Annotated in this window: 109 protein-coding genes (1 of these 109 only partly in view); 55 read left to right on the top strand and 54 right to left on the bottom strand. The window is 66.6% G+C overall.

All coding sequences use genetic code 11. The features are described 5' to 3' along the window. From J2X09_RS22220 to J2X09_RS22265, 10 genes are all read right to left on the bottom strand, one after another. Positions 1 to 89, bottom strand: an 89-nt coding sequence (locus J2X09_RS22220) for a GTP-binding protein (protein ID WP_038059333.1), incomplete at its 3' end; no start/stop codon positions are given. A gap of 153 nt (positions 90 to 242) precedes the next feature. Continuing rightward, on the bottom strand, positions 243 to 2345 hold the full coding sequence (gene fusA / locus J2X09_RS22225; RefSeq protein ID WP_204734370.1) for an elongation factor G: 2103 nt from the start codon (positions 2343 to 2345) through the stop codon (positions 243 to 245). A 91-nt stretch (positions 2346 to 2436) separates the two neighbouring features. After that, entirely contained in the window at positions 2437 to 2907 is a 471-nt protein-coding gene (gene rpsG / locus J2X09_RS22230; RefSeq protein WP_137918320.1) for a 30S ribosomal protein S7, read from the bottom strand. Between the two features lie 156 nt (positions 2908 to 3063). Beyond that, positions 3064 to 3441, bottom strand: coding sequence for a 30S ribosomal protein S12 (rpsL, locus tag J2X09_RS22235; RefSeq protein ID WP_009516237.1), 378 nt, complete (start codon positions 3439 to 3441; stop codon positions 3064 to 3066). A gap of 135 nt (positions 3442 to 3576) precedes the next feature. Beyond that, the gene (locus J2X09_RS22240) at positions 3577 to 4755 is read right to left on the bottom strand and encodes a D-alanyl-D-alanine carboxypeptidase family protein (protein WP_374726527.1); all 1179 of its coding nucleotides are present in this window, start codon (positions 4753 to 4755) and stop codon (positions 3577 to 3579) included. 40 nt (positions 4756 to 4795) lie between these two features. Beyond that, the gene (locus J2X09_RS22245) at positions 4796 to 5419 is read right to left on the bottom strand and encodes an alpha/beta hydrolase (RefSeq protein ID WP_204734372.1); all 624 of its coding nucleotides are present in this window, start codon (positions 5417 to 5419) and stop codon (positions 4796 to 4798) included. A gap of 6 nt (positions 5420 to 5425) precedes the next feature. Then, on the bottom strand, positions 5426 to 5764 hold the full coding sequence (locus J2X09_RS22250; protein ID WP_204734373.1) for a (2Fe-2S) ferredoxin domain-containing protein: 339 nt from the start codon (positions 5762 to 5764) through the stop codon (positions 5426 to 5428). Then, entirely contained in the window at positions 5761 to 6882 is a 1122-nt protein-coding gene (locus J2X09_RS22255) for a VanZ family protein (RefSeq protein WP_310309432.1), read from the bottom strand. Before J2X09_RS22255 ends, J2X09_RS22250 begins: the two co-directional genes overlap by 4 nt. A gap of 4 nt (positions 6883 to 6886) precedes the next feature. After that, the gene (locus J2X09_RS22260) at positions 6887 to 7315 is read right to left on the bottom strand and encodes a CopD family protein (protein WP_204734375.1); all 429 of its coding nucleotides are present in this window, start codon (positions 7313 to 7315) and stop codon (positions 6887 to 6889) included. Positions 7316 to 7568: 253 nt separating this feature from the next. Continuing rightward, a complete protein-coding gene (locus tag J2X09_RS22265; protein ID WP_204734376.1) occupies positions 7569 to 8657 on the bottom strand; it encodes a hypothetical protein in 1089 nt (362 codons plus the stop codon). 284 nt (positions 8658 to 8941) lie between these two features. Here J2X09_RS22265 and hemB point away from each other — a divergent pair, with 284 nt between their 5' ends. Both hemB and J2X09_RS22275 read left to right on the top strand, forming a co-directional pair. Then, positions 8942 to 9943 carry a porphobilinogen synthase gene (hemB, locus tag J2X09_RS22270; RefSeq protein ID WP_204734377.1) on the top strand — a complete coding sequence of 334 codons (1002 nt, stop codon included), beginning with the start codon at positions 8942 to 8944 and terminating at the stop codon, positions 9941 to 9943. Between the two features lie 6 nt (positions 9944 to 9949). Further along, the gene (locus tag J2X09_RS22275) at positions 9950 to 11056 is read left to right on the top strand and encodes a magnesium transporter CorA family protein (protein WP_204734378.1); all 1107 of its coding nucleotides are present in this window, start codon (positions 9950 to 9952) and stop codon (positions 11054 to 11056) included. Between the two features lie 4 nt (positions 11057 to 11060). Here J2X09_RS22275 and J2X09_RS22280 read toward each other — a convergent pair whose 3' ends face one another. Genes J2X09_RS22280 through J2X09_RS22295 form a run of 4 tightly spaced genes read right to left on the bottom strand, consistent with a single transcriptional unit; the run spans position 11061 to position 14009 of the window. Next, on the bottom strand, positions 11061 to 11711 hold the full coding sequence (locus J2X09_RS22280; RefSeq protein ID WP_204734379.1) for a glutathione S-transferase family protein: 651 nt from the start codon (positions 11709 to 11711) through the stop codon (positions 11061 to 11063). 5 nt (positions 11712 to 11716) lie between these two features. Next, on the bottom strand, positions 11717 to 12697 hold the full coding sequence (locus J2X09_RS22285) for an amidohydrolase family protein (protein WP_310309435.1): 981 nt from the start codon (positions 12695 to 12697) through the stop codon (positions 11717 to 11719). Next, positions 12697 to 13380: a dienelactone hydrolase family protein gene (locus J2X09_RS22290; RefSeq protein ID WP_204734380.1), complete on the bottom strand. Its 684-nt coding sequence runs from the start codon at positions 13378 to 13380 to the stop codon at positions 12697 to 12699. The genes J2X09_RS22285 and J2X09_RS22290 overlap by 1 nt, the downstream gene beginning before the upstream one ends. Positions 13381 to 13409: 29 nt before the next feature. Then, positions 13410 to 14009, bottom strand: a complete 600-nt coding sequence (locus tag J2X09_RS22295) for a 2-hydroxychromene-2-carboxylate isomerase (RefSeq protein ID WP_204734381.1) — start codon at positions 14007 to 14009, stop codon at positions 13410 to 13412. Between the two features lie 96 nt (positions 14010 to 14105). On the opposite strand from J2X09_RS22295, the gene J2X09_RS22300 reads away from it, so the two are divergent. From J2X09_RS22300 to J2X09_RS22310, 3 genes are read left to right on the top strand one after another with little or no spacing between them, the layout of a single operon-like run. Next, complete coding sequence (locus tag J2X09_RS22300; protein WP_204734551.1) at positions 14106 to 14855, top strand: SDR family oxidoreductase; 750 nt, start codon at positions 14106 to 14108, stop codon at positions 14853 to 14855. A gap of 3 nt (positions 14856 to 14858) precedes the next feature. Beyond that, positions 14859 to 15332 carry a MaoC family dehydratase gene (locus J2X09_RS22305; protein WP_204734382.1) on the top strand — a complete coding sequence of 158 codons (474 nt, stop codon included), beginning with the start codon at positions 14859 to 14861 and terminating at the stop codon, positions 15330 to 15332. Positions 15333 to 15370: 38 nt separating this feature from the next. After that, a complete protein-coding gene (locus J2X09_RS22310) occupies positions 15371 to 15991 on the top strand; it encodes a MarC family protein (RefSeq protein WP_204734383.1) in 621 nt (206 codons plus the stop codon). Here the strand turns inward: J2X09_RS22310 and J2X09_RS22315 are convergent. The 10 genes from J2X09_RS22315 to hpaR form a co-directional block, all read right to left on the bottom strand. Beyond that, the gene (locus J2X09_RS22315; protein ID WP_204734384.1) at positions 15980 to 16987 is read right to left on the bottom strand and encodes a 2-dehydropantoate 2-reductase; all 1008 of its coding nucleotides are present in this window, start codon (positions 16985 to 16987) and stop codon (positions 15980 to 15982) included. The genes J2X09_RS22310 and J2X09_RS22315 overlap by 12 nt on opposite strands. A 4-nt stretch (positions 16988 to 16991) precedes the next feature. Then, on the bottom strand, positions 16992 to 17879 hold the full coding sequence (locus J2X09_RS22320; protein WP_204734385.1) for a class II aldolase/adducin family protein: 888 nt from the start codon (positions 17877 to 17879) through the stop codon (positions 16992 to 16994). Positions 17880 to 17890: 11 nt separating this feature from the next. Continuing rightward, on the bottom strand, positions 17891 to 18709 hold the full coding sequence (locus tag J2X09_RS22325) for an aldolase/citrate lyase family protein (RefSeq protein WP_204734386.1): 819 nt from the start codon (positions 18707 to 18709) through the stop codon (positions 17891 to 17893). 11 nt (positions 18710 to 18720) lie between these two features. Continuing rightward, a complete protein-coding gene (hpaH, locus tag J2X09_RS22330; protein ID WP_204734387.1) occupies positions 18721 to 19548 on the bottom strand; it encodes a 2-oxo-hept-4-ene-1,7-dioate hydratase in 828 nt (275 codons plus the stop codon). A 4-nt stretch (positions 19549 to 19552) separates the two neighbouring features. After that, a complete protein-coding gene (locus J2X09_RS22335; RefSeq protein ID WP_204734388.1) occupies positions 19553 to 19999 on the bottom strand; it encodes a 5-carboxymethyl-2-hydroxymuconate Delta-isomerase in 447 nt (148 codons plus the stop codon). An 11-nt stretch (positions 20000 to 20010) separates the two neighbouring features. After that, positions 20011 to 20934, bottom strand: coding sequence for a 3,4-dihydroxyphenylacetate 2,3-dioxygenase (gene hpaD / locus J2X09_RS22340; protein WP_204734389.1), 924 nt, complete (start codon positions 20932 to 20934; stop codon positions 20011 to 20013). Between the two features lie 312 nt (positions 20935 to 21246). Further along, the gene (gene hpaE / locus J2X09_RS22345) at positions 21247 to 22719 is read right to left on the bottom strand and encodes a 5-carboxymethyl-2-hydroxymuconate semialdehyde dehydrogenase (protein WP_204734390.1); all 1473 of its coding nucleotides are present in this window, start codon (positions 22717 to 22719) and stop codon (positions 21247 to 21249) included. A gap of 5 nt (positions 22720 to 22724) precedes the next feature. Beyond that, complete coding sequence (locus J2X09_RS22350; protein ID WP_204734391.1) at positions 22725 to 23510, bottom strand: fumarylacetoacetate hydrolase family protein; 786 nt, start codon at positions 23508 to 23510, stop codon at positions 22725 to 22727. Beyond that, on the bottom strand, positions 23507 to 24157 hold the full coding sequence (locus tag J2X09_RS22355) for a fumarylacetoacetate hydrolase family protein (RefSeq protein ID WP_204734392.1): 651 nt from the start codon (positions 24155 to 24157) through the stop codon (positions 23507 to 23509). The genes J2X09_RS22350 and J2X09_RS22355 overlap by 4 nt, the downstream gene beginning before the upstream one ends. Further along, the gene (gene hpaR, locus J2X09_RS22360) at positions 24154 to 24639 is read right to left on the bottom strand and encodes a homoprotocatechuate degradation operon regulator HpaR (RefSeq protein WP_204734393.1); all 486 of its coding nucleotides are present in this window, start codon (positions 24637 to 24639) and stop codon (positions 24154 to 24156) included. Before hpaR ends, J2X09_RS22355 begins: the two co-directional genes overlap by 4 nt. Positions 24640 to 24717: 78 nt before the next feature. Here hpaR and J2X09_RS22365 point away from each other — a divergent pair, with 78 nt between their 5' ends. Then, on the top strand, positions 24718 to 25779 hold the full coding sequence (locus tag J2X09_RS22365) for an NAD(P)H-dependent flavin oxidoreductase (protein WP_204734394.1): 1062 nt from the start codon (positions 24718 to 24720) through the stop codon (positions 25777 to 25779). Here J2X09_RS22365 and J2X09_RS22370 read toward each other — a convergent pair. Continuing rightward, positions 25754 to 26836 carry a hypothetical protein gene (locus J2X09_RS22370; protein WP_204734395.1) on the bottom strand — a complete coding sequence of 361 codons (1083 nt, stop codon included), beginning with the start codon at positions 26834 to 26836 and terminating at the stop codon, positions 25754 to 25756. The genes J2X09_RS22365 and J2X09_RS22370 overlap by 26 nt on opposite strands. Before the next feature lie 26 nt (positions 26837 to 26862). Here J2X09_RS22370 and radA point away from each other — a divergent pair, with 26 nt between their 5' ends. From radA to J2X09_RS22485, 23 genes are all read left to right on the top strand, one after another. After that, entirely contained in the window at positions 26863 to 28239 is a 1377-nt protein-coding gene (gene radA, locus J2X09_RS22375; protein ID WP_204734396.1) for a DNA repair protein RadA, read from the top strand. A 60-nt stretch (positions 28240 to 28299) separates the two neighbouring features. Beyond that, complete coding sequence (locus tag J2X09_RS22380; protein WP_204734397.1) at positions 28300 to 28758, top strand: glycerate kinase; 459 nt, start codon at positions 28300 to 28302, stop codon at positions 28756 to 28758. Positions 28759 to 28812: 54 nt separating this feature from the next. Beyond that, a complete protein-coding gene (locus tag J2X09_RS22385; protein WP_204734398.1) occupies positions 28813 to 29763 on the top strand; it encodes a branched-chain amino acid transaminase in 951 nt (316 codons plus the stop codon). A 10-nt stretch (positions 29764 to 29773) separates the two neighbouring features. Then, positions 29774 to 29980, top strand: coding sequence for a zinc-finger domain-containing protein (locus tag J2X09_RS22390; RefSeq protein WP_204734399.1), 207 nt, complete (start codon positions 29774 to 29776; stop codon positions 29978 to 29980). A gap of 101 nt (positions 29981 to 30081) precedes the next feature. Then, the gene (rfbB, locus tag J2X09_RS22395; protein WP_204734400.1) at positions 30082 to 31152 is read left to right on the top strand and encodes a dTDP-glucose 4,6-dehydratase; all 1071 of its coding nucleotides are present in this window, start codon (positions 30082 to 30084) and stop codon (positions 31150 to 31152) included. 38 nt (positions 31153 to 31190) lie between these two features. Beyond that, a complete protein-coding gene (locus tag J2X09_RS22400) occupies positions 31191 to 32054 on the top strand; it encodes a GumC domain-containing protein (protein ID WP_204734401.1) in 864 nt (287 codons plus the stop codon). Beyond that, entirely contained in the window at positions 32051 to 32953 is a 903-nt protein-coding gene (rfbD, locus tag J2X09_RS22405; RefSeq protein ID WP_204734402.1) for a dTDP-4-dehydrorhamnose reductase, read from the top strand. Before J2X09_RS22400 ends, rfbD begins: the two co-directional genes overlap by 4 nt. 10 nt (positions 32954 to 32963) lie before the next feature. Then, a complete protein-coding gene (gene rfbA / locus J2X09_RS22410; RefSeq protein WP_204734403.1) occupies positions 32964 to 33851 on the top strand; it encodes a glucose-1-phosphate thymidylyltransferase RfbA in 888 nt (295 codons plus the stop codon). Further along, the gene (rfbC, locus tag J2X09_RS22415) at positions 33848 to 34393 is read left to right on the top strand and encodes a dTDP-4-dehydrorhamnose 3,5-epimerase (RefSeq protein WP_204734404.1); all 546 of its coding nucleotides are present in this window, start codon (positions 33848 to 33850) and stop codon (positions 34391 to 34393) included. Before rfbA ends, rfbC begins: the two co-directional genes overlap by 4 nt. 11 nt (positions 34394 to 34404) lie before the next feature. Continuing rightward, entirely contained in the window at positions 34405 to 35115 is a 711-nt protein-coding gene (locus J2X09_RS22420) for a glycosyltransferase (protein WP_204734405.1), read from the top strand. Positions 35116 to 35138: 23 nt separating this feature from the next. After that, on the top strand, positions 35139 to 36101 hold the full coding sequence (locus J2X09_RS22425) for a KpsF/GutQ family sugar-phosphate isomerase (protein WP_310309445.1): 963 nt from the start codon (positions 35139 to 35141) through the stop codon (positions 36099 to 36101). A 51-nt stretch (positions 36102 to 36152) separates the two neighbouring features. Further along, a complete protein-coding gene (locus J2X09_RS22430; RefSeq protein ID WP_204734406.1) occupies positions 36153 to 37064 on the top strand; it encodes a GDP-mannose 4,6-dehydratase in 912 nt (303 codons plus the stop codon). Then, positions 37061 to 38188 carry a GDP-mannose 4,6-dehydratase gene (gene gmd, locus J2X09_RS22435; protein WP_204734407.1) on the top strand — a complete coding sequence of 376 codons (1128 nt, stop codon included), beginning with the start codon at positions 37061 to 37063 and terminating at the stop codon, positions 38186 to 38188. Before J2X09_RS22430 ends, gmd begins: the two co-directional genes overlap by 4 nt. A gap of 62 nt (positions 38189 to 38250) precedes the next feature. After that, the gene (locus tag J2X09_RS22440) at positions 38251 to 39336 is read left to right on the top strand and encodes a hypothetical protein (protein ID WP_204734408.1); all 1086 of its coding nucleotides are present in this window, start codon (positions 38251 to 38253) and stop codon (positions 39334 to 39336) included. After that, the gene (locus tag J2X09_RS22445; protein ID WP_204734409.1) at positions 39317 to 40051 is read left to right on the top strand and encodes a hypothetical protein; all 735 of its coding nucleotides are present in this window, start codon (positions 39317 to 39319) and stop codon (positions 40049 to 40051) included. Before J2X09_RS22440 ends, J2X09_RS22445 begins: the two co-directional genes overlap by 20 nt. Next, positions 40048 to 40722: a methyltransferase domain-containing protein gene (locus J2X09_RS22450; RefSeq protein WP_204734410.1), complete on the top strand. Its 675-nt coding sequence runs from the start codon at positions 40048 to 40050 to the stop codon at positions 40720 to 40722. The genes J2X09_RS22445 and J2X09_RS22450 overlap by 4 nt, the downstream gene beginning before the upstream one ends. Beyond that, positions 40722 to 41900, top strand: a complete 1179-nt coding sequence (locus tag J2X09_RS22455) for a hypothetical protein (protein WP_204734411.1) — start codon at positions 40722 to 40724, stop codon at positions 41898 to 41900. Before J2X09_RS22450 ends, J2X09_RS22455 begins: the two co-directional genes overlap by 1 nt. A gap of 64 nt (positions 41901 to 41964) precedes the next feature. Then, entirely contained in the window at positions 41965 to 42606 is a 642-nt protein-coding gene (locus J2X09_RS22460) for a hypothetical protein (RefSeq protein WP_204734412.1), read from the top strand. Beyond that, complete coding sequence (locus tag J2X09_RS22465) at positions 42603 to 43349, top strand: class I SAM-dependent methyltransferase (RefSeq protein WP_204734413.1); 747 nt, start codon at positions 42603 to 42605, stop codon at positions 43347 to 43349. Before J2X09_RS22460 ends, J2X09_RS22465 begins: the two co-directional genes overlap by 4 nt. A gap of 2 nt (positions 43350 to 43351) precedes the next feature. After that, a complete protein-coding gene (locus J2X09_RS22470) occupies positions 43352 to 44275 on the top strand; it encodes a glycosyltransferase (RefSeq protein ID WP_204734414.1) in 924 nt (307 codons plus the stop codon). Then, entirely contained in the window at positions 44268 to 45206 is a 939-nt protein-coding gene (locus J2X09_RS22475) for an NAD-dependent epimerase/dehydratase family protein (protein WP_204734415.1), read from the top strand. Before J2X09_RS22470 ends, J2X09_RS22475 begins: the two co-directional genes overlap by 8 nt. Continuing rightward, a complete protein-coding gene (locus tag J2X09_RS22480; RefSeq protein WP_204734416.1) occupies positions 45203 to 45763 on the top strand; it encodes a sugar transferase in 561 nt (186 codons plus the stop codon). The genes J2X09_RS22475 and J2X09_RS22480 overlap by 4 nt, the downstream gene beginning before the upstream one ends. A gap of 2 nt (positions 45764 to 45765) precedes the next feature. Beyond that, on the top strand, positions 45766 to 47736 hold the full coding sequence (locus tag J2X09_RS22485) for a polysaccharide biosynthesis protein (RefSeq protein ID WP_204734417.1): 1971 nt from the start codon (positions 45766 to 45768) through the stop codon (positions 47734 to 47736). A 319-nt stretch (positions 47737 to 48055) separates the two neighbouring features. Here the strand turns inward: J2X09_RS22485 and J2X09_RS22490 are convergent, their stop codons facing one another. Both J2X09_RS22490 and J2X09_RS22495 read right to left on the bottom strand, forming a co-directional pair. After that, a complete protein-coding gene (locus J2X09_RS22490) occupies positions 48056 to 49306 on the bottom strand; it encodes a HAMP domain-containing sensor histidine kinase (protein WP_204734418.1) in 1251 nt (416 codons plus the stop codon). Beyond that, on the bottom strand, positions 49303 to 50019 hold the full coding sequence (locus tag J2X09_RS22495) for a response regulator transcription factor (protein WP_204734419.1): 717 nt from the start codon (positions 50017 to 50019) through the stop codon (positions 49303 to 49305). Before J2X09_RS22495 ends, J2X09_RS22490 begins: the two co-directional genes overlap by 4 nt. A gap of 87 nt (positions 50020 to 50106) precedes the next feature. On the opposite strand from J2X09_RS22495, the gene J2X09_RS22500 reads away from it, so the two are divergent. Further along, positions 50107 to 51657, top strand: a complete 1551-nt coding sequence (locus J2X09_RS22500) for a class I adenylate-forming enzyme family protein (protein ID WP_204734420.1) — start codon at positions 50107 to 50109, stop codon at positions 51655 to 51657. Here the strand turns inward: J2X09_RS22500 and J2X09_RS22505 are convergent, their stop codons facing one another. After that, positions 51658 to 53058, bottom strand: a complete 1401-nt coding sequence (locus J2X09_RS22505; protein WP_204734421.1) for an AmpG family muropeptide MFS transporter — start codon at positions 53056 to 53058, stop codon at positions 51658 to 51660. A 71-nt stretch (positions 53059 to 53129) separates the two neighbouring features. On the opposite strand from J2X09_RS22505, the gene J2X09_RS22510 reads away from it, so the two are divergent. Then, positions 53130 to 53999 (top strand): M48 family metallopeptidase, encoded by an 870-nt coding sequence (locus J2X09_RS22510; protein ID WP_204734422.1) that lies wholly within the window; start codon positions 53130 to 53132, stop codon positions 53997 to 53999. Here J2X09_RS22510 and J2X09_RS22515 read toward each other — a convergent pair. Genes J2X09_RS22515 through J2X09_RS22525 form a run of 3 tightly spaced genes read right to left on the bottom strand, consistent with a single transcriptional unit; the run spans position 53996 to position 56112 of the window. Beyond that, entirely contained in the window at positions 53996 to 54637 is a 642-nt protein-coding gene (locus J2X09_RS22515; RefSeq protein ID WP_204734423.1) for an MBL fold metallo-hydrolase, read from the bottom strand. The genes J2X09_RS22510 and J2X09_RS22515 overlap by 4 nt on opposite strands. Positions 54638 to 54669: 32 nt before the next feature. Beyond that, a complete protein-coding gene (locus J2X09_RS22520; RefSeq protein ID WP_204734424.1) occupies positions 54670 to 55305 on the bottom strand; it encodes a LysE family translocator in 636 nt (211 codons plus the stop codon). 15 nt (positions 55306 to 55320) lie between these two features. Beyond that, positions 55321 to 56112: an exodeoxyribonuclease III gene (locus J2X09_RS22525; RefSeq protein ID WP_204734425.1), complete on the bottom strand. Its 792-nt coding sequence runs from the start codon at positions 56110 to 56112 to the stop codon at positions 55321 to 55323. 10 nt (positions 56113 to 56122) lie between these two features. Between J2X09_RS22525 and pyrE the strand changes: the two genes are divergently transcribed. Continuing rightward, on the top strand, positions 56123 to 56839 hold the full coding sequence (pyrE, locus tag J2X09_RS22530; RefSeq protein WP_204734426.1) for an orotate phosphoribosyltransferase: 717 nt from the start codon (positions 56123 to 56125) through the stop codon (positions 56837 to 56839). Positions 56840 to 56919: 80 nt separating this feature from the next. After that, the gene (locus J2X09_RS22535) at positions 56920 to 57546 is read left to right on the top strand and encodes a DUF4124 domain-containing protein (RefSeq protein ID WP_310309454.1); all 627 of its coding nucleotides are present in this window, start codon (positions 56920 to 56922) and stop codon (positions 57544 to 57546) included. Here J2X09_RS22535 and gatB read toward each other — a convergent pair whose 3' ends face one another. Genes gatB through gatC form a run of 3 tightly spaced genes read right to left on the bottom strand, consistent with a single transcriptional unit; the run spans position 57547 to position 60789 of the window. Next, a complete protein-coding gene (gene gatB, locus J2X09_RS22540; RefSeq protein ID WP_204734428.1) occupies positions 57547 to 59001 on the bottom strand; it encodes an Asp-tRNA(Asn)/Glu-tRNA(Gln) amidotransferase subunit GatB in 1455 nt (484 codons plus the stop codon). Position 59002: 1 nt separating this feature from the next. After that, positions 59003 to 60493 (bottom strand): Asp-tRNA(Asn)/Glu-tRNA(Gln) amidotransferase subunit GatA, encoded by a 1491-nt coding sequence (gatA, locus tag J2X09_RS22545; protein ID WP_204734429.1) that lies wholly within the window; start codon positions 60491 to 60493, stop codon positions 59003 to 59005. Then, positions 60490 to 60789 (bottom strand): Asp-tRNA(Asn)/Glu-tRNA(Gln) amidotransferase subunit GatC, encoded by a 300-nt coding sequence (gene gatC / locus J2X09_RS22550; RefSeq protein WP_204734430.1) that lies wholly within the window; start codon positions 60787 to 60789, stop codon positions 60490 to 60492. Before gatC ends, gatA begins: the two co-directional genes overlap by 4 nt. A 271-nt stretch (positions 60790 to 61060) precedes the next feature. Between gatC and J2X09_RS22555 the strand changes: the two genes are divergently transcribed. The 4 genes from J2X09_RS22555 to mrdA all read left to right on the top strand — a co-directional run bounded on the left by J2X09_RS22555 (position 61061) and on the right by mrdA (position 65719). Next, entirely contained in the window at positions 61061 to 62104 is a 1044-nt protein-coding gene (locus J2X09_RS22555; RefSeq protein WP_066269288.1) for a rod shape-determining protein, read from the top strand. 56 nt (positions 62105 to 62160) lie between these two features. Next, positions 62161 to 63108 (top strand): rod shape-determining protein MreC, encoded by a 948-nt coding sequence (mreC, locus tag J2X09_RS22560; protein ID WP_204734431.1) that lies wholly within the window; start codon positions 62161 to 62163, stop codon positions 63106 to 63108. Further along, complete coding sequence (gene mreD, locus J2X09_RS22565; protein ID WP_204734432.1) at positions 63105 to 63635, top strand: rod shape-determining protein MreD; 531 nt, start codon at positions 63105 to 63107, stop codon at positions 63633 to 63635. Before mreC ends, mreD begins: the two co-directional genes overlap by 4 nt. A 110-nt stretch (positions 63636 to 63745) precedes the next feature. Further along, positions 63746 to 65719, top strand: coding sequence for a penicillin-binding protein 2 (gene mrdA, locus J2X09_RS22570; protein ID WP_204734433.1), 1974 nt, complete (start codon positions 63746 to 63748; stop codon positions 65717 to 65719). A gap of 5 nt (positions 65720 to 65724) precedes the next feature. On the opposite strand, the gene J2X09_RS22575 is transcribed toward mrdA, so the two are convergent. After that, positions 65725 to 66216 (bottom strand): TspO/MBR family protein, encoded by a 492-nt coding sequence (locus J2X09_RS22575; protein ID WP_310309458.1) that lies wholly within the window; start codon positions 66214 to 66216, stop codon positions 65725 to 65727. Positions 66217 to 66232: 16 nt separating this feature from the next. Beyond that, positions 66233 to 66994, bottom strand: a complete 762-nt coding sequence (locus J2X09_RS22580) for a sulfite exporter TauE/SafE family protein (protein WP_204734434.1) — start codon at positions 66992 to 66994, stop codon at positions 66233 to 66235. Positions 66995 to 67295: 301 nt separating this feature from the next. Between J2X09_RS22580 and J2X09_RS22585 the strand changes: the two genes are divergently transcribed. Together J2X09_RS22585 and J2X09_RS22590 are read left to right on the top strand one after the other, a co-directional pair. Further along, a complete protein-coding gene (locus tag J2X09_RS22585) occupies positions 67296 to 68660 on the top strand; it encodes an ammonium transporter (protein ID WP_204734435.1) in 1365 nt (454 codons plus the stop codon). 11 nt (positions 68661 to 68671) lie between these two features. Beyond that, the gene (locus tag J2X09_RS22590) at positions 68672 to 68974 is read left to right on the top strand and encodes a hypothetical protein (RefSeq protein ID WP_204734436.1); all 303 of its coding nucleotides are present in this window, start codon (positions 68672 to 68674) and stop codon (positions 68972 to 68974) included. A 255-nt stretch (positions 68975 to 69229) separates the two neighbouring features. On the opposite strand, the gene J2X09_RS22595 is transcribed toward J2X09_RS22590, so the two are convergent. Genes J2X09_RS22595 through J2X09_RS22605 form a run of 3 tightly spaced genes read right to left on the bottom strand, consistent with a single transcriptional unit; the run spans position 69230 to position 72747 of the window. Further along, complete coding sequence (locus J2X09_RS22595) at positions 69230 to 70888, bottom strand: GMC family oxidoreductase (protein WP_204734437.1); 1659 nt, start codon at positions 70886 to 70888, stop codon at positions 69230 to 69232. A 35-nt stretch (positions 70889 to 70923) separates the two neighbouring features. Continuing rightward, positions 70924 to 71211, bottom strand: a complete 288-nt coding sequence (locus tag J2X09_RS22600) for a putative signal transducing protein (RefSeq protein WP_204734438.1) — start codon at positions 71209 to 71211, stop codon at positions 70924 to 70926. Between the two features lie 18 nt (positions 71212 to 71229). Beyond that, complete coding sequence (locus J2X09_RS22605) at positions 71230 to 72747, bottom strand: CoA-acylating methylmalonate-semialdehyde dehydrogenase (protein WP_204734439.1); 1518 nt, start codon at positions 72745 to 72747, stop codon at positions 71230 to 71232. Positions 72748 to 72859: 112 nt separating this feature from the next. Between J2X09_RS22605 and J2X09_RS22610 the strand changes: the two genes are divergently transcribed. Then, positions 72860 to 73810, top strand: a complete 951-nt coding sequence (locus J2X09_RS22610; protein ID WP_204734440.1) for a LysR family transcriptional regulator — start codon at positions 72860 to 72862, stop codon at positions 73808 to 73810. 6 nt (positions 73811 to 73816) lie between these two features. On the opposite strand, the gene J2X09_RS22615 is transcribed toward J2X09_RS22610, so the two are convergent. From J2X09_RS22615 to J2X09_RS22625, 3 genes are read right to left on the bottom strand one after another with little or no spacing between them, the layout of a single operon-like run. Further along, complete coding sequence (locus J2X09_RS22615) at positions 73817 to 74878, bottom strand: OmpA family protein (RefSeq protein WP_204734441.1); 1062 nt, start codon at positions 74876 to 74878, stop codon at positions 73817 to 73819. A 20-nt stretch (positions 74879 to 74898) separates the two neighbouring features. After that, positions 74899 to 78039, bottom strand: a complete 3141-nt coding sequence (locus J2X09_RS22620; protein ID WP_204734442.1) for a hypothetical protein — start codon at positions 78037 to 78039, stop codon at positions 74899 to 74901. After that, positions 78036 to 86456: a DUF7933 domain-containing protein gene (locus J2X09_RS22625; RefSeq protein WP_204734443.1), complete on the bottom strand. Its 8421-nt coding sequence runs from the start codon at positions 86454 to 86456 to the stop codon at positions 78036 to 78038. The genes J2X09_RS22620 and J2X09_RS22625 overlap by 4 nt, the downstream gene beginning before the upstream one ends. Positions 86457 to 87250: 794 nt before the next feature. Here J2X09_RS22625 and J2X09_RS22630 point away from each other — a divergent pair. After that, a complete protein-coding gene (locus J2X09_RS22630) occupies positions 87251 to 88369 on the top strand; it encodes a helix-turn-helix transcriptional regulator (RefSeq protein WP_204734444.1) in 1119 nt (372 codons plus the stop codon). A 165-nt stretch (positions 88370 to 88534) separates the two neighbouring features. Here J2X09_RS22630 and J2X09_RS22635 read toward each other — a convergent pair whose 3' ends face one another. Beyond that, positions 88535 to 89449, bottom strand: a complete 915-nt coding sequence (locus J2X09_RS22635; RefSeq protein WP_310309465.1) for a LysR family transcriptional regulator — start codon at positions 89447 to 89449, stop codon at positions 88535 to 88537. An 82-nt stretch (positions 89450 to 89531) separates the two neighbouring features. On the opposite strand from J2X09_RS22635, the gene J2X09_RS22640 reads away from it, so the two are divergent. From J2X09_RS22640 to J2X09_RS22660, 5 genes are all read left to right on the top strand, one after another. After that, positions 89532 to 90272: a sulfite exporter TauE/SafE family protein gene (locus J2X09_RS22640; RefSeq protein WP_204734445.1), complete on the top strand. Its 741-nt coding sequence runs from the start codon at positions 89532 to 89534 to the stop codon at positions 90270 to 90272. Between the two features lie 9 nt (positions 90273 to 90281). After that, positions 90282 to 90530: a hypothetical protein gene (locus J2X09_RS22645; RefSeq protein WP_204734446.1), complete on the top strand. Its 249-nt coding sequence runs from the start codon at positions 90282 to 90284 to the stop codon at positions 90528 to 90530. 86 nt (positions 90531 to 90616) lie between these two features. Further along, positions 90617 to 91714, top strand: a complete 1098-nt coding sequence (locus J2X09_RS22650) for an AI-2E family transporter (protein WP_204734555.1) — start codon at positions 90617 to 90619, stop codon at positions 91712 to 91714. Between the two features lie 26 nt (positions 91715 to 91740). Beyond that, complete coding sequence (locus J2X09_RS22655; protein ID WP_204734447.1) at positions 91741 to 91947, top strand: hypothetical protein; 207 nt, start codon at positions 91741 to 91743, stop codon at positions 91945 to 91947. 1 nt (position 91948) lies between these two features. Then, on the top strand, positions 91949 to 92599 hold the full coding sequence (locus tag J2X09_RS22660; protein WP_204734448.1) for a Pr6Pr family membrane protein: 651 nt from the start codon (positions 91949 to 91951) through the stop codon (positions 92597 to 92599). Here the strand turns inward: J2X09_RS22660 and J2X09_RS22665 are convergent. Further along, positions 92588 to 93475 carry a LysR family transcriptional regulator gene (locus tag J2X09_RS22665; RefSeq protein ID WP_204734449.1) on the bottom strand — a complete coding sequence of 296 codons (888 nt, stop codon included), beginning with the start codon at positions 93473 to 93475 and terminating at the stop codon, positions 92588 to 92590. The genes J2X09_RS22660 and J2X09_RS22665 overlap by 12 nt on opposite strands. A 108-nt stretch (positions 93476 to 93583) precedes the next feature. Between J2X09_RS22665 and J2X09_RS22670 the strand changes: the two genes are divergently transcribed. The 5 genes from J2X09_RS22670 (at position 93584) to J2X09_RS22690 (ending at position 97885) form a co-directional block, all read left to right on the top strand. Continuing rightward, positions 93584 to 94012, top strand: coding sequence for a TerB family tellurite resistance protein (locus J2X09_RS22670; RefSeq protein ID WP_204734450.1), 429 nt, complete (start codon positions 93584 to 93586; stop codon positions 94010 to 94012). Beyond that, entirely contained in the window at positions 94009 to 94407 is a 399-nt protein-coding gene (locus J2X09_RS22675) for a hypothetical protein (RefSeq protein WP_204734451.1), read from the top strand. The genes J2X09_RS22670 and J2X09_RS22675 overlap by 4 nt, the downstream gene beginning before the upstream one ends. Positions 94408 to 94472: 65 nt before the next feature. After that, complete coding sequence (locus J2X09_RS22680) at positions 94473 to 95948, top strand: UbiA family prenyltransferase (protein WP_204734452.1); 1476 nt, start codon at positions 94473 to 94475, stop codon at positions 95946 to 95948. Between the two features lie 13 nt (positions 95949 to 95961). Further along, complete coding sequence (locus tag J2X09_RS22685; protein ID WP_204734453.1) at positions 95962 to 96321, top strand: SMR family transporter; 360 nt, start codon at positions 95962 to 95964, stop codon at positions 96319 to 96321. A gap of 4 nt (positions 96322 to 96325) precedes the next feature. Further along, a complete protein-coding gene (locus J2X09_RS22690) occupies positions 96326 to 97885 on the top strand; it encodes an ArnT family glycosyltransferase (RefSeq protein ID WP_204734454.1) in 1560 nt (519 codons plus the stop codon). On the opposite strand, the gene alr is transcribed toward J2X09_RS22690, so the two are convergent. Further along, the gene (gene alr / locus J2X09_RS22695) at positions 97886 to 98995 is read right to left on the bottom strand and encodes an alanine racemase (protein WP_204734455.1); all 1110 of its coding nucleotides are present in this window, start codon (positions 98993 to 98995) and stop codon (positions 97886 to 97888) included. A 219-nt stretch (positions 98996 to 99214) separates the two neighbouring features. Between alr and lplT the strand changes: the two genes are divergently transcribed. After that, complete coding sequence (lplT, locus tag J2X09_RS22700) at positions 99215 to 100498, top strand: lysophospholipid transporter LplT (protein ID WP_204734456.1); 1284 nt, start codon at positions 99215 to 99217, stop codon at positions 100496 to 100498. A 136-nt stretch (positions 100499 to 100634) separates the two neighbouring features. Here the strand turns inward: lplT and J2X09_RS22705 are convergent, their stop codons facing one another. Beyond that, positions 100635 to 101816, bottom strand: a complete 1182-nt coding sequence (locus J2X09_RS22705) for a response regulator (RefSeq protein WP_204734457.1) — start codon at positions 101814 to 101816, stop codon at positions 100635 to 100637. Between the two features lie 168 nt (positions 101817 to 101984). On the opposite strand from J2X09_RS22705, the gene J2X09_RS22710 reads away from it, so the two are divergent. Further along, on the top strand, positions 101985 to 102470 hold the full coding sequence (locus J2X09_RS22710) for a glutathione peroxidase (RefSeq protein ID WP_204734458.1): 486 nt from the start codon (positions 101985 to 101987) through the stop codon (positions 102468 to 102470). A gap of 106 nt (positions 102471 to 102576) precedes the next feature. Here J2X09_RS22710 and glcF read toward each other — a convergent pair whose 3' ends face one another. The 5 genes from glcF to J2X09_RS22735 all read right to left on the bottom strand — a co-directional run bounded on the left by glcF (position 102577) and on the right by J2X09_RS22735 (position 107357). Then, positions 102577 to 103893, bottom strand: a complete 1317-nt coding sequence (gene glcF, locus J2X09_RS22715; protein WP_204734459.1) for a glycolate oxidase subunit GlcF — start codon at positions 103891 to 103893, stop codon at positions 102577 to 102579. Positions 103894 to 103906: 13 nt separating this feature from the next. Continuing rightward, complete coding sequence (gene glcE / locus J2X09_RS22720) at positions 103907 to 105007, bottom strand: glycolate oxidase subunit GlcE (protein ID WP_204734460.1); 1101 nt, start codon at positions 105005 to 105007, stop codon at positions 103907 to 103909. Positions 105008 to 105192: 185 nt separating this feature from the next. Further along, positions 105193 to 105411 carry a hypothetical protein gene (locus J2X09_RS22725; protein WP_204734461.1) on the bottom strand — a complete coding sequence of 73 codons (219 nt, stop codon included), beginning with the start codon at positions 105409 to 105411 and terminating at the stop codon, positions 105193 to 105195. A gap of 157 nt (positions 105412 to 105568) precedes the next feature. Continuing rightward, a complete protein-coding gene (amt, locus tag J2X09_RS22730) occupies positions 105569 to 106987 on the bottom strand; it encodes an ammonium transporter (RefSeq protein WP_310309469.1) in 1419 nt (472 codons plus the stop codon). Between the two features lie 31 nt (positions 106988 to 107018). Then, the gene (locus tag J2X09_RS22735) at positions 107019 to 107357 is read right to left on the bottom strand and encodes a P-II family nitrogen regulator (RefSeq protein WP_137919429.1); all 339 of its coding nucleotides are present in this window, start codon (positions 107355 to 107357) and stop codon (positions 107019 to 107021) included. Between the two features lie 334 nt (positions 107358 to 107691). Here J2X09_RS22735 and J2X09_RS22740 point away from each other — a divergent pair, with 334 nt between their 5' ends. Then, positions 107692 to 109245: a YifB family Mg chelatase-like AAA ATPase gene (locus J2X09_RS22740; protein WP_204734462.1), complete on the top strand. Its 1554-nt coding sequence runs from the start codon at positions 107692 to 107694 to the stop codon at positions 109243 to 109245. Between the two features lie 89 nt (positions 109246 to 109334). After that, positions 109335 to 110774: an NAD-dependent succinate-semialdehyde dehydrogenase gene (locus J2X09_RS22745; RefSeq protein WP_204734463.1), complete on the top strand. Its 1440-nt coding sequence runs from the start codon at positions 109335 to 109337 to the stop codon at positions 110772 to 110774. Positions 110775 to 110908: 134 nt separating this feature from the next. Here J2X09_RS22745 and J2X09_RS22750 read toward each other — a convergent pair whose 3' ends face one another. The 3 genes from J2X09_RS22750 to metH form a co-directional block, all read right to left on the bottom strand. After that, a complete protein-coding gene (locus J2X09_RS22750) occupies positions 110909 to 111307 on the bottom strand; it encodes a DoxX family protein (RefSeq protein WP_204734464.1) in 399 nt (132 codons plus the stop codon). Between the two features lie 118 nt (positions 111308 to 111425). Further along, a complete protein-coding gene (locus J2X09_RS22755) occupies positions 111426 to 111650 on the bottom strand; it encodes a hypothetical protein (RefSeq protein WP_204734465.1) in 225 nt (74 codons plus the stop codon). A 12-nt stretch (positions 111651 to 111662) separates the two neighbouring features. Then, a protein-coding gene (metH, locus tag J2X09_RS22760; RefSeq protein ID WP_204734557.1) for a methionine synthase crosses the window boundary here: on the bottom strand, positions 111663 to 113640 show its 3' portion. It continues 719 nt past the right edge of the window; the window shows 1978 of its 2697 coding nt (coding positions 720–2697); its start codon lies off the right edge, out of view; the stop codon is at positions 111663 to 111665.

The raw sequence follows: 113640 nt of genomic DNA on the forward strand, positions 1-113640 counted from the left end.
GCCGTCAGCGTCGTCTTGCCATGGTCCACGTGACCAATCGTGCCCACGTTCACGTGCGGCTTGGTCCGCTCAAATTTCTCTTTTGCCATTTTTCAATTCCTAAAGAACAAGCCCGTGTCCCGGTTTAAGGTCTGCACCACACTGCTGATTCGCCCCGCACGGGAACAGGGCGGCGCGTGGTCGCAGACCGGCTGGTGATCAGTTGGGGACAGAGCACCAATGGTGGCCTGCCCCCAGAGTCATTACTTCGCGCGTGCAGCCACGATGGCTTCGGACACGTTGCGCGGCGCTTCGGCGTAGTGCTTGAACTCCATGGTGTACGTGGCACGGCCTTGCGACATCGAGCGCAACGTGGTCGAGTAGCCAAACATTTCGGACAACGGCACCTCGGCCTTGATGGCCTTGCCGCCACCGACCATGTCTTCCATGCCCTGCACCATGCCGCGGCGGGACGAGAGGTCACCCATCACGTTGCCGGCGTAGTCCTCAGGCGTCTCGACCTCCACGGCCATCATCGGTTCAAGGATGACCGGGTTGGCCTTCTTGCAGCCTTCCTTGAAGCCGAAGATGGCGGCCATCTTGAACGCCATTTCGGACGAGTCCACGTCGTGGTACGAACCGAAGTGCAGCGTCACCTTGACGTCCACCACCGGGAAGCCGGCCAGCACGCCGGTGTTCAGCGCTTCGATCACGCCCTTCTCCACGGCGGGGATGTACTCGCGCGGCACCACGCCGCCCTTGATGGCGTCTACGAACTCGAAGCCCTTGCCGGCTTCGTTGGGTTCGATCTTGAACACCACGTGGCCGTACTGACCCTTGCCGCCCGACTGGCGAACGAACTTGCCTTCGGCCTCGTCCACGCTCTTGCGGATCGTTTCGCGGTAGGCCACCTGGGGCTTGCCGACATTGGCTTCCACACCGAATTCGCGCTTCATGCGATCGACAATGATTTCCAGGTGCAGCTCGCCCATGCCGGAAATGATGGTCTGGCCAGACTCTTCGTCCGTCTTGACGCGGAACGAAGGATCTTCCGATGCCAGGCGTTGCAGCGCAATGCCCATCTTTTCCTGGTCGGCCTTGGTCTTGGGCTCCACGGCCTGTGCAATCACGGGCTCCGGGAAGACCATGCGCTCGAGCATGATGATGGAGTCCGGGTCGCACAGGGTTTCACCGGTGGTCACATCCTTCAGGCCCACGCAGGCGGCGATGTCGCCAGCGCGGATTTCTTCCACTTCCTGGCGGTTGTTCGCGTGCATCTGCACGATACGGCCGATGCGCTCTTTCTTGCCCTTGACGGGGTTGAAAACAGAGTCCCCCTTCTTGAGCACGCCAGAGTACACGCGCACGAACGTCAGCTGGCCGACATACGGGTCGGTCATCAGTTTGAATGCCAGCGCGGACAGTTTCTCTTCGTCGGACGCCTTGCGCGAGGTGGGCGCCTCGTTCTCGTCGGTGCCACCCACGGGAGGAATGTCCACCGGTGAGGGCAGGAAGTCGATCACGGCGTCCAGCATGCGCTGCACACCCTTGTTCTTGAAAGCAGTGCCGCACAGCATCGGCTGGATTTCAGTGGCCAGCGTGCGCGCACGGATGCCTTGCTTGATTTCGGCTTCGCTCAGGTCGCCTTCTTCAAGGTACTTGTTCATCAGCTCTTCGCTGGACTCGGCCGCGGCCTCGACCATCTTTTCGCGCCATTCCTTGGCTTGCGCCTCGAGTTCCGCCGGGATGTCCTGGAACTCGAACTTCATGCCCTGGGAGGCTTCGTCCCAGATGATCGCTTTCATCTTGATGAGGTCGACCACACCCTTGAAGTTGTCTTCAGCGCCGATGGGAATCACCACGGGCACGGGATTGGCCTTCAGGCGCAGCTTCATCTGGTCCACGACCTTGAAGAAGTTGGCACCGGTGCGGTCCATCTTGTTCACAAAGGCCAGACGCGGCACCTTGTACTTGTTGGCCTGGCGCCACACGGTCTCCGACTGGGGCTGCACGCCACCCACGGCACAGTACACCATGCAGGCACCGTCCAGCACGCGCATGGAACGCTCCACCTCGATGGTGAAGTCCACGTGACCAGGGGTGTCGATGATGTTGAAACGGTGCTCAGGATAGGACAGGTCCATGCCCTTCCAGAAACAGGTGGTGGCGGCCGAGGTGATCGTGATGCCACGCTCCTGCTCCTGCTCCATCCAGTCCATGGTGGCAGCGCCATCGTGGACTTCGCCGATCTTGTGGTTCACACCGGTGTAGAACAGGATGCGTTCCGTGGTGGTGGTCTTGCCGGCATCGATGTGCGCGGAAATACCGATGTTGCGATAACGCTCAAGGGGCGTGGTGCGGGACATGGAAATACTCCGAAAAGGGATCGAGCCCGCCACCCTGGATCAGGGAATGCGGGCTCTCGGTTCTGGATGCTCTACTGGGCGGCAGCCCGGATCAGAAGCGGAAGTGGCTGAACGCCTTGTTGGCCTCGGCCATGCGGTGCACTTCATCGCGGCGCTTCATGGCGCCACCACGGCCTTCGGTGGCTTCGATCAGTTCATTGGCCAGACGCAGGGCCATGGACTTCTCGCTGCGCTTGCGGGCAGCTTCCTTGATCCAGCGCATCGACAGGGCCAGACGACGCACGGGCCGGACTTCGACCGGCACCTGGTAGTTGGCACCGCCCACGCGGCGGGACTTCACTTCCACCATGGGCTTGACGTTGTTGATGGCGACCGAGAAGATTTCGACAGGATCCTTGCCGCTCTTCTTTTCGATCTGCTCGAGAGCACCATAGATGATGCGCTCGGCAACAGCCTTCTTACCGCCTTCCATGATCACGTTCATGAACTTGGAGAGCTCGACATTGCCGAACTTGGGATCCGGCAGGATTTCACGTTTAGGGACTTCGCGACGACGTGGCATTTCTTCACCTCATATTTGCTTCAGTTGGCACCTTTTCAGGCACCGCGAGAGCCATACAGGACCCTCACTTACTCGACCCGCACGGACGATTCCGTGTTGTGGGCCACTGCGCTTGAACCACCTGCCAGGCGGGACAAACACCGGAAACTCGAACGATCAGGCCTTCTTCGGGCGCTTGGCGCCGTACTTGGAGCGGGCCTGCTTGCGGTCTTTCACGCCCTGCAGGTCCAGCGAACCGCGCACGATGTGATAACGCACACCGGGCAAGTCCTTGACACGACCACCACGGACCAGCACGACGCTGTGCTCCTGGAGGTTGTGGCCTTCACCACCGATGTAGGAGATGACCTCAAAACCGTTGGTCAGGCGCACCTTGGCGACCTTGCGCAGAGCGGAGTTGGGCTTCTTGGGGGTCGTGGTGTACACACGGGTGCACACACCGCGGCGCTGCGGAGAGTTTTCCATGGCCGGGCTCTTGGATTTGGTCTTTTCGACCTCCCGGCCATGGCGCACGAGTTGATTGATGGTTGGCATTAAAACGTCCCTAAACGTTTGAAAAAAGCGAAAACGAAAACTCCTCGGAAGATTCCGAAAAGCCCTCTACTGTAGCACGCGGGGTGTTTTCTGACAAACGCGCGGGCCCGATCCATGCGCCAGGCCCCCGCCGTGTCACTGAATCCAGAGGCGGATGGCGTCCCAGGCACGGCCGAAGATGCCGCTTTCTTCCACCGTTTCGAGCACCGTCAGGGGGATTTCGGCCACCACGGCACCACTGGACGAGGTCACGCGCAACGAGCCCACGGACTGCCCCTTCACCAGCGGTGCGACCAGTGGATCCGGCCGGACGACCTCGGACTTGAGCCTGGCGCCCTCGCCTGCAGGCACGGAAACCACGACCCCCTCGGCACGGCCCAGACGGACCTGATCGGCCTTGCCCTTCCAGATGCGCGGCGTGGCGACCGGCTGGCCGGCCGGAATCAGGCGCACCGCGTCAAAGGCGGTGTAGCCCCAGTTGAGCAGCTTCTGGCTCTCCGCGGCACGGGCGTTCTCACTGGAAGCACCAAGCAGGATGCTGAGCAGGCGGCGCTGCCCCTGCGCCCCTTCGCCCAGACCCGGCACCTGCCGGCGCGCAGTAGCCACCAGGCAGTAGCCGGCGGCGCTGGTGTGCCCGGTCTTCAAGCCGTCCACACTGGGGTCGCGAAACAGCAGCAGGTTGCGGTTGGTGTCGTTGGCGGCGGGCGTGCCGGGGTAGCGGTAACGCTGGATGGCGTAGTACGGCACGTACTGTGGAAAGTCGGCCATCAGCCGGGTCGCCAGGGTGGCGAGATCGCGCGCGGTGGTGGTGTGGCCCGCTTCCGTCAGGCCTTCCACGTTGCGATAGCTGGTGGCGCTCATGCCCAGGGCCTTGGCCTGTTCATTCATGAGCTGCACGAAACGCTCGACCGACCCGGCAACCCCTTCGGCCAGCGCCACCGTGGCGTCGTTGCCGGACTGGACGATCATGCCCTTGATCAGGTCTTCGACCGGCACCTGCATCTTCGGATCGATGAACATGCGCGAACCCGGCATCTTCCAGGCGCGCTCGCTCACGCCAAAGGTCTGCGTGAGATGGATCTTGCCCGCCTTCAGTGCATCAAACACCAGGTACGCCGTCATCAGCTTGGTCAGCGAGGCGGGCTCGACCGGCTGATCCGGATCCTTCGCGGCCAACACCTGGCCAGAAGTGACGTCCAGCAAAAGGTAGGCACGCGCGGCCACCTCAGGGGGAGCCGGCATCTGGGCCAGCGCGGGCACCATTGCCGCGAAAGACAGGCCCAGGACAGCAAAACAGGAAAAAAGACGACGCAACAAGATCCGATCCTTCAAGGGAGATACAGAGAACCCGCGCTCAGGCACGCAGGTGACGCAGCACCAGCTCCCGCAACAGCGGGAGCTGGCCATGGAAGAAATGACCGCCGCCAGGCACCACCATCACGGGTAGCGACTGCGGCCTCGCCCAGTCCATGACGGACGACAAGGGAACGGTGTCGTCGAGCTCGCCATGAACGACCAGGGTACGGGGGTGGAGTTCCCCTGCCACGGGGGCTGCCTCAAAACGGCTGGTGGCTGTGCCAATCAGCACGATGTGCCGGATATCCCGGGTGTCGTGCAGGCGCGCGACCGCCTGGCTGGTGACGAAGGCACCGAACGAGAAGCCGGCCAGGCACAGCGGGCCTTCGGGCGCGCGGGCCTGAATCACCGCCAGAAGATCGTCCAACTCACCACGGCCTTCGTCGTACGCACCCTCGCTCTGGCCCACACCGCGGAAATTGAAGCGCACGGCGGTCAGGCCGGCGAGCACACTGGCGCGTGCCAGTGTCTGTACGACCTTGTTGGTCAGCGTCCCACCGTGCAAGGGGTGGGGGTGCGCGATCACGGCCGTCCCCAGAGATTCACCTGTCGGCCGATCAATGGCCAACTCCAGCCGGCCGGCCGGACCGGCCATTGCCAGGACTTCAGTCTGAGCGTTCATCTCGTTTCAACGCCCCACATCAGGCGGCGTCACAAGGCGCTCGACCACCACGCCATCGCGCAGATGGGACTGCACGATCTCATCGATGTCATGCTCGTCCACATAGCTGTACCACACCGCCTCCGGATACACCACGGCGATGGGTCCGCCGGCGCAGCGGTCCAGGCAACCCGCCTTGTTGACCCTCACCTTGCCCACGCCCGAAAGCCCCATCGCCTTGGCCTGCGATTTGCAACGGTCGAAGGCCGCCTGCGCGCGGTGCTGCGCGCACGAAGCCTCACCGTTGTCCCGCTGGTTGAGGCAGAAGAAGATGTGCCGCTCGTAGTAGGACGTGTTTTCGCTCATGGGGGAATTTTAGTGGCCGGTTCCAGCGGCACCGAAACGCGCGCCATCACACGCAGGCCGAAGATCAGGGCGGCAAATGGCCACAGCCAGCCCAGCCACTGCGACAGCCCATGAAAACGGATGAACCGGCCTTGCTCCCAGACTTCCAGCGATTGCGCGAAATAGGGGCTGTCGGGCGCGAGGTTCAGCAGCGTCAGCGAAACCGCCAGGCTGAGCAGCATGAGCACGGTGCACAGCCGGCGTGACAGGCCCACCATGGACAACCCCACAAGCACGGCAACCCCCAGGCCCAGGATGGTCTGCGGGTTGAGCCATGCCCAGGCGTGTGATGGCCCATATGTGAGCGCGGCCGACAGGCCCGCCGCACCGGCGGCGCACAGAAAGAACATGAAATGGAACAGCGCGCGGCGCAGCATCGAGCGCATTTCGGAAAAGCCCATCAGCAGGGGCGAGAGCAGGCACAGCGCAATACAGAACGCCTCGGCCATCGGGCTCAGTGGATCGGGCACCTCCAGCCGAACGGGCACCCAGGTCAGAAATGGCGTGTCGTCCATCAGCACCACCAGGCCCGATTCGAGTCGGTCCCAGACATGGCCCAGCCCGAATGGTACGGACAAGGGATACAGAAGCGCGAACGGCCACAGGGCCAGCAACACCAGACTGCCGTGCGCAGATGGCTCGAACCAGTCGGCACGAAACTGGCTCCAGCGGCGCAACGCACCCACCCGCTCCAAGGCCCATGCGCAGGCCCCGCCCAACGCCGCCCCCGTGCTGTTGAGCGCGAAATCGACGTTCGAGGGCACCCGCATCGGCAGGTAGTTCTGCAGCGTTTCCACTCCCAGGGACAGCAGCGTCGGCAGGATGAAGGCCAGCCACCAGGACCACCGGCCCCAGCCGGAGCGCAGCATGGCCAAGCTAAGCAGAAAACCCAGCGGGGCGTAGCCCACCAGATTGGAAACCACATCGAAGCCCGTCCAATACTGCGGAATCGGCGCCGTCAGGAAGGCCAGAGGCGATACGCCCTGCACGCGCCACCCGGTGAACGGATACAGGCTCGCGTACACCACCACACCGGCGAAAAGCAGGGCCAGCGGCCAGGCGGAGGAACGGGTATTCAAGGCGTCAGAAGGGCTTGACCACCACCAGCACCACCACAGCCACCAGCAGCAACACGGGCACCTCGTTGAACCAGCGGTACCAGACATGGCTGCGCCGCTGGGTGCCTGCCAGAAAACGCCGCAGCAACAGGCCGCAGGCGTGGTGGTAGCCCAGGATCAACAGCACCCCGGCCAGCTTGGCGTGCATCCAGGCATGACCAGCACCCCGGCCGATGCCATAGCCCAGCCAGAGCCAGAGCCCCAGGCCGAGCGCCGGCACCGCCAGAAGAGTGGTAAAACGCATCAACTTGCGCGCCATGAGAAGCAAGCGCTCACGCTCGGCCACACTCTCCGGAGGCACCATGGCCAAGTTGACAAAGATCCTGGGCAGGTAGAAAAGGCCTGCGAACCAGCTGGCCACGAAAACGATGTGGAAGGCTTTGACCCAGAGCATTCGGTCAGTGTAGCCCTGAGGCGATGCCCCAGGGGCTTGCCGGGACCATGCCAGGCGAACGGGCAAAAAAAACCCGGCCGTTTCGGGCCGGGTCAGGAAGCCTTTTTGCTGTCACACACTAAGGCACCCGCTCAGGGAGGAAAAGCGGGGAGCCGTCTCTCAACAAGCTCAAGACAAATGTTACACCAAAAATTCTTATGCCCTGTCAGTTCTGACAGTGGCTTTCCGCGATTTTTGTTGTATTTCAAAAGCCTTACATCATCTTGGCGAGTTCAAACATGACGGCCGTGCCCAGCGCCTCGCGGATGTTGCCCCGGCCCACCTTGGCCATCGAGAACTCACCAAAGCCGGACATGTCGAACGAACTGTCGTCGGGTGAAATCTCCACAAAAGGAAATTCGAACACCTCTCGCAGCAGTTCGCGCCGGAACTGGTCGAACCCGCTGTCCTTGATGGCGGAGTCGACCACGATGAGGTTGGGCATGCGCGAGACAATCGCCTCGCGCGCCTGACGGAAATCGACCACGCTGTCGGAACTGATTCCAATCTCGCGCAGCGCATCACGCACGTCGGCCCGTATCTGCAATGTGGGAGAAATCGTCAGCACGTAGACGCCTGAGAGCGACTTGAACATCGAGGAATGGTCGTCCGACAGGTCCACCGCAGAAATGCCATCCACGGCCTGCACCGTGCGATTGAACAGGGCGGTGAAGCTCACGCCTTCGTCGGTGACCAGGCGTTCGATCTCAATGCCACCGGCCGCCAGTGCGATCTGGCGCACCAGCATCCAGCTCAGGCTGTCCGTGGTGGCGTTGCTCGAGGGTGGCACACCATCGTTGGATGCGCGCACCTGAAGGCGTGCATGTTGTGGCCAGGCGTTGATGTCCATGCGCACATCCATGCGGCTGCCAAAGGCCATGGCCCAATCAAGCACGGCGTTGACAAATGTGTGTGCGACCGTCGGGTCGATCAGCACCTCGACCGGCTTGAGCTTGCGCCGCATCTCGATGCCCAGGACAGCGAACTCTTTCTTGCGCTCCTGCAGCACACCTTCCACCAGGTCGGCCATCCCGATCTTTTCATGCGACTGGCGGATGCGGCCACCGTAAAAGCGGTGAATCTGCTGCGCGCTGACGCCCGATTGTTTGATGCGCTCGGCCGGGATGCTGAGCGCGCGGTGCTCCTGCTTGCTGATCGAACCCTTGCTGAGCAACAGATCGATGGTGTTCTGCAGCGCACTCACCCCCTCTGTCACCTGATCGGCAACGCTGGACAACAAGGCTGGCCAGTGCTCGTCCAATGACCACGCCTCCGGCTCGCGCGCGCCGGGCTTGCTGTTCACAGGGCTGTTCGAAGGGGGCGTTCTGGTGGTCAGCATAGGAGCGGCCTGATGAGGGTTCGCGGGGATGTCACAAACTCGTAACAAGATGTTGAACCAAGCATAGCGTGTGCGTTGTCGGCTGTCTGCCGGGAGCGATGCAGTATTTTCTTCTTACCGTGGAGTTCGCCACACCAGCCGAAGATTTTCACCCCCTCCACCTGTCAACGTTCCCACTCCTTTCACCGCGCCCCATGGCACGAAGACCGCTGCCGCCGAACCAGAAATGCCTTTGCCACAATACGCTCATGCATGCCCCCGCCCCTTACCCTCTCAGTCGCCCCCGCCGCCTGCGCCGGGATGCCTTTTCCCGTGAGCTGGTGCGCGAACACCGGCTCCATGCATCGGACCTGATCTATCCGGTGTTCGTGCTGGACGGGGAAAACCGATGCGAAGGCGTGGCGTCGATGCCCGGCGTGGAGCGCCTGAGCCTGGACCTGCTGCTGCCCGTGGCCGAGGATTGCGTCTCGCTCGGCATTCCCGCGCTGGCGCTGTTCCCGGTGATCGACCAGTCGCTGAAGACGCCGGACGGGCGCGAGGCCACCAATCCGGATGGACTGGTGCCGCGCGTGGTGAGCGAACTGAAAAAGCGCTTCCCGCAACTGGGCGTGATGACCGACGTCGCGCTCGACCCGTTCACCAGCCACGGCCAGGACGGTGTGCTCGACGAGCACAACTACATCCTGAACGACCCCACGGTGGACATCCTCGTGCAGCAGGCCTTGACCCAGGCACGCGCTGGCGTGGACATGGTTGCGCCCAGCGACATGATGGACGGCCGCATTGGCGCCATCCGCGCCGCACTCGAGGCCGAGGGCCTGGTGCACACGCGCATCATGGCCTACAGCGCCAAGTACGCCAGCGCCTTCTACGGCCCCTTCCGCGATGCCGTGGGCTCGGCAGCCAACCTGGGCAAGGCGGACAAGAAGGTCTACCAGATGGACCCGGGCAATTCCAACGAAGCCCTGCGGGAGGTGGCACTGGACCTGGCCGAAGGCGCCGACATGGTGATGGTCAAACCCGGCATGCCCTATCTGGACATCGTGCGCCGGGTCAAGGACGAGTTCGGCGTACCGACCTTCGCTTACCAGGTGAGCGGCGAATACGCGATGCTCAAGGCGGCTGCCCTGAACGGCTGGCTCGACCACGACGCCGTCATGCTGGAAAGCCTGCTGGCATTCAAGCGCGCGGGTGCCGACGGCGTGCTGACCTACTTCGCCCGCGACGCGGCCCGCCTGCTGCGCGGCTGACCCTCCATGCGCATCTTCCACGTCCTGCCCGGCTCGGTGAGCGAGTCCAGCACCCTGCCGATGGTGCTGCCGGCAAAGGGATACGTGTGGATTGCCTGCGGACGGCGCGAATTCGAGCTCGAACAGGGGGCCGTGCAGTCCACGCTGCAAGTGCTCTGCGGCATGACGCTGGTGGACCTGCACATTGCCGACCTGCTGAACAACCAGCTCCCCTCGCACTACGACTACACCTCGCAGTACGACATCCTCGTGTTCCGCCGGCTGGCCGCCGGGCACAGCGAGACCGATCTGTCCCATCCGGGGGAGGTGCTCACCCGCACCGTGCCGCGCGGCGGACCGCCCGTGCTGCGGCGCATCGACACCAGCCCGGTCGGTTTTGCGGTGTTTGACCGCGTGCTGCTCACCGTGCACCCGGCCGGCTGCCAGGCGCTGGAGCAGTACGCGACACGCCTGACATCCGCCGCCACCGCGGCCTCGCGCGCGGCCGGCGTGCACCTGCCACCGAGCCCGGCCGACCTCATGCTGCGCATCGTGAACCAGATGGTCGACGGCTACCTGGCGCTGCGCCGCGAACTCACGCGCCAGCTCGACCACTGGCAGACCGAGCTGCTGCAACCGAAGGCGCGCTTCAGCAACTGGGGCTCTCTGCTGGACGCTCGCATCTCCTTGCATCAGCTCGACGAGATCTGCGAAGACCAGCGCTCATCGATCCAGGACTGGAACGAGAACCTCGCGACCTGGGAGCCCACCGATGCCATCGGGGGGCAGCGCGGGCTGGAACTGCTCAAGGTGCGCTCGCGCGACGTGCTGGAACACATCGAGCGGGTCGTGCACCACGTACGGCGGCTCGAGCAGAACGCCGAAACCGCGGTGCAGATGCACTTTTCGGCGCAGAGCAACCGCACCAACGACATCATGCGCACGCTCACGGCGCTGACGGCCATCTTCCTGCCGCTGAACCTGATCGCCAGCATCTTCGGCATGAACTTCCAGTTCATCCCGCTGCTGCACCAGAAGACCGGGTTCTGGTGGGCCATCGGCTCGATGGCGCTGACGGCCGTCCTGCTGGGCTTGCTGTTCTGGCGCAAGCGCTATCTGCGCTCGAGCCGCTGAGTCCTCACACGTAGGGCGCGGTCAGCCCTTCGTTGGCCAGCACGCGCTGCACCGATGGGCGCGCCAGCATGCGCCGCAGGTAGGGCCCCAGGTGCGGACGGTCCCGCGCCGGTGCGCTGGGAAAGTTGCGCGTCCAGCGGCACAACGTGAACACATAGGCGTCGAGCAGGGTGAAGTGCTCGCCCATGAACCAGGGTCCGCCATGGCGCGCGAGCTCGGCATCGAGCTGGTTGAGCAGCGGCCCCACGCGCGCCTGGGCGTTGCGCTGAACCTCTTCGGCCACCTCCGTGTGGCCGGTGTCGGCCCAGCGTTCGGGATAGAAGTACACGATGAGCGTGGCCTGCAAGGTGTTGGTCAGCCACATGAGCCACTTGTAGGCGTGGGCGCGATCGCGCGTGTCCATCGGCGGCATGAGCTTGGCGGCCGGGTTCGAGTCGCTCAGGTGCAGGCAGATGGCGGCGGTCTCGTAGAGCACGAGGTCGCCATCGACCAGCACCGGGATGAGGCCGTTCGGGTTGAGCGCGAGGTAGGCCGGCGTCCTGTGCCCGCCGTTGTGCTTGTCCACCAGCACGCGTTCGTACGGCACACCGATTTCCTCGAGCAGGATGTGGGGCACCATGGCGGCGGTGCTGGGGGCAAAGTGCAGTTGGATCATGCGGTTCAGGGTGTCGGTGTGGGCACGCCGAAGAGTTTCGCGCCATTGTCCCAGGCGATGCGTCGGGCCACGTCGGCGGGCAAACCGCCGAGCCAGGCGCGGTAGCCCTTCATGAGTTCGTCGTAGTACTGCCAGCGCTGGTTGATCCAGGTGTCCGAGCCGATCATGAAACGGTCGGGGTACTTCAGCAGCAGCGCGCGCCAGTCGGGGCAGAGCTGGCCGTCGCCACAGGTGAGCCCGGGGCGGTAGGACAGCTCGCCGATCAGGCGAGGGTAGCGCGCGAACAGCTCGTCCACCCGGGCGACCGACGAACCGCCGATGCCCGTGTGCGCCCAGATCAGGAGCGACTTGCGCCCCTTCGAGGGTGTGTTCGCCATCAACAGGTCGATCGCAACGTCGTCCACGTGCGCAAGGATGGCGAGGTCTTTCTCCTCGGCCAGCGCCATGAGCTGCTTCGCCACAGGCCCGTTGGCATTGGCGCTGTCGTACAGGTGGAACTCACCCAGGCCCCGATAGGGGCCGGCGGGTGTGCCGCGCTGCAGTTCCGCGTTCACCATCTCGACGATGGTCGGGTCGCGGAACCAGTTGTTGTAGTCGGCGCGGTCGCGGTAGAGGCGCACGAAGGGCACCACCGTCACACCGGCCTTGCGGGTCTGTTCGCGCGCGGTGGCCAGGGCCCGGGTGCCATCGTTCGGCCGCGAATTGGCCACGATGGCGCGCACACCGTTGCGCTGCATGCGGTCGAGCACGTCGGCCATGGGGTGCGGACAGCCCGGTGCCGGCGTGTCGTGCGTGCAGGCTTCGTTGTTGTAGTGCAGGTGGGCGTCGAACAGCGGGCCGGTGTAGTCGGCCGCGGATGCAGCCGAGCAGGAAACTGCTCCAGCGAGCAGGAGAGCGAACCCGAGATGCCACGGAGCCGGCTTCGCCGGCCCACAGGCGCTGCCCCCTCGAAGGAGGTCGCGCGAAGGGCAGCGGCGATGGGCCATCAGCTCAGGTGCTGGGCAAAGAACGCCAGCGTGCGCTCACGCGCGAGCTTGGCGGCCGCTTCGTTGTACGAACCACGCTGATCGCAGTTGAAACCATGGTTCGCGTTGTAAACGTGCACGGTCACCTCGGGGTGCGCCTTCTTGAACGCTTCCACCGTGTCCAGCGGGATCCAGTGGTCCTGGTCACCGAAGTGCACCATCACCGGCACGGTCGGCTGGAGCCCGGCGTCCGTCCCCACGGTCATGCCGCCACCGTAATACGGCACGGCGGCCGACAGGCCCTTGAGCCCGCAGGCCGACCGCCAGGTGAGCAGTCCGCCCCAGCAGTAGCCCACGATGCCGACCTTGCCCGACTGTGCCGCGTGGTTGATCGCAGCCTGGATATCGGGCATCAAGCCCGGAGCGGGCAGGTCTTCCACAGCGGTCTTGAGCGCGAAGCCGGCCTTCATGTCGTCTTCCTTGTAGCCCAGCTCCACGCCGGCCTTGACGCGGTGGAAGGTGTGCGGCGCCACCACGAAATAGCCTTCGGCGGCATAGCCGTCGGCCACGGCGCGGATGTGCGAATTCACGCCGAAGATTTCCTGCAGCACCACAACCGCGCCTTTGGCCTTGCCCTTGGGCTCGGCCACGTAGACCGGGAATTTGAAGCCGTCGGCGGATGTGAGTTCGGTGGTCTGACCCATGGGTGTTCTCCTGTTGGGGGTGAAAGGAATCAGGCGCGCAGGCGGCGCGCCAGGAAGTCGAGCCGGTCCTGGCCCCAGAACAGCTCGCCGTCGATCACGTAGCTCGGTGCACCGAACACGTTGAGGTCGATGGCGGCCTGCGTCTGTGCGTCGTAGCGCGCACGCACCGCCGGCGTCAGCGACTGTGCCAGCCGCTCGCTGGCCAGGCCATTCTCGGCCAGCAGCTCGGCCAGCACGTCGGGCGAGGCAATGTCGCGCTGCTGCGCCCACACGGCAGACAGAACCGCGCCGGTGAGGCGCATGGCGGCCTCATCGCCATCGGACTGGGCGACTGCCGTGATCAGCAACGCAGCGGGATCGCCCGCGACCGGAAAGAAGCGCGGCTCCGGATGAATGGGCACCCCGAGAGCCTCGCTGAAGCGGCGCAGCTCGAGCAGGCGATAGGCCTGGCGTTGCGGCGCCCGCTTCTGCAGGGGCAGGCCACCGGAGATCGGAAAGATGCGTCCGAGGTCCATGGGCAGCACACGCACGGCGGTACCGGTTTCGCGCAGCAGCGCGGCGAATCGTTCATGCCCGAGGTAGGTCCAGGGGCTTTGCGGGACGAGGTAATAGTCGACTGTGCGACCCATGGCAGTCTCCTGTCGCTGTTGTAATGACAAGCGGGGTGGCGAGCCCATGTTGTACGCGATGCCACCGCATTCTGCAGGAGACGGGTTATGGGCGAGATGACAGGCCGGGCACTGCTGGTCACCGGCGGCGGGCGCGGCATCGGCGCAGCCACCGCGCGGCTGGCGGCCCGGCAGGGCTGGGCCGTGGCGGTGAACTACACCGCGAACTCACTGGCGGCCGACGAGGTGGTACGGGCTATCCGCGCCGACGGCGGCACCGCCATGAGCGTGCAGGCCGACGTGGCGCACGAAGATCAGGTGCTGGCGATGTTCGCGAAGATCGACGCGAAGCTGGGTCGGTTGCAGGGCCTGGTCAACAACGCTGGCGTGGTCGACGTGACCGCCCGCGTGGACGAGATGAGTGTGGCGCGCTGGCGCCGCATGTTCGACATCAACGTGATCGGCTCCATGATCTGCGCGCGCGAGGCGGTGCGGCGCATGAGCACGAAACACGGCGGCGAAGGAGGTTCCATCGTGAACGTCTCGAGTGCGGCGTCCCGGCTGGGCGCTGCAGGGCAGTATGTGGACTACGCGGCGGCCAAGGGCGCTGTCGACGCATTCACCATCGGCCTGGCGCGCGAGGTGGCCGGTGAAGGCATCCGCGTCAACGCGGTACGCCCAGGCCTGATCGAGACCGACATCCACGCCTCCGGTGGCCTGCCCAACCGCGTGCGCGACCTCAGTCACCAGGTGCCGATGCAGCGCGGCGGCCAGGCTGACGAGGTGGCACAGGCCATCGTCTGGCTGCTGTCGGACGCCGCCAGCTACACCACGATGACATTGATGGACATCTCTGGAGGACGTTGAAGGATGACGAACAACCCGCACATCAAATACTGGTGGGAAGACCTGCAGGTGGGAGAAACCCGCGATCTGGGCACCATCACCCCCACGGAAGAGGAAACGGTGGCCTTCGCCCGCCAGTTCGACCCGCAGCCCTTCCACCTGGACGCCGAGGCGGCCAGGGCGTCGGTGTTCGGCGCGCTCAGCGCCAGCGGCTGGCACACGTGTGCCATGGCGATGCGGCTGATGGTGACCAACTTCCTCAACGAAAGCTCCAGCCTCGGCTCGCCCGGGCTGGACAGCGTGAAGTGGCTCAAGCCGGTGTTCCCGGGCGACACCCTGCGCCTGCAGCACACCATCCTGGAAAAGCGGCCGATGAGCAAACGCCTGGACGTGGGCCTGGTCCGCACCACCTGGGAAATGTTCAACCAGCATGGCGACAAGGTTCTGTTCATGGAAGGCTACGGCATGTTCCGTCGGCGGGAGCCTGGCGTTCCATAAGCGCCCACATGCGCCTGCCATACCCGACAATTCCGGGCATGGATTTCAAGCCTCTCATCACCCTGCTGGCGATCGTCAACCCCTTGGCGATCGTGCCCTTCTTCATCCATTACACGCAGGGCTTCTCGCGCCAGCAGCGGCGGCGAACGGTGATGATCTCGGCATTCAGCGCGTTCGCGGTCATCGCCACCTGCGCCCTCATCGGCCTGCAGATCCTGGAATTCTTCAGCATCTCCCTGGCCAGCTTCCAGGTGGGCGGCGGCATGCTGCTGCTGACCTCGGCGCTGTCCATGCTGAACGCGCGGCCGGCAGAAGCCAAGGCCAACGATCAGGACCTGAGCGACAGCTCGGCCCGCACGTCCATCGCCGTGGTGCCACTGACCATCCCGCTACTCACCGGGCCAGCCTCCATGTCCACCGTGGTGATCTACGCCGACCAGGCCAAGACCTTCTTCCAGCACGCCGCCCTCGTGGGTTACGGCGTGGTGATCGCCGTGGCCACCGCGGTCTGCTTCACCCTGGCCGAACCCATCGCGCGCGTGCTGGGGCAGACCGGCATCAATGTGATGACCCGGCTGATGGGGCTGATCCTCGCCGCGCTGTCGGTCGAGGTGATGGCCAATGGCCTGGTGAAGCTGTTCCCTGCGCTATTGGGCTGACGGGTACAGACCCAGCGTCTGCGCCTGCAGGCGCGAAAGACCCAGCAGCGCGTCGGTGAACGGCGTGGGCACGCCGGTGAGCTGGCCGAGTTCGCGCACCACGGTCACCAGGGCGTCGAGCTCCACCGGCTTGTTCGCCTGCACGTCCTGCAACATCGAGGTCCGGAACGCCCCGAGCTTGCGCGTGACCGCGTGGCGGTCCTCGGGCTGCTGGTCGATCGGTATGCCGATGCGAGCACCGATTTCCTTGGCCTCCAACATCACGCGGCTGATGAAGTCGCGCACCAGCTCGTCGCCCAGGATGCGGTCGGTGGTGGCGCCGGTGAGCGCGCTCACGGGGTTCACCGTCATGTTGCCCCAGAGCTTGTACCAGACGTCTTTCTGGATCTGCGGCGACAGCGTGGCATGGAGCCCGGCGCGCTGCAGCAACGAGACCAGCGCCGTCACGCGTTCGCTGGCCTCACCCGAAGGCTCTCCGACGATGAGGCCGTTGCCGAAGTGGTGGCGAACCACGCCGGGTGCATCCACCGAACAGCTGGCGTGCACCACGCCGCCGATGACGTGATGCGCCTGCACACAGCGTTCGATCTCGCCATCCGGGTCTACCGTCTTCAACGGTGTGCCAGCGCGCGCGCCACCAAACCCCTGGAAGAACCACCAGGGCACGCCGTTCATGGCCGTGAGCACGACCGTGCGCGGACAGAGCAGCGGCACGATGCCCCGGGCCAGCGTGGGCAGCGATTGCGCCTTGACGGCCACGATGACGAGATCCTGCACACCCAGGTCTTCCGCCCGGGCGGCGGCCGTCACCGGCGCCGCCAGGAGCTGGCCATCCTGGTGCAGTTGCAGGCCTTCGTGCTGCAGGGCGGCGAGCGTGTCACCACGCGCCAAGGCGCTCAGCGTACAGCCGGTGCGCGCCAGGTGCACACCCAGCCAGCCGCCGATGGCGCCCGCGCCGACGATGGCGACGCGCTGAAAGTCGATTGCCGAGGTCAATGCGTCACTCCAGGTAGCTGCGGTCCAGGCGGTTCACCTGCCGGACCAGGGCGTCGAACACGTCGCGTCCCGCGCCGTGGTGGGGGTTGAACTGCAGCGCATCGCGCGTGCATCGCTCGGCGATGGCTTCCGGGACAGGCAATGCCGCCTGCGCACCGCCCATGGAGAAGGTGGCCATCTGGATCTCGCAGGCACGCTGCAAGGTCCAGAGGATGGCGAAGGTCTGCGGCAGCGTGGCGCCCCAGGCCAGCAGGCCGTGGTTGCGCAGGATGACGGCGGGCCGGTCGCCGATGCTCTTGAGCAGGCGTGGCGCCTCGTCGGCGTGGATGGTGATGCCCTCGAAGTCGTGGTACGCCACCATGCCGTGCAGTTGCGCGGTGTAGAAGTTGGTCTGCTGCAGGCCGCCCCTCAGGCACGCCACGGCCACACCGGCGGTGGTGTGCGTGTGCATCACGCAGTGCGCGCCCTCGATGCCGTCGTGGATCGCGGCATGCACCGTGAACCCCGCCGGGTTGACCGGGTGCGGCGAACCGTCGAGCACGGCGCCCTGCAGGTCGATCTTCACCAGGTTGCGCGCCGTCACCTCCGAATAGTGCAGGCCGAACGGGTTGATGAGGAACTGCTTTCCAGCGCCCCCGGCGCTCCCCGCTTCGCGTGGTTCGCTGCCCCCCAAGGGGGCCGCCCCCCCTTGAGGCGGCCCGGCGGCGGGGCGACTTTCGTCTTCCCCCGTCACGCTGGCGGGCAGGCGCAGCGTGATGTGGTTGTAGATCATCTCGGTCCAGCCCAGCATGGCAAAGACACGGTAGCAGGCGGCGAGCTCCACGCGCGCGGCCCATTCGTCCGGGTGCATGCCGGCGGGCGTGGCGGTGGCGGGTTGCATGGCGGCGTTCATGGGGTGGTCTCCTAGTACACGCTGCCCCTGGCCTGCGCGGGAGCGGCGGGGGCGTCGCTCTTGAAACGCGCGGCCAGGGCGCTGGTTTGCCGCACAAGGATCTGCGTGTCCAGCCCCACGGCCACGAACACGGCGCCCAGCGCGAGGTAGTGGTGCGCCAGGGCCTCGTCGGTGACGAGAATGCCGGGCGCCTTGCCGGCGCGCAGGATGCGTGCGATGGCGTCGTCGATGGCGGCCTGCACCTCGGGGTGGCCGGGGTTGCCCACGTGGCCGAGCGAGGCAGAGAGGTCGGCCGGGCCGATGAACACGCCGTCCACGCCGGGCGTGGCCGCGATGGCGTCGAGGTTCTTCAGGGCTTCCCGCGTTTCGGCCTGCACCAGCAGGCAGACCTGGGCATTGGCCTCCTTCGCGTAGTTGGGGTAGCGGCCCCAGCGCGACGCGCGGGCACCGGCCATGCCGCGGATGCCACCCTGTCCATCGGCCTGCGGGTAGCGGCAGGCGCGCACCAGATGGGCCGCCTGTTCGGGCGTGTCCACCATCGGCACCAGCAGCGTCTGAAGACCCAGGTCGAGGTATTGCTTGATGAGCGCCGCGTCACCCACCGGCACGCGCGCGATGGCGTGTGTGCCCGGGTAGCCGCCAATCGCCTGCGCCTGGCCCAGCACATCCTGGAGGCCGTTGGGGGCGTGTTCGCCGTCGATCAGCAGCCAGTCGAAACCGGCACCGGCGCAGATCTCCGCGCTGTAGGGGTTGGCCAGGCCGAGCCAGAGGCCGATCTGCGCACGGCGCTCGGCCAGCGCCTGTTTGAAGGGGTTGGTGGGTGTTTGCATGGCGGGAAAGGTCAGACAAAACGGAATTGCAGGCAACCCAGCGGGCCGTAGTCGGCCTCGAACAGATCACCCATTTTTGCGGCCACCGGCCGCGTGAACGAACCGGCCAGCACGATCTGGCCCGGCTGCAAGGATTCGCCCCAGGGCGCGAGCTTGTGCGCCAGCCACGCGATGCCGATGGCCGGATGGCCCTGCACGCCAGCGGCCAGGCCGGTTTCCTCGACCGTGCCGTTCTGCCGCAGGATGGCACCGCACCATGGCAGGTTGGTGGTGAAGGCGTCGGCGCGGTAGCGCAGGTCGCCTTCACCGGTCACGATGCCGGCGTTGGCCGCGTTGTCGCTGATGGTGTCGAACACCTTGCGCATCGCGCGGGTGTGGCGGTCGAACTGTTCGATGCGCGCGTCGATGATCTCGATCGCGGGCGTGACGTATTCGGTGGCGGCGAGAACGTCCGCCACCGTCACGTCCGGCCCTTGCAGGGCCGACTTGAGCACGAAGGCCAGCTCCACTTCCACGCGTGGCGCGATGAACCGCGCCGTGGGGATTTCGAGCACTTCGCCGGCCTGCGCGGTGAACCGCATGCTGTCCAGCAGGGTGCCGTAGTCGGGCTCGTCGATCTGGCTGGAGATCTGCATGGCGCGGCTGGTCAGGCCGATCTTGTGGCCGATGACGCGCCGGCCAGCCGCGACCTGCAACGCCACCCAGGCGCGGCCGACACGGTAGCCGTCGTCGATGGTCATGGCGGGAAAGCGCTTGGAGAAATGCTCCACGGCCACGCGGTCGCGCTCGGATGCGGCGAGCTCGGCCGCGAGCTGCTGGATGAGGGCGTCGTCGAGCATGGGTTCAGTTCCGGTTGAAAAGCGGGTGCAGGGAGCTGTTCTTGGCATCGAACACCTCGTGCCCCTCGTCCACCTGCACGGTGATGCCAATGGGACGCGTGGCGAGCTGGGCGGCGAAGTGCGCCTTCACCACCGCCTGCAGCGCATCGCCCACGCGCTGGTGCACGACGGCGCTGCGGCCCTGGGCCATGCGCAGGTTCATGTAGACGAAGGCATAGTCGCCCCCGAGACCGGCGGCGATACCGGCCGCACCGCCATCGGAGACCGCGCTGTGCGCGGCCGGGTAGGCCAGCACGCGCGTGCCGCCGGTGGGGAACACCTGCCGGTCGGCCTCGTCGCGCACGGCGAGCATGGCGTCGCACAGTTCGCGGCAGAGCGCGCCCATGTCGGCGCCGCCGTCGCTCGTCGCACGATCGAGGTTGGGTGTGTAGAGGATGACGAGGTGCGGCATGGTCGGACGCCTCAGAGGCGGGAGGCGGTCTGGTAACCCTGGGCCGAGGATGCCTGTGCAGCAGGAATGGCGCGGCCGGTCTGCGGCGTGACGGGGAAGACGGCGTTGATCTGGCCGGTGCCGGAGGCACCGAAGTACGGCGTGATGACCTCGGCCTGGCCGTCGTAGTCGCTCCAGCCGAGGGCGCCGAGCATCATGGCGGTGTCGTGCATGAAGCCTTCGCCGTGGCCCTTGGCAGCGTATTCGGGCAGCATCTCGCAAAAGGCCTTCCACTCGCCGTTCATCCACATGTCGACGACACGGCGGTCCAGCGTTTCGAGGAATGGGGTCCAGATCTTGAAAGCGAAGTCGGGGGCGAGGCCGTTCTGCGCGAAACGGTGGCTGAGCGAGCCGCTGGCGAAGAAAGCGACGGTGCCGTCGTAGTGGTCTTCGACGGCCTTGCGCATGGCCCAGCCCAGGCGGGCGCTGTCGTTGAGGTAATGCGACTGGCACAGCGCCGAGACCGAAATGGCCTTGAAATGCCGGTCCTGGTTCATGTAGCGCATGGGCACGAGGGTGCCGTACTCGGGGCCGAGGGTGGTGGCGTCGTGGGCGAGGGTGTCTACGCCGTGTTCGTTGCAAACTTTAGCGAGCAGCTTGCCGAGTTCGGGGTTGCCCGGAATCTCGAAGGGCATGTTGCTGATGAAGTGCGGCAGTTCGTTGCTGGTGTAGGTGCCCTCGAAGTGGGGTGCGCAGTTGAGGTGGTAGCTGGCGTTGACGAGCCAGTGCGTGTCGAAGACGACGATGGTGTCGACGCAGAGTTCACGGCAGCGGCGGCTGATTTCCTTGTGGCCGTCGATGGCGTCCTGTCTGGTGCCCTTTCTTGGGCCGTCGAGTTCGCTGAGGTACATCGAAGGGACGTGGGTGATCTTGGCGACCAAGGCTAGTTTTCCCATTCGTTGTCTCCTGTTGCTGTGGTGTTCGCTCCGCGGGCCGTCCGCTGGGGGTGGCCGCCTCCGCGACTGTCCCCCGACCCGGCTTCGCCGGGTCTCCTCCTCTTATGTCGCTGCGGCAGCCACCCCCAGCGGCCAACCCACTCCGAGGCGCGCATGCCAATGTCGGTTTGCATACACCTCGCAAGATTGGGGAGGGCAGGGCGCTCTGCGCAGCGAAATAAAGGGGGAGGCGGCTCCAGCCGCCGGAGGACATTCGCGGAGCAGAGCGCCCTGCCCTCCCCAATCCCGCCAACCCCTTCAAACGAAAACATCTCAAACACCCCAATGCGGAATGTGATGCGACCCCAGCGACACCGCAATGTTCTTGGGCTCCAGGAACACCTCATAACTCCAGGTGCCACCCTCACGCCCCGTGCCACTCGCCTTCGTTCCACCGAAAGGTTGCCGCAGATCCCGCACGTTCTGCGAATTGACGAAACACATGCCCGCCTCCACCGCCGCCGCCACCCGGTGCGCGCGGCCAATGTTCTCCGTCCACACATAGCTCGACAGACCGTACTGGATGTCGTTCGCCAGTTCGATCGCGTGCGCCTCGTCGCGGAACGGGATCATGCAGGCCACCGGGCCGAAGATCTCTTCCTGCGCGATGCGCATGCGGTTGTCCACATCCGCGAACACCGTCGGCCACACATAGTTGCCCTTCGCCACCCGCGACGAGAGCTCCGGCGCGTAGGACGGCCGGTCCAGCCCACCGCACAGCAGCGTGGCGCCCTCCTTCGGGCCCAGCTCGATGTAGCTGCGCACCTTGGACAGATGCGCCTGGCTGATCATCGGGCCGACGATGGTTTTCTCGTCCAGCGGATCGCCCACCACGATGCGCTTGGCGCGCTCGACGAACCGGGTCACGAAATCGGCGTAGATGCTCTGCTGCACCAGGATGCGGCTGCCCGCCGTGCAACGCTCGCCGTTGTTGCTGAAGATCATGAACACCGCGGCGTCGAGCGCGCGGTCCAGGTCGGCGTCGTCGAAGACCACGAACGGGCTCTTGCCCCCCAGCTCCATGCTGAACTTCTTCAGGCCCGCACTCTGCACGATGCGGTTGCCGGTGGCCGTGGAGCCGGTGAAGGAGATCGCGCGCACGTCCGGGTGCGCGCACAGCGGCTCGCCGGCGTCCTTGCCGTAGCCGTGCACCACGTTGAGCACGCCGGGCGGAATGCCCGCTTCCAGCGCCAGCTCGCCCAGCCGCGCGGCCGTCAACGGCGAGAGTTCGCTCATCTTCAGCACCGCTGTGTTGCCGAACGCCAGGCAGGGTGCGGTCTTCCAGGTCGCGGTCATGAAAGGCACGTTCCACGGACTGATGAGGGCGCACACGCCCACCGGGTGGAACAGCGTGTAGTTCAGGTGGGTGGGCGTGGGATAGGTGTGGCCGTCGACGCGCGTGCACATCTCGGCGAAGTAGCTGAAGTTGTCGGCCGCGCGCGGCACCAGTTGCTTGCCGGTCTGCGAGATCACCTGCCCGCTGTCGTTGGTCTCGGTCCGCGCGATCTCGGGCACGTTCGCCGCGATCAGTTCACCCAGCTTGCGCACGAGCCTGGCGCGTTCGGTGGCAGGCAGGCCGGCCCACTTCGGAAAAGCATCCTTGGCGGCCTGCACGGCGGCGTTGACCTCGTCGGCACCGCCGGCCGCGACCTCGGCCAGCACGTCCTGCGTGGCGGGGTTGAGGGTCTCGAAGGTCTTGGCGCTGGCGACCGCCTTGCCGTTGATGAGGTGCTGGATCGTCGTCATGGGGTTCAAGGGTGCTGGGTGATGGTGTTGGTGAGTTCGCCGATGCCTTCGATGGACGTGACGATCACATCGCCGGGCTGGCAATCGACCACGCCGTCGGGCGTGCCGGTGAGGATGAGGTCACCGGGCTGCAGCGTCATGAACGAGCTGAAGTACTCGATGAGTGTGGGCACGTCGAAGATCATGTCGCGCGTGTTCCCCTGCTGCGTGACCTTGCCGTTGACCGTGGTCTGCAGCGCGAGGTTCATGGGCCCGCCGTGGCGTTCATGCACGTCGACGGCGTCCACCAGCCAGGGCCCGATGGGCGTGCAGGTGTCGCGGTTCTTCACGCGCAGGTTGGGGCGGTACCAGTTCTCGAGCACATCGCGGATGGCATAGTCGTTCGCCACGGTGTAGCCGCCCACGAAATCCAGCGCGTCGGCCTTCTTCACATGTTTCGCGGTGCGCCCGATGACGACAGCGAGCTCACACTCGTAGTGCATGAAGGTCACGCCGGGCGGCCGCAGCGTGAAGCCACGGTGGCCGGTGAGCGAGGCCTCGCCCTTGACGAAAGCCAGAGGTTCTTCGGGCGCCTTGAAGGCGAGCTCCTTCGCGTGATCGGCGTAGTTCAGGCCGAGCGCGAGCACGGTGCGCGGACGTTGCGGCGGCAGGGGTTGCAGCGGCGGCAGCCAGACGGCGTCTTCAAATGCGACGTGGCGACCTTTCAATGCCGGAGTGAGCAGTTCGAGCTGGCCGCCGGCTTCGACGGCGTCATGGACCGCGCCGGCCCAGGCGATGCGGGCGCGCTTCATGCGGTCGCCTCCTTCACGAAGTTGTGTCGCACAGGCAGGAAGCCCGGGGCGGTGATCTCGACGGTGTCGCCCGCGTGCACGAGCGGCCGGGTGCCATCGGCCAGGCAGTCGGTGCCCAGCATCAGCACGTCGCCGGGGCGCAGCGCCATGAACTCGCCCACATCAAAAAGCAGTGTGGCCGCATCGCGCACCAGCTCCGACAGCACGGTGGTCTGCCGGTGCACGCCGTTGATGTGCAATTCGATCTGCAGCCCGACCAGGCCAGCAGCACCCCCCAACTGCGCCAGCGGCACGCATTCACCGCCCACACCGAGGAAGCCGTCCACGCAATGCGCCTTGATCGGCGGGCGGTAGTAGCTCTCGTGCACCACCGACACGTCGTTGAACAGCACCGCGCCGTACGCCCCTGCATCGCCCATCACCAGACCGAGCGAGGGCGTCACCTGCACGGGCGCCCCCACCGGCAGGGTGATGTCACCCCCCGCTGGGGTGAAGGTGTTGGCGGTCTTGATGTAGAGCACCGGCGCTTTCGGCGGGGCCTTGTACGGCGCGTCGTTCATGCGCGGCGCCCACAGCGCGTGTTCGCGCCGGAAGTTGAGCAGGGTGCCATAGACCGTGCCGGCCGGCATCCAGGGAACGGGGTTCATGCGGCGTCTTCCTCCAGGCCATCGGCGTGGTTCATGGGTTGTTCAAGAGCGATCACCTCGTCGAGCAGCGCATACAACTGCGCCAGCCGCGCCTTGCCCAGGCGTTGCTCCATCCAGGCGTAATGCGCTTCGATGGTGCTGGAGAGGCCTTTCACCAGCTTGAGCCCTGCCGCGGTGGCGCGCACCACGGTGCGCCGCGCGTCCTGCGGGCAACGGCTGCGCTCGATCAGGCCATCGCGCTCCATGCGGGTGAGCACACCGGTGAGGCTCGGGCCCAGCAGAAAGGCTTCCCGGGCCACGCGCCCCGTTTCCACACCGCCTGGCAACTGGGCGTGCTCACCCAGCACGCGCAAGACGCGCCATTGCTGATCGGACAGGCCGAACTGCCGCAGGCTGGGCCGGGTGTGCAGCATCACCGCCTCGCGCGCCTCGAGCAGCAGGCGGGGCAGGTTGCGGTGGATGAAAGGGGTGTCGTCGCTCATTTATTTAATATATTAAATGATTATTCTGGAAACAAATCAAGGGTTTACCCGGGACGAAGGCCCGGGGAGAATGCGCGCATGAACGCACTCACCACCCTGCTCGGTACCGAACATCCCTTGATCCAGGCGCCCATGGCGGGTGTGCAAGGGGCTGCCATGGCCGTGGCAGTGAGCAACGCAGGTGCGCTGGGTTCGCTGCCCTGCGCCATGCTGGCACCCGATGCAATGGACCGCGAACTGGTCGCGCTGGCCGCCGGCACCTCGCGGCCCTACAACGTGAACTTCTTCTGCCACGCGCCCCCGGAACCGGACGACGCGCGTGAGGCGGCGTGGCGCGCGTGGCTGTCGACCTACTACCACGAGGCCGGGCTGGACCTCGACAGCGTGCCCTCTGGCGCGGGCCGCGTGCCCTTCAACCGCGCGGCTGCCGACATCCTGGAACGCTTCCGTCCCAAGGTGGTGAGCTTCCACTTCGGCCTGCCCGACCTGGACCTGCTGGACCGCGTGAAGAGCTGGGGCAGCGTGGTGCTGTCGTCGGCGACCACGGTGGAAGAAGCACGCTGGCTCGAAGCCTTCGGGGCCGACGCCATCATTGCCCAGGGCATCGAGGCGGGGGGACACCGGGGCATGTTCCTCTCGGAAGACCTCACCACGCAGAGCGGCACCTTCGCACTGCTGCCGCAGATCGTGGCGGCGGTGGGCGTGCCGGTGATCGCGGCCGGTGGCATTGCAGATGCGGCGGGCGTGGCCGCAGCCATGGCGCTGGGGGCTTCGGGCGTACAGGTGGGCACGTCGTTCCTGTGCTGCCCGGAAGCGACCACCAGCCCGCTGCACCGCGCGGCGCTGCAGAGCGAGGCGGCCCACCACACCGCCCTCACCCACCTGTTCACCGGCCGCCCGGCGCGCGGTATCGTCAACCGGGTGATGCGCGAACTCGGCCCGATGAACCCCGTCGCGCCCGCCTTCCCGCTGGCCACGGCGGCGATGGCGCCACTGCGCGCGCACTGGGAGGCCAAGGGCAGCGGCGACTTTTCACCGCTGTGGTCTGGCCAGAACGCGAGCCACTGCCGCGATGTGCCGGCGGCCGAACTGGTGGGCGAACTGGTTCAGGGCTTCAAGGGCCATCCCGCCGCGCGTTGAGCCAGCGCTTGAGACGGACCGGGTCGTCCACCTGCGCCTGGTCCTGCGCGAGCTGCGCCAGCGCGCGCTCCAGTGCCCGGGTCTGGTCGATGCGGCTCTGCAGCAGGGTATTGGCGTTCATGGACACGCCCTCTGGCAGGTCGAACTCATGGGCCAGCGCCCCCTGGCGCGCTGCGCGCTCCCGCTCCAGCCCCGCCACCTGCTGCTTGAGAAGCAGCGTGAGCAAGGCCAGGCGTTCGTCGGAAAGCCGTTGCACCGCGGTGGGGTCGGCCAGTTCGGCGCGGGCCTGGATCTGCAGCAACGCCACCAGATCACGCTTCTCGTAGGCGGCGTTCGCCTCGCTCATCAACGCGGTCTTGTGCAGGCGAGCCTGCGGGTCGGTCTCGCGGTCCGGATGCAGCGCGCTGGCCAGTTGCCGGAACAGCCGGCGCAGCAGGGTGTCGGCATCGTGCTCCTCGGCCTGGCGCGCCAAGGCGCCCGGCGTCTTTCGCGCGCGGCGGGCCTGGGCGGCTTCCCGGCGGTGCTGCCGCACATCTTCCTGCGCCTGCCGCAGGCGTTCCATGCCGGCGCGCAGCAGTTGCTCCGCGCTGAGGTTCTGGCCCTCGTCCTCCAGCGGCTCCCCGAGCACGGATTCCAGTCGCTGCCGCAGCGCGTCTGCCGCGTCCTGCCTGAGTTGCGCCAGCGTGCGCGGGCTGTGCCGGTCGTGCAGCTCGCGCATGGCAGCATCGCCCGCCTCGGCCAGCACCCGGGCGAGCTGGCGCAGCACGGTGCGCGCGGTGTCGGCCTGCACGCGGCTAAGCCACTTGCCCTGCAGGTGCCCGTCCAGCGCCAGGGCGAGCGCGCGCTGCTCGCGCGCCACCTGCCGACGCAGTGGCTCCACCGCACCGTGCAGCGCCAGGCGATGCCGCTGCGCCAGGGCCTCCATCTCGGCGAGCTGGCTGCGCAGCTTGTCGATGCGGGTGAGTTGCAGGTTGTAGGCGCGCGCTGCGGCCGACGGCGGCTGCGTGACGGAGGGCAGCACGTGCAGGGCGGCGGCGCGGGAATCGGATCGGGACATGGGGTGTCGACTATATTGCCCGGCACATGGCCAAAGACAAAACCCAATACATCTGCAGCGAGTGCGGCGGCGCCAGCCCGAAGTGGCTGGGCAAGTGCCCGCACTGCAACGCCTGGAACACGCTGGTCGAATCGGTGGCGGAGTCGGCCGCGCCTTCGAAGAACCGCTTCGCCGCACTTGCCAAGACCGCCGAGGTGACCACCCTGGCCGACATCGAGGCCACCGACGTGCAGCGCACGCCCACCGGCCACGACGAGCTCGACCGCGTGCTGGGCGGCGGCGTGGTGGAAGGCGGGGTGGTGCTGATCGGCGGCGACCCGGGCATCGGCAAGTCCACCCTGCTGCTGCAGGCGCTGGACTCGCTGCAGCGCAGCGGGCTGAAGACGCTCTACGTGACCGGTGAGGAGAGCGGCGCCCAGGTGGCGCTGCGCTCGCGCCGCCTGGGTCTGGACGGTTCGCAGGTCAGCGTGCTGGCCGAGATCCAGCTCGAGAAGATCCTCGCCACACTGGACGCCACACAACCGGCCATCGCCGTGATCGACTCGATCCAGACCGTGTACTCCGAGCAGCTCACCTCCGCCCCCGGTTCGGTGGCGCAGGTGCGCGAATGCGCCGCCCACCTCACCCGGGCGGCCAAGGCCAGTGGCACGGCGATCGTTCTGGTGGGCCACGTCACCAAGGAAGGCGCGCTGGCCGGCCCACGCGTGCTGGAACACATGGTCGACACGGTGCTCTACTTTGAAGGCGACACCCACAGCAGCTTCCGCCTGATCCGCGCGATCAAGAACCGCTTTGGCGCCGTCAACGAGATCGGCGTGTTCGCCATGACGGAAAAAGGCCTCAAGGGCGTGAGCAACCCGAGCGCGATCTTTCTCTCACAGCATTCGGAGCCCGTGCCCGGCAGCTGCGTCATGGTGACGCTGGAGGGCACGCGGCCGATGCTGGTGGAAATCCAGGCACTGGTGGACAGCGGGGGGCCGAGCCCGCGCCGCCTCTCGGTCGGCCTGGACCGGGACCGCCTGGCCATGCTGCTGGCCGTGCTGCACCGCCATGCCGGCGTGGCCTGCATGGACCAGGATGTGTTCGTCAACGCGGTGGGTGGCGTTCGCATCAGCGAGCCTGCGGCCGACCTCTCGGTGATGCTGGCCATCACGTCCAGCCTGCGGGGCAAGGCGCTGCCCAAGGGTTTCCTGGCGTTCGGCGAGGTCGGCCTGGCCGGTGAGGTCCGCCCGGCACCGCGCGGGCAGGACCGGCTCAAGGAGGCCGCCAAGCTGGGCTTCAGTGTGGCCGTGGTACCCAAGGCCAACCTGCCGCGCAAGAACGACAAGGCCTTCGAAGGCCTCACCGTGCACGGCGTCGACCGCATCGAGGAAGCGATGGAACTGGCCCGCAGCCTGGCCTGACCCGCTCTATCCGTACTAGCCGCAAAGCGCCTGCGGGAGCCAGCGCCGACAATCACCCCCATGCCATTCCAGAAACTGCTCTACCTTGCGGCCGGCCTCGGCCTGCTCTACCTCTCTCACCGCACCTACGGCTGGCCCGGCGTGGCGGCCGTCGCCGGCGGCCTGACGATGTGGCTGCTGCTGCACTTCAACCGCTTCATGACGGTGCTCAAACGCGCCTCGGAACGACCGATCGGACACGTGGGCAGCGCCGTCATGCTCAACGTCAAGCTCAAGCCCGGCGTCACCCTCATGCACGTGATGGCCATCACCCGCTCGCTCGGTGAGCGGCTGTCTGAGGAAGGCGCGCAGCCGGAGGTCTACCGATGGCGCGACAACGGTGATTCCACCGTGACGGCCGAATTCCTGAATGGCAAGCTGGTGCGCTGGAAGCTGGAACGCCCCGAAACCGGGGAGGCACAGGCGGCTCCGGCCACCAGCAGCCCGGCGGACCCCGGGGCCGGCGGGCCGACGCCGTAAAATCGCCGGTTTGGCAGCCCGGACTGCCCTCCGACGAACTACCCAAGGACCCCCATGAGCCCCATCGTTCCCTCGATGTCCGACCGCGACGGCAAGATCTGGATGGATGGCCAGATGGTGGACTGGCGCGACGCCAAGATCCACGTGCTGACCCATACCCTGCACTACGGCTGTGGCGCCTTCGAGGGCGTGCGCGCCTACAACACCCAGGGCGGCACGGCCATCTTCCGGCTCGAGGAACACACCGAACGCCTGTTCAACAGCGCCAAGATCCTGCGCATGAAGATCCCGTTCTCGCAGGACGAGGTCAATGAAGCGCAGAAGGCCGTGGTGCGAGAGAACAAGCTCGAGAGCTGCTACATCCGCCCGCTGACCTGGATTGGCGACAAGAAACTGGGCGTCTCGCCCAAGGGCAACACCATCCACCTGATGGTCGCCGCCTGGGCCTGGGGCGCCTACCTGGGCGACGAAGGCCTCAAGCGCGGCATCCGCGTCAAGACCAGCAGCTACACCCGCCATCACGTCAACATCACCATGACGCAGGCCAAGGCGGTGAGCAACTACAGCAACAGCATCCTGGCCAACATGGAAGCCACCGACGAGGGCTACGACGAAGCCCTGCTGCTGGACTCCAGCGGCTTCGTGAGCGAGGGCGCGGGCGAGAACATCTTCGTGATCAAGAACGGCGTGATCTACACGCCCGACCTGTCCGCTGGCGCGCTCAATGGCATCACGCGCAACACCGTGTTCCACATTGCCAAGGACCTGGGCCTGGAGATCGTGCAGAAGCGCATCACCCGCGACGAGGTCTACATCGCCGACGAAGCCTTCTTCACCGGCACGGCCGCCGAAGTCACCCCGATCCGCGAACTCGACCGCATCGAGCTGGGCAAGGCCGACTACGTCGGTTCACGCGGCCCGATCACCGAAAAGGTGCAGAGCGCCTTCTTCGACATCGTGAATGGCCGCAATCCCAGGTACGCCCACTGGCTGGCCAAGGTCTGAGGAACACGCCATGAGCAAGACCACCGTTGAACTCAAGGCCTCCGACCTCAACGCCCATGGCGGGGTGTTCTGCCCCAGCCCGCTGGCCGACATGAAGCTGTGGAACAGCCATCCCAAGGTGTATCTGGACGTGGCCGCCACCGGCGAGGCGAAGTGCCCGTATTGCGGCACCGTGTACCAGCTCAAGGCTGGCGAGACCGTTTCACACGGTCACTAAAGGAACACGGCGGTCGGCCGGAAGCCCCGGAAGACCGAAGATAATGCAGGGTGCAGGGCGCCGGGGGTGGCGCCTCAAGATCAACACCTGAGGGATTTCCGATGGTTCTCGTGACTGGTGGCGCCGGCTTCATCGGCGCCAATTTCGTGCTCGACTGGCTGGCGCTCCACGATGAGCCGGTCGTCAACCTCGACAAGCTGACCTATGCGGGCAACCTCGAGACGCTGGCGAGTCTGCAGGGCGATGCCAGGCACCTTTTCGTGCAGGGCGACATCGGCGACAGCGAGCTGGTGACCCGGCTGCTGACCGACCACCGGCCCCGCGCCGTGATCCATTTCGCGGCCGAGAGCCACGTGGACCGCTCCATCCACGGTGCCGAGGACTTCATCCAGACCAACATCCTGGGCACCTTCCGCCTGCTGGAGGCGGTGCGCGCCCACTGGCTGGGCCTCCCCGAGGCCGAGAAGGCCGCCTTCCGCTTCCTGCATGTCAGCACGGATGAGGTCTACGGCAGCCTGTCGCCCGACGCACCGGCCTTCACCGAAAGCCACGCCTACGAGCCCAACAGCCCCTACTCCGCCAGCAAGGCCGCCAGCGATCACCTGGTGCGGGCCTGGCACCACACCCACGGCCTGCCGGTGCTGACCACGAACTGCAGCAACAACTACGGCCCTTTCCACTTTCCCGAGAAGCTCATTCCGCTCATGATCGTCAACGCACTCGCGGGCAAGCCCCTGCCCGTGTACGGCGACGGCATGCAGGTGCGCGACTGGCTCTATGTGAAGGACCATTGCAGCGCCATCCGCCGCGTGCTTGACGCGGGTACGGTCGGTGAGACGTACAACGTCGGCGGCTGGAACGAGAAACCGAACATCGAGATCGTCCGCACCATCTGCGCCCTGCTCGACGAACTGCGCCCGCGTGCCGACGGCGCTTCATACACCACACAGATCAGCCACGTGAAGGATCGCCCCGGCCACGACCGCCGCTACGCGATCGACGCCCGCAAACTGGAAGCCGAACTCGGCTGGAAACCCGCGGAAACCTTCGAAACTGGTATCCGCAAGACGGTGCAGTGGTATCTGGACCACGCTGACTGGGTGGCGAACGTGCAGAGTGGTGCGTATCGGCAGTGGGTGCAGAAACAGTACGCGGCCGAGATCACTGGCTGAACCACACCGTCCCCGCAAAGAGAAGCAACCACAAACCCATGGATCAACACCGTCCAGCGCACGCCGGCGACTTTGATGACACGATCAATCTTTTCGACGTCTTGTTGACGCTCGCGGAGAACATTCGGCTTTTGATCCTGGGGCCTCTCCTGGCTGGCGCCTTGGTGTATGGCGTCATGTTCATTGTTCCGCAGCACTACGAAAGCACAGCCACATTGCGCGCAGAGGCTGACGTTGCGTCGTACATGACCACCGCCACGGTCCTCGACGCCTCCTTGAACAACCTCGGGTTCCTGAAAGAGCTGTCGGAGGAGGATGCCGAGCAGGCGCGGATCGATCTGCAGAAGCGCGTCTCAACCCAGGTGGGACGGAACGACAAGCTTGTCACCTTGACCGTGACAGCCAACTCGCCAGGCGCAGCACAAAGCATGGCCAGCGAGATACTCAGCCAGACCTTCTCCGGCCTCAGGCCCAAGGGCGCCGAACTGAAGCGGCTGGAAGCCCAGAAGGTCTCCCTGGAGCAACAGATCACTGAGCTCCAGACGACCAGCAGGACAGCGCAGAAACTCCTGGACGAGTCCTCCCCTGCCGGCAACATGGGACTGCTTGCCGAGTCCATTTCCAGCCTCTCTGCGGCCCAGGTGCGCATGCAGGAGAACCTGCTCAACGTCGAGAAAAAGATGCGGGGCTTGACCGATGAGGACCTGCTGCAACCCCCGACGCTGCCCAAGCGACCTGTTGCCCCCAAGAAGGGCCTGTCCGCAGCGGTGGGTGCGGTGGGTGTCGGCATCTTCTTGCTGCTCCTTGTCTTCCTGAAGCAGCTTTGGGTCACCTCGAGCACGTTTGAGCCGCACCAGCGCCGGCTGGATGCGATCAAGCGCAAATACGGGCTCGGTCGATGAGCCGCATCCTGCTGCTGGGGCGAAATGGCCAGGTTGGCTGGGAACTGCAACGAAGCCTGGCTCCGCTGGGCGAGCTCGTCGCGCTGGACCGGCACAGCACCGACAAGGACGGAGGCTGTGGCGATCTCGGCAATCTGGAAGGCTTGCGCCGTACTGTATTGCAACTCAGGCCAACGGTCATTGTGAATGCGGCCGCGCATACCGCAGTGGACCAGGCGGAACGCGAACCCGATGCAGCGCAGACTCTGAACGCGCTCGCCCCCGGTGTGCTGGCCCAAGCCGCGCATGAGGTGGGCTCATTGCTGGTTCACTACTCGACCGACTACGTTTTTGACGGCGGTGGCACCGCGCCACGCCGTGAAGATGCGCCGACCGGCCCCCTGAGCACCTATGGTCGAACCAAGCTGGATGGCGAACATGCGATCACTGCGGCTGGCCGTCGGCACCTGATCTTCCGCACCAGCTGGGTCTACGCGGCTCGGGGAGGCAACTTCGCCAAAACCATGTTGAGGCTGGCACAGGAACGCGATCGGCTCACCGTGATCGACGATCAGTTCGGTGCACCCACCGGCGCCGAACTGATCGCCGATGCGACAGCCCATGCCATTCGCCAGGCGCTTCGTGACGAAGCATGCTGCGGCACATATCACCTGGCGGCCGCGGGAGAAACCTCCTGGAACGGCTACGCACGGTTTGTTCTGGACACAGCCCGCACCCTCAAACCCGACCTTGTGATCCAGGCCCAGGAAGTGGCACCCGTGCCCACAAGCGCCTTCCCCACGCCTGCGCGCCGCCCGCTGAATTCACGTCTGGACACTACCCGTTTCCGTGACACCTTTGGACTCCATCTGCCGGAATGGCAACGCGGCGTGCGGCGTATGCTTGCTGAAATCCTGTGAGACGAGAAACATGACACAACGCAAAGGCATCATCCTGGCCGGTGGTTCTGGCACCCGCCTGCACCCTGCCACACTGGCCATCAGCAAACAGCTGCTGCCGGTGTACGACAAGCCGATGATTTACTACCCGCTGACTACACTGATGCTCGCGGGCATCCGTGACGTGCTGGTGATCAGCACGCCGCAGGACACGCCGCGCTTTGAGCAACTGCTTGGCGACGGAAGCGCCTGGGGCATGAACCTGCAATACGCGGTGCAACCCAGCCCTGACGGGTTGGCGCAAGCCTTCATCATCGGCGCCGACTTCGTGGGCAACAGTCCCAGTGCACTGGTCCTGGGCGACAACATCTACTACGGCCATGACTTCACAACGCTGCTGGCCGATGCCGACGCGCAGGCCAGCGGTGCGACCGTGTTCGCCTACCACGTGAACGACCCCGAACGCTATGGCGTGGTGGCCTTCGATGCCCACGGCAAGGCCCGCAGCATCGAGGAAAAACCTGTCAAACCACAGAGCAGCTACGCGGTAACGGGTCTGTATTTCTACGACCAGCAAGTCGTGGACATTGCCAAGGCCGTAAAGCCCAGCGCGCGTGGCGAACTCGAGATCACCGCCGTGAATCAGGCCTACCTGGACCTCGGCCTTCTCAATGTGCAGATCATGCAGCGCGGCTATGCGTGGCTGGACACCGGTACGCACGACAGCCTGCTCGAGGCCAGCCAGTTCATCGCCACGCTGGAACATCGCCAGGGTCTGAAGATCGCCTGCCCCGAGGAGATCGCCTGGCGGCACGGATGGATTGACGCGGCCCGGCTTGAAGCCCTTGCCCGCCCCATGCTCAAGAACGGCTACGGCCAATACCTTGTGCGCCTGCTCAACGATTCTGTACACCGATGAAAGTCACACCCACCGCCATCCCCGACGTGCTGGTCATCGAACCCAGGGTGTTCGGTGACGAGCGAGGCTTCTTCCTCGAGAGTTTCAATCAGAGAGCCTTCAAGGAGGCCACCGGCCTGGATGTGAACTTCGTACAGGACAACCACAGCCGCAGCACCCTGGGCGTTCTGCGCGGGTTGCACTACCAGCTTCTGCAACCCCAGGGGAAACTGGTGCGTGTCGTTCGAGGCGCGGTGTTCGATGTGGCGGTGGACATCCGACGAAGCTCTCCAACGTTCGGGAAATGGGTAGGCGTTGAACTGAGCGCCGAGAACCACAGGCAACTGTGGGTCCCAGCGGGATTTGCACACGGTTTCCTGGTGACGAGTGAGTCGGCAGATTTTCTGTACAAGACCACCGACTACTACGCACCCACGCACGAACGGTGCATTCTCTGGAGCGATCCGGCGATTGGCATCGAGTGGCCATCCAGCATCAAACCCCAGCTTTCGGCAAAAGACATGGCGGGTCTTTCGTTTGCGAGTGCAGAGGTATTTATTTAGAGAGGCGCGCAATGGATTCAAGCATCTTGAAAATCTTTATTGGATATGACCCTGTTGAAAGCGTGTCCTGGCACACCATGGCTCATTCCATCCTGCACCGCAGTTCCAAACCCGTGGCGATAGTGCCCCTCAACATCGCCAACCTGAAAGACATTTACACACGCGAGCGGGACCCCAAGCAATCCAACGAGTTCTCCTTCACCAGATTCCTGGTACCGTACCTGAGTGGGTACCAGGGAATGGCGGCGTTCTTTGATTGCGACATGATGCTTCGCACGGATGTGGCCAAGCTGTTTGAACTCGCCGCTGGCGATCCTTCGAAAGCTGTCCATGTCGTCCAGCATGACTACACACCCAAGGACGAGATCAAGTTCCTCAATACGGTGCAGTACAGCTACCCGAGAAAAAACTGGTCGTCGGTCGTCGTGTGGAACTGTGAACATCCGGCCAATCGCTCGGTAACACCGGAGTACGTCAACACGGCGTCTCCGATGGAGTTGCACCGCTTCCAGTGGCTGCGCGACGAACAAATCGGCGCACTCGATGTCCGATGGAACTGGCTCGTGGGTGAGTACGCAGAGCCTCCTTCGGACGTTCACAACGTTCACTGGACGATCGGTGGACCTTACTTCCACGAGTACCGCAACGTGGATTTTTCGCAGGAGTGGTTTGCGGAGCATGACCGCATGAATTTCTGCCAACAAAGGCAGAACACCAAGTGACGACCCTCCCTGGGAATCAGCAGTTGATCGCTCTGGCCGGTCAAGTGCTGGAGGTGGAGGCCGCCGCCATCCTGTCCGCACGGGCACGACTGGGAACGGCCTTTCTGTCGGCCACGGACCTGCTGTTCTCGTGTTCGGGAGGCGGCCGCGTCGTCGTGATCGGCATGGGGAAGTCAGGACACATTGGCAGGAAGATTGCGGCCACGCTGTCGAGCACGGGGACGCCAGCGCTTTTCGTCCATCCAGCGGAAGCGGCCCATGGCGACCTGGGGATGGTGACTCCGCACGACGTGGTTCTCGCGATCTCTCAATCGGGCAAAAGCGACGAGTTGTTGCGCGTGTTGCCGTACATGAAGCGCCACAGAATTCCTGTCGTGGCCATGACCGCAAAAGCCGACTCTGCGCTTGCACAACATGCTGATGTGGTCATTGACACATCGGTCGATCGCGAGGCATGTCCGTTGGGTTTGGCGCCGACTGCGAGCACCACGCTTGCACTGGCGTTGGGTGATGCGATTGCGATGTGCCTGCTGCAGGCGCGTGGCTTCACCGCTGAAATGTTTGCGGTGACACACCCCCACGGAACGTTGGGCCGCAAGTTGTTGGTGTCGATCGCAGATGTCATGGTCTCCGGTGCAGGCATTCCAACCGCGCGGGAGAGCGCCACGATCCGTGAGGCCCTGGTGAACATGTCTCGAGCCGGCCTCGGCTTCGTGAACGTTCTGAGTGGGGAAAGCGCACTGGTGGGCGTGTTTACGGACGGCGATCTGCGCAGGGCGCTCGACGGTGATATCGATATCAAAACCGTGACATTGGGCGAGGTGATCGCGAGAAAGTTCGTCACCATCGAAGCATCCCGGCTTGCCGTGGAAGCTGTCGAATTGATGGAACAACACAAGATATCGTCAATGCCGGTTGTTGACGATGAAGGCCGCCTGGTCGGCGCTGTGAACATGCGATTGTTGCTCCAGGCTGGCGTTGTCTAGCCGGGAACCCTATCCAGTTCGGCTACAGCTCAATCTGAGGCAGCTTCTGAAATGAGAGTTCTCGTCACCGGACATACGGGTTTCGTCGGGCGTCATCTGTTTGCTTGCGCAGCTGAGGGGATGGTTGGCGATGTGGTTTGCGTACCCCCCAAGGATGGGTTCTCGCTGGATTCGATCGAAGCGATCGAAGCGTCGTTGTCCGGTTTGTTTTTCGACAACGTCATTCATCTGGCCGCGCAATCGCATGTACCAACCAGCTTTGCCGAGCCACTGGCCACCTTCGACAGCAATGTGATGGGAACCGTGAGATTGCTGCAGGTCCTGCACAGACGTCAATTCACCGGCCGTCTCCTCTATATCAGCTCTGGCGATGTATACGGCCATGTGGATGCAGACTCGTTGCCCGTGAATGAGAGGCAAAAGCCATTGCCTGCCAATCCCTACGCGGCCAGCAAGTTGGCCGCCGAAAGCGCATGCATGGCATGGGCACGGTTTGCGGGATTCGCCACCATCATCGCTCGTCCATTCAATCATCTGGGGCGTGATCAGAAGACCAGCTTTGCGGTGGCACGCTTTGTCGATTCGATCGCAAAAATGGCAACTGGTCGTGAACCACTTCGCCTGGCGACCGGCAGGCTCGATGTGACACGTGATTTTTTGGATGTCAGGGATGTCATCGACGCCTACTTCGCCCTCCTGCGCCACGGCGAACCTGGGGAGATTTACAACATCTGCAGTGGAACGGAGCGCCGGCTGGACGAGATACTGCAATCGTTGATCCGAGCCGCCCACCTCAACGTAGACTGCCACGTTGACCCCACGCTTGTCAGGCCAGTCGAGCTGCTGCGAATGGTAGGAGACGCATCCAAATTGCGGGCACAGACAGGCTGGGCACCAAAGATCCCGCTCGCGGACACGCTCAATGACTTGCTGACTTATCAGCTGAGGAAATACACCACATGAAAAAGGCACTCATCACTGGAATCACCGGCCAGGACGGAAGCTACCTGGCTGAACTGCTTCTGGAAAAGGGTTACGAAGTCCACGGGCTGAAGCGTCGGGCAAGCCAGTTCAATACAGCAAGAATCGACCACCTTTATGCGGACCCGCACACTGTTGGAAATCGACTCTTCCTGCACTATGGAGACCTCACCGATTCGAGCAATCTGACGCGGATCGTTCAACAGATCCAGCCCGATGAGGTATATAACCTTGGGGCCCAGAGCCATGTTGCGGTGAGTTTCGAGAGTCCGGAATACACAGCAGACGTCGATGCGCTGGGGACCCTGCGGCTCCTCGAAGCCATTCGACTGCTGGGACTGCAAAACACGACCCGTTTCTACCAGGCGAGCACCAGCGAACTGTATGGGCTTGTGCAGGAAACTCCTCAACGCGAAACGACACCGTTCTATCCCCGCAGCCCGTATGGCGTGGCAAAGCTCTATGCCTATTGGATCACGGTCAACTACCGCGAGAGCTATGGGATGTATGCATGCAACGGGGTTCTTTTCAATCATGAAAGTCCCCGTCGGGGTGAAACCTTCGTCACGCGCAAAATCACGCGGGGCCTTGCCAACGTGTTTCTGGGATTGGACAGCTGTCTTTACATGGGCAATCTCGACGCACTGCGCGACTGGGGCCATGCCATCGACTACGTTCGCATGCAGTGGCTGATGCTCCAGCAGGAACAGGCGCGGGACTATGTGATTGCCACCGGAGTCCAGTTCAGCGTCCGTGATTTCATCGAACGCACAGCCGCTGAACTCGGCATGCAGCTGGAGTGGCGTGGCTCGGGTGTCGATGAAGTGGCATTCTGGCTGAACCCATCCGACGCAGCACGCGAGGCATCCGGCCAGGGCTCGGGCCCCCTACCCGTCGTGCGCATCGACCCACGATACTTCAGGCCCGCCGAGGTGCAAACCCTGTTGGGAGATCCCAGCAAGGCTCGCAGAGAGCTGGGATGGGTGCCCGAAACCAGTTTCGAACAAATGGTCAGCGAGATGGTGGCTCATGACCTGCAAGCGGCCCAACGCAGCGCCCTTCTGGTGCGGCATGGCTACCAGATTCCCTCGCCCCAGGAGCACTGAATCGTGGCTGTAGCGCGCATTGCATCGCCCGGCGCTCCATCTTGCGTGGCGGAGGCAGGCACTTGCGAGCAAGACTGATCGGAGCAGAGGCTCTCGCCGCCGCCGCTCAGGCATCGGCTGTGTTGTTGGTTGCGCCGGGCGATCTGAGCAAGGCATTCGCCCTGGTCATGATTGTCACGGCGGTGCTACCAGGATTGATGCTGACGGGGGATGTGAAGCTGATCAACGCGGGGCTGACAGACGCATCTGGCAACCTGATTGTGAAGACGGTGGCGTCTACCGCACTCAACATGCCGCTCGGAGCGGCCGTGTTGTTCCTGCAGGAGTCGACACAACCCTTGTTGCTGCTGGCGTTGTTTCTCCTGTTTGGCACGATTGGCGCGACGGCCCAGACCTTTTCTTCGACCTGGTATTACGTCCAGCCCGACAAATCCAGTGTGATTCGCAGCAAGTTGGTATCGGTTGGCGTGAAAGTGGCATTCGCCGGCGCTGCAGTGTGGTTTTCGGAGCTCACGCTGGCCTTGTTGGGTATCGGATTGGGGGCGATCATCGAATTCGCCATGAATTTTCGAAGCCTGCCCTGGCATGCGAATGCAGAGTCGGTCGGTCGATCCACCCTTCTTTCGCCTCTGGGGCTCGCCTATGGCGTGTCCCGCATCGTTTCGGCGGGGCTCAAAGTGGGTCTGACAACGCTGTTGGGGCCGTTGATCGCCAGCTTTTTGGTCATCGAACAACTTGTGGGTGGGGCGAACTCGATTTTCGAGAAATATTTCGTGCGAAGCGTTCGCTGGCGGCAGGCAGTTCGCGCCATCAAGATTCTGTATCTCATTGCAATGCTGGCGTTGGTCCCGTGGTTGGCATCACAGCCATTCTTGCCGCAAGAGAAAATATCCCTGTTGTGGTTGACCATCGTGGCATGTGCGGGATTGCTGCCCCTCTCGGAGATGTACATTGCGCTGGAAAGGCGTGGTCAATCATTTGTCGCCATTGGCTCCAGCATCATTTCCATCACCTGTGCCGGGCTTCTGTTCATCGCATGGCTGACGAACACTCTGAGCTGGGCCTCGCTCATCGCTTACGTCGCGCTGCCTGGCTCCACTTTTATCTTCTATTGGCTCTCCTCCACCCATGCTCGTCACAACGCTTAACACCAAGCTGATGAATGAATACGGCCACAGCACGGTCGGTACCTGGTCCGCATTCACGGATCGCCGCCTCGTTGTGGTGGTCAATCCCGAAGATGTCGCGCCCTTTCAGAGCAATCTGGGTGAAAAGTACAGCGTGATTCCTTTCAGCGCCGACAGTCTGAAACACATGGCGAACATCCGCGCACGCGAGGATGAACTCGACCTTCATCGAGGCGACTACCGCTGGCAGGCGGCGCGTTTCTCATGGAAGGTGTTCGCCATGGAGGAAGCGTACAAGGTGTTCCCGGATGAAGATCCCGTCACCTGGCTGGACGCTGACTCCATGCTCAAGGAGGGCTTCGATCAGTGGTTATCAACCTTGTTCTCGCCGACGCACGCGGTATCTTTCCTGGGCCGGGCACACAAGCAGCTGCATGCCGAAACGGGTCTCATCAACTTCAGAGGCGCCCTGGGGCGCGTCATGTTCGAACGGGTGCTTGACATCTACAAATCCTTGGAACTGTTCGAATTCAACGAGTGGACAGATTCATATATTTACACCTCGGTACTGCAGTTCAACAAGCATTGCTTCGATATCTGCAAACATCGTGGTGTGCGTTCATCGAACCCCCTTTACGAACTGGACAGAGGCCGGCACATACTGCACCTCAAAGGCATGCGAAAGAATTCTTCAACCATGTTGCTTGACGACCTCAGGGTACTGTTGCGCCGATGAACAAGATTCATGTTTGTTGTGGAGGCGTTTACCTCCAAGGGTATGTGAACATTGACAAATACCCCTTTGAAGCCGGGGACGATTCTCGTTCCGGTTGTGTGGCTGATGTGTTGGCCGATGTGTTCGAGTTGCCCTACGCAAAGGGCACATTGAACGAGATCATCCTGGTGCATGGCATGGAGCATTTCACGCGCTACGATGGTCTTCGGCTGCTCGAAAAGTTCTCCGAACTTCTCTCGCCAGATGGGGTGCTGTATCTGGAAATGCCCTCCCGCAACCCCGTTTTCTTCCTGACGGTGCTGGAGCGTCTCACAGCGATCCTTGCTCCCAGCCGTGCAACCAACCGCTTCGGCCGCGGCCCGGCGTCGTCAATGCTCTGGGGCAATCAATGGGCGGGCTATGACTACGAGACACACCGCTACCTCTGGAGCGCGGCTGAAGTGGTGAAGGCCTGTCGAGAGGTCGGATTGACGAAGCATGCCGTGTTCCGTTACCCCGCCAGCCACATTCCGTTTCGCGACATGGGTGTTGCTGTCTCAAAGAGCGAGGCCGCCCTGCGCTACCAACCTCCAACCATTCGCCGCCGTGCCAGAAAGGGAATGCCAGGCAACGTGCTGGGGCTGGGGCGCGGCATTGCCCATGTGATGGCCAGCGTATTCAGGGCACGCTGATGGAGGCGCCCCTGGCGCGAAAACGAGGCAGCAGACGCCGGTGGGTGCAGCACCTCGGTTTGGCGTTCATGCTGCTGGGCGTTTTCCTGGAACGGCCCGACATGTTCGCGACGTCGATATTACTTTTGCTCGTTTCAACACCTTTGCGCGAACTGGGCAGGCGGATCACCACGTTCAAGGTGGAGTTGCTGGTCCTCATGGGCTTGATTGCAGTGCAATGGGCCGCGCACAGTCCAACGAATGCCCTGGTGTTGACGCTGTACCTGATGGGGTTGCTCAACGGCATGCTGTTACCGCATCCTCGCGTGATCGGTCCCCGATCGTGGGCATCGCTTGCGATCGCATGCCTGCTCCTGGCGTTGTTGTTCACATCGAGTCTTGCGCCTCATCTGGGCCTGTCCTCGGAAGGATCCGCCTTCGGCACGAATCCTGACGACTATCGGATAGATCCTCGTTCACTGACGTACGCCGTGTTCATTTTCCTGCTGTATCAGGGCCCGTACTTTCGTGGAAGAACGCGTTTCAAGCTCCACATTTCCCTGATGTTGGCAGTCGCCGCCCTGGGTACGAACAAGTTCGGCATGCTATACGCAGCGCTGTTCAGGGTCGCACCGCGGTTGGTGATACCCGTGTTGCTGCTCCTGGCCACGGCATTGACGGCTGCGGGCATCGCCAGTGTGGGGTTCACCGCAGATCGCGCAGCGCTGTGGTCCAACTTCTTCTCCAACTTTCCCATCTGTGACTCCGCCTATGGCGTTTGCACGGGACTGATCAGCGCGAGCAACGAGGAAGGCGTTCGCAGCTTTCACAGCATCGCGCTGGATTTTCTCTGGTATGGGGGTATCGCAGGTCTCGCTGGGGCGCTCTACTTCCTGTTGCGGGTGGCGATGGTGCCGTCCAACTTTGGAAGATCGGCGGCGGTGCTTTTTGCAATGGCCCTTCTTTTCGGTTTTCCACCCTTTTTCAATGAGCGACATGTCCTCATCGTCTACGCCGTTCTCATACTCTTCTCAGCGCGTCATCGTGGTCTCTCTCATCGGACATTACGAGCGAATCGCTCAGTACCTTTTTCGGGAGGACGCGCTGCCACAGTACCCCGGCGTCACATCAATGGTCTCGCTCCGGGTCAAGGCCCGGAGCCCATGGTCTCTGATGAACGCGTGCTGGGTGATAGCTAGACACCTCCTTGCCCAACCGAAGTTGCTGATCGGCATTCCCAGATCCAACTCGCGCGCAATCCGCATGCTCGTTGCGCTGTTCTTTCGCGTGCGCTACTTCACCTACAGCGACGGCCTGGGTGATTCGATCCACCGCTTCTTCATGGAGGACGCGAGCAACTACGTTGGACATGTCGGGTTTCCAAGCCTGAGCCGCCAGCCACTGATCCATGAAATCCCTTTCACGGAGTGCATCGAACCCTGGGGAGAGCGCATCCGGTTCGACAGCAGCGCGCCTGTACTGGTCATCGTGAAAACACCCAAGGAAACGACTTTCGATACAGCGCATCTGACGCGCCTCTATGCGCGCACGATCACATCCATTGCCAGACACCGTCCTGTGCTTTTGTCAGGAGGGCTCGCTGGGCTTGAACTGCCTGACTCGCTCGATGTGCGTGTACTGGGCCCCTTGATGACCTTGTCCGACACCCTGCCCATTTCTGCCGCCATCGGTCTCCCCAGCACCGCATTTCTGACGCTGTCCATGAAGCTGCCACGCGAACGCCTGCGCATCATGCGAATGTGCTGCGCTCGCAACCACCCCGATGCAAACAGGCGGATAAAGTCGATGAAACTCACGCTCGAACGCTGCATGAACCAATTGACCTCGACCTGCGACGCATCGCGTCCTCTGCCAGATCAACCCGCCCCGAGGAGCAGCACGTGAACAAATACACCAAATATCTTTCCGAGATTCTTGGCTCGGTCGTCAAGGGTCAGTTTTCAGCACCCTCCCGGCACTGTGTGTCTTGCATGCGCAAAACGCGGTTTCTTGTTTCTGGCCCGGAGTCGCGTTCGATCCGCTGCCTGAACTGCAAATCAACGGCCATTTCCCTGGCCACCGTGGCTCAAATCCAGCGCCTGGCCCTCAACCCCGAGTCCAGTGCGGTCTATGAGCTGTCTTATCACGGCGCGGTGCACCGATACCTCAAGCAACGGTTTGCAAACTTCGAGTGCTCTGAGTACTTTGGCCCGTCGGCCTTGGGTGAGGTGGTCGACGGTGTGCGCAACGAGGACGTACAACGGCTTTCGTTCGCAGACGGTACGTTTGATCTCATTTCCTGCACGGAAGTCTTCGAGCATGTGCCGGACTATCTTGCGGGTTTTTCGGAGGTTTTCAGAGTGCTTCGTCCGCAGGGTTGGTTTGTCATGACCGTGCCATTCTTTGACACCGTGCACACACAAGCCATCTGCCGCCTCACTTCAAACGGTTCATTGCAGTGGCTTCAGGAAGAGGAGTACCACGACAGCCAGGTCACGGGCGTTGGCACAGTTCCCGTGTTCTGGCATCACTCCAGGCATCAGATTCTCGAAGACCTGCGGAAGGTTGGCTTTCGGACGGCGCGTCTCGAGGAAAGCCGGGACTACGTCGCACACATCCCGCAGCTCGTGGTGGTTGCCCAGAAGTGACCATGCCGCGGCCCGATTCGCTCCATGAACAGACCCCGCACGTGCGCGTGCTGCTGGCCACCTTCAACGGTGCGCCCTGGCTGGACGCGCAGCTGGAAAGCGTCCTGGGACAGCAAGGTGTTCGTGTATCACTCGTGGCCAGCGATGACAGCTCGTCGGACAACACCCTGGAAGTGCTCCAGCGATGGGCATCGAGCGCACCGGTTGAAATTCTCCCGCCCGCGACCGGACGCTTTGGCAGTGCTCACAGGAATTTTCTGCGTCTCATCAGGGATGCTCAAGCAGGCAACGCAGACTTTTTCGCGCTGTCCGACCAGGACGACATCTGGCTTCCAGGCAAACTGGTTCGGGGCATCGAGTGCTTGAATGCGATGGCGGCACAAGGTTACTCCAGCAATGTCACTGCGGTCTGGCCCGACGGCCGCCGGCAATTGATCGACAAGGCTCAGCCCCAGCGGGCCATGGATCATCTGTTCGAGTCTCCGGGGCCGGGGTGCACCTTCGTATTGCCACGGCACGTGTTCCTGAAACTCAAGGCGTTCGTGATGGAACATTTCGATCGCCTGCAGTCGATCTGGGTCCATGACTGGCTCATATATGCATTTGTTCGCTCCACCGGCGGCCGATGGCACATCGACTCCCAGGCGCTCATGCTGTATCGACAACATGGACACAATGAGATTGGCGTCAATGCCGGATGGCGTGCAGCGATGAACCGGTGGAAACTCGTACGATCAGGCGCCTACCGCAGGGATGTTCTGGCGATTGCCGATGCGACAGGCGTCGCCAATGACGTGGTGAAGTCACTTCGGCGCCTGAACGTGGTGGACCGCATGCGTTTGATTCTGCGTGCACGAGAGTGCCGTCGGCGCTTGTCTGAATGCCTGATGCTGGCCGTGCTTTTTCTGGTGATGCCCCGTGAGTGAAATTGCTGTCACCGGCGCCAGCGGCTTTATCGGCCGGGTTCTTATTGGCCGCTTGCTGGCGGCAGGGGAGACGCCGGTAGCGATCTCGCGCCAGCCCTTGGAGATTGCTGGTGCGCGCAATGTGGCGATAACCGACTACGCCCGCACAGCCGAACTCGCCGCCCATCTCTCCGAGGTGGAGGCATTGATCCATCTGGCGGGAAGAGCCCATCAGGCATCTCATCCAGGCCAGGATGAAGCTCTGTTTGAAGCCGCCAACATCGATACGGCACTGTATGCGGCACGCGCCTGCATGGCCGCTGGCGTCAAGCGTTTCGTATTCGTCAGCTCCATCGGTGTCAACGGGAACCACTCGGCGAAGCCCTTTCTCGATACCGACGAGCCCGCTCCGACCGAACCATATGCTGTGAGCAAATGGAAAGCGGAGCAGGCCTTGGGCGAATTGCTGGCAGGAAGCCCAACCGAACTGACAATCATTCGACCGCCTCTGGTCTATGGCCCCGGCTGCCCGGGCAATTTCAGGAAACTGGTTCGATTGGCCGCCACATCGCGCTGGATACCCTTGGGAGCCCTGGATGCGCCTCGCAGCTTCATTCACGTCGTCAATCTGGCCGACGCGTTGATCACCGCAGCTCGCCACCCCGGACTCGATAGGGAAACATTCCTTGTGGCCGATGCGCGTGATATCACCGTTGGCGAAGTCGTACGGATCCTCGCCGGCTCACTTCATGCAAGCAGAGCTCGCGTGATCAACGTGCCCGTCCTGCTGTTGAAGATCGCGGCATTTCTCCTGGGACGCCGGGCCCTATTTGACAAATTGGCAGCACCTCTTCAGGTCGACGCCTCCCGGTTTTCGCGTGTGACTGGATGGAAGCCCGAAATCACGGTTGAAAAAGGGTTGCGCGACACCGCCAAGGCATTCGAGAAATGAAACGACTCTTCGACGTGTTCCTGGCTTTGATGGCCAGCATCATCCTGATGGTGCCGATTGCGCTCACCGCCCTTGCCGTCCGGCTCACCTCGAAAGGCCCGGCGCTTTACTGGTCCGACCGTGTCGGCCGCCACAACCGCATCTTCCGCATGCCCAAGTTCCGCAGCATGCGCACCGACACGCCCGCCGTGGCCACCCACCTTCTCACCGATCCTTCGCGCTACCTCACGCCCATCGGCCCCTTCCTGCGCAAGAGCAGCCTGGACGAACTGCCCCAGCTCTGGAGCATTCTGAAGGGCGATATGAGCTTCGTCGGCCCCCGCCCGGCGCTGTTCAACCAGGACGACCTGATCGCCCTGCGCACCGAACAGGGGGTGCACGAACTGGTGCCGGGGTTGACGGGCTGGGCACAAGTCAACGGCCGGGACGAACTGCCGATTCCACAGAAGGTCGCGCTGGATGCAGAATATCTGCGGCGCCAGAGCCTGTGGTTTGACGTGCGCATACTCTGGATGACGTTTGTCAAAGTGCTGCGCCGTGATGGCGTGGCCCACTAAAAATGCAAAACAGGGATCATCGAAGCAACGCCGCCGCTGCGCTTCTGCACATGCCGCGCGTGGGCAAACGCTTGCTCGCGGTGCTGGTGGACATCGCGCTGTGCGCATTCACCGTCTGGCTGGCACTCTGCCTGCGTCTTGAGCACTGGGTGCAGCTCACACCAGCGCATGGACTGGCGATCATGGGCTCCGTGCTGATCGCCCTGCCGCTATTCATCCGCTTTGGCCTGTACCGGGCCATCTTCCGCTACGCCGGCTGGAACGCCATGGTCAGCCTGACCCAGGCAATGGTCCTGTACGCGCTGTTCTATGCCACCGTCTTCACGGTGATCGGCATCCCCGGCGTGCCCCGTACCGTCGGTGTGATCCAGCCTCTATTGCTGCTGCTGGCCGTCGGTTTCAGCCGCGTGATGGTGCGCTACTGGCTGGGCGACCTCTACCGGTCGATCCTGCAGCGTGAGCACCTGCCCGGCATCCTCATCTACGGGGCGGGCCTGGCAGGCCGACAACTGGCGGCGGCACTCTCACGGGGCAGCGAACACCGGCTGATCGGGTTCCTCGACGACGACGACCAGCTGCAAGGCAACAGCCTGGATGGTCGCACCGTGTACGACCCGAGCGAACTGGCCGAGCTGATTCCCGACCTGGGTGTGACCGATGTGCTGCTGGCGCTGCCCTCCATCTCGCACCAGCGGCGCCTGGACATCCTCGACACCTTGCGCCACCTGCCGGTCCACGTGCGCACCCTGCCTGGCATGTCCGACCTGGCCGCAGGCCGCGTGACCATGAGCGACGTGCGGGAGCTTGATATCGAAGACCTGCTGGGCCGCGACCCGGTGAAACCCGACAGCATTTTGCTCAACCGGCTGATCCACGGCAAAGTGGTCGCCATCACGGGAGCAGGCGGCAGCATCGGCAGCGAACTCTGCCGGCAGATTGCCGCCTGCCAGCCACTCACGCTGCTGCTGGTGGAGAACAGCGAGTTCGCGCTCTATCAGATCCACCGCGAACTGGAGGCGTTCTTTGCGGCGTCGGGCGACGAGGCCCCCCCGGTGGAACTGGTTCCCCTGCTGGCTTCGGTGCAGGACGAGGCGCGCATGACGCAGATCATGCAGGCCTGGCGGCCCGCGACGGTCTATCACGCAGCCGCCTACAAGCACGTCCCGCTGGTGGAGCACAACCCGGTGCAGGGCTTGCGCAACAACGTCTGGGGAACCTGGGTGTGCGCACAGGCCGCGCAGGCAGCGGGCACGGACCACTTCGTGCTGATCAGCACCGACAAGGCGGTGCGCCCCACGAACGTGATGGGCGCCAGCAAGCGCATGGCCGAAATGGTGCTGCAGGCAATGGCAGCGGAGCCAGGCAGCTCCACGACCTTCGCCATGGTGCGTTTCGGCAATGTGCTGGGCTCCAGCGGCTCGGTCGTGCCTCTGTTCCGCGAGCAGATTCAGCAAGGCGGGCCGATCACGCTGACCCACCCGGACATCACTCGCTACTTCATGACGATCCCGGAAGCCGCACAACTGGTGATCCAGGCCGGCGCCATGGCGCAAGGAGGTGATGTGTTCGTGCTGGACATGGGAGAACCGGTGCGCATCTTCGATCTGGCGCAGCGCATGGTTGAACTCTCTGGCCTGAAGGTGAAAAACGAGCAGGATCCCGCCGGTGACATCGAGATCCAGATCACCGGTCTGCGCCCGGGGGAAAAGCTGTACGAGGAGCTGCTGATCGGCGACAACCCGCAACCCACCCAGCACGCGCGCATCATGAAGGCGCAGGAAGACATGCTGCCCTGGAGCGAGCTGCAGACCGTGCTCAAGTCGCTGGAGACGGCGATGAACAAGAACGACACGACCGCCGTGCTAGCGCTGCTTCAGGCCTGTGTGCAGGGCTACAAACCAGCCTGCGAGGTGGTCGATTGGCTGCACTCGTCTCCCAGCAGCACGCTCGAAACCGAGGCTGAACGCGCCTGAGTCCAAAAAAAAGCCACCTTGCGGTGGCTTTTGAAAGTCCTTGAAGGGACGTCGTTGGGAGACCAGATTCAAACGCTTCTTGACGTGTTGTGTTTGCCGGATCTGTTGTTCTGATGTTGTGACAGCAACGCCTTGAATTGTGCGCCCGCACATCCCTTTTGGTCATCCCCCATTTGTGGGAATATGCACGAACGACCGAACGGGAAAAGTCCAAAAACGCCTGCAAATTCAACAAGCTTCGGCCAAAGTGACCACCCGGGCAGACAGGATCAAAGGTCGCATTCGCAGACCAGCGGCGATAGCCACTGGCGCTGGCTCCTCACACAGGCAGCTCCACCACGAAGCGCGCACCGCCACCCGGACGGTCTTCGCAACGCACCTGTCCGCCATGGCGTTCGATGATCGTTTTCACCAATGACAGGCCCAGACCCACGCCTCCCTCGCGCTCGCTGGCACCCGGCAGGCGGTAGAACGGTTCAAAGATCCGGGTGCGCAGTTCCGGTGGCACTCCCGGCCCGCGATCTTCCACCAAAATCGTCACGCGCGGCCGGCCCGTTCCCGATGGCCTGGGTGCGTGGATGCTCAGGCGAACCTGCGCATCATCCGAGGTGCCACCGTGGCCGTATCGCCGCGCGTTCTCCAGCAGATTGCGCAACACCCGGCGCAACAGCCGGGCCTGGCCGTGCACCAGCGCAGGCGTGGCGCCGGGGGCGATATCCAGATCGGCACCCGTGCGGGCACATTCTTCCGCCGCGAGACCCACAAGATCGACCTCCTCCGTGGGCCCCAACGCAGAGGCGTCCCGGGCGTCGATCAGATCCAGCCGGCTCGCGAGCAGGATCTCGTCAATCAACTGATCCAGCTCATCGATGCTGCGGGCAATCTCGGCGCGCTGCGGTGCGCTCACGTGGTCCTTGCCCAGCAGCTCCAGCCCCATGCGGATGCGCGCCAGCGGCGAACGCAGTTCGTGAGAGGCGTTGGCCAGCAGCGCCTTGTGCGACTGCAGCAGCGTCTGCACGCGCTCGGCTGCGGCGTTGAAGCGGGTCGCGAGGAAGGCAACTTCGTCCTGACCCTGCATCGGCAGGCGTGTCGACAGGTCGCCATCGCCCCAGCGCTCCACGCCTTTCTGCAAGGCTTCGAGGCGCTTGGTCAGGCGGCGCACGATGGGATAGGCACCCAGGGCAACAGCAAAGGCCACCAGGCCGAGCAGCCAGGCAAAGCCCGTCGGTGTCTGGAACCACTCGGGCGCGCGGCGCCCTGCGTTGCTGCTGCCCGCTGGGCGGTTCGGGCGGGGAAGCAGGACGTAGAGCGTCTGCCCGTCCTTCATCACCACCTCGAACTCCCAACCTTCCCCGGGAATGCTCACCGCGCGCGCGGGCGCCTGGCCCACGATCTCGCGCGCACCGTCGCGCACGATGATCGTGCGCGTCACCCGCGCCTCGCGTTCGGCGCGGTCTTCATCCAGCGCCTGCTGCCACAGCCAGCCCGTCACGAGTGTGAGCACGGTCACGGCGGCCACCACCGCAAGCCAGATGCGCACATACAGACGGGAGCCGAAAAGCGAACTCATTCCTGCTGCTTCGCAAACACGTAGCCCACACCGCGCACGGTGAGGATGCGTTTGGGGTCCTTGCTGTCGGTCTCGATGGCGTTGCGGATGCGGCCGATGTGCACGTCGATCGAACGGTCGAACGCCTCCAGCTCGCGGCCACGCACGGCCTCCATGATCTGGTCGCGGGTGAGCACGCGGCCCGCGCGCTCGGCCATCGCAACGAGCAGGTCGAACTGGTAGGAGGTCAGCTCACAGGGCTGACCCGCCACCTGGACGGTGCGCGCGTCGCGGTCGATGTCCAGTGAACCGAAACGCAGCACCGGCGTCGTGCGGGAGACCGTGGTATTGCCGGTGTCGCCCCGGCGGCGCAGCACGGCGCGCACGCGGGCCAGCAGTTCGCGCGGCTCGAAGGGCTTGGGCAGGTAGTCGTCGGCGCCGAGCTCCAGGCCGATGATGCGATCCATCGGGTCGCCCTTGGCCGTGAGCATGAGCACCGGCACACGGGCCGCATCGCCAGGCAGCGAGCGGATGCGGCGGCACACCTCGAGGCCGTCGATGCCGGGCATCATGAGGTCGAGGATCACCAGTTGCGGCTGGATGAGCTGGAATTGTTCCAGCCCCGCCTCTCCATCGCTGGCATGGGTGACCTCGAAACCCGACTGGCCCAGGTACTCCACCACCATTTGTGCCAGGCGGCTGTCGTCTTCGATCATCAACAGGGGAGCGTTCATGGTTTTCAGTGTAGCGGCGTGGGCCGGTAGCCATGATCGTGTCAGTGCTGTGTGAAGCGGGCTTTCGGGTCACGTAAAGTCATGTAAATGAGCCCTTCAGCGCCCTGGTCTCCCGAGCCCGCAGCCCTGCCAGCGGCGTCGCTGGCCGCGCTGCTGCACCAGCGGGCTGACGAACGGCCGCTGGCAACGGCCCTGCGCTGGCATGAACCCGGTCAACCCACGCCAGCTCCCCGCTGGTCACATCTCACCTTCGGCGAGCTGGACCAGCATGCGCGCGCATTCGCCCGGTCCCTGGCGGATCACCACGGCGTGGACCGCAACGACCGCGTGGCATGGCTGGGACTGAACCACCCAGGACAGATCGCCCTGCTCTTCGCCCTGGCCCGCCTCGGCGCCATGCTGGTTCCGCTGAATCACCGGCTCTCGCCAACCGAATGGGCCGGCGTGCTGGGCGATTGCCGACCCGCGCTGCTGGTGCACGACACGGCCCTTGCGGCGCCGGCACGCACCCTCGCCCACCCGGCCACGCTGCACGTGGACGATCTGCCCGTCGACGACACGATGGACACCGAAGCACCGGACAACCGCGATCAGCCAGCCCTTCTGGTCTACACCTCAGGCACGACGGGCGCCCCCCGAGGCGCCGTGCACAGCCAGGCCAACCTGCTGGCCAACATGGCCATCGCCGCGCAAGTGCAGGGCATGAGCGTGCAAGACACCGTGCTCACCGTGCTGCCGCTCTTCCATGTGGGCGGGCTCTGTATCCAGACCCTGCCTGCGCTTTCCACCGGAGCCCAGGTGCTGCTGCACAGCCGCTTCGACGCGGGCACCACCCTTCGCAGTCTGCGAGAAGACCGCCCCACCCTCACGCTGCAGGTACCGGCCACACTGCAGGCGCTCACGACCCATGCCGACTGGGACAGCACCGACCTCGCCAGCCTGCGCGCCATCTGGGCCGGCTCCAGCCTGTTGCCTGCACCACTCATCCAGGCCTGCCATGCGCGTGGCGTGCCCGTGTGCAACGTGTACGGCAGCACAGAGACTGGCCCGTTCTCCATCGCACTGCCACCCGAACTCGCCGCCAGCCACCTGGGCTCGTGCGGCTGGGCAGCACCTGGTGTGCAGGTGACACTGCGTGACCCGGCGGGCATGTCCATTCAACCGGGCGAAGTGGGCGAGGTGTGGGTGCGCGCGCCCAATGTGGTGCGGCACTACTGGCCCGCACAGCCCGCCTGCGACGCCGACGGCTTCTTCCACAGTGGCGACCTGGCCCGTCAGGCCACCGATGGCAGCTTCACCGTGGTAGGCCGCGCGAAGGACATGCTGATCTCCGGCGGCGAAAACATCTACCCGGCCGAGATCGAGAACCTGCTGGTGCAGCACCCATGGGTCGCCGAGTGCGCGGTGGTGGGGCAGGAGGATCCGCGCTGGGGCGAGGCGGTGGTCGCGGTGGTGGTGTTGCACGAAGGTGCGGACACCGACTGGGTGCCCGTGCTGCAGGCGTTTCTCGATGGCCGTCTGGCGCGCTACAAGTGGCCGCGCCGCTGGCACCGCGTGGCAGCACTGCCCAGGACCGCGCTCGGCAAAGTGCAGAAGCCAGCCATCAAGGCGCTGCTGGACGGCGCCGCCGGCACCTGATCACGCCTTCGGCCCGACAGGCGCGAGGCGTGCCGCCAGCCAGATCAGCAGCAGCACCGGCACGCCCAGGCAGGCGGTGGCGATGAAGAAGGTCGGGTAGTCATAAGCGTCTACGAAGGCGCCAGAGTAGCCGGCGAGCCACTTGGGCGCGAGCAGCATCATCGAACTGAACAGCGCGTACTGCGTGGCCGAGTACTGCACATTGGTCAGGCCCGAGAGGTACGCGATGAAAGCCGCCGAAGCCACGCCCGCGCTCAGGTTGTCGGCCGAGATCACGAACACCAGCGCGGTGACGTCGTGTCCATGGCCCGCCAGCCAGGCGAACAGCAGGTTGCTCGCTGCCGAAAGGATCGCGCCCAGCATGAGCACGCGCATCACGCCCAGCCGCAATGACAGCGCACCACCGACGAACGCCCCGACCAGCGTCATGATCACGCCGAACACCTTGGTCACCGCAGCGACCTCGTCCTTGGTGTAGCCCATGTCCACGTAGAACGGGTTGGCCATGATGCCCATCACCACATCGCTGATGCGGTACACGCCGATCAGCGCCAGGATCAGCAACGCCTGCCGACCATAGCGCCGCAGGAAATCGGCGAACGGTTCGATCAGGGCGCCGCGCAGCCAGTCGGCCGCATTCTTCGCGGGTGGTAACGCCAGCCGCGCGGGCTCGCGTGAGAACAGCACGGTCAGCACGCCCACCAGCATGCTCGCGGCCATCACCAGGTAGGCGGTGGTCCAGGCCGCCTGCTGGTACAGCGCGCCCGGCGCGGCGGAGCCCAGGGCTGGCAGCGCGGGCGCCAGTTCGGCCCGCGCGGCGATCCACAGCACGCCAGCACCGGCCCAGATCATGGCGAGGCGATAACCGGTCTGGTAGGTCGCCGCCAGCGCACCCTGGTGCTGGACGTCGGCCGATTCGATGCGGAAGGCGTCGAGGGCGATGTCCTGCGTGGCCGACGCGAAGGCCACGGCCAGCGCGCACCACACCACCAGTTGCAGCTCGGTGCGAGGGTCGGCCAGGGCCATGCCGGCCAGCGATACCATGATCAGCGCTTGCGACAGCAGCAGCCAGCTGCGCCGCCGGCCCAGCCAACGGGTGAGCAACGGGATCGGCAGGCGATCCACCAGCGGTGCCCAGCACCACTTGAAGCCGTAGGCCAGGCCCACCCAGCTCAGGTAGCCGATGGTGGTGCGATCCAGCCCCGCTTCGCGCAGGCGGAAACTCAGCGTGCCCAGCACCAGCAGCAACGGCAGACCGGCGGAAAAGCCCAGCGCGAACATGCGCAGGCTGGCCGGCTCCAGGTACACCCGCAGCGTATCGCCCCAGGTGGGCCGCGCCGGGGGCGTGTCCGTGGAGGCGGGCTGCGTCGTGGTCTGCGGCGAGATCGGCGGCACGGACATGATGAAGAAATTGTGTGAATGAACGTGGATGCAGACGAGCACGGACGCACGGCTTTGTCTATTATTCACGCATGTGCTTCCTCTGCGACCTCAAGTCCCCCCCCCTCTCAGATCCCGTCCGGCCCGAGCATGTGTGGTCGGCGCGGCGGGCGTTTCTGCTGGCCGGCACGGCAGCTGCGGCGGGTGCCGCATTGCCCGTTGCGGCGCAGGTGGACGTCGGCGCAGGTTCCTCATTGCGCAAGCTGGTGCCAGCCGAGGAACTGGAGGGTGCCGCGAACCAGCAGTACAGCCAGATGATGGCCGAGGCCAGCGCCAAGAAGCGGCTGATGTCCGACAGCCATCCGCAGGTACAGCGGCTGCGCGGCATCGCGCGGCGCATCGTGCCCCACACGCCGCAATGGAATTCGCGTGCACCGCAATGGAAGTGGGAGGTCAACCTCATCCAGAGCGATCAGATCAACGCCTTCTGCATGCCGGGCGGCAAGATCGCCTTCTACACCGGCATCCTCGAAAAGCTCAGCCTCACGGACGATGAGACCGCGATGATCATGGGCCACGAAATGGCCCACGCCCTGCGCGAGCACGCCCGGTCTCGCGTGGCCAAGAGCGGCGCCACCAGCGCCGTGCTGTCCATCGGCGCCCAGTTGCTGGGCCTGGGCCAGCTGGGCGACGTGGCCGCCAACCTGGGCACGCAGTTGCTCACGCTGAAGTTCAGCCGCGAAGACGAAACCGAAGCCGATCTGGTAGGCCTGGAGCTTGCGGCCCGTTCCGCCTACCAGCCCCGGGCCAGCGTGTCCCTCTGGCAGAAGATGTCGGCCAATGGCGGCGGCGCGGGCGCGGGCTTCCTGTCCACGCACCCCAGCGGCCCGGACCGCATCCGCCAGCTGGAAGCCAACCTGCCCAAGGTGCAAGGCCTGTACGAGCAGGCCCGCAAGGGTTAAGCCCGGTCGCGCACGTACGGGTTGCTGCGCCGCTCGTCACCGAACGTGCTTTCCGGCCCGTGGCCCGGAATGAAAACGGTCTCATCGCCCATGGGCCAGAGGCGCTCCCGGATGCTGTCGAGCAACTGCTGGTGGTTGCCCTGAGGGAAATCGGTGCGCCCGATGCTCCCGGCGAACAGCACATCGCCCACGAAGGCCCGCTTCGCTTCAGGCGAATGGAATACCACGTGGCCGGGCGTGTGGCCCGGGCAATGCCGCACATTCAACGTGCTGTGGCCGATCTGGACCGTATCGCCGTCGGCCAGCCAGCGGGTGGGCGTGAAGGCCTCGGCCGGCGGAAAGCCGAACATCGCGCCTTGCTGGGGCAGCCCGGTAATCCAGAACTGGTCGCCAGGATGCGGCCCGATGATGGGCAGATCGAACCGCCGGGCGAGTTCGGCCGTGCCACCGGCATGGTCGATGTGGGCGTGGGTCTGCCAGATGGCCTTGAGGTGAAGACCGAGCCGCTGGACCTCGGCCAGCAGCACATCGAGCTCACCGCCCGGATCGATCACCGCCGCATCCTGGGTTTCGTCGCACCAGACGATGGAGCAGTTCTGGGCGAAGGCGGTGACGGGAACGGTCTGGTAGCGCAACATGGAGGGCTCGTAAAAAAGGAAGGGCGCGGCGCCTAGAGCGCGCTGCGCTGCTTGAGCGACAAGACCGAGAGGCCTGCCGCGATGAAGGTCAGACCGGCGCCCATGTTCACACCCCGCACCAGCCTGGGCCGCGCCTGCAGCCAGCCGGCAAGGCGAGACGCAAAACCGCCCATGAGGGAAAAGATCACCGCCGTCATCACCGCGAAGATCGCACCGTACACCAGCATCTGCACCGCCACGGAGCCCCGCTCGGCGTTCACGAACTGCGGCAGGAAAGCAAGCACGAACAGACCAGGTTTGGGGTTGAGCACGTTGGACAGCACGCCAGTGAGCAGGACGCGGCGCAATGGCAGGTGCGCCGACGGCTGGAAGGAAATCAGGTTGCCCGCCACCAGCGCCTTGCAGCCCAGCCACAGCAGGTAGACCGCGCCCACCACTTTCACCACCCAGAACGCCTCGGGCGAGCCCTGGATGATCAGCGACAGCCCGAAGGTGGCCGCCAGCGTGTGGAACATGATGCCCAGGCCCGCGCCGAAGGCCGAGAGAGCGGCCGCCAGCGGCCCCTGGCTCAGGCCCCGACCGATGGCCAGGATGTTGTCGGGGCCGGGCGACACCACGACCAGGATGCAAGCGGCCGCGTAGGCCAGCAGGATGTCGGTGGGGAACATGGGCAGCTCCCTGGGTCAGTGCGTGAAGTCGTATTCGATCGTCAGCGGCGCGTGATCGGAGAACTTCACGTCCTTGTAGATGGACTCGGTGCGCGCCAGCGCGGCCATGGCCGGCGTGGCCAGGTGGTAATCGAGCCGCCACCCCACGTTGTTGGCATAGGCCTGGCCGCGGTTGCTCCACCACGTGTAGCAGGCGTCCGTGGTGTCGGGTTGAAGGCGCCGGTACACGTCGACCAGGCCCGCTTCACCCAGCAGCTTGGTCATCCAGGCGCGCTCCTCCGGCAGGAAACCGCTGTTCTTCTGGTTGCTGCGCCAGTTCTTCAGGTCCTGGTTCTGGTGGGCAATGTTCACATCGCCACAGAGAATGAACTCGCGCTCGCCCTTGAGCGCCTGCAGGTGCGGATAGAAACCGTCGAGAAAGCGGTACTTCGCCTCCTGCCGCTCGGGCCCCGAGGACCCGCTCGGAAAATACACGCTGAGGATGGAGAGCTTGCGTTGGGGCGTGTCGAACCGCAGCTCGGTGAACCGCCCTTCGGCGTCGAATTCGGCCGAGCCGTAACCGATGCGCACATCGCTGGGTTCATGCCGGGTGTACACCGCCGTACCGGAGTAGCCCTTTTTCTGTGCGTAGTGGAAATGCCCCTTGAGACCGGCGAGTTCTTCGAAGCGGCCACTCACATCACTGGCCTGGCATTTGACTTCCTGCACGCAAATACAATCGGGCCGGTGCGCGGACAGCCATTTCTCCAGGCCCTTGGTGGTGGCGGAACGGATGCCGTTGAGGTTGAGGCTGGTCAGTTTGAACAAGGACGTCTCCATGGAGTTGGATACAGGCGCGGCCCATGGTGGCGCGCCGGATGCTGCGCTCGCGCAGGAATTCGTGCAGTTTTGTGTCGATGCCGGCGTGCTGCGCTTTGGTGAATTCAAGACCAAGGCCGGGCGCTTGAGCCCCTATTTCTTCAACGCCGGGTTGTTCGACGACGGCGCCAAGCTGGGCCGGCTCGCGCAATTCTATGCAAAAGCCCTCGTGGCCAGCGGCATCGGGTTCGACATGATCTTCGGTCCCGCCTACAAGGGCATTCCTCTCGGTGCGGCGGTGTCCATCGAACTCGCGCGGCTGGGTCGCAACGTGCCTTTTGCCTACAACCGGAAAGAGGCGAAGGACCACGGCGAAGGTGGCACGCTGGTGGGTGCACCCCTCAAGGGCCGCGTGCTGATTGTGGACGATGTGATGTCCGCCGGCACCGCCGCGCGCGAATCGATCGCGCTCATCCGCGCCGCCGGCGCCACGCCGCACGCCATCGCCATCGCGCTGGACCGCCAGGAGAAGGCCACCGAAGTCGGGCCTGACGGGCTTGTGCGTGATGTGGACCACAGTGCCGTGCAGTATGTGCAGCGCGAACTCGGCATGCAGGTTTGCACGATTGCGAGGCTGGCAGATTTATTGCAGTATCTGACGACTCATGCTGGCGGTGAAGCCGACGCGCACCGCGAAAGGGTGCTGGCCTATCGACAGCGCTACGGCGTGTCCTGACCACCCCTTCCACGATGCCCGCGCACCATTTACCACGCCCTATCCTGTCCCCGCCCCTGTGGACCGTTGGCGGTGTCCTGTTGCTCGGCGCGGGCCTCTGGGGGACGGCGAATGCGCAAAGCGGCGGCATCTACACCTGCGTCGACAGCCAGGGACGGCGCCACACCTCGGACCGCCCCATCGTCGCGTGTCTGGACCGCGAACAGCAGCAACTCGGCAACAGCGGCACCGTGCGCAAGACGCTGCCCCCCAGCTACACCGCGGATGAACGCGCCAGGGTGGACGCCCAGCGCAAGGCCGAAGAGGAGCAGCGGGCCCGTCTGCTGGAAGAGCGCCGGCGCGAGCGTGCGCTGCTGATCCGCTATCCGAACCAGGGCGTGCATGACAAGGAGCGTGCCGACGCCCTGGCGCAGGTCGACGAGGTCATCGGTGCGGTTCACAAGCGAGAACTGGCGCTGGCGACCCAGCGCAAGGACATTGACGCCGAGCTGGAGTTCTACCAGGGCGATGCCAGCAAGGCACCCAACTGGCTCAAGCGCAAGATCGAGGACAACGAGAAGCAGGTGCTGGTGCAGAAGCGCTTCCTGGACGAACAGGTCCAGGAGAAGCAGCGCATCAATGCCCGCTTCGATGAGGAGTTGGTCAAGCTGCGCCAGCTCTGGACGGCCGCTGGTGTGACGCGCAGCGGCACCACGCCCTCGCGCTGATCAACCGAGCTTCTGGCGCAGCAGGTCGTTGACCTGTTGCGGGTTGGCCTTGCCGCGGCTGGCCTTCATCGCCTGGCCCACCAGGGCGTTGAAGGCCTTCTCCTTGCCGGCACGGAACTGCTCCACCATCTCGGCGTTGGCGGCCATCACTTCGTCGATGATTTTTTCCAGCGCGCCGCTGTCGTTCATCTGCTTGAGGCCCTTGGCTTCGATGACGGCGTCGACCTCGCTGCCCTCACCCGTCCACAGCGCATCGAAGACCTGCCTTGCAGCGTTGTTCGACACGGTGCCATCCGCGATGCGGCCAATCAGCGCGGCAAGTTGCATGGCGCTCACCGGCACGCGGGCCATGTCCGACTCGTCTGCGTTGAGCCGGCGCGACACCTCACCCATGATCCAGTTGCTCACCAGCTTCGCCTGGCCACTGGCCTTGCCCGCGGTCTCGAAGTAGGCCGCCATCGCCGGGCTCTGCGTGAGCGTGGTGGCGTCGTACTCGGGCAGACCGTAGTCGCGCACCAGGCGCTCGGCCATGGCACGTGGCAGCTCAGGCATCGCGGCCTTCACCTGCTCCACCCAGTCGCGCGCGATCACCAGGGGCGGCAGATCGGGGTCCGGGAAGTAGCGGTAGTCGGCGGCGTCTTCCTTGGTGCGCATGGCGCGGGTCTCGCCGGTGTCCGGATCGAACAGCACCGTGGCCTGCTGGATCGCGTGGCCGTCCTCGATCTGCTCGATCTGCCAGCGCACCTCGTAGTCGATGGCCTGCTGCATGAACTTGAAGCTGTTCAGGTTCTTGATCTCGCGGCGCGTGCCCAGGGGCTGCCCTGGCTTGCGCACCGAAACGTTGGCGTCGCAGCGGAATGAGCCCTCCTGCATGTTGCCGTCGCAGATGCCGATCCAGGTGACGATCTTGTGCAGCTCCTTCGCGTAGGCGACGGCTTCGGCGCTGGAGCGGATGTCGGGCTCGGTGACGATCTCCAGCAACGGTGTGCCAGCGCGGTTGAGGTCGATACCGCTCTGGCCGATGAAATCCTCGTGCAGGCTCTTGCCCGCGTCTTCCTCCAGGTGCGCACGCACCAGACGCACGGTCTTCTTCTCGTCGCCAAGGAAGAACGACACCTCGCCGCCCTGCACCACCGGGATCTCGAACTGGCTGATCTGGTAGCCCTTGGGCAGGTCGGGATAGAAGTAGTTCTTGCGCGCGAACACGCTCTGCTCGGCGATGTGCGAGCCCAGCGCCAGCCCCAGGCGGATGGCGTGTTCCACCGCGGCGCGGTTCATCACCGGCAACGTGCCGGGCAAGGCCAGATCCACCGCACAGGCCTGCGTGTTGGGTTCGGCGCCGAAGGCGGTGGGCGCGCGGCTGAAGATCTTGGATTGCGTGGCGAGCTGCGCGTGCGTCTCGAAGCCGATGACCACCTCGTAGCCACCCACCAGAAGGGATTTGCTGGAACTCATTTCAGTAGCCTTGAGGAACGCGGGTGTGCCAGTCGGTGGCTTGCTGGAAGGCATGGGCAGCCTGCAGCAGCGGGCCTTCCTGGAAGTAGTTGCCCACGAGCTGCAGTCCCACCGGCAGGCCGCCTTCGCCGAAACCGGCGGGCACGCTCATGCCGGGCAGGCCGGCCAGGCTGGTGGACAGGGTGTAGATATCGGCCAGGTAGTTCGCCACGGGGTCGTTGCTCTTCTCGCCGATCTTCCACGCCACAGTGGGTGCCACCGGGCCGGCGATCAGGTCGCACTGCGCGAACGCGGACTGGAAGTCCTGCGCGATCAGGCGGCGGATCTGCTGGGCCTTGAGGTAGTAGGCGTCGTAGTAACCGTGACTGAGCACGTAGGTACCGATCATGATGCGGCGCTGCACCTCCGGCCCGAAGCCTTCGCTGCGCGACTTCTTGTACATGTCGACCAGATCGCCGTACTGCGCGGCGCGGTGGCCGAACTTCACGCCATCGAAGCGACTGAGGTTGCTCGACGCCTCGGCGGGGGCAATGATGTAGTAGACCGGGATGGAGAGCTCGGTGCGCGGCAGCGAGATGTCGACCAGGGTGGCACCGAGTTTTTCGCATTCGGCGAGCGCGGCACGCACGGTCGCGATCACGTCGGGCGCGCAGCCTTCGCCGAAGAACTCCTCCGGCAGGCCGATGCGCAGGCCCTTGAGCGGTTGTGCGGCGGTCGCGCCTTCGCGCGCCCGGCCCAGCCATGCGGTGTAGTCCTCGGCCGGATGGTCCAGGCTGGTGGAGTCGCGGTCGATGTCCGGCCCGGCCATGGCGCTGAGCAGCACGGCGCAATCGGCCGCACTGCGGGCCATGGGGCCGGCCTGGTCGAGGCTGGAGGCAAACGCCACCATGCCGTAGCGCGAGCAACGGCCATAGGTGGGCTTGATGCCGGTGACGCCGCAGAAGCTGGCGGGCTGGCGGATCGATCCTCCCGTGTCGGTCCCGGTGACCGCCGGCGCGAGCCGTGCGGCCACGGCCACCGCAGAGCCACCCGACGAGCCCCCGGGCACGCGCGCGGTGTCCCAGGGGTTGCGCACGGGACCGTAGGCGGAGTTCTCGTTGCTGCCGCCCATGGCGAACTCGTCGCAGTTCAGCTTGCCGAGCGAGACCGCGCCCTGCGCGGCCAGGCGCTGGACCACGGTGGCGTCGAACGGGCTCCGATAACCCGCCAGCATCTTCGAGCCGGCGGTGGTGGCGAAGTCCTTGGTGACGAAGATGTCCTTGTGCGCCAGCGGCACACCCAGCAGGGGTGTTCGCTCACCGGCGGCAATGCGTGCGTCGGCCAACCTGGCCTGGGCCAGCGTGGCCTCCTCATTGACCGCGAGGTAGGCGCCGAGCGCCTCGTGCTGCTTCGCCCGTGCCAGCAGGTGCTGTGCGGTTTCGACGCTGCTGGTCTTCTTGTCGGCAATGGCGGCTGCGAGCTCACTCACGCCCAGCGTGTGCAGCTCGCTCATTCGATCACCTTCGGCACAAGGAACAGGCCGCGCTCGACGGCGGGCGCGCTCTTCTGGTTGGCTTCACGGTCATCGGGCTCGCTGGCCACATCCGGGCGCAGGCGCAGCGAGACGTGGTCGATCACGGCGGTGGGGTGGGCCAGCGGTTCCACGCCGGTGGTGTCCACGGCATTCATCTGCTCGACGATGTCGAAGAAGCCATTGAGCTGGGTGAGCATGGTTTCGCTCTGCGCGCCAGAGAGCTCCAGCCGCGCGAGATTGGCGATGCGACCGATGTCGGACAAGGTCAGGGACATGGCAGAAAAGAGGGTTCCGGAGGGGAGGTGAAGGCACCATCTGCAGGGTTTTCGCCCTGAAACGGCTTGTAACCGAACAAATTGCGCCCTGTTTGCGTGCAGTTGTACACAGGCGATACGGTATTATCCAAGGTTTAACGGCGGCGCCCGTTCCGTTGCGGTTTTCGCCTTGGAATCAATCACTTAGCACCGATGCCCGGCCAACCACCCGGCCCCATATACGGCGACGAGCGCGCGCAGCCGCGCCCGTGCCCCACAGGACCCATGCACCATGTTTGAAGCTTTCCGTCGGCAGTTCTCGACCGACCTGGCCATCGACCTCGGCACCGCCAATACCCTGATCTACGTGCGGAACAAGGGCATCGTGCTCGACGAACCGTCCGTCGTGTCGATCCGCCACGAAGGCGGTCCCCAGGGCAAGAAGACCATCCAGGCGGTCGGCCACGAAGCGAAGGCCATGCTGGGCAAGGTGCCGGGCAACATCGAGGCGATCCGCCCCATGAAGGACGGCGTGATCGCCGACTTCACCGTCACCGAGCAGATGCTCAAGCAGTTCATCAAGATGGTGCACCCGCGCTCGATGTTCAAGCCGAGCCCCCGCATCATCATCTGCGTGCCCTGCGGCTCCACCCAGGTGGAGCGCCGCGCCATCCGCGAATCGGCGCTGGGTGCCGGCGCTTCCGAGGTGTACCTGATCGAGGAGCCGATGGCCGCCGCCATCGGTGCCGGCCTGCCGGTGTCGGACGCCTCCGGCTCCATGGTGGTCGACATCGGCGGTGGCACCACCGAAGTGGGCGTGATCAGCCTGGGGGGCATGGTCTACAAGGGCAGCGTGCGTGTGGGCGGTGACCGCTTCGACGACGCCATCATTGCCTACATCCGCCGCAACTACGGCATGCTGATCGGCGAACCCACCGCCGAAGCGATCAAGAAGCAGATCGGCTCGGCGTTCCCGGGCAGCGAAGTGAAGGAAATGGAAGTCAAGGGCCGCAACCTCTCCGAGGGCGTGCCGCGCAGCTTCACCATCTCCAGCAACGAAATCCTTGAAGCCCTCACCGACCCGCTCAACAACATCGTGACGGCGGTGAAGATGGCACTGGAACACACGCCACCCGAGTTGGGAGCCGACATCGCCGAGCGCGGCATGATGCTCACAGGCGGTGGTGCCCTGCTGCGCGACCTGGATCGCCTGCTGGCCGAGGAGACCGGCCTGCCGGTGCTGGTGGCCGAGGAACCCCTGACCTGCGTGGTGCGCGGTTGCGGCATGGCCCTGGAGCGCATGGAGCGCCTGGGCACCATCTTCACCAGCGAATAACCCGGGGCTGCCCCGGCGGCCAGCTTTCCCTCCACCGACCAGACCACCCGAGCTCCATGCCACTGGGCACCCTGGACCGCACGCCGCCCCCGTTTTTCAAGCAGGGTCCGTCGGCCCTGTCCAAGCTGGTGGTGTTCAGCGCCGTCGCGCTGTTCCTGATGGTCGCCGACCTGCGCTTCCGCCTGACCGAACCGGTGCGCACCGCCCTGGCCGTGGCGCTGTACCCCGTGCAGTGGGCGGTGCTGCAGCCCGTGGAACTGGCCTCGATGGCCGGCGGCTATTTCACCTCGCTGCACGAGGCACAGAAGAACGAGGCCGACGCACGGCAGCGGCTCACCGCCCAGGCCGAGCGCAGTCTTCAGCTGGAGCAGATCACACTGGAGAACCAGCGGCTGCGCGAGCTGCTCGCCATGCGCCAGCGCATCGGCACGCAGGCCGTCGGCGCCCAGGTGCTGTACGACGCGGCCGACCCCTACTCGCGCAAGATCGTGATCGACCGGGGCCAGACGCACGGCATCGAACCCGGATCGCCGGTGGTCGACGAGAGCGGCGTGCTGGGTCAGGTCACGCGGGTCTACCCCCTGGTGTCGGAGGTGACGCTGCTGATCGACCGCGACCAGGCCATTCCCGTGCTCAACACGCGCACCGGCGTGCGCAGCGTGGCCTACGGCCAGCCTTCGAACAGCGGCGACGGCCTGGAGCTGCGCTACACGCTGGCCAGCGCAGACATCGCCGAGGGCGACCTGCTCTCCACCAGCGGCGTGGACGGGGTCTATCCCGCCGGCCTGCCCGTGGCACGGGTGACGCTGGTGGAACGGCAGGCGGAATCGTCCTTTGCCCGCATCCAGTGCGAGCCACTGGCACGCGTGCAGGGCACGCTGCATGTGCTGGTGCTCGGCTCCACCGCGCCTTCGCTGCCGCCCCCCCCCCTGGCCGAGCCCGCCAGCGAGACGCCGCGCGCCGCGCGCGCCAACCGCCCAGGCGTCCGGAGCACGGCCCCATGATCATGCGCCCCGGCCAGCAGTTGCTGCTGCCCGCCAACCCCGGCTTCATCTGGTTCAGCCTGTTCGCTGCACTGGCGTTCAACATGCTGTTGAACATGGGCCTGTTCGGCCGCGCGGCCTGGGTGCCGGACCTGCTGGCCGTGGTGCTGGTGTTCTGGAGCGTGCACCAGCCGCTGCGCATCGGTGTGGGCGTGGCCTTCACCTTCGGCCTGACGATGGACGTGCACCAGGGCGCGCTGCTCGGCCAGCATGCCCTGGCCTACACCGCGCTGGGCTTCCTGGCCATTTCCATGCACCGCCGCCTGCTGTGGTTCAGCGTGCCGAACCAGGCCGTGCAGGTGTTGCCGCTGTTCGTGGCCGCGCACGTGCTCGAGTTCCTGGTGCGCATGGCCGCCGGCGGCACCTTCCCGGGTCTGCCCTACCTGCTCGCGCCGATCATCGAGGCCGCCCTGTGGCCTGTGGTGAGCGTCTTGTTGCTCGCGCCTCAGCGCCGGGCACCGAACCCCGACGACAACCGCCCCCTATGAACACCCCCCGCGCCGCCTTCGGCGTCTCCTCGCAACGCCGGTGCCGCGCTGGCACCGGCCGCAGGTCGGGGCACCCACGCGGCCTTCTCCATCTGGGATAAAACACGGCCATGACCGAAATCAGGAACGTCGAGGCCGACCTGGCGAGTTTTCGCACCCGGGCGCTTCTGGTCGGATTGGCGGTGGTGTTCGGGTTCGGCCTGATCGCCGCGCGCATGGTCTACCTGCAGGTGATCCGCCACGACGACCTTGCCGCGCAGGCCGAGAGCAACCGCACGGCCGTGCTGCCGGTGGTGCCCAACCGCGGGCAGATCCTGGACCGCAAGGGCCGCGTGCTGGCGACCAACTACTCGGCCTACACGCTGGAGATCACGCCATCGCGTGTGTCGGACATGGACGCCACCATCGCTGGTCTGTCCGAGCTGGTGGACGTCACGCCGCGCGACCAGCGGCGCTTCCGCAAACTGCTGGAGGAGTCGCACCGTTTCGACTCACTGCCTCTGCGCACCCGCCTCACGGACGTGGAGGTCGCCCGGTTCACCGCACAGCGCTACCGCTTCCCCGGCGTGGACGTGCGCGCACGTCTGCTGCGCCAGTACCCCAACGGCGAGGTGGCGAGCCATGTGATCGGCTACATCGGCCGCATCAACCAGCGCGAGACCGAACTGATTGCCGACTGGCCCGAGGAGGACCAGGCCAACTACCGGGGCACGGAATACATCGGCAAGCTGGGCGCCGAGCAGAGCTACGAGCGCGAGCTGCACGGCATCACCGGCTTCCAGCGCGTGGAGACCTCGGCCGGCGGCCGCGCGGTGCGCTCGCTGGCCAACACGCCGGCCACGCCGGGCAACGCCGTGGTGCTGTCGATCGACATCCAGCTTCAGAAGCTGGTGGAGGACATGTTCGGCGAGCGCCGCGGTGCACTGGTGGCGATCGATCCGCGCTCGGGCGAGGTGCTGGCCTTCGTGAGCAAGCCGACCTTCGATCCGAACCTGTTCGTCGAAGGCATCGACGTGGAGAACTGGCGCGCGCTCAACGAGTCGATGGACAAGCCGTTGCTGAACAGGGCCCTGCGCGGCACCTACCCACCCGGCTCCACCTACAAGCCCTTCATGGCGCTGGCCGCGCTCGAGACCAACTCGCGCAGCGCGAGCCTGGTGATGAACGACCCCGGCTACTGGATGTTCGGCGGCCACCGCTTCCGCAGCCACGGCGACGGCCTGGGTCCGGTGGACATGCACCGCGCCATCGTCAAATCCAGCAACACGTATTTCTACTCGCTGGCCAACGACATGGGCGTGGACGCGATGCACGACTTCATGAAGCCGCTGGGCTTCGGACAGATCACCGGCATCGACCTCAAGGGCGAGGTGCGCGGCGTGCTGCCCAGCCAGGCCTGGAAGCGCAACACCTACAAGCGGCCCGAGCAGCAGCGCTGGTACGCGGGCGAAACCATCTCGCTGGGCATCGGCCAGGGCTACAACAACTTCACCATGCTGCAGCTCGCACACGCCATGGCCACGCTGGCCAACGGTGGCGTGAAGTACAAGCCGCATCTCACCATGGCGACCGAAAACGTGATCACACGCGAACGCGTGGCACTGCCCGGGCCACCGCCCGAGAACCTGGGCTTCAAGCCCGAGCACGTGCGCCTGGTCCTCAATGCCATGCAGGCCGTGACCACCGAAGGCACCTCCACCCGCGTGTTCGCTGGTGCGGGCTATGCCAGCGGCGGCAAGACCGGCACCGCGCAGGCCGTGACCATTGGCCAGAAGGAGCGTTACGACGCGCGGCGGCTGGAAGAACATCAGCGCGACCACTCGCTGTACGTGGCCTTCGCGCCGGTGGATGCACCCCGCGTGGCGCTGGCGGTGATCGTGGAAAACGCCGGTTTTGGTGCCGCGCATGCCGCCCCTATCGCGCGGCGCGTGTTCGACTACCTGTTGATGGACCAGTACCCCAACCCGCAGGACCTGGCCGCCGTTCGGGTGGGCCAGGCAGGCGCGCCGATCGGCACACCGCTCAAGGCCAGCGAGCAACCCTGGCCACCAGAAGGCCAGACCGGCGCCATCGCAGCACAGTAAGCCGGCTACAACATGCCGGAGTTGGCGCGCCACACCGCCCAGGTAAGGGCGCTGGCAAATGCCACCCAGAGCAGGTAAGGAACCATCAGCCAGACCGCCAGCGGGCGCACACGGCGAAACAGCCCGATCATGACCACGATCAGCAGCAGCAGCCACAGCACGTCGGCGAACGCCCAGGCCCCGAGATGCCAGGCAAAAAAGAGCCAGGACCACAGGGCGTTGACAGCCAGCTGCACCACGAACACCGCCAGTGCGGCAGCGCGGGGGCGGTCCACCTCGCGCCAGACCAGCCAGACGGCCACCGCCATCAGCACGTAGAGCGCCGACCAGACAGGCCCGAACACGCCTGCGGGCGGCGCCCAGGCGGGCTTGTCGAGCCGGGCATAGAAAGACGCCGCGTCAACCGACGCCAACGCCCCCAGGCCACCCGCCAGCAGCACAAGGGCCAGCCAAGCCAGCAGGCCGACGATCTGGGCGGGGACGGAACGGGTCGTCACGGCGATCTCCTTCGGGTCAGCTGCGGATCCAGGCGTCGTACGTGGTCTTGAGGATCAGCGCGCTGACCACGAAGATGAACACGACACGCACGAAGCCGCTGCCGTGCTTGAGGGCAAGCCGTGTGCCCAGCACGCTGCCCACCACGTTGGAAATGGCCATCGCCAGCACGAAATGCCACCAGATGTGGCCCTTCCAGGCAAAGAGCAGCAGTGCCGCCAGATTGGTCGCCGTGTTGAGCAGCTTGGCGCTGGCGCTGGCGTGCAGGAAGTCGTAGCCCAGCCAGCGCACGAAGAGGAAGACGAAGAAGCTGCCTGTGCCGGGGCCGAAGAAGCCGTCGTAGAACCCGATGGCGCCGCCCAGCACGCTGGCCGCCAGGGCCTCCTGCCGACCGCTGAAGCGCGGCAGATGGTGCCGGCCCAGTTCCTTGCGCGCGAGCGTGTAGCCCAGCACCAGCAGCAGCACCAATGGCAGCGCGCGGCGCAGGAAGTCGGGCGAGATCACGGTCACCGTCCAGGCGCCGGCCATCGAGCCGGCGAAACCCACCGCCGCCGCGGGCAGCAGCGCGTGCCAGGGCATTTCCACGCGGCGCGCGTACTGCAGCGTGGCCGCCGCCGTGCCCCAGACAGAGGCGCCCTTGTTCACCCCGAACAGCGTGGCCGGGTGCGTGTTGGGAAACATGGCGAACAGCGCAGGCACCAGGATGAGCCCCCCCCCGCCCACGATCGAATCGACAAAGCCGGCAAACAGGGAAGCCAGCGACACCAGAAGGAGTTCCATGCCCGGGATTGTCGCCGGCCGCCAGAGGCCGCCTGCCGGGCGTGCCGGCAAAAAAAAAAGCCGACCCTTGTGGGGTCGGCTTTGAGGAATCCGGCATCTCTTGGAGGACGCTGAAACCATTTGTTCGAATTGGACTGGGTTGTCTCCTCGGTCCCCCGCGGTCACCAGCGCAGGGCGCTGTCGGCGAGTGCATGCACTGTAGCGGCCTGCACCACGCCTGTGCATCCGGGGTTTCCCTTGCTTTTCGGGGTCCTGGCACAGGAAATGCACATATCTTTTCGTCGTTGGAAGAGAACACTTCATGCACAAATACCGCTTTTTCATTCAGCGGGGCCTGTTTCTGTCTCCCCTTCTCTGGCCCTCCTTCTCGTCCGCTCAGACCGAAGCAGCAGCAGCCGTGACAAAAGTCACGCTTCAGGCGCCTGGATTGGTGGAAGCCAGCACGATCCAGGGCGCGGACACGGCCTGGCTCATGGTCAGCACCGCCCTGGTGCTGCTCATGACACTGCCGGGGATCGCCCTGTTCTACGGCGGCATGGTGCGTCGGCTCAATGTGATCAACACGATGGCCAGCGTGGTGGGCATCGCCGCCGTGGTCAGCGTGCTCTGGTTCGCTCTGGCCTATTCGCTCGCGTTCACGCCGGGCGGCACGCTGGGCGCCGTCATCGGTGGCGTGAGCCGCATGGGCTTCTCGGGCATGGAGGTGCTGGGCGCCACGGCGCAGGTGGCGGCCAGCCACATCGCACCCCATGTGCCGGAATCGGTGTTCGCGATGTTCCAGCTCACCTTCGCCATCATCACCTGCGCACTGGTGGTGGGCGCGCTGGTCGAGCGCATGCAGTTCGGTGCGCTGCTGCTGTTCGCCGGCCTGTGGCTGCTGCTGGTGTACGCCCCGATCGCGCACTGGGTGTGGGAGCCGGGCGGCTGGCTGGCACAACTGGGCACGCTGGACTTTGCCGGCGGCGCCGTGGTGCACATCAACGCCGGCGCCGCCGCACTGGTCTGCGCCTACGCCCTCGGCCCGCGCCGGGGCTACGGCCAGGAAGCGTTCGTGCCTTTCAACCTGGGGCTGACCATGGCCGGCACCGGCCTGCTGTGGGTGGGCTGGTTCGGTTTCAACGCGGGCTCGGCCCTCACCGCCGATGGCCGCGCGGGTCTGGCGCTGCTGGTGACCCATGTGGCGGCCGCGTCGGGCGCCATCGCCTGGATGACGGCGGAATGGGTGGCGCGCCGGCGCGCCACACTGCTGGGCCTGTGTTCGGGTGTGGTCGCCGGGCTGGTGGCCATCACGCCGGCAGCCGGCTTCGTCTCACCGCGCGGCGCCTTGATCATCGGCCTGGTGGCGGGCGTGGCCTGCTACTGGGGCGCCACCGCGCTCAAGCGCAAGCTGGGTGCGGACGACTCGCTCGATGTGTTCGGTGTGCACGGTGTCGGCGGCCTGGTGGGCGCGCTGCTCACCGGCGTGCTGGTCGACCCCGCCATCTCCGGCGCGCAGGGCAGCGTCGTGGCTCAGCTCACCGCCTGTGTGGCGGTGCTGGGCTACAGCCTCGTGATGACCGCCGTGGTGCTCTGGATCACCTCGCGCTTTGCCACCCTGCGCGTGCGCGAGCGCGACGAGCAGGCCGGGCTGGATGCCTCGCTGCACCAGGAACAGCTGGGCCACTGAGGAGCCGCCCCATGAGCACCAACGACGTGTTCGCCATCGCTGCCCACCTGCACGTGCTGCTGCGCCGCAAGACCGGGCGCGTGACGGATACCGAGTGGATGGCGACCAACGCCGATTACGCCCGTGAGATCGTGCGCCACGCGCGCGAGAAGGCCGCCAGCGAAGGCCACGAAGAACTGCTGCCCTGGGCCGACAAGCTGGAGGCCGCCATCCCCGCCATGGACACCACGGCCCGCAAAAGCCTGATCGACGTCGCCACCGACGCACTCCGCAAGGCGCCGGGTGGCAGCCAGTACGTCGGAGGGTTGAGGTAGGACTCCCCCCTGCACCGCTGCGCGGCTTCCCCCCCTCCGTGGCGCGCCTTCGGCGCTTCGAGGGGGGACGGCATCTCGGGCCGGCAGAGCCGGACCCTCGTTGCCCCTGGAGAGCGCTGCCTCTTTTGCTGCGGGTCGCCCTCCGATCCGGTCCAGGCCGAAATGGACTGAATCCAGAGATACCGAGGGTCCGGCTTCGCCGGCCCCAGGTATCGTCTCCCTTCCGGGGGAAGCCGCGTCAGCGGCGCAGGGGGGTTACCCCTTCATGATCCAGCCCGCCGCCTTCTCCGCGATCATCAAGGTCGGGCTGTTGGTGTTGCCGCTGGTGATGGTGGGCATCACGCCGGCATCCACCACGCGCAAACCGGCCACGCCGCGCACGCGCAGGCGGCTGTCGACCACCGCCATCGGGTCGTCGTCGCGGCCCATCTTCGTGGTGCCCACCGGGTGGAAGATGGTGCTGGCGATGTCGCCGGCCAGGCGGGCGAGCTCGTCGTCGCTCTGGTACTGGGGGCCTGGGCGGAATTCCTCGGGCCGGTATTTCGCGAGCGCGGGCTGGGCGACGATGTTGCGCGTCACGCGCAGGCTGTCGGCCGCGACCTGGCGGTCTTCCGGTGTGCTCAGGTAGTTCGGTGCGATCGCGGGGGGGGCGGTGAAGTCTGCGCTGCGGATCTGCACCGTGCCCCGGCTCGTGGGGTTGAGGTTGCACACGCTCGCGGTGAACGCGGGGAAGGTGTGCAGCGGTTCACCGAAAGCATCGAGCGACAGTGGCTGCACGTGGTACTCGAGGTTGGCATGCGGCTGACCCGGATCGCTGCGCGTGAAGGCGCCGAGCTGCGAGGGAGCCATGCTCATCGGCCCGCTGCGCTTGAGCAGGTATTCGAGACCGATGCGCGCCTTGCCCAGCGCCGACGACGCCAGCACGTTGAGCGTGGGCGCGCCGTTGATCTTGTAGACGGCGCGGATCTGCAGGTGGTCCTGCAGGTTGGCGCCCACGCCCGGCAGGTCGGCCACGACGTCGATGCCATGCTGCCGCAGCAGCGCCGCCGGGCCGATGCCCGAGAGCTGCAGGATCTGCGGCGAGCCGATGCTGCCCGCACACAGCACCACCTCGGTGGTGGCCTCGGCCACCACGCGGCTGTGACCGTCCCACACCTCCACCCCGGTACAACGCAGCTCGCCGTCGGGTCCGCGCTGGGTCACCAATCGGGTCACCTGCGCGTTGTTCCAGAGCTCGAAATTGGGACGCCCATAGCACGTGGGCCGCAGAAAAGCGCGCGCGGTGTTCCAGCGCAGGCCGTCCTTCTGGTTCACCTGGAAGTAGCCCACGCCTTCGTTGTCGCCCCGGTTGAAATCGGTGGTGTGGGGAATACCGGCCTGCTGCGCCGCCGAGGCAAAGGCGTCGAGGATGTCCCAGCGCAGGCGCTGTTTCTCCACGCGCCATTCGCCGCCGTGGCCGTGGTACGCGCGGAAGTTCGGGTCGCGCAGCGCGGCGTTCTGCTCGTCACCCAGGTAGTGGTTCTCGTGGCGCTTGAAATCGGGCAGGGTGTTCTCCCAGCGCCAGGCGTCGTCGCCCGTGAGCTCGGCCCAGTGGTCGTAGTCGCGCGACTGGCCGCGCATGTAGATCATGCCGTTGATGCTTGAGCTGCCGCCCAGCGTCTTGCCGCGCGGGTAGCGCAGCGAGCGGCCGTTGAGTCCGGCCTCGGCCTCCGTGCTGTAGAGCCAGTCGGTGCGCGGGTTGCCGATGCAGTACAGGTACCCCACCGGAATGTGGATCCAGTGGTAGTCGTCCTTGCGGCCGGCCTCGATGAGCAGCACGCGCTTCTGCTTGTTCGCCGACAGCCGGTTGGCCATCAGGCAACCGGCGGTGCCGGCGCCGATCACGATGTAGTCGAAGGTCGTGTTGTCGCTCATGTGTTGTCTCGTGTTTTCTTCTTCGTCTGCACCGCTCACCCGGGCGGCGCCTCATCGTCAGGCAGGCTGAAGTCGCCACGCTGGAAGGCGATCACCACGGCCTCGGCCTGGGCAAAGCGACGCTCCGGCACCAGCACGCGCACCGGAATCGCGCCTGCCAGCAGGGTGTGAGTCTGCACCAGGTGGGCATCGGCCACCGCCGCAGGCACCCCGCTGGCCTGCAGACAACCCCTCAACAGGAACGCCTCGGTCGGGCTGAAGAAGGTGGCCAGCGTCTTCCAGTCGCCCTCGGCGGGATCGTAGGGGCTGTTGCCTTCGTCCAACTTACGGGCCCGAGAGGATCACTTCGCCGTGGGCATGACGAACTCGGCGCCCTTGCCGATGGACTCGGGCCAGCGCTGCATGATGCTCTTCTGCTTGGTGTAGAAGCGCACGCCCTCCTCGCCATAGGCGTGCATGTCGCCGAACAGGCTCCTCTTCCAGCCACCGAAGCCATGCCAGGCCATGGGCACCGGGATCGGCACGTTGATGCCCACCATGCCGACCTGGATGCGCCGCGCGAATTCGCGCGCCACGTTGCCGTCGCGGGTGAAGCAGCTCACCCCGTTGCCGAACTCGTGGTCGTTGATGATCTGCACCGCCTGCGCGAAATCGGGCACGCGCACACAGCTGAGCACCGGGCCGAAGATTTCTTCCTTGTAGATCTTCATGTCGGTGGTGACGTGGTCGAACAGGGTGCCGCCCATCCAGAAGCCGTGCTCGCAGCCTTCGCCCGCGTCGGTGCCCTTGAAGCCCCGGCCATCCACCAGCATCTTGGCACCCTCCTTCACCCCCGCTTCGATGTAGCCGGCAATGCGCGTGTGGGCCGCCGCGGTGACGATGGGCCCCATTTCGGCCGCCAGGTTGGTGCCGTTGAGCACCTTGAGCGTCTTCGTGCGCTCGATCAGCTTGGGCATGATCTTCTCGGCCACGTCGCCCACCAGCACCGCCACGCTGATGGCCATGCAGCGCTCGCCGGCCGAACCGTAGGCCGAGCCGATCAGCGCGTCCACCGCCTGGTCGAGGTCGGCGTCGGGCATCACCACCATGTGGTTCTTCGCGCCGCCCAGGGCCTGCACGCGCTTGCCGTGGCGGGCGCCTGTCTCGTAGATGTAGTTCGCGATCGGCGTGGAGCCGACGAAGCTGATGGCCTTCACGTCCGGGTGCACCAGCAGCGCGTCCACCGCTTCCTTGTCGCCCTGCACGACGTTGAACACGCCGTCGGGCAGACCGGCCTTCTTGAGCAGCTCGCCCATGAAGAGCGAGGGCGAGGGGTCGGTGGGGCTGGGCTTGAGGATGAAGGTGTTGCCGGCCGCGATCGCCACCGGGAACATCCACATGGGCACCATGACCGGGAAGTTGAACGGCGTGATGCCGGCCACCACGCCCAGCGGCTGGCGCAGCGTCCAGTTGTCCATGCCGGTGGAAACCTGATCGGTGAAGTCGCCCTTGAGCAGCTGCGGAATGCCGCAGGCGAATTCGATGATGTCGATGCCGCGCGAGACCTCGCCCTGTGCATCGGTGAACACCTTGCCGTGCTCGGCGGTGATCATGCGCGCGAGATCGTCCCTGTGCTGGTTCACCAGTTCGAGGAACTTGAACATCACCCGCGCGCGGCGGATCGGGGGCGTGTCGGCCCAGGCCGGGAAGGCGGCCTGCGCGGCGGCCACGGCGGCATCCACATCGGCGCCGTTGGCCAGCGCAACCTTGCCGGTGACGGCACCGGTGGCGGGGTTGAAGACGTCCTGGCGGCGCGAGGACGTGCCTGCAGTGGTTGCGCCTTGAATGAAGTGATCGATGGGGGTGGCGGTGGTTGGCATGGCAGCGTCCAGTGCGAAGGGTTGCGGAGTGCGGGCCAGTTTAGGCAGCGCTCTCTTGCGCGCCTAGTGCCCAGGACTGAACGGATTGTTCACAATGATGAACAATATCGGCATGGATGAGAGAAAAGTGGAAAACCTCTGGGCCCACCTGCACTGGCTCACCATGCTCGCGCAGCAGGGCAGCTACACCGCCGCAGCCCAGCGGCTCGGCGTGAGCAAGGCCGCCATGAGCCAGCGCATCAGCGAACTTGAACGCGCAGCCGGTGTGCCCTTGGTGCAGCGCACCACACGCAGCGTGCGCCTGACCGAGGCGGGCCAGCGGCTGGTCGACAACCTGCGCGACCCGTTCGAGCGCATCGCGCAAAGTTTCTCCAGCGTGCGCGATCTCGCGGACGAACCCGCCGGACTGGTGCGGGTGACCGCGCCGGTGGCGTTCGCCCGCCAGCAACTCGTGCCCCGCATCGCAGAGTTCGCGCGTGCGCACCCGAAGGTGCGGCTGGAGTTGGATCTGTCGGACCGGCTCAGTTCACTGGCCACGGAAGGTTTCGATCTCGCGATCCGCCACACCGCCGCGCCACCCGACACGCACGTGGCCTGGCCCCTGTGCGCGACGCGCTCGGTGCTGGTGGCCAGCCGCGACTACCTGCGTCGGCGCGGCACGCCGCAGTCACCCACAGACCTGGCGCAACACGACTGCCTGCACTACCCGCGTGCGCAGGACACCCCGGCCTGGCATTTCATGCCGCCCGAAGGCCGCCGCAAGACGGCCCGGCAGCGCATCACGGTGCCCGTGACGGGACCGTTCAGCGCCAACAACAGCGAGGCCCTGCGCGACGCCGCCCTGTCGGGCCTCGGCATTGCACTCTTGCCCGACTTCAGCGCGCAGTCGGCACTGCGGTCGGGCAAGCTGGTGGAGGTGCTCGAAGGCTGGGAATCCGTCGGCACCTTCAGTTCGCAGATCTATGCGATTCGGCCGTACGCCAGCCACGTGCCACGCGCAGTATCGGCCTTCGTGGCGTGGTTGCGCGAGGCGCTGGCGGAAGGCTTTCCGCTGCGCGACTGACACGCCTCAGCGCGCCGCCGCCTGCAGCCTGCCGCGGATCTCCACTTCCACCCTGCGGTTGTCCTGCAGGCACTGGATCAGCGCAGCGCGCGCCAGGCCATCGCTGCAGGTCTTCACCGGTTCGGTGCTGCCCTTGCCTTCCACGGTGAACAGTGCCGCGTCGAGCCCGCGCGAGACGAGGTGGTCGCGCACAGCGGTGGCGCGGCGCAGCGAGAGCGCCTGGTTGTAGTCGGCATCACCGAGGCGATCGGTGTGGCCCACGAGCACGATGCGCTCGATGCCCTGCAGGCTGCGCGCACGGTCGGCGATCACGTCCAGCCGCGCACGGCCGGCGGCACCGATGTCGTTCAGGCCCGAGCGGTCGAACTGGAACACCGCGTCGGTGGCGAGCACCAGGCGTTCGAGCACGCGCTCGGTCACCACCGGTGCCGGTGCGGCGGCCACGGGCGCGGCGGCCGGCGTGGCGCAAGCGGCCTGTTCGGCCTCCATGCGCGCGGCCATGGTTTCGGCCATGCCGATGTAGGGGTTGGCGTGGCGCCAGCCGCCTTCGGCGTACTCATGGCCCATCCAGACCAGCTGCACCTCCAGACAGGCGGCCTGGGCCGCGACACAGGCCGCGCCCGGGCCGGTGCGGCCGCGTTCGGCGCGCGCCCACAGGTCGTCGCGCAGGCGCACCGCACCGCCGATGAGCGGGGTGGACACTTCGGGCGTGCGGCCCTGCTCCAGGGCCTCGACCAGCTTCAGCGATTCGGCCTTCGCCTCGCCGATCACCGGCCCGCGATCGTTCTCATGGTAGTTCTGGCGCGCCATGTCGAGCCAGCACTGTGCCTTGGCCCAGGGGTAGCTGATCTGTGGCACGCGGCCGTCCTTCTGCAGCGCGGCCAGCCGGTCCTGCACGGCCTGCAGGGCACGGTGGTCGGCGCGCTGCGCCTCATCGGTGTAGCGGGTGGATTCGGCGAAGGGCGGCACGGCGCCAGGCGCGCGGTCGGTGGCGCGCGGGTCGGTGACGGCGCAGCCGCCCAGGGCAGCGAGGGCGAGCAGGGACGGCAGAAAACGTTTGGAGGTCATGGCAAGGGTCTCGCGACAGATCAGGGACGGGTGGCCGAGGCCAGCGGGCTCAGCGCGCGGTTGGTGGCGGGGTCGGCACCACGGAACAGGGTTTCGTCGAACTTGAAGCGCAGGCGCAGGTACACGCCCTTGCGGGTGTAGGCCGCGCCGGTGAGTTCGTCGTCGCGGAAGCCGCGCGCGTTCACGCCGAAGGACAGCCAGAGGTTGGCCTGCACGAGGTAGCCGGCTTCGATGCCGAAGGAGTCCTGCCGCGAGCCGCCGTTGGGGCTCCACATCACGTGGTGCTGCAAGCCGACATCCCAGCGCTCGGACAGATCCCAGGTGATGCGGCCCCCCATCAGATAGGCGGTGTAGTCGTCACGCAGGCCACCGAGGAAACGTTCGGACACGCGCTTGCCCGCAACGCGGCCGGTGAGCCACCAGGGCCGGCTGGGGTGGTAGTCCGCATGCAACGAGACCGCGTGCGAGGTGCGGCGGTAGTCCACGCCGGGGTTCTCGTCGTTCTCGGCGCGCAGCTCGTACAGGCCGAGCGCATTGATGCGGTTCAGGTCGGTCTGGCGATAGGCCACACCGATCTGGAAGCGGTCCTGCCACTGGTCGTAGGCGCCGGCGTGGCGGGCGTTCTGCAGCGACAGCGTGTTGCGCGCGAGGAAGGACCAGTCGCGGTCGATCTTGATGGTGGTGCCCAGCGTCGAGAGCCATGCGTCGTGGTTGCGGTCGCGGCGCCATTCCAGGCGGCCGGTGGCGCGCCAGGTCGGGTCGTAGGCGAGGTCGATGCCGCCGGTGAGCGCGGTGGCCGATGTGGCATCGCCCGCGATCGCCTTCTGGTGTTCGACGCTGGCGCTGTAGCGCACCCCTTCGGACACGCGGAAGGTCTGGCGCAGGCCAATCGCGTTGACCGCGTCCTCGCCGGAGATGGCATCGCGCAGGCGGTACTCGTTGAAGATCTCGCCGTCGCGGATGGTCTCGCTGGAGAGGCCGGCCACCAGCGCGGTCTCGCGGCCCTCCACCGCCAGGCCATTCACGCCGCCCAGGCCCTTGGCCACTTCGGCGCGGCCGTAGGCACGGAATTTCTCTGTCAGCCGGTAGTCGGCACCGATGGTGATGCGCTGGCCGCGCGCGTTCGACACGTCCTGCTCGAGCTCGCCGAGCACGCTGAGGCGGTCGGTGAGCTGGCCCTGGGCGTTGATCGAGATCGCGTCGTAGCTGCGCGTCTGGCCCGGTGTCGCGGCGAACAGCGGCGCGTTGATCTGGAACGGCGTGAAGCCGGTGCCCTGCGGGATGTTGATGCCCGAAGCCGAAGCCGCGTTGGGCACGCCACCGTCGTCGGTCACATGCCGCAGGCCCACACCCACCGTCCAGGCCGGCGTGAGGCGGTACTGCGCGCCGGCATAGGCCGTCTCGCGCACGGCGTCGATGGTCTTGTCTTCCGAACGCATCGCGTCCACGCGCAGCGACCAGCGCTCGTCGATCTTCCAGGTCGCCACCGCGCCGGCCTCGCCGCGCCCGCCGTTGTACGACGAGGAGATGTTGGAGAACTCGCGATCGGTCTGGCCAGCCCACAGGCGCGCGTCGAGCCGCTCGCCCTGGTGGCGCACTTCCACGCGCGCGCCGTCGCCCTTGCCCCGGTCGCCCAGCGCCTCCCGTTCGGAGCGCGCCAGTTCCACCAGCGCCCAGCTCTGCTCGCCCAGGCGCAGCGTGGCATTCACGCCGCTCAGGCGATAGGGGTTGGCCGGGTCCTGCGACTCGACGTGGCTGGCGCCGATCTCCAGCGCGGGCGTGATGCGCCACGAGCCGTCGACGCCACCCAGCCAGTACTTCGGCCCGCCCTGCTCCACCTCGTAGGTGACGCGCACCGACATCGGGTTGAGGTTGGCATCCACCGAAGGCACCGGCGCGCGGAACACGATGCTGCCGGCGAAGGGCTCGAACTCGTAGTCCACGAAGCGCACCATGGGTTCGGCGCGCAGGATGATGGACGGCTGGTTGCGGTCACGCGTGAGGATCTCGACCTTCTCCGAGCCCGAAATGCCTTCGCTGCTGGAGAGGCGGTAGGGGCCGGAGACGCCGCGCGCGGGCTGTTCGTCCACCACCTGGGCGACGTTGTCGCGCACCACCCAGGCGTTGGCCTCGAAGGTCTCGCCCTCGTGGTGCAGCTGCAGACCCGAGACCGAGCGGTTGATGCGGCTGAGTTCGCGCGCCGGGCCACCGGTGCCGGTGTTGAAGTCGCCGTACAGCACAAAGGAGCGGCCCTGGTCGACCCGCACGTACAGGCGCTGGCGCGACTGCGCGTCGAAACCGCGCAGCGAGGAGTCGCCATAGATCGGGTAGTACTGGTCGGGCTGGATGTCGCGGAACAGGCGGCCGCGCGATTCCTTTTCGGAGTCGTAGGCCAGCGTGAGCAGCGTGTCGCCCTTCACCACGCCCTTGAGGAAGAACGCGGTGCGCGCACCGAGCGAACCCTTGCCGTTGTCGAAGCCATTGGTGTGGCGCTTCAGCTCCAGCTCGAAACCGTCGTCCTCGCGCGCCGGGCTGATCTGCGAGGCGTCGAGCTTGCTGAGGTTGAGCGTGCCCTCAACCACGCCGACGGCGATCATGGGCCGGCGCTCGGTGACCATGCCGACGTTGCCGCGCACCACCACGTTGCCGGACTGCACCTGCAGCACGGCATCACCGGGTTCGTGCGAAGCGATCAGCTCGACCACGGCCTCGCCACCGCGCACGTTCAGGCGCAGGGTCTGGCGCGGCGGTTCGTCGATGGCGGCATCGGGCAATCGCACGCGGCCCCTGTTGGTGGCCACGGTCACGTCGGTGGGCGCGGTCACCTTCTGGCCGTCGCGGTCGAACAGGCGCAGCGTGAGCAGCACCACCGAACGGCCATCGGCGCTGACCTGGTCCTGCGCGGCTTCGAGCACCAGCTGGCCGTTGTCGGCCAGGCTGGTGGCGCGCCAGTTGGCGGCCAGCGGCAGCGACGTGGTGGGCGCGGGCAACGCGGTTTCACCGGGGCCGCGCGCCGGGTCGCTGCCGGGGGCCAGGGGGGTGAAGCGCGGCGCCAGCGCATCGGTCTGCGCGAGCGCCATGCCGAGCGGCAACAGCAGCACGGCCGAGGTCAGAGCGGATCGCATGGGCAGCATGAAAGGCATGGAACGGCGGGCTTTCATTTCGCACCTCCGATCCGGGCCGGCGGGCCCGAGCGGAAGACGCGCGGGGTGGGGGTCGGGGCGTCGACCAGCGGGGCGACGATCTGGCCGAGTCGACGGCGCTGCTCCACCTGTTCGAGCACGGCGGGCGCGCAGCTGCCTTCGATGAAATCGGCGCGGTGCAGCTCACCGAACTTCAGGTCGAGGAACAGGCTGCCGGCGTCGAGCGCGTTGCGGTTGCTGCTGGTCACGAGCTCACTGCCCTGGGGCAGCGTGGTCGGGTCCACGCGCAGCACGGAGGTGCGGGCAGGCAGACCGCAGATGCTGTACTTGCCCTCGCTGTCGGAGATCAGGTGCGTGCCGTCCTGCAGGTACAGGCGCACGCCGGGAATACCGACTTCCTCGGCGTCCTGGATGCGGTTGCGGTTGCAGTCCATGAACACCTTGCCCATCACGCAGGCTTCCTGGAAGAACACGCCGCCGGTGATGCGGATGCGCGCCTGCGCCCGGTTGGAGGTGACGGGCAGGCCGCCCACCACGCCAGCCGCCTGCGCGCGGTTGATGCCGTCGCCCTGCTGGGCGCCGACGCCGACGCGCACGCGGTAGGTCACGGTCACGGGCGTGTTGGCCGCGAAGCCGCCGATGGCGAAGTTCAGCACCGGGCCGGGCGCGCCGGCCGGGTCGGCCACCACCGCGCCATCCTGCACCACCGTGCCCGGGATCAGGCGCAGGCCGGCGGGCAGGCTGTCGGTGATGACCACGTTGGTGGCCGCGCCGTTGGGGCTGCTCACGCGCAACGTGTACTGCACCGAGTCCCCGATCTCGACCACGTCGCGCATCACCTGCTTCTGCAGGAACAGGCCGGCACCGGTGAAGGGCTCCAGCGGAATGTGGTTGTGGATCAGGTCGGGCATGCCCGGCGCCAGGTTCAGGCGCAGGTAGTAGGTGGTCGGCTGCCCGATGGGCGGCGGGCCGGCCTGGGCCTGCACCAGGTAGGGCGAGGCACCCGAGGGCGTGAACACGCCCGGCTGCGGCGGAATGGACGCGATCGGCGTGGGCGCGTAGTTCGGTGCCGAAGCCGACAGCGTGTACTCGCCGCTGGGCGCACCGGGTGCGAGCAGGAACTGGTAGAAGCCCAGCGAGCCCGTTGTCATTTGCGCACAGTTGCCCGAGGCCACGTAGCTCGCGCCGCCCACCAGCATGGTGGCCGGGTTGAAGCCGGCGGGGCCGCAGAAGCGCACCTGCGCGGCGTCGATGGGCGCGCGGGTGTTGGCGTCGTAGATCACGCCCGAGGGGTCGAGCGGCAGGTCCTGCTGGCGCAGGTCGGCACCGGGCAGCAGCGTGACGGCGAGGTGGTCGCGCCCGCTGGACAGGCGCGAGTTCGTGTCGCCGCCGCTGTTCTGCGGCGTGCCGTAGACGACGTTGTTCGCCGGGTCGCGGAAGTAGACGTTGTAGTCACCCGGCACCAGCCCGATCACGCCGTAGGCGCCGTCGGCACCGGTGCGGAACAGGCTGCGGCCATCGGGCATGCTCACGCAGCCCTGCGCGCTGTTGGAGGGCACGGTGCGGCAGGCCACGGCGTTGCCGTTGCTGTCGACGATCTCCACCGCCCAGTCGGGAATCGGTGTGTCACCGGCGTCGCGCTGGCGGTCGCCGTTGTTGTCGCGCCAGACGTAGCCCGACAGCGAGGCCGGCAGCGCGGACAGCGGCACGCCCGTGGCGTCCAGGCCGGCGGTCTGGTACGGCGTCTGCGGCACGCTGCCGGCCGGGATCACGCCCGAGGGCGGCTGGCCCGGGCCGCCGGTGGGCGTGCTGTTGTCCACCGCATCGGTGCGGATGCCCAGCGGCCCGGCCGTGGCCTGGTTGAAGCGCGTGGTGGTGGCGCCGGCGGTGACGACGACCGGAATGTCGACCGACACCCAGGCGCCCGCCGGCAGGCTGGCCGAGCCGAGCAGGTCACCGCCCGCGGTGCCGGTGTAGCCCGCGTTGGGCGTGAACACGCCGCCGTTGCCACCACTGTGGGTGACGGCGGGCGCGCCGGCGCGCGTCATGTAATCGGGCAGCGTGTCGCGCACGTCCATGGTCACGGGGTACGCGCTGTCGTTCTGGTAGATCACCTGCCAGACCACTTCGGCCCCGGGCGACACGCCCACGGCAGCCGCCGGCGAGACGATGCGCGCCGACTTGTAGCCGCGCACGCCGCCGCCCTGCGTTTCACCGAAGTTCACCTGCAGCGCCGCGCCGGGCGTGGCATTGAAGGTGAGCGCGACGGTCTCGACCGCGCCACCCAGCGGGCCGACCGCACCGGCGCTGCCGCCGGTGACGGGGCCGGGCGTGTTGGCCACGCTGGTGTAGCCCAGCGGTTGCGTCTGGCGCACGGTGTAGCTGCCCGGCGGCAGGCCTGTGAAGCTGTACTGGCCGCTGCCATCGGTGGTGGTGTAACGCGTGATCGCGTTGCCGAAGGCATCGGTGCCGACCAGGCCGATGGTGTTGCCCGGCAGTCCCACGTCGGTGCCGTCGAACTGGCCGTCGAGGTTGCGGTCTTCGTAGACGCGGCCACCGATGCGGATGTCGGAGACCAGCGGGAAGTTGTGGTTCGCGGTGCTCTGGTCCGCCGCCACGGTGATGCTGGCGATGGACGCGGGCGCCGTGCCCGGCGCAGTGGGCGTGCCGTTGGGCGCGCCACCCAGCGTGCCGGCGCTGGTGATGCCCGGGGTGGTGCCCGCCGGTGTCGCCGGCATGACCACGCGGTAGCTGCCCGCCGGCAGGCCGGCGAAGTGGTACGCGCCGCTGGCGTCCGTGGTCGTGGTGGCGATCAGGGCATTGGTCGCCTGGTCGCGCAGCTCGATGGTCTGGTTCGGTGCCGGCAGATCGTCGGGCGTGAACACGCCCCCGCTGTTGTCGGGATCGAAATACACCACGCCCGAGATCTGGCTGCCCGGCAGCGTCTTGGTGAAGTGGTTGTCCACCGACGCGGTCTGCGGGCCGCTGAGGTTGATGCCGGTGATCGCGGGCACGGCCTGCGTGCCACCGGCGGTGCCGCCCGTGCTGCCTGGCCATGCCAGCGGCGTGGTGCTGTTGATGAAGCCGGTGGGCGGCGCGCAGGTGGTGCACGTCACCGTGTAGCTGGCACCGGGTGGCACGCCGGTGAACGTGTACTGCCCGCTGGCATCGGTCGTGGTGGTGATCGACACCGCGTTGCCGTTGAGGTCGGTGCCGGTGAGCGTCAGCGTCTGCGGCACGTTGTTCGCGCCGGGCGCGCCGCTGCCCACGCCGGCATCGCTGCCGTTGAAGCTGCCGTCGCCGTTGCGGTCGATGAAGATGCGGCCGCTGATGCTGCGGTCACTGCCGATCTCGCCGAAGTTGTTGGCGCTGGAACGGGCGTTCGGCGGCAGCACGATACCGCCGACGCGGCTGGTGCCGGCCGGAACGGTGTAGGCCGGTGCGCCGTTGCTGATGGCGGGCGCGCTGTTGGAGGCCGTGCCGGCGGTGCCGGTGGTGCTGCCCGATCCGATGTTGACCACCGTGCCCGCACTCGGAATGCCATTGACGGTGCCTGCGGGCTGCGTGCCCTGCGTCACCACATAGCCGGGGCAGGTGGGCGCGGCGAGCGGGCTGCAACTGGGGCGCAGGCCGGTGAAGCGGTAGTTGCCATCGGCGTCGGTCGTGGCCGTGAGCGAGATCGCCTGGCCCAGGTCGTCCAGGCCCGAGAGCGTGACCGATGCGCCAGCGATGCCGGGCTCGGTGCCGTTGGCCACGCCGTTGTTGTTGTCATCGCGATAGACCTTGCCGGCAATCTCGGAAGGCAGCAGCTCGCCGAAGTTCTGGTTCACCGCACTGGACACGGTGCCACCCGCCAGATCCAGGCGGATGTTGCTGCGACGGGAAATGAAGTCGACGTTGCTGTTGTTGGGCGAGCCGGCCATGCCGGTGCCACCCACCACGCTGGCTTCGGCGGTCGAGGCCGGCGTGAGCCGCGCCTGGAAGCTGCCGCTGCCGGGGTTGGTCTGCGCCGAGGGCGACGGTGAACCACCGCTGCCCAGGGTGTCGCTGCCCCCACGGAGGTAGCGCACGGTGTAGTCCGAACCGAGCGAGGCCGAATCGGCCAGATCGCGGAACACGTAGAACCCGCTGGCGTCGGTGGTGGTCTTCTGCAGCACCACGCTGTCGAGCGCGCGGATCAGGCTGACCGACTGGCCGGCCAGCGGTGCTTCACCGGTGTCGTGCACGCCGTTGTTGTTCGCGTCGAGGTAGACGCGTCCGGAGATCGAGCCCAGCGGGCTGACCACCAGATCGGCTTCGGCCGGCGTCGGGTTGCCGCCCGCGTCGGTGCGCAGCGCGCCGGCCAGGATGCGGTTCGGGTAGGTGCCGGTCACGCTGGCCGTCACGTTCACCGAGATCGTGCAGCCCCCCGGCGGGATGGTCGCGCCGCTGGCGTAACGCACCAGCGCTGTGCCGGCCGTGGCCGTGACAGAGCCCGTGCTGCAAGTGCCACCCACGGCCGGCGTCGGTGCCACCAGCACGCCGGCTGGCAGCAGGTCGTCCATCGCCTGCGCCAGCGTCTGTGCGCCGGCGTTCGCGTTGCCCAGCGTGATCGTCAGGCGCGAGGTGCCGTTGGGCGAGATGGTCGGCGGCACGAAGGTCTTGAGCACGGTCGGCGGCTGCAGCACGCGCACGGTGGCGCTGGCCGGGTCGGGGTTGCTCACGCCCTGGTTGCTGGTGAGCGCACCGGTGGGAATGGTGTTGGTGTAGAGGCCGGGCACGTTCGAGACGGTGTCGAACGAGAACGTGCAGGAGCCGGCGGCGGGCACCGTGGCGCCAGCGACCTGCGCCCCGGTGGCAGACGCGATGGCGCTCACGGTTCCACCCGCGCAGGTGGTGGACGCGTTGGGCACCTGGGCGACGAACAGGCCGCTGGGCAGTTCATCGCGCAAGGCCACGCCGGTCAGGGCCTGCGTGGCGTTCGGATTGGTGATGGTGATCGTGAGGCGGCTGGGCGTGCCCGGCGCCACCGGCGAGGTGGCGAAGGCCTTGGCCAGCGTGGGCGGCTGCAGCACGTGCAGCGTGGCGCTGGGCCCGGGCTGCGGGTTCGTCACCGCGCCTTCGTTGGCGATCACGGTGCCGCCCGGAATGGTGTTGACGTAGGCGCCCGCGAGCGGCACGACCACGTTGACGCGCACCACACATTCACTCGGACCGGCGGCGAGTTGCGCGCCGCGGAACGACACACGGTCACCCGCGGCGGTGACCACCGCGCCGGCACAGGTGGTGCTGGCGTTCGCGGGCGTGGCCACCACCATGCCGGCGGGCAGGTGGTCGGTCGTGGAAATGTTGGTGAGCGCCTGCGGGAGCGAGTTGCGCACGCGGATCACCAGCAGCGCGGGCTGTCCTGCGGCCACCGCAGGCGGTTCGAAGTGCTTCTCCACGCCCAGGCCGGCGAGCGAGGCCAGGTTGGCGGTGAAGGACGAGGCGTTGGTCACGCCCTGGGTGTTGGTGATGGCACCGGCCGGCAGCGTGTTGTTCAGCGTGCCGACGACCGACGAGGTGATGTCCACCGAGACGGTGCATGCGCTGTTGCCACCCAGGCTCCCACCAGAGAGGCGCACCGTGCCACTGCCAGAGGGCGCGTCGACCAGGCCACCGGCGCAGGTGGTGGTGGCATTGGGCACGACGCCCACCACCATGCCCGAGGGCATGGCGTCGCTGACCGCGAGGTTGGTGAGCGCGGTGGCGCTGGTGTTGTCGATGCTGATCGTCAGGCGCGAGACGCTGCCCGGGCCCGCGATGGTGGTCGGCGTGAACGCCTTGGTGAGGTTCACACTGCTGGTGACCTTGTTCAGCGTGGCCGTGGTGGTGGTGGTGCTGGCCACGCCGCCGTCGGCGGTGACGGCGCCCGGCGCCAGCGTGTTCACCGAGGCGGTGCCGGTGCTGGTGACGACGTCGAACAGGAAGTCGCAGCTGGTGCCGCCGGCGATGGTGGCGCCCGAGATCGCGGCGCTGGTGCCCCCCGCGGGCACGTTGAGTGCCACAGGGCCCGCGCAGGTGGTGCTGGCGTTCGGCGGGGCGGCGATGGTCAGGCCGGTGCCCGCCAGTGGATCGGTAGCGCTCACGCCGGTGAGCTGGCCGTTGCCGGTGTTGCCCAGCGTGATGCGCACGCGGCTCGTGCCGCCGACCTGCACCGGGTTGGTCAGGAAGGTTTTGGCGACCGTGAGTGCGGGCAGGTACTCCAGCGTGGCGCTGGTGGCGTTCAGGTTGCGGAGGGTGCTGCCCGGCACGTTGGCCACGGTGCCGGTGGCGGTCACGGCGTTGACCGGGATGGTGTTGGTGTGCACGCCCACCGTGCCACCGACCACGTTCACCCGCACGCTGCACTGGCCCGGTGCGAACGGCGAAGTACCCGCGCGCGGCGGGAGGCTGCCGCCACTGAGCGAGAAGCCAGTGTCGCCCGGGTTGGCGGTGACCGTGCCGCCGCAGGTGGTGGTGGCATTGGCCGGGCTCGCCACGCGCAGCGCGGCGGGCAGCGTGTCGCTGAAGGCCACGCTGGAGAGCGCCGAGAAGTTGTTGTTGGTCAGTTCGATCTGGACCACCGACGGCGTGCCCTGGAAGCGCTGGCGCGCGACCACGCCGTCGAAGGTCTTGGTCACCACCAGCGGGTTGACCGCCGTGAGGCTGACCGCGCCGGCCGTGCCCGACACCGTGCCGTTGCCCGCGCCGAAGCTGGCGTTGGTGAGGGTGGTGGCGGGTGCGGCGTTGTCGGGCACGCGCGCGGTGAAGCGCACCACGCAGGTGGTGCCGCCCGGCGCGGCACCAGGAAAGTCGAAGGTGAACGCGGGCGCGGTCACCAGCGGTGCCGGCATGGGCGCACTGAAGCTGCAGCCGCCGGTGATCGTTGGCGCGATGCCGCCATTGCTGGCATCCACGTACACCATGCCGGTCGGCAGCGTGTCGGTGAACGTCACGCTGGTCTGTGGCGAGAGGCTGAACGAGGTCACCGAGACCGCGAAGGTGGCGACATCGCCAGGCGCCACGGTGGTGGGCGTGATCGCCTTGGCCACGGTGAGCGCGTTGTCGCGCACCTCGATCGGCGCGCTGCGCGCCGGCGAGGTGAAGCCCTGCGCGTTGCTCACCGCACCCGAAGCGAAGCTGTTGGTGTGGGTGCCGGTGGTGGTGGAGGTGACGTTGAACTGGATGCGGCACTCACCGCCGGCCGGCACCTCGGCGCCGCTTAGCACGAAGCCCTTGTCGACACCCGCGTCGGTGCCCGTGGCCAGGCTCGCGCCGGCGCCGCAGCCGAGCAGGTTGGCCGCGCCGATGGCGCCCGAGTTGCGCAACGCGGCAGGCCAGCCGGTGCCCACGGTGTCGCTCAGGCCGACGATGGTCAGCGGGGCGCTGCTGTTGTTGCCGATGCGCACGGTCAGCAGCGAGTCGGCACCCGCGGTCAGCGGCGTGACCGAGAAACCCTTGGCCAGCGTGATCGGGCTGTTGACGGTGATGTTGGTGGTGGTGCCGGGGTAGGTCAGGCCGCGCGTGTTGCCCACGTCACCGGCCGCGATGGTGTTGGTGCCCGCGGCGGACGCCTGACCGGCGGCGAGCACGCCGCGCACGGTGAACTGCAGGTTGCAGGTGCCGGGCGAGCCGGCCGGAATGGCGCCACCGGTGAGCGTGACACTGCCGGCCGTGAAGCTGGTGCTGCTGCCACAGGTGTTGCCGACGATGCCCAGCACCTCGAGGTTGGACGGCAGCGAATCCGTGAAGCTGGTGAACGGGATGTTCACGCCGCTGTTGGGGTTGGTGAAGGTGATGGTCGCGGTGCGCGAGGCGCCCTGCACCAGCGTGGCACCGCCCAGGCTCTTGGACACCGCCGGCAGCAGGATGCTGTTGACCAGCACGCTTTGCTGCGCGGGCGAAGCGGCCGCGGGCATGAGGTCGGTGGCGTTGATGACGTTGTTCCAGGTGCCGCCGCCGTTGTAGGACGTGAGGTCCACCGAGATCGTGCAGAAACCATCGACCCCGCCCGCGTACGGCGGGATGGTGAAGCCGCTGACGGTGAGCACGTCGACGCCACCGGGGCCGGCACCTGGGGCCGGGCTGAGCGTGGCACCCGCGCAAGAGGTGGTCGGCGCGACGTAGCCCGGATGCCCGGCCGGGTACAGCCGGAGCTGGGGCGGCAGCGTATTGACGAGCTGCGCGCCGTCCTCCTGCGCGCTGTCGTTGCTGATGGTGATCGTCAGCCGCGTGCGCTCGCCCACCACGATCGTGCTGGCGCTCACCGACTGGCTCACGACCAGCGTGGCGTGCGCCGCGCCCGCGAACACGGTGAGCGCCGCCAGCAAGCCGAACGCCCGCACGATCCGCGAGGCCCGGGGCGCCGCGATGGCTGTCGAAGGCGCAAGGGCGCCCTTACCCGTGGCCAGACCACGTGCAAAAAAACGAAGCATGGTTTTCCCTCTACTGCCACGCGGAGCGACGCCGCGTGTGTTCCCGCCAGGTGGCCAACCGGACCACCGCCGGCACGGCCGGACGGAAGAAACCTCCGCACACAGTCGTGCCTTTTGTTACATGCGCGCACTATATCGGCGCACGCCAGTCTTCAACGATTCACGACCTCATTGCTGCGATAAAAGTAACGAATTCGTGAAATTTGATGTATGAAGATTCATCCAATATGACCTTGTCATATTTAACAGAATGTTGTTTTTATTAATGTTTTTTTGACAAATAACAAAAAATCCGCGGATTTTCTCGTCTCTTATGCTTTCACAAATGCGAGCGCACACTCACTTATATTAGGTTGATATTAATTAAAAATTTATTAAAAATCGGATCGACGAACGGTTACAAATGACGGCCTTGCCGGCATGAAAAAGGGCCAGCGACCTCCCCAAACGGGCACCGGCCTGGCGGGTTCTGGCAGTGGATCGACGGGAACGCGACAACAAGCCGTGCGCACCGGGGCGCTCTGGGCGGCCCGCTGGGTGCCCGTGCCCCGCACTGCGCACGCCCGGGGTTCGACCCAGACCACGCGCGTGAAGGAGCTACCGCCCTTGAGCGGGCTGCGCGTCGCCGGCACGCCGGTGAGAAAAGAAAGGGTGTCAGGCGCTAGTGCGCATTCCGCTTGAAGGATCGGCGTCGCGCAACCACAATGGGCGAGCTCAAAAATGTGTAGCACGCCACGCTGCCCCCAATGGGAGCGGGGCGCATCCCCTTCATTTCAAGGTGCACGCTGGCCGACATGCGAGCCGATCTGGAAGAGTCGCTGACCGACACCGTCTACCGCACGGTGTTCGAGCCTGACGCCTGGGCCGAGGCCATGCGTCTGTGCGCGCAGGCCTTTCCTTCCAACGGGCAGACCTTCTATTTCCTCGACAAGCTGTCCGGCCGGATCCGCCCGGTCGCGCTCGAAGGCGTCGCGCCGCGCTGGCTGGCGGGGTTCAACGACCTCTACTTCGCCCGCGACAACCCCTGGATCCGCGTGAGCGAGCGCCTGCACCGCCCGGGCGTGGTGCGCACCAACGAGCGCCTCGACGCCTTCCTGCGCGAGGATGGCGCGCTCTACCGCTCGGCCTACTACAACGAGTGGATGCGGCCGCAGGGCTTTCGCCACACGATCGGCAACACACTCTTCGCCGAGGACGAGGTGGTGGCCAACGTCACGCTGCTGCGCGAACCCGGGATGCCCACCTTCAACCGGCGCGAGGTGGCCGCATTCGAACGTCTGAGCCGGCACATGACACGCGCCCTGCGCCTCGCGGTTCGGCTGGAACACGCCGAAGCCACGGGGCGGGGCATGGCCGCGCTCGACCACCTGCACCACGGCGTGGCGCTGGTGGGCCGCGATCTGCGGGTGATGTACGCCAACGCGTCCATGGAGGCGCTGCTGCGCGGCACGAATGGCCTGCGGCTGCGCGAGGGGCGGCTCACCACGGGTTCGCGCGCCACGCTGGAACGGTTGCAGGCGATGGTGAAGGCCGCGCTCTCGCCAGCGGCAGGAGCGCCACCCGACACGCTCACGCTGGCGGCCACGGCCTCGTCCACGCTCAGTCTGCAGGCCTCACCGGCGCGCGGCGCGGCAGGGCGTTACCTGCCCCGGCAGCCGCTGGCCCTGCTGACGGCCACCACCCTGCAGCCCAACGACCCCGTGTCCCACGACGCGCTGCGCCAGCTCTACGGCTGCACGCCGTCCGAGGCGCGGCTGGTGATGGGCCTGGTCAGCGGCCTCACGCTGCGCGCCGCTGCGCTGGCAGCGGGCACGTCCTACGAGACCGCGCGCACCACGCTCAAACGCGTGTTCATCAAGGTCGGCGTGCACAGCCAGTCGCAGCTGGTGGCCCGCCTGCTGCGGGCGGTGTGAGCTCCCCCCCTGCGCCGCTGTGCGGCTTCCTCCCTCTCTGGCGCGCCTCCGGCGCTGGGAGGGGGGACGGCATCTCGGGCCGGCGGAGCCGGACCCTGGATGCCTCCGGCCACGGTTGTGGCACTCGGTGCGTGTCGCGCTCCGGTTCGGTGACAACGGGTGGGCTCAATCGCTGGCCTGCGCCAGGAAGGCATGCAGGGCGGCGGCACCTGCGCCGGTGGGCGTGTCGCCGGCGGTGCACAGCAGCAGTTGCCGTGTGGCCCATGCGTCGCTCAGCGGGCGTGCCACCACGCGATCGCTGGCGAGGCGCCGCGCGGTGGCCTGCGGCACCACGGCCACGCCCACGCCCTCCCCCACCAGCTGCATCAGTGTGTCCAGCCCGCGCACGCGCACGCGGTGGTGCAGGCCCCGGCCATGCTGCAACGCCCTGTCGTGCAGCAGGCGGCTGAGGCCACTCTCGCTTGCCAGGCCGACGAAGGGCTTCTCCAGCAGGTCGGTGAACGGCAGCGGTTGCCGCGTGGCGCGCCGGCCTTCGCGCGGCAACACCGCCACCAGCCGGTCCTCCCGGAAGAAGCGCGTGTTCAGGCCTTCGGTGCTGACGTTGTCGGCCACGATGCCGATGTCGGCCTGACCCTGGCGCATGGACATCAGCGTGTCGCGGCTGCCGAGTTCGCGCAGGTCGACGTCGATGTCGGGATGCGCCACGAGAAAGCGGCCCAGCAGCCCCGGCAGGTGCTCGGTCATCGCCGCGGTGTTGCAGAGCAGGCGCACGGTGCTGCGCACGCCGTGGGCGTGGGCCGCCATGTCGGCGTGCAGCGCCTCCATGTCGCGCTGCAGGCGGCCGGCGTGCAGCAGCAGCGTGCGGCCGGCATCGGTGGTGCGCACGCCCTGCCGGGAACGCAGCAGCAGGGTCGCGCCGATGGCGTGCTCCAGCTGCTGCAGCCGCGTGCTCGCCGCCGCCAGCGACAGGTGGATGTGGCGCGCGCCCGCGGTGATCGAACCGTGCTCGACGATGGCGGCGAACAGGCGCAGATCGAACGGATCGATGCGGTAGGTGGGCGCGGTGCGTGGGGCGGTCATCGGGCGATCCTCCGGAATCGGCGAAGGATACCTCCGGCGATGGCCGATGGACACCGCTGCGACCGGGTCGCAACATCCGCCCATGGACCATTTCACGCTCGCGCTGATCGCCTTCGTTTTCCTGGCCGCTGGCGCGGTCAAGGGCGTTTCGGGCATGGGCCTGCCCACCTTCTCGATGGCCTTGCTCGGCCTGTTCATGCCCACCGCCACGGCGGCCACGCTGATGCTGATTCCTTCGCTGTTGACGAATATTGCCCAATGCGTGGGTCCGCATGGTCGCACCCTCGCGCGGCGTCTGTGGCCCATGTGGCTGATGCTGGCCCTGGCCACGGTCTGGAGCCCGTTGCCCGACCTCGGCAGTGCCGGTTCGGGCGCGCGTGCCACGCTGGGTGTGGTGCTGGTGGCCTACGGCCTGTGGGGCCTGGCCAGGCCCGCGTTGCCCTCGCCGGGCCGGCTTGCGCTGCCGGCCGGTGGTGTGGCGGGTCTGTTCTCCGGCCTGCTCACGGCCGCCACGGGTGTGTTCGTGATGCCGATGGTGCCGTACCTGCAGTCGCTGCGGCTGGAGAAGGATGTGCTCATCCAGGCGCTGGGCCTGAGCTTCCTGGTGGCCACGCTGGCCCTGGCGGCACGGCTGGGCCCGCTGGCCGTGCTCAGCGGCGCGGCGGTGCCACTCACCGGCCACGCCATCGCGCTCGTGGCCGCCTTCGCGGGACTCTGGATCGGAGCGACCCTGCGGAACCGCTTGCCGTTGCCGGTGTTCCAGCGTGCGCTCTACAGCGTGTTCCTGGCACTGGGCTCACTGATGCTGGCGCGCGCCTTCTAGGCCAACCCCATGCAGCCCGAACCCGATGTGCTGCAACTCGCTGAAGCCCTCGAGCGCGCCTACCGGCTGGCGCTGGCCGTGGAGGCGCTCGCGCCTCGCGGCGGCGACGATGGCGAGGACCCTTCGATCACACGGGTGGCGAACGAGCTGCTGGGGGTGCTTGACCAGGCCCGGGCGTCGATGCTGCGGCCTGGCCATGGTCGGCAGGACCCTTCGGCCTCATACTCGCAGCGACCAACACTTCCGCCGCGACCATGACCGAACCCACCGAAGCTCCGCCTCCGGACAAACCCGCCGAGCCCGCCATCACCCCGCCCTCCATCGCCCCCGTGTCTGGCTCGCTGATGCTGCGGGTGCTGCTGGTGGCGGTGACGGCGGCGTTCATCTGGATCCTGCTGCCGTTCTATGGCACCGTCCTCTGGGGCGCGATCATCGCGCTGCTGTTCGCGCCCATGAACCGCTGGCTGCTGCCTCGCATGCGTCAGCGCCGCAACCTCGCGGCGCTGACCACCATGCTGGCCGCGCTCGTGATCGTGGTGCTGCCCGCGGTGCTGGTGGCCAGCTCTCTGGCGCGCGAGGCCAGCCAGCTCTATGCGCGCATCGATTCCGGGGAGCTCAAGCCTGCGCTGCTGCTGCGCCGCATGTTCGAGGCGCTGCCCGACTGGCTCACGGACCTGCTCGCGCGCTTCGGCCTGGGCAACATCGATCTCATCCAGCGCAAGCTGACGCAGGCCGCCACACAGGGCAGCCAGTTCATCGCCACCCAGACCTTCAACCTCGGCCAGGACGCGCTGGGCCTGGTGATCAGCCTCGGCATCACGCTGTACCTCGCGTTCTTCCTGATCCGCGATGGCGGCAGCCTGGTGCGCTCGATCCGGCTGGCGATTCCCCTGCCGCCCGACGACAAGCAGGAGCTGCTGGAACAGTTCGGCACCGTGCTGCGCGCCACCGTGAAAGGCAACCTCGTGGTCGCGCTGGTGCAGGGTGCGCTCGGTGGCCTGGCCTTCTGGTTCCTGGGCGTGAACGCCGCGCTGCTGTGGGCGGTGCTGATGGCCGTGCTCTCCCTCCTGCCCGCCGTGGGCGCAGGCCTGGTGTGGGGCCCCGTGGCCATCTGGCTGTTCGTCTCCGGCGACGTCCTCCAGGCCGTGGGGTTGACGCTCTACGGCGTGCTGGTGATCGGCCTGGTGGACAACCTGCTGCGCCCGCTGCTGGTGGGCAAGGACACCGGCATGCCCGACTACCTGGTGCTCATCAGCACCATCGGCGGCATTGCGGTGATGGGCATCAACGGCTTCGTGATCGGCCCGGCCATCGCGGCCATGTTCGTGGCGGTCTGGGGCATCCAGACGGCCACGCGCGTGCGCGCCCGGGCCGCGGCGGTCGCCATGGTGGACGCCCCGCCGGAGTCCCCGCGTCCCGACACGACAACGCCGCCCCGCTGACACGCCTTGCACCCACAATGCACCGCATGAACACCTCCACATTCTGTGCCACCGTGCTCGCTGCCGGGCTCGCAGGCTGCGCCAGTTCCACACCCGCACCCCCGGCCGGTGAACGCTCGCCGATCATGTGCACGCAGGACGTGACGCAGTGCCCGGACGGCCGCTTCGTCGGCCGCACGCCCCCGGGCTGCACCTTCGTCTGCGCGGCCCCCACAGCACCGGCCACGCGTTGACATGGTCTGGCGCCACCCGCGCTTCACGCTGCTGGTGGCCGCCACGGCCTGGTTCGCCCTCGGGTTGCAGCTGTTTCTCTCGCTGCGGCTGAGCACCGCCCAGGGTGGAACGCCCGTGGGCGCTCTGGTGATCTACCTGGGGTACTTCACGGTACTCACCAACCTGCTGGTGGCGTTGAGCCTGAGCGTGCCGCTGATGCGGCCCGCCAGCCGGCCGGGGCGGTGGTTCCAGCGCCCGGCCGTCGCCTCGGCAGTGGCCGTGAGCATCACGCTGGTGGGGCTGGCCTACCACCTGCTGCTGCGCCACGTGTGGGATCCGCAAGGCCTGCAGAAGCTGGCGGACGTCATGCTGCACTACGCGGTGCCGCTGCTGACCGTGCTGCACTGGTGGTTCGCCGTGCCCCCGACACGCATGGCCTGGTGGGCGCCGCTGGCATGGGCCACCTGGCCGCTGGCCTACCTGGCCTATGCGCTGCTGCGCGGCCTGTGGCTGCAGACTTACCCCTATCCGTTCATCGACGTGACCGTGCTGGGCTACGCGCGCACGCTGCTGAACGCGCTCGGCCTGCTGATCGCCTTTCTGCTGGTGGGCGCGCTGTTCGTGGCGGTGGCGCGCTGGCGGGCCCGCTCACTCGCGGCGTCACGCCACTGACGCGCTGAGCAGGCGTTGCACCAGCGGGTGCTGCACCTTGCGCGCGGTGCCGATGGCATAGAAGTGTTCCTGTACACCGTCGCAGGGACCGATCCACTTCAGGCCATAGCCTTGCGCCAACGGTTCGCGCATGCGCTCGGCCGCGGGCAGCACGCCCATGCCGGACGCACCGAAGGTGGCCAGCAGCGCGCTGTCCTCGAACTCGCCCACCACGCGCGGCTGCACGCCCTGACGTTCAAACCACTGGTCGATGCGCAGGCGCACGGAGGACTGCGCCGTGGGCAGCAGCACCGGCACCTGCGACAGGCTGCGCGGAAAGTCGCGCCGGGCCTGGGTGTGCCACGCCTTCGGCGCGTACCAGCCCAGCGGCGACGAGCCCATGGCGTGGCTGTACAGCTTGAGGTTGGGGTTCGCCGGTGCCGGCCGGTCCGACAGCACCACATCGAGCCTGTGCAGCGCGAGCGCAGCGAGCAGATCGTCGAAGCTGTCCTCGTGGCACAACAGGCGCAGGTTGGCCTCGGTCATGGCGGGCGCCAGCAGGTCGCGCACGGCGAGCTTGGGCAGGCCATCGGAAATGCCCACCACGAGGCGCACGCGCTGCTGGCTCGCGGCATCGCCCACGGCGGTGGGAAGCTGCTCGCCCAGCTGGAATATCTGCTCGGCCAGCTCCAGCGCGGTCTGGCCCGCCTCGGTAAGCGCCAGACCCCGCCCGGCCGGCTTGAACAAGGCATGGCCCAGCGACTGTTCCAGCAGCCGCACCTGTGCACTCACGGTCTGCACCGCCATGCCCAGGCGGGCCGCAGCATGCGACATGCCCCCCTCCTTGGCCGTGACCCAGAAGTAATAGAGGTGCTTGTAGTTGAGTTCCGGGTGCATGATTCGGAATTTCAGGACAATTGTTCCCTGATTTTCTGCTTTTTCCGATGCCCCGAACTGGCTACGCTCGGGGCCTCGCCCGCAAGGGCATCCCGACACGAGGCATTCATGCGTTCCTATCCCACCGACAGCCCGCAGGCCGCCGCGCGCCTGCTGGCCACGGCCCTCGTGGCCGATGGCAACTACTCGCTCACCGAAATCCGCGCGCTCGATCGCCTGCACGCCTCGCGGCGCCTGGGGCTTTCGCCCGAAGCGCTGAAAGATGTGCTCGACACCTTCTGCGAAGACCTGCTGACGGCGGCTGGCGGCCAGTGGACGGGTTCCGCCGCCATGGACAGCACGACCCGCGAGCAGCTGCTCGCCGAGGTCCAGGACCCGGCGCTGCGTGCCCAGGTCGTGGAGCTGTGCCAGGCCGTGGTGCAGGCCGACGGCCATGAGGCCGAAGGCGAGGCAGCGCTGCTGGATGCGCTGATCCGCGCCTGGCGCCAGTGGCCCCACACCGCGCACGCGTCGCGCCCTGTGGGAGCCCTGTCATGAAGGCGCTGATCTGGGGTGTCTTCGGCCTGCTCGCGCTGTGCTGGACCGGACTGGCCACCGCGTCGGTGCAGATCACCGAATGGCTGCTGACGCTGGTGGCCTCGGGCCAGGCCACTGACGCAGCCGTGGCGGCCGGGCAGTGGCCGGTGCCGGCGTGGCTGGCGCTGTGGATCGATCCCGCATGGCTGAAAGCCATGCAGGGCGCCTGGCTGACGTTGGTGCAGTGGCTGGCCCAGGTGCTGCCGTCCGCCGGCGGTCTCATGAGCTGGATCACGCCGCTGGTGTGGATCACCTGGGCCCTGGGCATGCTCTGCCTGCTGGTGCCGGCGATCGCGTTGCACTGGCTGTCCGGCCGCCTGAAGACACCAGCCACGCTGCGCAACGCCCAACCCTAGCGTCGGGGCCTCGGGTGTCACGGAGGGCGACCTAAAATCGGCCTTCCGCACCACGGACCGCCCGCTTGACGCTTTCCGCCTCCACCGCCCCAGCACCCGATACCTGTCCGCTCTACGTGGACCTGGACGGCACGCTCACGCCCAGCGACACCCTGCACGAATCGGCCATGCTGTTCGTGCGACGCAACCCGCTGAACCTCCTGCGCATGCTGGCGTGGCTGCCGCTGGGCAAGGCGGCCTTCAAGCAACGGCTGGCCAGCGCCGTGCGCCCCGACCCGGCCCGCCTGCCCTTTCACGAACCCTTCGTGCAGTTCCTGCGCGACGAACATGCCCGGGGCAGGCCGCTGGTGCTCGCCAGCGCGGCCGACGCGCGCATCGTGCAAGACGTGGCCGCCCACCTGGCCGTGTTCGACGACACGCTGGGCACCAATGCCCGGCAGGACGGCATCAACCTGAGCCGCGCCCACAAGCGCGCCGCCATCGACGCCCACGCGAAGGCCCACGGCCACAGCGGCTGGGCCTACGCCGGCAACAGCCGGGACGACCTCGATGTGTGGGCCGGCAGCGCTGAAGCGGTGGCGGTGAACGCGTCGCCCGGCGTGGTGGCGTCGCTGCGACGCACGCACCCGCAGGCGCGCGTGTTCGAACGTGAACCACTGAGCCTGAAAACCCTGCTGCGCGCGATCCGGCTCAAGCAGTGGTCCAAGAACGGCCTGCTGTTCGTGCCCCTGCTGGGTGCGCACTCGCTCAACCCGGCACTCTGGGGTGTGGTGCTGCTCGCGTTCCTGGCCTTCGGCCTGTGCGCGTCGGCCACCTACCTTTTCAACGATCTGCTGGATCTGCCCAACGACCGCGCCCACCGCATCAAGCGCAACCGCCCGCTGGCCTCGGGTGCCCTCGGCATACCCACCGCCGTGGCGCTGGGCGCCGCGATGCTGGTGCTCGGCTTTGCGATCGCCTGGTCGGTCTCCGCCGGCTTCACCGCGATGCTGCTGGCCTACACGGCGGCCACGCTGGCGTACTCGCTCTACCTCAAGCGCCTCGCGCTGATCGACGTGCTGGTGCTCTCGGGGCTGTACACGCTGCGCATCGGCGCGGGCGCCGTGGCTTCGGGGGTGGACCTGTCCAACTGGCTGCTGGCGATCTCGATCTTCCTGTTCCTGAGCCTCGCGCTGGTCAAGCGCTGCGCCGAACTCGAGGAACTGGAGGACGACGGCAGCAGCCTTGCGCCGGGCCGTGGCTACCACGCGCGCGACCTGGCCTCGCTGCGCGCCATGGGCATGGCCAGCGGCTTTCTCGCGGTGCTGGTGCTCGCGCTGTACATCGACAGCCAGAACAGTCAGAAGCTCTACGCCCACCCCGACTGGCTCTGGGCCGCCGCGCCGGTGCTGCTGCTGTGGATCATGCGCATCTGGCTCAAGACCGGGCGGCGTGAGCTGCACGGTGAAGACCCGCTGCAGTTCGCCCTGCGAGATCCCTTCAGCTGGGGCACGCTGCTGGTGATGGGTGCCATCGGCCTGGCCGCCACCGTCGGTTTCTGAATCCGGAGCGCACATGAAATCCCTCGCCCTGGGCCTGGCCCTGTTCTGCGTGCTGCTGTCCTCGGCAGCGCAACTTGCCATGAAGCGCGGCATGGGTGCACCCGTCGCCGCCGACGTGGGCAGCACCTACGCGCAGGCCCTCACCAGCCCGCTGGTCTGGCTTGGCCTGATGCTGTACGGTGCCAGCGCCGTGCTCTGGCTGTGGGTGCTGTCGCGGCTGGATGTGAGCGTGGCTTACCCGCTCGTGAGCCTGGGCTTCGTGGTCACGCTCGCGCTGGGCGTGCTCTGGCTCGGTGAGCCGTTTTCCTGGGTGCGTGTGGCCGGCTGCACCCTCATCGTGGTGGGCGTGAGCCTGCTGGCACTGGACGCTTGACGATATGCGCGCCTCCGAATTCTCCGCCCACACTTCGCGCCAGATCTTCTGGGGCACATTCGTCTTCACGCTGTTGCTGAAGGTCGCCATTGCCGCCGGTTTTCCCATGACTGGCGATGAAGCCTTCTTCTACCAGTGGGGCGTGTTCCCGGCCTGGGGCTACTCGGACCACCCGCCCATGGTCGGCTGGCTGATCGCGGGGCTGCGCCACTTCGGCGATCACCCACTGGCACTGCGCAGCTTCACCCTGCTGGTCACCAGCGTGATCGCGCTCGGCGTGGTCGACCTGCTGCGCCGCTTCCTCCCCGAGGAACGCGAGGCCAGCGCCTGGCTGGCGGGCGCGGTGTACCTGGCGATGCCGTGGTCGTGGATGTTCGTGCTGGTGACGACCGACACGCCGCTGATCTTCTTCATGGCGCTGTCGGCCTGGTGCTACCTGCGCGCCGACAGCAGCGCACAAGACAGGAGTCCGGGCAGCGCCCCCTGGTACGCGCTGGCAGGGGCCTTCCTTGGCCTGGCCTTCCTCTCCAAATACTTCGCCGCGCTGCTCGGCTTCGCCTACGCGGCACACTGCTTCGGCTGGCGGCGCGAACGCTGGTGGGCGCCGTTCCTGATCTTTGTGTTCGCCCTGCCCGCGATCGCGCTCAACATCGCCTTCAACGCCACGCACGGCTGGAGCAATGTGATGTTCAACGTGTTCAACCGCAACGAAGGGTCGAGCTGGAACATCGAGACCTTCGCGGTGTATGTGGCGATGGCGCTCTACCTGCTCACCCCGTGGCTGCTGTGGCGTGCCATGGCCGCGCGCGGCGATGCGCCCGGTGTGTCGAAATCCACGGTCCGCGCGCTGCTCGTGCTGTGGCTGTTCCCGATGGTGGTGTTCCTGCTGCTGAGCACGCGCCGCAGCATCGGCCTGCACTGGGTGCTGGGCTTCGTGCCGCTGTTCGTGATCTGGGCAGGACTGCGGCTGGATGCCCGCCCGCTGCGCCGCAGCCTGGTCTGGACGGTCGCGCTGTCGGTACCGCACCTGATCGCGGTCGCGGCCATTGCCTGGGCGCCACTGTCGTGGTGGCAGCCCTTCAAGATCTACGACCGTGCGGTGTTCCTGCGCGAGACCGGGGCCATTGTGGCCGCGCTGGAGAAAGACCTGCCGACCGGCGCCACACTGATGGGCCGGACCTACAACCCGGCCGCCATGCTCGCGTTCCACCACGGACAGTACGTGCCTGTGTTCGGCGTGGGCAAACACCACGCGCGGCAGGACGACCAGATCATCGACTTCCGCCGCTACGACGGCCAGCCGATCCGCGTGTTCCTGTACGACGAACCGAACCTCGCCGACTTCGCCCCGTACTTCGAACGCGTCAACACCAAGCGCTTCGAGGTCGATGGCGTGGCCTTCTTCGCGGTGGACGGTGAAGGCTTCCGCTACCAGGCCTTCCACGACACCGTGCTGGCCGAGGTCGCACGCGAGTTCCATGACATTCCACGCTGGCTGCCCTTGCTGGGCAACCCGTTCTGCGAACGCTACGGCTTCGCGGCGTGTTCGCCAGGCCGGCCCTGATCAGGGCGCGCCGAACGGCACACGCGGTGCCACCGCGCACATGAGCTCGTAGCTGATGGTGCCGGCGGACGAAGCCACTTCGTCGATGGGCAGCACCTCGCCCGAGCCAGCACGGCCCCACAGCACCACCTCGGAGCCGATGCCCGCCGTGTCCACACCGCTGAGGTCGACCGTGAGCATGTCCATGCTCACCCGGCCGATCACACGGGTGCGTACGCCGTTCACCAGCACCGGGGTGCCCGTGGGCGCGTGGCGCGGGTAGCCGTCCGCATAACCGCAGGCCACCACGCCGATGCGCATCGGGCCGTCGGCCGTGAACGCCGAGCCGTAGCCCACGGTGTCGCCGCGCTGCAGCGACTGCGTGCCGATGATGCGGCTGGACAGCGTCATGGCGGGCTGCAGGTCCCAGTCGGTGACGCGTTTCTCGGGGAAGTCGGGCGCGCTGCCATACAGGGCGATGCCCTCACGCACCCAGTCGGCCGAGAGGCTGGCCGAGCCACGCAAGGCGTGCTTCGCGTGGCGCAGGATGGCCGCGCTGTTGCACAGCGTGCGCTCGCCCGGCAGGTCGGCGGTGGCCTCCTCGAACGCGGCGACCTGGTGAGCGATGCCGCGCGCGCCGTCGGCGTCGCTGAAGTGCGTCATGAGCGATATCTCGTCCACCTGTGGCAGGGCATTGAGCCGTGCCCAGGCGCTGCGGAAGGCGGCGGGTGTGAAGCCCAGCCGGTTCATGCCGCTGTTGAGCTTGAGGAAGACGCGGTGCGGCACCTGGGTCTTGTGCGCCGCGAGCCAGTCAATCTGTTCGGTGCAGTGCACGGTGTGCCACAGGTGCAGGCGCGAACAGAGTTCCAGGTCGCGCGGTTCGAACACGCCTTCGAGCAGGTGGATCGGGCCGCGCCAGTCGAGCGCGCGCAGGCGCTCGGCCTCGGCCAGATCGAGCAGGGCAAAGCCATCGGCGGCGCGCAGGGCGTCGAAGCAGCGCTCGATGCCGTGGCCGTACGCGTTGGCCTTGACCACCGCCCAGACGCGCGCGTCGGGCGCGAAGTGGCGGGCACGTGAGAGGTTGTGTCGCAGGGCGTCGGAATGGACGGTGGCGAGGATCGGACGTGGCATGAGAAAGAAGGATCGGCGGGAGGGGAACGTGCGGTAAGTCGCGCGACGGGCCGGCGATGGCCTGCCGGGTGAAAACCCGGGGTGGAACGCCCCGGAGCCCCCAGGGCCGCATGCTATAACCCGGCTTCGTCTGGAGACCGTCAACTGTCGCACAAAAAGCCCGGCGACCCCCACCCGGCCCCCATGGGCTGAAGCGCCTCGGCACACAAAATCATCTCCATGAAGCGCGGCTTCTACACCATCATGACGGCGCAGTTCTTCAGCTCTCTGGCTGACAACGCGCTGTTCATCGCGGCCATCGAATTGCTGCGCACCCGCGGTGCCCCGGGCTGGCAGGAAGCGGCACTCGTTCCCCTGTTCGCGCTGTTCTACGTGGTGCTCGCGCCCTTCGTCGGCGCGTTCGCCGATGCGCGGCCCAAAGGGCAGGTCATGTTCATCAGCAACGCCATCAAGGTGGCGGGCTGCCTCCTGATGCTTTTCGGCGTGCACCCGCTGCTTGCCTACACCCTGGTGGGATTGGGCGCGGCGGCCTACTCGCCGGCCAAGTACGGCATCCTCACCGAACTGCTGCCGCCCTCGCAACTGGTCAAGGCCAACGGCTGGATCGAAGGCCTGACGATCGCCTCCATCATCCTCGGGGTACTGCTCGGCGGCCAGCTGGTCGGCCCCTGGATTTCCTCGAAACTGCTGGCCATCGACGTGCCCGGCATCCACACGGGCATCTCCCACCCGGCCGAGGCCGCCGTGGCCGCGCTGGTGGTGGTGTACGCGCTGGCGGCCTGGTTCAACACGCGCATCCCTCTCACCGGCGTGACGCCACGCCCCATGCCGAAAAACCCGCTGACGCTGCTGCCGGACTTCTGGCGCTGCAACAGCCGGCTCTGGCGCGACCGACTGGGGCAGATCTCGCTGGCCACCACCACGCTGTTCTGGGGTGTGTCGGGCAACCTGCGCTACATCGTGCTGGCCTGGGCCGGTGCGGCCCTCGGTTATGGCAGCACCCAGGCGTCGTCGCTGGTGGGCGTGGTGGCGGTGGGCACGGCGGTGGGTGCGGTGATTGCATCCCTGCGCATGCGGCTGGACCAGGCGACGCGCGTGATGCCACTGGGCATCGGCATGGGCCTGCTGGTCATTCTGATGAACTTCATCGACAACGTCTGGGTGGCCGCGCCCTTCCTGGTGCTGCTCGGCGGGCTGGGCGGCTTCCTGGTGGTGCCGATGAACGCCTTGCTGCAGCACCGGGGCCACAACCTGATGGGCGCCGGGCGCTCGATCGCGGTGCAGAACTTCAACGAGCAGGCCTGCATCCTCGGCCTGGGCGCCCTGTACAGCTTCTCCACCGGCATGGGCTGGTCGGCCTTCGCGGCCATCACAGCCTTTGGCGTGCTGGTGGCCGGCTGCATGGCGCTGATCGCGGTATGGCACCGCCACAACCAGAAGAACCACCCGCACGAACTCGAGCGGCTGCTGGAAATCGCCCGCCGCGACGACCTGCACGGCTAGACCAGGCTCCCCCCTGCGCCGCACCTATGGTGCGTCACCCCCTCGAGGGGGCAACACCTGCGGCCTGGCGAAGCCAGTTCCGCGGTGTTTCTGGATGGCGTTGTCTCCCTCCGCTGCCTGAGGCGCTCCGGCGACGTCAGAACCCCACGTTGGTAGGCGCGAATCCGTCCAGGCTGACCAGCCGGTGCTGGGCCAGCACCTTGTACAGGTCGGCTTCGCCCACCGAGCGCGAGAGGTAGGCGTCGCTGCCGGCCAGGCCGGCTTTCATGCGGTCCATGCTGCCGGCGGTGGGCGCGAACATGATGACCACCGGCGCCCCTTTCGGGCCCTTGGTCTGTTTGGCGGTGCGGCAGATCTGGTTGGCGTCGGGGACGCCCTGGAGACGATCGATCACGACCACGCGATAGGGGTGCGCCTTGAGCATGCTCAGCGACTGTGCGGCCTCGCGCGACCAGTCCACTGTCAGGCCGTACTTGCGAAAGCGCTTGAGGAGGATGCGGCCTTCCACCAGGCTTTCGGCCACGAGCAGCATGTCACCGCGCGCGACCTCGGGCACCGGCGCTTTCTCGACGCTGAGCTTCGAGCGGGGCGAGCGCGTGGCACGCGGTGCAGGCGCCGGTGGCGACGGCAGATCTTCCAGGCTGCCGAAGTCGGTCATGCCCATCACGCCGGGCCGCGCGGGCGGCTCGACCCTCGGGGCCACGGGCGACATCACGCCATTGAGCAGGGGCCGCGTGGGCGGAAACTCGGTATCGGGCGAACGGCGGCGTGCTCCGCGCACAGCGGGTGCCATGGTGGGCGGCAACACGCCGGTGAACGGCTGGGTGTGGGCGAAACCGCGGTCGCCACCCGCGCCGGGTGGCACCTGCGGTGGATGCTGGAACGGCACCGATCGGCCGCTGGCGAGTTGCATGCTCGCGTCCAGACCCTGAAACTGGGACGGCTGGAAGGCCTCCTGCCGAGGCAGGCGCGAATGGCCGCCGCTTCTGCGCCGCGCAGGCGCAGGCCGCGCGGCGCCCACCATCTCGTCGAGCGCGGCGAGCATGGCCACCAGCTTCACCGGTTTGCGATGCAACGGCCAGCCGGTTCCGCCATCGGAACTGCCCACGAGGATGACCTTGCCGGGCAGCTCGGCATCGCGCACCAGCAGCACGGCCTGCACGTTGTCGGCATTGACGATCAGGATCTGCGCGTCCATCACCTCGTCCTGCACCAGATAGCCCGGCGGACGGCGCGAGGCCAGGCGGAAGAAGGACTCGAACGTGGATGACTCGGCCTGGGAAAAGCCCACCAGTGCCACGGTGTATGCAGCGATCATCTCCGGCCCCAGAATTGTTATCGGATGTTGCGGGCCAGTATGCCGCGCAGGCACCCCCAAAAGGAAGGGAAAAGGTTCGCGTCCGCCACCGCAAATGCACCTTTCGTCGTACACAGCCCGCAGACCGCACAATCCGTCACAGTGCATCCACCTCACCAGGAGCCTCACATGCCCAGCATCTATGACTTCGACGCGCAGTCCATCGACGGCAAGACCGTGCCCTTGCGGCAGTTCGAGGGCCAGCCGCTGCTGATCGTGAACACCGCCAGTGCCTGCGGCTTCACGCCGCAATTCGGCGGCCTGGAAAAGCTGCACAAGACCTACGGGGAGCGCGGGCTGGTGGTGCTGGGCTTCCCCTGCAACCAGTTCGGCAGCCAGGACCCCGGCAGCAACGACGAGATCGCCAGCTTCTGCCAGCTCAACTACGGTGTGAGCTTCCCCATGATGGAGAAGATCGACGTCAACGGCGCCAACGCCCACCCGCTCTACCAGTGGCTCACCGCCGAAGCCCCCGGCCTGCTGGGCAGCAAGGCCATCAAGTGGAACTTCACCAAGTTCCTGGTGGGCAAGGATGGTCGCGTGATCAAGCGCTACGCACCGCAGGACGCGCCGGAGAAGCTGGCGAAGGATATCGAGGCGGCGCTCGCGGGTTGAGGCTTGTAGCGCTTCTGGCGGTGCCCTCGCGGTGGGCCGATGGCGGTGCCCGCCTGCTCCGGCCCCTTATCGCGGATGCGTGTGCCTGGGCGCATCTGCTGCCTCATCACAAGCCGGCGCCGGGATTGACCGGACCACCCGACCTCACCCACCAACGCAGAGCGAAACACCCCACCACGCCCAGGAGATTCAGGCCCCCCAAAGCCTCGTCCAGCACCTCCACCCAGTGCCGCACCGGCGTGCTGGTGCCGCTCTGCAGGTGCGTGATGCAGCCGATGTTGGCGCTGGCGATCACCGCCGGCTGGAGTTCATCGAGATGGCCGAGCTTGCGGTCGCGCAGCGCGTGGGACAGCTCGGGATTGAGCACCGAATAGGTGCCGGCCGACCCGCAGCACAGGTGGGCCTCGTTGTTCGCCACCTTCACCGTGAAGCCGAGTTCGGCCAGATGCCGCTCCACGCCACCACGCAGCTTCTGGCCGTGCTGCAACGTGCAAGGCGGGTGGAAGGCGATCACGCGTGAAGCATCGGGCGCGTGCTTAAGCAAGGGGCGCAGCGCCGGCACCAGCGTGGGCAGCAGTTCGCTCAGGTCGCGGGTGAGTTCGCTCACGCGCGCGGCCTTCGCGGCATAGGCTGTGTCGTCCTGCAGGATGTGGCCGTACTCCTTCACCATGACGCCGCAACCCGAGGCGTTCATGACGATGGCTTCGACGCCGCCTTCGATCAGTGGCCACCAGGCATCGATATTGGCGCGCATCTGCGCGCGCCCGCCGTCCTGGTCGTTCAGGTGGAACTTCACCGCGCCGCAGCAGCCCGCCTCGGGCGCGACCACGCCCTGGATGCCGGCCGCGTCGAGCACGCGCGCGGTGGCGTTGTGGATGCCGGGCATCATCGCCGGCTGCACGCAGCCCGCCAGCAGCAGCACGCGGCGCGCATGTGTCCGCGTGGGCAGGGGACCGGCGGCACGGGGAGTGGGCACCTTGTCCTTCAGCGCACCGGGCAGCAGCGGGCGCACCATCTGACCCAGCTTCATCGCGGGCGCGAACAGGGGGGAGGCCAGGCCCTCCTTGAGCATCCAGCGCACGGCCCGCTCGCCCGCCGGACGCGGCACCTTCTCGTCCACGATCTGCCGCCCGATGTCGACCAGATGGCCGTAGTCCACGCCACTCGGGCAGGTGCTCTCGCAGTTGCGGCAGGTGAGACAACGGTCCAGGTGCATCTGCGTCTTGCGCGTGGGCTCGGCGCCCTCGAGCACCTGCTTCATCAGGTAGATGCGGCCGCGTGGGCCATCGAGTTCGTCGCCCAGCAGCTGGTAGGTCGGGCAGGTGGCGGTGCAGAAGCCGCAGTGCACGCACTTGCGCAGGATGGCCTCGGCCGCACGGCCGTCGGCGCGCTGCTGGTACTCGGGAGAGAGCCGGGTTTGCATATGTCGATGCCCTTCAGCCCATGCGGCGCGGCGTGAAGATGCCGGCCGGATCGAACTCGCGGCGCAGGCGATCGTTGATGGTCTGCAAGGTTGCACTGGCGCGGTCGAAACGGGGCACGCCCGGCGCGCCGTCGGCCCCCGCGCGGAACAGCGTGGCGTGGCCGTTCACCGCCGCGGTGGCCACGCGGATGTCGGCCGCCGCCCCCGCTGGCGCCCACAGCCAGCGCTGCGCGCCCTGCCATTCGATGAGCTGCGGCCAGGGCATCGCCAGCACCGGCGCGGTCTGCGGCACCGAGAGCCGCCACAAACACCGATCGGTGGCCGTTGCGTGGAAGAAGGGAAGTTGCTGGTCGCGGCAAGCGGCCCACCCGCGACCGGCCTGCGCGTTGTCCACACGGGTTCCACCAGCCTCGCGCGCCATGCGTTCGCAGGCCGCCTCCACCGCGGCCACCGCGCCGCGCAGGCGCACGACCAGGCGGTCCGCCTCCCAACGGCTCGCATTGACCGGCAGGGGTTGTCCACCCCAGCGGTGCAGCTGCTCCAGCGCCTCGTGCTGGCCGAGCGGGAAGGTCAGCGTAGCCTCAGCGGGCGCCACGGGCAGCACCTTGAGGCTCACGTCCGTGATCACGCCCAGGGTGCCCATGGAACCCGCGAGCACACGGCTCACGTCGTAACCGGCCACGTTCTTCATGACCTGGCCGCCGTAGGTGAGCAGCTCGCCGCGCCCATTGATGAAACGCGCGCCGAGCACGAAGTCGCGCACCGAACCGGCGCTCGCCCGCGCCGGGCCGGCCAGGCCGGCAGCCACCATGCCACCCACGGTGCCACCAGGACCGAAGTGCGGCGGTTCAAAAGGAAAGCACTGCCCACGCCCGGCGAGTTCGCTTTCCAGCTCGGCCAGCGGCGTGCCCGCGCGCACCGTGACCACCAGTTCGGTCGGCTCGTAGCTGACGATGCCGGACCAGCCAGTAGTGGACAGGACGTCGCCCGACACGGGCTCGCCGTAGAAGGCCTTGGTGTGGCCGCCGGCAATGTGCACAGGCGTGCGCGCGGCCGTTGCGGCGCGGACCCGGTCGATCAGTTCGCCGGGCGTCTCGTGGGGCGGGGACGACATGGCGACGATGGTAGTCGCCCGGGCCTTCGCCGGTTTTGAATTTTCTGCACGCGGCAATGCAATCGCAGCCGGTCAGACCAGGGGCAACGAGGGTCCGGCTCCGCGGGCCCCAGGTGCCGTCCCCCCTCGAAGCACCGAGGGCGCGCCACGGAAGGGGGAAGCCGCGCAGCGGCGCAGGGGGGTGTCTACCGCGTGTACCCGGCACACATGCCGGCGTTCGGCCGCCCCTTGCACTCACGCTTGAGGCGCTTCTCGCGCACGGCGGGGGCCTCCTCCGAGGGCGCCTTGTGGAAGGTGACCCTGGACGGGAGCTTGCGGGTCGACGGTTCGGTGGCGTGCAGCGCGGTGGTGGCCAGAGCGCCCAGCACGGTGACGGCGAGCGCGCGCGAGAAGTATCCGGACATGTGTTCCTCCTGATGTTGTGTGGTGTCCGGCGCGCATCATAAAGAGGTGGCACATGCAAAAAAATAACCCGCGTGCCCTGAGGCAGCGCGGGTTCAATTCCAGAGGAGACTCGGTATCGGCGTGGCGCCTTCACGCCACGCCAGAGGCTCTGTCAGCTCAACGGTTGTAGGCCGTTTCGCCGTGCGAGGTGATGTCCAGGCCTTCGCGTTCGGCTTCTTCGCTGACACGCAGACCCACCACCATGTCGACAATCTTGTAGGCCACGAACGAGACCACACCGGACCAGACGATGGTCAGCAGCACGCTCTTGACCTGGATCCAGATCTGGGCACCCATGGCGTAGTCGTCGCCCTTGACACCACCCAGGCTGGCGGCGGCGAAGACCGCGGTCAGGATGGCACCGACGATGCCACCGACACCGTGCACGCCGAACACGTCGAATGCGTCGTCGGCACCCAGCAGCTTCTTCAGACCACCGACGCCCCACAGGCAGACCAGGCCGGCGATGAGGCCGAGGATGATCGAGCCCATCGGGCCGATGAAGCCAGCGGCAGGGGTGACGGCCACCAGGCCGGCCACAGCGCCGGAAGCAGCGCCCAGCATGGAAGCCTTGCCCTTGTGCATGGCTTCACCGGCAATCCAGGACAGCGTGGCTGCACCGGTGGCCAGGATGGTGTTGATGAAGGCCAGGCCTGCAACGCCGTTGGCGGCACCCGCGGAACCGGCGTTGAAGCCGAACCAGCCGACCCACAGCAGCGAGGCGCCCACCATGGTCAGGGTCAGGCTGTGAGGCGTCAGCGCCTCCTTGCCGTAGCCGATGCGCTTGCCCACCACGTAGGCACCCACCAGGCCGGCGATACCGGCATTGATGTGCACCACGGTGCCGCCGGCGAAGTCCAGTGCGCCGTCAGCGCCCAGCAGGCCACCGCCCCAGACCATGTGGGCCATCGGGATGTAGCTGAAGGTGAACCAGATGACGGAGAACAGCACCACGGCCGAGAACTTGATGCGCTCGGCGAACGAGCCCACGATCAGCGCGCAGGTGATGGCGGCGAAGGTCGACTGGAAAGCCACGAACACGAACTCGGGGATCGTCGGCAGCAGGCCCGACAGCGTGTCCGCACCGATGCCCTTCAGGAACACCTTGTCGAAACCGCCGAAGAACTTGCCTTCACCCGCGAAGGTCAGGCTGTAACCGTAGATGCACCACAGGATCGTGATCAACGAGAAGATCACGAACACCTGCATCAGCACCGACAGCATGTTCTTGGAGCGGGCCAGGCCGCCATAGAACAGGGCCAGGCCGGGGATGGTCATCAGGATGACCAGCATCGTGGAGGTCAGCATCCAGGCGGTGTCGCCGGTGTCGAGCGCAGGCTCGGCGGCAGCGGGTGCGGCTTCGGCCGGTGCAGCGGCGGCGGGCGCTTCAGCAGGCGCAGCGGCGGGCGCTGCAGGCGCTTCGGCAGGAGCGGCAGCGGCGGGCGCCTCGGCCGGCGCGGGGGTCTGGGCCATGGCGCTGAGGCCGCCGAAGGCGAGGCCCATGCCCAGGAACAGGGTGGCGATGAGTTTTTTCATGTTCGTGATCTCTCTTGTTCAGGGGCGACGATCAGAGCGCTTCCTTGCCGGTCTCGCCGGTACGGATGCGCACCACCTGTTCCAGGTCGGTGACGAAAATCTTGCCGTCGCCGATCTTGCCGGTGCGAGCAGCACCTTCGATGGCCTCGATCACGCGCTCGACGAGTTCGTCAGAGACAGCGGCCTCGATCTTGACCTTGGGCAGGAAGTCGACCACGTACTCGGCGCCGCGGTACAGCTCGGTGTGGCCCTTCTGGCGGCCGAAGCCCTTGACTTCGGTGACGGTGATGCCTTGCACGCCCATGCCGGAGAGTGCTTCGCGCACCTCGTCCAGCTTGAACGGCTTGATGATGGCTGAAACCATTTTCATGCTGTGATTCCTCTTCTAGAACGAAAGGGTGGTGACCGGAGGGCCCGACACCGCGGTTTGCGGAGGGACCCTGGGGAACTCCCGGGCCCGGATTCAATCGCTTACACGCCCAAGCACAGACCATGCCAGAGGGCATCGCTTCCGTACCCCCTGGGGTTCCTCTCCGCATGCCCGCCTACAGTGGCGCCACGCGCAGAAAAGTCCGCCAGCCGCTTCGCAGGCCGGCGCTGCCCACCTCACCAAAACAGGGCGCACCAATTCGGGGCATTGCAGTTTGGCTGTGAGGGAGGAGCCATGGCTGGCAGGCGCGCACCGAAACGGGGAGCCATCACCTATGAGTCTGTCTTTGGTGCACAGCCGCGCGCTGCTGGGCCTGGAAGCGCGGCCGGTCTGCGTCGAAGTGCATCTCGCCAACGGCCTGCCCAGCTTCACGCTGGTCGGCCTGGCCGACACGGGCGTGAAGGAAGCGCGCGAGCGGGTGCGCTCGGCCATCGCCAACGCGGGGCTCGAATTTCCCTCGAACAAACGCATCACGGTCAACCTGGCCCCGGCCGACCTGCCCAAGGATTCGGGTCGGTTCGATCTGCCGATCGCGCTGGGCATCCTCGCCGCCAGCGGGCAGATCGATGCCACCCGGCTGACCGGCTGGGAATTCGCCGGTGAACTCTCTCTGGGCGGTGAACTGCGGCCGGTGCGCGGCGCGCTCGCCATGAGCCTCGCCCTGCACCGCCACGACCCGGGTGCCATGCACGTCACCCGCCTGGTGCTGCCCCCGGGCAGTGCGGAAGAGGCCGCGCTGGTGCCGCAGGCACAGGTGTACCGTGCGCGCCATCTGCTCGACGTGGTCTCGCGCTTCCTGCCCGAGCGCGCGGAAGCCGCCCCCGAGCCGCCCGACGACAAGGGCTGGACCCGCCTCGCGCCGACCGCGCCTGGCGCGGGGCCCGGCTACCCCGACCTGATCGACGTGAAAGGCCAGGCCGCCGCCAGGCGCGCGCTGGAGATCGCCGCTGCCGGCGGCCATGGCCTGCTCATGGTCGGCCCGCCTGGCTCGGGCAAGTCCATGCTGGCGCAGCGCTTCGCAGGCCTGCTGCCACCCATGGACACGCTGGAAGCGCTCGAGTCCGCCGCCGTGGCATCGCTTGCAGGGCGCTTCGTGTTCTCGAACTGGGGTCAGCGCCCCACCTGCGCGCCCCATCACAGTGCGAGCGCGGTGGCGCTGGTGGGCGGCGGCTCGCCGCCGCGGCCGGGCGAAATCTCGCTGGCCCACCATGGCGTGCTGTTCCTGGACGAACTGCCCGAGTTTCCACGCAGCGCGCTGGAGGCGCTGCGCGAACCGCTGGAAAGCGGCCACATCCGCATCTCTCGCGCGGCCATGCAGAGCGAGTTCCCCGCCCGCTTCCAGCTCGTGGGCGCCATGAACCCCTGCCCTTGCGGTTTCCTGGGCCACCCCACCCGCGCCTGCCGCGACACGCCGGATCAGATCGCGCGCTACCAGGGCAAGCTCAGCGGTCCGCTGCTCGACCGCATCGACCTGCACGTGGAAGTGCCCGCCCTGCCGCCGCAAGAGCTGCTGCACGGCGCCACCGGCGAGAGCAGCGCGACCGTGCGCGAACGCGTGCACGCCGCCCGCGAGCGCGCCCACGCGCGCCAGGGCACCGCCAACCAGGCCCTGGCTGGCCAGGCGCTGGACAGCCACGCGAAGCCCGAAGCCGCCGCCCTCGCCTTTCTGCACGGCGCGGCCGCGCGGCTGGGCTGGAGCGCGCGCAGCACACACCGCGCCCTGCGCGTGGCCCGCACCATTGCCGACCTGGCGGGCACCGAAAAGGTGGGCGTGGCGCACGTGGCGGAGGCGGTGCAGTACCGGCGGGTGCTCAAGAGCGGCGGCTGAGGCGGGTCCGATGACCCCAGGCTCGCCCGCCCCCAGGGACAGCTGATATGGTGTCCGGCTTCCCACCTCGAACCCGCAGGAGACCTGGCATGAGCTACCCCGACACCCAACTCTTCATCAACGGCCAGTGGCGTTATGCCGCTGCTGGCGAAACGCTGGCGGTCTTCAACCCGGCCACCGGCAAGGAAATCGGCCGGGTGGCGCACGCGCGCCAGGCCGACCTGGACCAGGCGTTGGCCGCTGCGCAGAAAGGTTTCGAGCTCTGGCGCGACAAGGCACCGGTGGAGCGCGCCAGGCTCATGCGCGCCGCCGCTGCGCTGATGCGCGAGCGCGCCGGCGCCATCGCCGCGCTGCTCACACAGGAACAGGGCAAGCCGTTGGCCGAGGCCAAGGTCGAGGCCATGGCCGCCGCCGACATCATCGAATGGTTCGCCGATGAAGGCATGCGCGTGTACGGGCGCATCGTGCCGTCGCGCGGCAACCTGGCCATGCGCCAGATGGTGATGAAGGACCCGGTCGGCCCGGTCGCCGCCTTCACGCCCTGGAACTTCCCCATCAACCAGGTGGTGCGCAAGCTGGCTGCCGCACTGGCCACGGGCTGCTCCATGATCGTCAAGGCGCCGGAAGAGACCCCGGCCGCGCCGGCCGAGCTGGTACGCGCCTTCGCGGACGCTGGCCTGCCGCCCGGGGTGCTGGGCCTCGTGTACGGCACGCCGGCCGAGATCTCCACCTACCTGATCGCCCACCCCGTCATCCGCAAGATCACCTTCACCGGCTCAACGCCGGTGGGCAAGCAGCTGGCTGCGATGGCGGGCCAGCACATGAAGCGCGTGACGATGGAACTGGGCGGCCACGCGCCGGTGATCATCGCGGAAGACGCCGACGTGGCGCTGGCGGTGAAAACCGCGGGCGGGGCCAAGTTCCGCAACGCGGGCCAGGTCTGCATCTCCCCCACGCGCTTCCTGGTGCACGAGAGCATCGCAAAGGAGTTCTCGGCGGCGCTGGTGAAACACGCTTCCGGCCTCGCCGTGGGCGACGGTTCGACCGAGGGCACGCAGATGGGGCCGCTGGCCAACCCGCGTCGCGTCACGGCCATGGCCGAGTTCACGAAAGATGCCGTGGAGCGCGGTGCCACGCTGGCCACCGGTGGTGAACGCATGGGCGACGCCGGCAATTTCTGGCGTCCCACGATTCTCACCGACGTTCCGCTGGAAGCCCGCGTGTTCAACGACGAACCCTTCGGCCCCATGGCCGCAGTGCGCAGCTTCAACACACTGGACGAAGCCATCGCCGAGGCGAACCGCCTGCCCTACGGCCTGGCCGCCTATGCCTTCACGCGCTCGCTGAAAAACGCGGACCTGCTGGCGCGCCGCGTGGACGTGGGCATGCTGTGGGTGAACATGCCCGCCATGCCGACGGCCGAAATGCCGTTCGGCGGCGTCAAGGATTCGGGCTACGGTTCCGAGGGCGGACCGGAGGCCATGGAGGCCTACCTCAACTCGCGCGCCGTCTCGATCATGAACGTGTAGGGCTGCGCACCAAGGCACCGTCCAGAGGCAGCGAGGGTCCGGCTCCGCCGGCCCAAGATGCCGTCCCCCCTCGAAGCGCCGAAGGCGCGCCACAGAGGGGGGAAGCCGCAAGGCGGCGCAGGGGGGAGTTCCAATCAGCGGTTCGGACCGAGGCGGTTCGTGAACGCCACCACCAGCGCGGTCACGAAGAAGAAGGCCTGCAGCTCCAGGCGCCAGCCGCCGGTGTTGGTGATGTCGAACCAGTGGCCCATGTGGGCCAGGCCCACGGCGAAGGCCATGTTGATCGCGATGATCAGCGCCGCCGGCACCACCCACACGCCCACCAGCAGCAGCAGCGGCGCCAGGAATTCGCCCAGGTACACGCCATACGCGAGGAAGCCCGGCAGGCCCTTGCCCACCAGCATGCCCTCGATGCCGCCCACGCCACCGGTGATCTTGGCCCAGCCGTGGAAGATCATCAGGATGGCCAGCGTCCAGCGCAACAGGATGATGCCGAAGCGGGGCTGGTTGAAGAGGTTGTTGAGTGCGTTCATGGTGAGGAAAGTCCTGAGGAGACGGCTGCAAAAAAGGAGGTGCTGAAAGCTGACTCAGCGCCGCACGAAGAGGTTCCCGCGCGTGCCGCGGAGGGATTCCCGTTCCGCGGTCAGTGGCCTACGGCTGCTTCCACAGCTTGTACCCGCGCCACACCCACAGCACCACGCAGCCGGCACCCAGGGCCAGGGCCAGCCAGCCCAGGCCCGCAGAGCCCGCGACGATGTCGCGCAGCTCCGGCGACTGAAGGCGGTGGGGCGCGATCAGGACGATCAGACCGATGACCGCGAGCAGCACGCCCTTCCACAGCAGGTCTTCGTTGGGCAGTTTCTTCTTCGTCGCCATCGTGGCAAGCCCTCAGAGGTTCGGCGCCAGCCAGCGCTGCAGCTCGTTGCGGGCCGTTGCACTGCGCTCGGCCAGATCGTCCACCTGATCGTCAGCGATCTTGCCAACGTTGAAGTAGGTGCTCTGCGGGTGGGCGAGGTAGAAGCCGCTCACGCTGGCCGCCGGCGTCATGGCCAGGCTCTCGGTCAGGCCCATGCCGATGTCCTCGCACTGCAGCAGCTCGAACATCGGGCGCTTGACGGAGTGGTCCGGGCAGGCCGGGTAGCCGGGCGCGGGGCGGATGCCCTGGTACTTTTCCTTGATGAGGTCCTCGTTGCTCAGCGCCTCGTCGGGCGCGTAGCCCCACAGGTCGGTGCGCACGCGGTGGTGCATGCACTCGGCCAGGGCTTCTGCCATGCGGTCGGCCAGGGCCTTGAGCATGATGGCGGAGTAGTCGTCGAGGTCGTCGATGAACTGCTGTTCCTTCTTCTCCACGCCCAGGCCGGCGGTCACCGCAAACATGCCCACGTAATCGTTCGCCACGCCCTTGGGCGCGACGAAGTCGGCCAGGCAGCGGCTGGGCCGCATCACACCGTCGATCTCGTGTTTCTCGGTCTGCTGGCGCAGCCCGTGCCAGGTGAGCGCCACCTCGCTGCGGCTCTCGTCGGTGTAGAGCTCGATGTCATCGTCGTGCACCGTGTTGGCCGGGTACAGGCCGACCACTGCGTTTGCGCTGAGCCAGCGGCCTTCGATGAGCCGTTGCAGCATGCGCTTGCCATCGCTGAACACGCGGCGCGCTTCCTCGCCCACGACCTCGTCCTTGAGAATCTCGGGGAACGGGCCGGCCAGGTCCCAGGTCTGGAAGAACGGGCCCCAGTCGATGTACTTCGCGATCTCGTGCAGGTCGAAGTTCCTGAACACGCGCCGCCCGATGAACTTCGGCTTCTGCGGCGTGAAGGCGGCCCAGTCGATCGGCGTCTTGTTGGCGCGCGCCTTCTCCAGCGGCCACAGCGGCACCTGCTTCTTGTTCGCGTGCTGGTGGCGCACGCGCTCGTAGTCGGCGGTCACCTCGGCGATGTAGGCCGCCGCCTGGTCGGACAGCAGGCCCTGCGCCACGCTCACACTGCGCGAGGCATCGGGCACGTAGACCACCGGGCCTTCGTAGTGCGGCGAGATCTTCACCGCCGTGTGCACGCGGCTGGTGGTGGCACCGCCGATGAGCAGCGGGATGCGCTTCTCGCGGAAATGCGCGTCCTTCTGCATCTCGCCGGCCACGTATTGCATCTCCTCCAGGCTGGGCGTGATCAGGCCCGAGAGGCCAACGATGTCCGCGCCCTCTTCCTTCGCCTTGGCCAGGATCTCGTGGCAGGGGACCATCACGCCCATGTTCACGACCTCGAAGTTGTTGCACTGGAGCACGACGGTGACGATGTTCTTGCCGATGTCGTGCACGTCGCCCTTGACGGTGGCGATCACGATCTTGCCCTTGGACTTCACGTCGCCGCCGGCGGCCTCGAGCTGGCGTTTCTCTTCCTCGATGTAAGGCAGCAGGTGCGCCACGGCCTGCTTCATCACGCGCGCGCTCTTGACCACCTGCGGCAGGAACATCTTGCCCTGGCCGAACAGGTCGCCGACCACGTTCATGCCGTCCATCAGCGGGCCTTCGATCACGTTGAGCGGGCGGCCGCCGCCGGCCTCGATCTCGCGCCACATGGTCTCGGTGTCTTCGGTGATGAAATCGTTGATGCCGCGCACCAGCGCGTGCGAGAGGCGCTCGCGGATCGGCAGCGCGCGCCATTCGTTCTTCTTGCTGTCGTCCCTGGCTGCGCCCTTGGCGTTCTCGGCCACCTCGACCAGGCGCTCGCCGGCATCGGGTCGGCGGTTGAGCACCACATCCTCCACACGCTCGCGCAGCGTGGGCTCCAGTTCGTCGTACACACCCACCATGCCGGCATTGACGATGCCCATGTCCATGCCCGCCTGGATGGCGTGGTACAGGAACACGGTGTGG

The organism is Hydrogenophaga laconesensis (genome assembly GCF_031457235.1).
Taxonomy (GTDB): domain Bacteria; phylum Pseudomonadota; class Gammaproteobacteria; order Burkholderiales; family Burkholderiaceae_C; genus Hydrogenophaga; species Hydrogenophaga laconesensis.

Coding starts and splice junctions, on each gene's coding strand:
- J2X09_RS22295 (WP_204734381.1), bottom strand. CDS start 14,009: ATGGGTCGCACAGTCGACTATTACCTCGTCCCGCAAAGCCCCTGGACC.
- J2X09_RS22450 (WP_204734410.1), top strand. CDS start 40,048: ATGAACAAGATTCATGTTTGTTGTGGAGGCGTTTACCTCCAAGGGTAT.
- rpsL (WP_009516237.1), bottom strand. CDS start 3,441: ATGCCAACCATCAATCAACTCGTGCGCCATGGCCGGGAGGTCGAAAAG.
- J2X09_RS22605 (WP_204734439.1), bottom strand. CDS start 72,747: ATGCCAACCACCGCCACCCCCATCGATCACTTCATTCAAGGCGCAACC.
- hpaD (WP_204734389.1), bottom strand. CDS start 20,934: ATGGGAAAACTAGCCTTGGTCGCCAAGATCACCCACGTCCCTTCGATG.
- mreC (WP_204734431.1), top strand. CDS start 62,161: ATGCCACTGGGCACCCTGGACCGCACGCCGCCCCCGTTTTTCAAGCAG.
- rpsG (WP_137918320.1), bottom strand. CDS start 2,907: ATGCCACGTCGTCGCGAAGTCCCTAAACGTGAAATCCTGCCGGATCCC.
- J2X09_RS22455 (WP_204734411.1), top strand. CDS start 40,722: ATGGAGGCGCCCCTGGCGCGAAAACGAGGCAGCAGACGCCGGTGGGTG.
- J2X09_RS22280 (WP_204734379.1), bottom strand. CDS start 11,711: ATGATCCAACTGCACTTTGCCCCCAGCACCGCCGCCATGGTGCCCCAC.
- J2X09_RS22640 (WP_204734445.1), top strand. CDS start 89,532: ATGGACCATTTCACGCTCGCGCTGATCGCCTTCGTTTTCCTGGCCGCT.
- J2X09_RS22590 (WP_204734436.1), top strand. CDS start 68,672: ATGAGCACCAACGACGTGTTCGCCATCGCTGCCCACCTGCACGTGCTG.
- J2X09_RS22555 (WP_066269288.1), top strand. CDS start 61,061: ATGTTTGAAGCTTTCCGTCGGCAGTTCTCGACCGACCTGGCCATCGAC.
- rfbB (WP_204734400.1), top strand. CDS start 30,082: ATGGTTCTCGTGACTGGTGGCGCCGGCTTCATCGGCGCCAATTTCGTG.
- J2X09_RS22430 (WP_204734406.1), top strand. CDS start 36,153: ATGAGAGTTCTCGTCACCGGACATACGGGTTTCGTCGGGCGTCATCTG.
- J2X09_RS22745 (WP_204734463.1), top strand. CDS start 109,335: ATGAGCTACCCCGACACCCAACTCTTCATCAACGGCCAGTGGCGTTAT.
- J2X09_RS22305 (WP_204734382.1), top strand. CDS start 14,859: ATGACGAACAACCCGCACATCAAATACTGGTGGGAAGACCTGCAGGTG.
- pyrE (WP_204734426.1), top strand. CDS start 56,123: ATGGAGTTGGATACAGGCGCGGCCCATGGTGGCGCGCCGGATGCTGCG.
- hpaE (WP_204734390.1), bottom strand. CDS start 22,719: ATGACGACGATCCAGCACCTCATCAACGGCAAGGCGGTCGCCAGCGCC.
- J2X09_RS22320 (WP_204734385.1), bottom strand. CDS start 17,879: ATGAACGCCGCCATGCAACCCGCCACCGCCACGCCCGCCGGCATGCAC.
- mreD (WP_204734432.1), top strand. CDS start 63,105: ATGATCATGCGCCCCGGCCAGCAGTTGCTGCTGCCCGCCAACCCCGGC.
- J2X09_RS22380 (WP_204734397.1), top strand. CDS start 28,300: ATGCCATTCCAGAAACTGCTCTACCTTGCGGCCGGCCTCGGCCTGCTC.
- J2X09_RS22365 (WP_204734394.1), top strand. CDS start 24,718: ATGAACGCACTCACCACCCTGCTCGGTACCGAACATCCCTTGATCCAG.
- J2X09_RS22660 (WP_204734448.1), top strand. CDS start 91,949: ATGGTCTGGCGCCACCCGCGCTTCACGCTGCTGGTGGCCGCCACGGCC.
- hemB (WP_204734377.1), top strand. CDS start 8,942: ATGCATGCCCCCGCCCCTTACCCTCTCAGTCGCCCCCGCCGCCTGCGC.
- J2X09_RS22290 (WP_204734380.1), bottom strand. CDS start 13,380: ATGGGTCAGACCACCGAACTCACATCCGCCGACGGCTTCAAATTCCCG.
- J2X09_RS22585 (WP_204734435.1), top strand. CDS start 67,296: ATGCACAAATACCGCTTTTTCATTCAGCGGGGCCTGTTTCTGTCTCCC.
- J2X09_RS22515 (WP_204734423.1), bottom strand. CDS start 54,637: ATGTTGCGCTACCAGACCGTTCCCGTCACCGCCTTCGCCCAGAACTGC.
- J2X09_RS22370 (WP_204734395.1), bottom strand. CDS start 26,836: ATGTCCCGATCCGATTCCCGCGCCGCCGCCCTGCACGTGCTGCCCTCC.
- rfbC (WP_204734404.1), top strand. CDS start 33,848: ATGAAAGTCACACCCACCGCCATCCCCGACGTGCTGGTCATCGAACCC.
- J2X09_RS22750 (WP_204734464.1), bottom strand. CDS start 111,307: ATGAACGCACTCAACAACCTCTTCAACCAGCCCCGCTTCGGCATCATC.
- J2X09_RS22610 (WP_204734440.1), top strand. CDS start 72,860: ATGGATGAGAGAAAAGTGGAAAACCTCTGGGCCCACCTGCACTGGCTC.
- J2X09_RS22500 (WP_204734420.1), top strand. CDS start 50,107: ATGAGCCCTTCAGCGCCCTGGTCTCCCGAGCCCGCAGCCCTGCCAGCG.
- J2X09_RS22625 (WP_204734443.1), bottom strand. CDS start 86,456: ATGCTTCGTTTTTTTGCACGTGGTCTGGCCACGGGTAAGGGCGCCCTT.
- J2X09_RS22260 (WP_204734375.1), bottom strand. CDS start 7,315: ATGCTCTGGGTCAAAGCCTTCCACATCGTTTTCGTGGCCAGCTGGTTC.
- J2X09_RS22490 (WP_204734418.1), bottom strand. CDS start 49,306: ATGAGTTCGCTTTTCGGCTCCCGTCTGTATGTGCGCATCTGGCTTGCG.
- rfbA (WP_204734403.1), top strand. CDS start 32,964: ATGACACAACGCAAAGGCATCATCCTGGCCGGTGGTTCTGGCACCCGC.
- J2X09_RS22400 (WP_204734401.1), top strand. CDS start 31,191: ATGGATCAACACCGTCCAGCGCACGCCGGCGACTTTGATGACACGATC.
- fusA (WP_204734370.1), bottom strand. CDS start 2,345: ATGTCCCGCACCACGCCCCTTGAGCGTTATCGCAACATCGGTATTTCC.
- J2X09_RS22675 (WP_204734451.1), top strand. CDS start 94,009: ATGAAGGCGCTGATCTGGGGTGTCTTCGGCCTGCTCGCGCTGTGCTGG.
- J2X09_RS22690 (WP_204734454.1), top strand. CDS start 96,326: ATGCGCGCCTCCGAATTCTCCGCCCACACTTCGCGCCAGATCTTCTGG.
- J2X09_RS22480 (WP_204734416.1), top strand. CDS start 45,203: ATGAAACGACTCTTCGACGTGTTCCTGGCTTTGATGGCCAGCATCATC.
- gatC (WP_204734430.1), bottom strand. CDS start 60,789: ATGTCCCTGACCTTGTCCGACATCGGTCGCATCGCCAATCTCGCGCGG.
- J2X09_RS22595 (WP_204734437.1), bottom strand. CDS start 70,888: ATGAGCGACAACACGACCTTCGACTACATCGTGATCGGCGCCGGCACC.
- J2X09_RS22665 (WP_204734449.1), bottom strand. CDS start 93,475: ATGCACCCGGAACTCAACTACAAGCACCTCTATTACTTCTGGGTCACG.
- J2X09_RS22705 (WP_204734457.1), bottom strand. CDS start 101,816: ATGATCGCTGCATACACCGTGGCACTGGTGGGCTTTTCCCAGGCCGAG.
- J2X09_RS22275 (WP_204734378.1), top strand. CDS start 9,950: ATGCGCATCTTCCACGTCCTGCCCGGCTCGGTGAGCGAGTCCAGCACC.
- J2X09_RS22735 (WP_137919429.1), bottom strand. CDS start 107,357: ATGAAAATGGTTTCAGCCATCATCAAGCCGTTCAAGCTGGACGAGGTG.
- J2X09_RS22325 (WP_204734386.1), bottom strand. CDS start 18,709: ATGCAAACACCCACCAACCCCTTCAAACAGGCGCTGGCCGAGCGCCGT.
- J2X09_RS22310 (WP_204734383.1), top strand. CDS start 15,371: ATGGATTTCAAGCCTCTCATCACCCTGCTGGCGATCGTCAACCCCTTG.
- J2X09_RS22335 (WP_204734388.1), bottom strand. CDS start 19,999: ATGCCGCACCTCGTCATCCTCTACACACCCAACCTCGATCGTGCGACG.
- J2X09_RS22615 (WP_204734441.1), bottom strand. CDS start 74,878: ATGACCTCCAAACGTTTTCTGCCGTCCCTGCTCGCCCTCGCTGCCCTG.
- J2X09_RS22725 (WP_204734461.1), bottom strand. CDS start 105,411: ATGTCCGGATACTTCTCGCGCGCGCTCGCCGTCACCGTGCTGGGCGCT.
- J2X09_RS22630 (WP_204734444.1), top strand. CDS start 87,251: ATGCGAGCCGATCTGGAAGAGTCGCTGACCGACACCGTCTACCGCACG.
- J2X09_RS22420 (WP_204734405.1), top strand. CDS start 34,405: ATGGATTCAAGCATCTTGAAAATCTTTATTGGATATGACCCTGTTGAA.
- J2X09_RS22355 (WP_204734392.1), bottom strand. CDS start 24,157: ATGAACCCCGTTCCCTGGATGCCGGCCGGCACGGTCTATGGCACCCTG.
- J2X09_RS22580 (WP_204734434.1), bottom strand. CDS start 66,994: ATGGAACTCCTTCTGGTGTCGCTGGCTTCCCTGTTTGCCGGCTTTGTC.
- J2X09_RS22300 (WP_204734551.1), top strand. CDS start 14,106: ATGACAGGCCGGGCACTGCTGGTCACCGGCGGCGGGCGCGGCATCGGC.
- radA (WP_204734396.1), top strand. CDS start 26,863: ATGGCCAAAGACAAAACCCAATACATCTGCAGCGAGTGCGGCGGCGCC.
- gmd (WP_204734407.1), top strand. CDS start 37,061: ATGAAAAAGGCACTCATCACTGGAATCACCGGCCAGGACGGAAGCTAC.
- J2X09_RS22685 (WP_204734453.1), top strand. CDS start 95,962: ATGAAATCCCTCGCCCTGGGCCTGGCCCTGTTCTGCGTGCTGCTGTCC.
- mrdA (WP_204734433.1), top strand. CDS start 63,746: ATGACCGAAATCAGGAACGTCGAGGCCGACCTGGCGAGTTTTCGCACC.
- J2X09_RS22710 (WP_204734458.1), top strand. CDS start 101,985: ATGCCCAGCATCTATGACTTCGACGCGCAGTCCATCGACGGCAAGACC.
- J2X09_RS22245 (WP_204734372.1), bottom strand. CDS start 5,419: ATGAACGCTCAGACTGAAGTCCTGGCAATGGCCGGTCCGGCCGGCCGG.
- J2X09_RS22520 (WP_204734424.1), bottom strand. CDS start 55,305: ATGTTCCCCACCGACATCCTGCTGGCCTACGCGGCCGCTTGCATCCTG.
- J2X09_RS22650 (WP_204734555.1), top strand. CDS start 90,617: ATGCTGCGGGTGCTGCTGGTGGCGGTGACGGCGGCGTTCATCTGGATC.
- J2X09_RS22740 (WP_204734462.1), top strand. CDS start 107,692: ATGAGTCTGTCTTTGGTGCACAGCCGCGCGCTGCTGGGCCTGGAAGCG.
- J2X09_RS22670 (WP_204734450.1), top strand. CDS start 93,584: ATGCGTTCCTATCCCACCGACAGCCCGCAGGCCGCCGCGCGCCTGCTG.
- J2X09_RS22485 (WP_204734417.1), top strand. CDS start 45,766: ATGCAAAACAGGGATCATCGAAGCAACGCCGCCGCTGCGCTTCTGCAC.
- J2X09_RS22390 (WP_204734399.1), top strand. CDS start 29,774: ATGAGCAAGACCACCGTTGAACTCAAGGCCTCCGACCTCAACGCCCAT.
- gatB (WP_204734428.1), bottom strand. CDS start 59,001: ATGAGTTCCAGCAAATCCCTTCTGGTGGGTGGCTACGAGGTGGTCATC.
- hpaR (WP_204734393.1), bottom strand. CDS start 24,639: ATGAGCGACGACACCCCTTTCATCCACCGCAACCTGCCCCGCCTGCTG.
- J2X09_RS22250 (WP_204734373.1), bottom strand. CDS start 5,764: ATGAGCGAAAACACGTCCTACTACGAGCGGCACATCTTCTTCTGCCTC.
- J2X09_RS22510 (WP_204734422.1), top strand. CDS start 53,130: ATGTGCTTCCTCTGCGACCTCAAGTCCCCCCCCCTCTCAGATCCCGTC.
- J2X09_RS22620 (WP_204734442.1), bottom strand. CDS start 78,039: ATGAAAGCCCGCCGTTCCATGCCTTTCATGCTGCCCATGCGATCCGCT.
- J2X09_RS22755 (WP_204734465.1), bottom strand. CDS start 111,650: ATGGCGACGAAGAAGAAACTGCCCAACGAAGACCTGCTGTGGAAGGGC.
- J2X09_RS22495 (WP_204734419.1), bottom strand. CDS start 50,019: ATGAACGCTCCCCTGTTGATGATCGAAGACGACAGCCGCCTGGCACAA.
- J2X09_RS22385 (WP_204734398.1), top strand. CDS start 28,813: ATGAGCCCCATCGTTCCCTCGATGTCCGACCGCGACGGCAAGATCTGG.
- hpaH (WP_204734387.1), bottom strand. CDS start 19,548: ATGCTCGACGACGCCCTCATCCAGCAGCTCGCGGCCGAGCTCGCCGCA.
- J2X09_RS22505 (WP_204734421.1), bottom strand. CDS start 53,058: ATGTCCGTGCCGCCGATCTCGCCGCAGACCACGACGCAGCCCGCCTCC.
- J2X09_RS22635 (WP_310309465.1), bottom strand. CDS start 89,449: ATGACCGCCCCACGCACCGCGCCCACCTACCGCATCGATCCGTTCGAT.
- rfbD (WP_204734402.1), top strand. CDS start 32,051: ATGAGCCGCATCCTGCTGCTGGGGCGAAATGGCCAGGTTGGCTGGGAA.
- gatA (WP_204734429.1), bottom strand. CDS start 60,493: ATGAGCGAGCTGCACACGCTGGGCGTGAGTGAGCTCGCAGCCGCCATT.
- J2X09_RS22285 (WP_310309435.1), bottom strand. CDS start 12,697: ATGGCCCATCGCCGCTGCCCTTCGCGCGACCTCCTTCGAGGGGGCAGC.
- J2X09_RS22470 (WP_204734414.1), top strand. CDS start 43,352: ATGCCGCGGCCCGATTCGCTCCATGAACAGACCCCGCACGTGCGCGTG.
- glcE (WP_204734460.1), bottom strand. CDS start 105,007: ATGTCGTCCCCGCCCCACGAGACGCCCGGCGAACTGATCGACCGGGTC.
- J2X09_RS22655 (WP_204734447.1), top strand. CDS start 91,741: ATGAACACCTCCACATTCTGTGCCACCGTGCTCGCTGCCGGGCTCGCA.
- lplT (WP_204734456.1), top strand. CDS start 99,215: ATGAAGCGCGGCTTCTACACCATCATGACGGCGCAGTTCTTCAGCTCT.
- alr (WP_204734455.1), bottom strand. CDS start 98,995: ATGCCACGTCCGATCCTCGCCACCGTCCATTCCGACGCCCTGCGACAC.
- J2X09_RS22460 (WP_204734412.1), top strand. CDS start 41,965: ATGCTCGTTGCGCTGTTCTTTCGCGTGCGCTACTTCACCTACAGCGAC.
- J2X09_RS22350 (WP_204734391.1), bottom strand. CDS start 23,510: ATGAAGCGCGCCCGCATCGCCTGGGCCGGCGCGGTCCATGACGCCGTC.
- amt (WP_310309469.1), bottom strand. CDS start 106,987: ATGAAAAAACTCATCGCCACCCTGTTCCTGGGCATGGGCCTCGCCTTC.
- glcF (WP_204734459.1), bottom strand. CDS start 103,893: ATGCAAACCCGGCTCTCTCCCGAGTACCAGCAGCGCGCCGACGGCCGT.
- J2X09_RS22645 (WP_204734446.1), top strand. CDS start 90,282: ATGCAGCCCGAACCCGATGTGCTGCAACTCGCTGAAGCCCTCGAGCGC.
- J2X09_RS22445 (WP_204734409.1), top strand. CDS start 39,317: ATGCTCGTCACAACGCTTAACACCAAGCTGATGAATGAATACGGCCAC.